The 114718-nt window shown below is 60.1% G+C and carries 99 protein-coding genes and 2 pseudogenes (1 of these 101 cut by a window edge); 47 read left to right on the top strand and 54 right to left on the bottom strand.

All coding sequences use genetic code 11. The features are described 5' to 3' along the window. A protein-coding gene (gene cobM, locus ACP7E0_RS20115; RefSeq protein WP_426127208.1) for a precorrin-4 C(11)-methyltransferase crosses the window boundary here: on the top strand, nt 1-406 show its 3' portion. It extends 359 nt beyond the left edge of the window; 406 of the gene's 765 nt are visible here — the last part of the coding sequence; its start codon lies off the left edge, out of view; its stop codon occupies nt 404-406. A gap of 6 nt (nt 407-412) precedes the next feature. On the opposite strand, the gene mnhG is transcribed toward cobM, so the two are convergent. Genes mnhG through ACP7E0_RS20085 form a run of 6 tightly spaced genes read right to left on the bottom strand, consistent with a single transcriptional unit; the run spans nt 413 to nt 6454 of the window. Then, nucleotides 413-793 (bottom strand): monovalent cation/H(+) antiporter subunit G, encoded by a 381-nt coding sequence (gene mnhG / locus ACP7E0_RS20110; RefSeq protein WP_426127207.1) that lies wholly within the window; start codon nt 791-793, stop codon nt 413-415. After that, on the bottom strand, nt 790-1071 hold the full coding sequence (locus ACP7E0_RS20105; protein ID WP_426127205.1) for a K+/H+ antiporter subunit F: 282 nt from the start codon (nt 1069-1071) through the stop codon (nt 790-792). The genes mnhG and ACP7E0_RS20105 overlap by 4 nt, the downstream gene beginning before the upstream one ends. Continuing rightward, the gene (locus ACP7E0_RS20100; RefSeq protein WP_426127204.1) at nt 1068-1556 is read right to left on the bottom strand and encodes a Na+/H+ antiporter subunit E; all 489 of its coding nucleotides are present in this window, start codon (nt 1554-1556) and stop codon (nt 1068-1070) included. The genes ACP7E0_RS20105 and ACP7E0_RS20100 overlap by 4 nt, the downstream gene beginning before the upstream one ends. A 3-nt stretch (nt 1557-1559) precedes the next feature. Continuing rightward, nucleotides 1560-3185 carry a monovalent cation/H+ antiporter subunit D gene (locus tag ACP7E0_RS20095; RefSeq protein ID WP_426127203.1) on the bottom strand — a complete coding sequence of 542 codons (1626 nt, stop codon included), beginning with the start codon at nt 3183-3185 and terminating at the stop codon, nt 1560-1562. A gap of 6 nt (nt 3186-3191) precedes the next feature. Further along, a complete protein-coding gene (locus tag ACP7E0_RS20090) occupies nt 3192-3527 on the bottom strand; it encodes a Na+/H+ antiporter subunit C (protein ID WP_113247198.1) in 336 nt (111 codons plus the stop codon). After that, nucleotides 3527-6454, bottom strand: coding sequence for a monovalent cation/H+ antiporter subunit A (locus tag ACP7E0_RS20085; RefSeq protein WP_426127342.1), 2928 nt, complete (start codon nt 6452-6454; stop codon nt 3527-3529). The genes ACP7E0_RS20090 and ACP7E0_RS20085 overlap by 1 nt, the downstream gene beginning before the upstream one ends. Before the next feature lie 388 nt (nt 6455-6842). Here ACP7E0_RS20085 and ACP7E0_RS20080 point away from each other — a divergent pair, with 388 nt between their 5' ends. Both ACP7E0_RS20080 and ACP7E0_RS20075 read left to right on the top strand, forming a co-directional pair. After that, nucleotides 6843-7556: a response regulator gene (locus ACP7E0_RS20080; protein WP_426127201.1), complete on the top strand. Its 714-nt coding sequence runs from the start codon at nt 6843-6845 to the stop codon at nt 7554-7556. Continuing rightward, nucleotides 7557-8825: an ATP-binding protein gene (locus tag ACP7E0_RS20075; protein WP_426127199.1), complete on the top strand. Its 1269-nt coding sequence runs from the start codon at nt 7557-7559 to the stop codon at nt 8823-8825. It abuts the gene before it with no gap. Between the two features lie 387 nt (nt 8826-9212). Here ACP7E0_RS20075 and ACP7E0_RS20070 read toward each other — a convergent pair whose 3' ends face one another. From ACP7E0_RS20070 to ACP7E0_RS20045, 6 genes are all read right to left on the bottom strand, one after another. Beyond that, a complete protein-coding gene (locus ACP7E0_RS20070) occupies nt 9213-10616 on the bottom strand; it encodes an efflux transporter outer membrane subunit (protein WP_426127197.1) in 1404 nt (467 codons plus the stop codon). Between the two features lie 428 nt (nt 10617-11044). Continuing rightward, complete coding sequence (locus tag ACP7E0_RS20065; protein WP_426127195.1) at nt 11045-13717, bottom strand: bifunctional diguanylate cyclase/phosphodiesterase; 2673 nt, start codon at nt 13715-13717, stop codon at nt 11045-11047. Nucleotides 13718-13819: 102 nt separating this feature from the next. Continuing rightward, on the bottom strand, nt 13820-14008 hold the full coding sequence (locus tag ACP7E0_RS20060) for a DUF3008 family protein (protein WP_426127193.1): 189 nt from the start codon (nt 14006-14008) through the stop codon (nt 13820-13822). 29 nt (nt 14009-14037) lie between these two features. Further along, the gene (locus ACP7E0_RS20055; protein WP_426127191.1) at nt 14038-15702 is read right to left on the bottom strand and encodes a cisplatin damage response ATP-dependent DNA ligase; all 1665 of its coding nucleotides are present in this window, start codon (nt 15700-15702) and stop codon (nt 14038-14040) included. Nucleotides 15703-15704: 2 nt separating this feature from the next. Continuing rightward, entirely contained in the window at nt 15705-16715 is a 1011-nt protein-coding gene (locus ACP7E0_RS20050) for a ligase-associated DNA damage response exonuclease (RefSeq protein ID WP_426127340.1), read from the bottom strand. A 60-nt stretch (nt 16716-16775) separates the two neighbouring features. Then, on the bottom strand, nt 16776-17735 hold the full coding sequence (locus ACP7E0_RS20045; protein ID WP_426127189.1) for a nucleoside hydrolase: 960 nt from the start codon (nt 17733-17735) through the stop codon (nt 16776-16778). 297 nt (nt 17736-18032) lie between these two features. On the opposite strand from ACP7E0_RS20045, the gene ACP7E0_RS20040 reads away from it, so the two are divergent. Next, the gene (locus ACP7E0_RS20040; protein ID WP_426127188.1) at nt 18033-18944 is read left to right on the top strand and encodes a hypothetical protein; all 912 of its coding nucleotides are present in this window, start codon (nt 18033-18035) and stop codon (nt 18942-18944) included. Between the two features lie 29 nt (nt 18945-18973). Here ACP7E0_RS20040 and ACP7E0_RS20035 read toward each other — a convergent pair whose 3' ends face one another. From ACP7E0_RS20035 to gltX, 3 genes are all read right to left on the bottom strand, one after another. Beyond that, nucleotides 18974-19147 carry a DUF1328 domain-containing protein gene (locus ACP7E0_RS20035; protein ID WP_426127186.1) on the bottom strand — a complete coding sequence of 58 codons (174 nt, stop codon included), beginning with the start codon at nt 19145-19147 and terminating at the stop codon, nt 18974-18976. Between the two features lie 113 nt (nt 19148-19260). After that, nucleotides 19261-20757, bottom strand: a complete 1497-nt coding sequence (gene lysS, locus ACP7E0_RS20030) for a lysine--tRNA ligase (RefSeq protein WP_426127184.1) — start codon at nt 20755-20757, stop codon at nt 19261-19263. 210 nt (nt 20758-20967) lie between these two features. Beyond that, complete coding sequence (gene gltX / locus ACP7E0_RS20025) at nt 20968-22422, bottom strand: glutamate--tRNA ligase (protein ID WP_426127183.1); 1455 nt, start codon at nt 22420-22422, stop codon at nt 20968-20970. A 280-nt stretch (nt 22423-22702) separates the two neighbouring features. On the opposite strand from gltX, the gene ACP7E0_RS20020 reads away from it, so the two are divergent. The 3 genes from ACP7E0_RS20020 (at nt 22703) to ACP7E0_RS20010 (ending at nt 24142) form a co-directional block, all read left to right on the top strand. Further along, entirely contained in the window at nt 22703-23050 is a 348-nt protein-coding gene (locus tag ACP7E0_RS20020; protein ID WP_426127181.1) for an ArsR/SmtB family transcription factor, read from the top strand. After that, nucleotides 23034-23522, top strand: a complete 489-nt coding sequence (locus ACP7E0_RS20015; protein WP_426127179.1) for an SRPBCC family protein — start codon at nt 23034-23036, stop codon at nt 23520-23522. Before ACP7E0_RS20020 ends, ACP7E0_RS20015 begins: the two co-directional genes overlap by 17 nt. Before the next feature lie 83 nt (nt 23523-23605). Further along, nucleotides 23606-24142, top strand: coding sequence for an SRPBCC family protein (locus ACP7E0_RS20010; RefSeq protein WP_426127177.1), 537 nt, complete (start codon nt 23606-23608; stop codon nt 24140-24142). 307 nt (nt 24143-24449) lie between these two features. Here ACP7E0_RS20010 and ACP7E0_RS20005 read toward each other — a convergent pair whose 3' ends face one another. The 3 genes and pseudogenes from ACP7E0_RS20005 to ACP7E0_RS19995 all read right to left on the bottom strand — a co-directional run bounded on the left by ACP7E0_RS20005 (nt 24450) and on the right by ACP7E0_RS19995 (nt 26977). Continuing rightward, entirely contained in the window at nt 24450-25199 is a 750-nt protein-coding gene (locus ACP7E0_RS20005; RefSeq protein WP_426127175.1) for a TerC family protein, read from the bottom strand. 147 nt (nt 25200-25346) lie between these two features. Continuing rightward, nucleotides 25347-26181, bottom strand: a pseudogene (locus ACP7E0_RS20000) (AraC family transcriptional regulator). Between the two features lie 97 nt (nt 26182-26278). Next, the gene (locus tag ACP7E0_RS19995; RefSeq protein WP_426127173.1) at nt 26279-26977 is read right to left on the bottom strand and encodes a TetR/AcrR family transcriptional regulator; all 699 of its coding nucleotides are present in this window, start codon (nt 26975-26977) and stop codon (nt 26279-26281) included. A gap of 128 nt (nt 26978-27105) precedes the next feature. On the opposite strand from ACP7E0_RS19995, the gene ACP7E0_RS19990 reads away from it, so the two are divergent. The 7 genes and pseudogenes from ACP7E0_RS19990 to ACP7E0_RS19960 all read left to right on the top strand — a co-directional run bounded on the left by ACP7E0_RS19990 (nt 27106) and on the right by ACP7E0_RS19960 (nt 37145). Then, nucleotides 27106-28329 (top strand): HlyD family secretion protein, encoded by a 1224-nt coding sequence (locus tag ACP7E0_RS19990; RefSeq protein WP_426127172.1) that lies wholly within the window; start codon nt 27106-27108, stop codon nt 28327-28329. 141 nt (nt 28330-28470) lie between these two features. Next, on the top strand, nt 28471-30072 hold the full coding sequence (locus ACP7E0_RS19985; RefSeq protein ID WP_426127170.1) for a DHA2 family efflux MFS transporter permease subunit: 1602 nt from the start codon (nt 28471-28473) through the stop codon (nt 30070-30072). A gap of 86 nt (nt 30073-30158) precedes the next feature. Then, entirely contained in the window at nt 30159-31292 is a 1134-nt protein-coding gene (locus ACP7E0_RS19980; protein ID WP_426127168.1) for a metallophosphoesterase, read from the top strand. A 106-nt stretch (nt 31293-31398) separates the two neighbouring features. Continuing rightward, nucleotides 31399-32421 (top strand): annotated as a pseudogene (locus ACP7E0_RS19975) (LacI family DNA-binding transcriptional regulator); the annotation flags it as partial. A gap of 118 nt (nt 32422-32539) precedes the next feature. Then, a complete protein-coding gene (xylB, locus tag ACP7E0_RS19970; protein WP_426127166.1) occupies nt 32540-33991 on the top strand; it encodes a xylulokinase in 1452 nt (483 codons plus the stop codon). Between the two features lie 37 nt (nt 33992-34028). After that, the gene (xylA, locus tag ACP7E0_RS19965) at nt 34029-35336 is read left to right on the top strand and encodes a xylose isomerase (RefSeq protein WP_113246568.1); all 1308 of its coding nucleotides are present in this window, start codon (nt 34029-34031) and stop codon (nt 35334-35336) included. 294 nt (nt 35337-35630) lie between these two features. Next, nucleotides 35631-37145 (top strand): methyl-accepting chemotaxis protein, encoded by a 1515-nt coding sequence (locus ACP7E0_RS19960; protein WP_426127164.1) that lies wholly within the window; start codon nt 35631-35633, stop codon nt 37143-37145. A gap of 35 nt (nt 37146-37180) precedes the next feature. Here ACP7E0_RS19960 and ACP7E0_RS19955 read toward each other — a convergent pair whose 3' ends face one another. Next, nucleotides 37181-38212 (bottom strand): LacI family DNA-binding transcriptional regulator, encoded by a 1032-nt coding sequence (locus tag ACP7E0_RS19955; RefSeq protein ID WP_426127163.1) that lies wholly within the window; start codon nt 38210-38212, stop codon nt 37181-37183. A 165-nt stretch (nt 38213-38377) separates the two neighbouring features. Between ACP7E0_RS19955 and ACP7E0_RS19950 the strand changes: the two genes are divergently transcribed. From ACP7E0_RS19950 to ACP7E0_RS19925, 6 genes are all read left to right on the top strand, one after another. After that, nucleotides 38378-39910 (top strand): sugar ABC transporter ATP-binding protein, encoded by a 1533-nt coding sequence (locus ACP7E0_RS19950; protein ID WP_426127161.1) that lies wholly within the window; start codon nt 38378-38380, stop codon nt 39908-39910. Nucleotides 39911-39956: 46 nt separating this feature from the next. Beyond that, entirely contained in the window at nt 39957-40985 is a 1029-nt protein-coding gene (locus ACP7E0_RS19945) for an ABC transporter permease (protein WP_426127159.1), read from the top strand. A 68-nt stretch (nt 40986-41053) separates the two neighbouring features. Continuing rightward, a complete protein-coding gene (locus tag ACP7E0_RS19940) occupies nt 41054-42007 on the top strand; it encodes a substrate-binding domain-containing protein (RefSeq protein ID WP_426127157.1) in 954 nt (317 codons plus the stop codon). A 257-nt stretch (nt 42008-42264) separates the two neighbouring features. Next, nucleotides 42265-43317: a sugar phosphate isomerase/epimerase family protein gene (locus tag ACP7E0_RS19935; protein ID WP_426127155.1), complete on the top strand. Its 1053-nt coding sequence runs from the start codon at nt 42265-42267 to the stop codon at nt 43315-43317. Nucleotides 43318-43477: 160 nt separating this feature from the next. Then, the gene (locus ACP7E0_RS19930; RefSeq protein ID WP_426127153.1) at nt 43478-44659 is read left to right on the top strand and encodes a Gfo/Idh/MocA family protein; all 1182 of its coding nucleotides are present in this window, start codon (nt 43478-43480) and stop codon (nt 44657-44659) included. Nucleotides 44660-44829: 170 nt separating this feature from the next. Continuing rightward, nucleotides 44830-46206 carry a GH1 family beta-glucosidase gene (locus tag ACP7E0_RS19925; RefSeq protein WP_426127151.1) on the top strand — a complete coding sequence of 459 codons (1377 nt, stop codon included), beginning with the start codon at nt 44830-44832 and terminating at the stop codon, nt 46204-46206. A 79-nt stretch (nt 46207-46285) separates the two neighbouring features. On the opposite strand, the gene ACP7E0_RS19920 is transcribed toward ACP7E0_RS19925, so the two are convergent. The 5 genes from ACP7E0_RS19920 to ACP7E0_RS19900 all read right to left on the bottom strand — a co-directional run bounded on the left by ACP7E0_RS19920 (nt 46286) and on the right by ACP7E0_RS19900 (nt 49846). Next, a complete protein-coding gene (locus ACP7E0_RS19920; RefSeq protein WP_426127149.1) occupies nt 46286-47230 on the bottom strand; it encodes a rhodanese-related sulfurtransferase in 945 nt (314 codons plus the stop codon). Between the two features lie 63 nt (nt 47231-47293). Then, on the bottom strand, nt 47294-47653 hold the full coding sequence (locus tag ACP7E0_RS19915) for a VOC family protein (RefSeq protein WP_426127147.1): 360 nt from the start codon (nt 47651-47653) through the stop codon (nt 47294-47296). A 68-nt stretch (nt 47654-47721) separates the two neighbouring features. Continuing rightward, the gene (locus ACP7E0_RS19910; RefSeq protein WP_426127145.1) at nt 47722-48414 is read right to left on the bottom strand and encodes a helix-turn-helix transcriptional regulator; all 693 of its coding nucleotides are present in this window, start codon (nt 48412-48414) and stop codon (nt 47722-47724) included. 54 nt (nt 48415-48468) lie between these two features. Further along, a complete protein-coding gene (locus ACP7E0_RS19905) occupies nt 48469-49374 on the bottom strand; it encodes a CHAD domain-containing protein (RefSeq protein ID WP_426127143.1) in 906 nt (301 codons plus the stop codon). Continuing rightward, complete coding sequence (locus ACP7E0_RS19900) at nt 49349-49846, bottom strand: CYTH domain-containing protein (protein WP_426127338.1); 498 nt, start codon at nt 49844-49846, stop codon at nt 49349-49351. The genes ACP7E0_RS19905 and ACP7E0_RS19900 overlap by 26 nt, the downstream gene beginning before the upstream one ends. Nucleotides 49847-50077: 231 nt before the next feature. Here ACP7E0_RS19900 and ACP7E0_RS19895 point away from each other — a divergent pair, with 231 nt between their 5' ends. The 4 genes from ACP7E0_RS19895 to ACP7E0_RS19880 all read left to right on the top strand — a co-directional run bounded on the left by ACP7E0_RS19895 (nt 50078) and on the right by ACP7E0_RS19880 (nt 52958). Continuing rightward, nucleotides 50078-50716 carry a 2-dehydro-3-deoxy-phosphogluconate aldolase gene (locus tag ACP7E0_RS19895; protein ID WP_426127141.1) on the top strand — a complete coding sequence of 213 codons (639 nt, stop codon included), beginning with the start codon at nt 50078-50080 and terminating at the stop codon, nt 50714-50716. 421 nt (nt 50717-51137) lie between these two features. Next, the gene (locus ACP7E0_RS19890) at nt 51138-51917 is read left to right on the top strand and encodes a tellurite resistance TerB family protein (protein ID WP_426127139.1); all 780 of its coding nucleotides are present in this window, start codon (nt 51138-51140) and stop codon (nt 51915-51917) included. A 136-nt stretch (nt 51918-52053) separates the two neighbouring features. Then, nucleotides 52054-52746 (top strand): GNAT family N-acetyltransferase, encoded by a 693-nt coding sequence (locus ACP7E0_RS19885; RefSeq protein WP_426127137.1) that lies wholly within the window; start codon nt 52054-52056, stop codon nt 52744-52746. Continuing rightward, nucleotides 52743-52958, top strand: coding sequence for a hypothetical protein (locus ACP7E0_RS19880; protein ID WP_426127135.1), 216 nt, complete (start codon nt 52743-52745; stop codon nt 52956-52958). The genes ACP7E0_RS19885 and ACP7E0_RS19880 overlap by 4 nt, the downstream gene beginning before the upstream one ends. Nucleotides 52959-52962: 4 nt before the next feature. On the opposite strand, the gene ACP7E0_RS19875 is transcribed toward ACP7E0_RS19880, so the two are convergent. From ACP7E0_RS19875 to ACP7E0_RS19865, 3 genes are all read right to left on the bottom strand, one after another. Then, nucleotides 52963-53994 carry a nickel/cobalt transporter gene (locus ACP7E0_RS19875; RefSeq protein ID WP_426127133.1) on the bottom strand — a complete coding sequence of 344 codons (1032 nt, stop codon included), beginning with the start codon at nt 53992-53994 and terminating at the stop codon, nt 52963-52965. Further along, complete coding sequence (locus ACP7E0_RS19870; protein ID WP_426127132.1) at nt 53988-54629, bottom strand: DUF1007 family protein; 642 nt, start codon at nt 54627-54629, stop codon at nt 53988-53990. The genes ACP7E0_RS19875 and ACP7E0_RS19870 overlap by 7 nt, the downstream gene beginning before the upstream one ends. 99 nt (nt 54630-54728) lie before the next feature. After that, entirely contained in the window at nt 54729-55628 is a 900-nt protein-coding gene (locus ACP7E0_RS19865; protein WP_426127130.1) for a LysR family transcriptional regulator, read from the bottom strand. Between the two features lie 709 nt (nt 55629-56337). On the opposite strand from ACP7E0_RS19865, the gene odc2 reads away from it, so the two are divergent. The 3 genes from odc2 (at nt 56338) to ACP7E0_RS19850 (ending at nt 59034) form a co-directional block, all read left to right on the top strand. Beyond that, nucleotides 56338-57471, top strand: a complete 1134-nt coding sequence (odc2, locus tag ACP7E0_RS19860; RefSeq protein ID WP_426127129.1) for an ornithine/lysine decarboxylase — start codon at nt 56338-56340, stop codon at nt 57469-57471. Between the two features lie 101 nt (nt 57472-57572). Beyond that, nucleotides 57573-58151, top strand: a complete 579-nt coding sequence (locus tag ACP7E0_RS19855) for a GNAT family N-acetyltransferase (protein ID WP_426127127.1) — start codon at nt 57573-57575, stop codon at nt 58149-58151. A 196-nt stretch (nt 58152-58347) separates the two neighbouring features. Then, entirely contained in the window at nt 58348-59034 is a 687-nt protein-coding gene (locus tag ACP7E0_RS19850; RefSeq protein ID WP_426127126.1) for an OmpW/AlkL family protein, read from the top strand. A gap of 79 nt (nt 59035-59113) precedes the next feature. On the opposite strand, the gene ACP7E0_RS19845 is transcribed toward ACP7E0_RS19850, so the two are convergent. Continuing rightward, complete coding sequence (locus ACP7E0_RS19845; protein WP_426127124.1) at nt 59114-60280, bottom strand: hypothetical protein; 1167 nt, start codon at nt 60278-60280, stop codon at nt 59114-59116. A gap of 261 nt (nt 60281-60541) precedes the next feature. On the opposite strand from ACP7E0_RS19845, the gene ACP7E0_RS19840 reads away from it, so the two are divergent. After that, complete coding sequence (locus tag ACP7E0_RS19840; protein ID WP_426127122.1) at nt 60542-60847, top strand: hypothetical protein; 306 nt, start codon at nt 60542-60544, stop codon at nt 60845-60847. A 300-nt stretch (nt 60848-61147) separates the two neighbouring features. After that, nucleotides 61148-61591 (top strand): glyoxalase superfamily protein, encoded by a 444-nt coding sequence (locus ACP7E0_RS19835; RefSeq protein ID WP_426127121.1) that lies wholly within the window; start codon nt 61148-61150, stop codon nt 61589-61591. Between the two features lie 10 nt (nt 61592-61601). Here the strand turns inward: ACP7E0_RS19835 and ACP7E0_RS19830 are convergent, their stop codons facing one another. The 4 genes from ACP7E0_RS19830 to ACP7E0_RS19815 form a co-directional block, all read right to left on the bottom strand. Next, the gene (locus ACP7E0_RS19830) at nt 61602-62168 is read right to left on the bottom strand and encodes a hypothetical protein (RefSeq protein ID WP_426127120.1); all 567 of its coding nucleotides are present in this window, start codon (nt 62166-62168) and stop codon (nt 61602-61604) included. A 63-nt stretch (nt 62169-62231) separates the two neighbouring features. Then, nucleotides 62232-63221, bottom strand: coding sequence for a WD40 repeat domain-containing protein (locus ACP7E0_RS19825; protein ID WP_426127118.1), 990 nt, complete (start codon nt 63219-63221; stop codon nt 62232-62234). Then, nucleotides 63221-64333: a CobW family GTP-binding protein gene (locus tag ACP7E0_RS19820; protein ID WP_426127117.1), complete on the bottom strand. Its 1113-nt coding sequence runs from the start codon at nt 64331-64333 to the stop codon at nt 63221-63223. Before ACP7E0_RS19820 ends, ACP7E0_RS19825 begins: the two co-directional genes overlap by 1 nt. Nucleotides 64334-64460: 127 nt before the next feature. Then, the gene (locus ACP7E0_RS19815) at nt 64461-65252 is read right to left on the bottom strand and encodes a creatininase family protein (RefSeq protein WP_426127116.1); all 792 of its coding nucleotides are present in this window, start codon (nt 65250-65252) and stop codon (nt 64461-64463) included. Nucleotides 65253-65346: 94 nt separating this feature from the next. Here ACP7E0_RS19815 and ACP7E0_RS19810 point away from each other — a divergent pair, with 94 nt between their 5' ends. The 3 genes from ACP7E0_RS19810 to ACP7E0_RS19800 all read left to right on the top strand — a co-directional run bounded on the left by ACP7E0_RS19810 (nt 65347) and on the right by ACP7E0_RS19800 (nt 67981). Beyond that, the gene (locus ACP7E0_RS19810) at nt 65347-65847 is read left to right on the top strand and encodes a MarR family winged helix-turn-helix transcriptional regulator (protein WP_426127115.1); all 501 of its coding nucleotides are present in this window, start codon (nt 65347-65349) and stop codon (nt 65845-65847) included. 105 nt (nt 65848-65952) lie between these two features. After that, entirely contained in the window at nt 65953-66981 is a 1029-nt protein-coding gene (locus ACP7E0_RS19805) for a LacI family DNA-binding transcriptional regulator (RefSeq protein WP_113317525.1), read from the top strand. Between the two features lie 28 nt (nt 66982-67009). Next, entirely contained in the window at nt 67010-67981 is a 972-nt protein-coding gene (locus ACP7E0_RS19800; RefSeq protein WP_426127113.1) for a 2-hydroxyacid dehydrogenase, read from the top strand. Nucleotides 67982-67987: 6 nt separating this feature from the next. Here the strand turns inward: ACP7E0_RS19800 and ACP7E0_RS19795 are convergent, their stop codons facing one another. Further along, nucleotides 67988-68746 (bottom strand): gamma-glutamyl-gamma-aminobutyrate hydrolase family protein, encoded by a 759-nt coding sequence (locus ACP7E0_RS19795; protein WP_426127111.1) that lies wholly within the window; start codon nt 68744-68746, stop codon nt 67988-67990. A gap of 431 nt (nt 68747-69177) precedes the next feature. Here ACP7E0_RS19795 and ACP7E0_RS19790 point away from each other — a divergent pair, with 431 nt between their 5' ends. The 7 genes from ACP7E0_RS19790 to ACP7E0_RS19760 all read left to right on the top strand — a co-directional run bounded on the left by ACP7E0_RS19790 (nt 69178) and on the right by ACP7E0_RS19760 (nt 77516). Next, nucleotides 69178-71487 (top strand): putative bifunctional diguanylate cyclase/phosphodiesterase, encoded by a 2310-nt coding sequence (locus ACP7E0_RS19790; protein WP_426127109.1) that lies wholly within the window; start codon nt 69178-69180, stop codon nt 71485-71487. A gap of 228 nt (nt 71488-71715) precedes the next feature. Beyond that, nucleotides 71716-72465, top strand: coding sequence for an N-acyl amino acid synthase FeeM domain-containing protein (locus ACP7E0_RS19785; protein ID WP_426127107.1), 750 nt, complete (start codon nt 71716-71718; stop codon nt 72463-72465). A gap of 222 nt (nt 72466-72687) precedes the next feature. Further along, entirely contained in the window at nt 72688-72912 is a 225-nt protein-coding gene (locus ACP7E0_RS19780; RefSeq protein ID WP_426127105.1) for an aa3-type cytochrome c oxidase subunit IV, read from the top strand. 192 nt (nt 72913-73104) lie between these two features. Further along, nucleotides 73105-74262 carry a Re/Si-specific NAD(P)(+) transhydrogenase subunit alpha gene (locus ACP7E0_RS19775; protein WP_426127103.1) on the top strand — a complete coding sequence of 386 codons (1158 nt, stop codon included), beginning with the start codon at nt 73105-73107 and terminating at the stop codon, nt 74260-74262. Between the two features lie 63 nt (nt 74263-74325). Beyond that, nucleotides 74326-74736: an NAD(P) transhydrogenase subunit alpha gene (locus tag ACP7E0_RS19770; RefSeq protein ID WP_113246605.1), complete on the top strand. Its 411-nt coding sequence runs from the start codon at nt 74326-74328 to the stop codon at nt 74734-74736. A gap of 10 nt (nt 74737-74746) precedes the next feature. Further along, nucleotides 74747-76147 (top strand): NAD(P)(+) transhydrogenase (Re/Si-specific) subunit beta, encoded by a 1401-nt coding sequence (locus ACP7E0_RS19765; RefSeq protein WP_426127102.1) that lies wholly within the window; start codon nt 74747-74749, stop codon nt 76145-76147. Between the two features lie 163 nt (nt 76148-76310). Next, nucleotides 76311-77516, top strand: coding sequence for a diguanylate cyclase domain-containing protein (locus ACP7E0_RS19760; protein ID WP_426127100.1), 1206 nt, complete (start codon nt 76311-76313; stop codon nt 77514-77516). Between the two features lie 33 nt (nt 77517-77549). Here the strand turns inward: ACP7E0_RS19760 and ACP7E0_RS19755 are convergent, their stop codons facing one another. Then, nucleotides 77550-78440, bottom strand: coding sequence for a tetratricopeptide repeat protein (locus tag ACP7E0_RS19755; protein WP_426127098.1), 891 nt, complete (start codon nt 78438-78440; stop codon nt 77550-77552). Nucleotides 78441-78741: 301 nt separating this feature from the next. Continuing rightward, nucleotides 78742-78981 carry a 30S ribosomal protein S21 gene (rpsU, locus tag ACP7E0_RS19750; RefSeq protein ID WP_426127097.1) on the bottom strand — a complete coding sequence of 80 codons (240 nt, stop codon included), beginning with the start codon at nt 78979-78981 and terminating at the stop codon, nt 78742-78744. Between the two features lie 417 nt (nt 78982-79398). Between rpsU and ACP7E0_RS19745 the strand changes: the two genes are divergently transcribed. Genes ACP7E0_RS19745 through soxG form a run of 4 tightly spaced genes read left to right on the top strand, consistent with a single transcriptional unit; the run spans nt 79399 to nt 84555 of the window. Then, nucleotides 79399-80652: a sarcosine oxidase subunit beta family protein gene (locus ACP7E0_RS19745; RefSeq protein ID WP_426127096.1), complete on the top strand. Its 1254-nt coding sequence runs from the start codon at nt 79399-79401 to the stop codon at nt 80650-80652. 12 nt (nt 80653-80664) lie between these two features. After that, on the top strand, nt 80665-81009 hold the full coding sequence (locus ACP7E0_RS19740) for a sarcosine oxidase subunit delta (protein ID WP_426127094.1): 345 nt from the start codon (nt 80665-80667) through the stop codon (nt 81007-81009). Beyond that, nucleotides 81006-83999 carry a sarcosine oxidase subunit alpha gene (locus tag ACP7E0_RS19735; RefSeq protein ID WP_426127092.1) on the top strand — a complete coding sequence of 998 codons (2994 nt, stop codon included), beginning with the start codon at nt 81006-81008 and terminating at the stop codon, nt 83997-83999. Before ACP7E0_RS19740 ends, ACP7E0_RS19735 begins: the two co-directional genes overlap by 4 nt. After that, nucleotides 83992-84555, top strand: a complete 564-nt coding sequence (gene soxG / locus ACP7E0_RS19730; protein WP_426127090.1) for a sarcosine oxidase subunit gamma family protein — start codon at nt 83992-83994, stop codon at nt 84553-84555. Before ACP7E0_RS19735 ends, soxG begins: the two co-directional genes overlap by 8 nt. A gap of 167 nt (nt 84556-84722) precedes the next feature. Here soxG and ACP7E0_RS19725 read toward each other — a convergent pair whose 3' ends face one another. The 3 genes from ACP7E0_RS19725 to glgX form a co-directional block, all read right to left on the bottom strand. Continuing rightward, on the bottom strand, nt 84723-85796 hold the full coding sequence (locus ACP7E0_RS19725) for a DUF2332 domain-containing protein (RefSeq protein WP_426127336.1): 1074 nt from the start codon (nt 85794-85796) through the stop codon (nt 84723-84725). Then, complete coding sequence (locus tag ACP7E0_RS19720; protein WP_426127089.1) at nt 85789-86277, bottom strand: MaoC family dehydratase; 489 nt, start codon at nt 86275-86277, stop codon at nt 85789-85791. Before ACP7E0_RS19720 ends, ACP7E0_RS19725 begins: the two co-directional genes overlap by 8 nt. 81 nt (nt 86278-86358) lie before the next feature. After that, nucleotides 86359-88329 carry a glycogen debranching protein GlgX gene (glgX, locus tag ACP7E0_RS19715; protein WP_426127087.1) on the bottom strand — a complete coding sequence of 657 codons (1971 nt, stop codon included), beginning with the start codon at nt 88327-88329 and terminating at the stop codon, nt 86359-86361. 164 nt (nt 88330-88493) lie between these two features. On the opposite strand from glgX, the gene ACP7E0_RS19710 reads away from it, so the two are divergent. Both ACP7E0_RS19710 and ACP7E0_RS19705 read left to right on the top strand, forming a co-directional pair. Further along, nucleotides 88494-88787, top strand: coding sequence for a hypothetical protein (locus ACP7E0_RS19710; protein ID WP_426127085.1), 294 nt, complete (start codon nt 88494-88496; stop codon nt 88785-88787). A gap of 413 nt (nt 88788-89200) precedes the next feature. Next, nucleotides 89201-90112 (top strand): aldo/keto reductase, encoded by a 912-nt coding sequence (locus ACP7E0_RS19705; RefSeq protein WP_426127083.1) that lies wholly within the window; start codon nt 89201-89203, stop codon nt 90110-90112. Nucleotides 90113-90222: 110 nt separating this feature from the next. On the opposite strand, the gene ACP7E0_RS19700 is transcribed toward ACP7E0_RS19705, so the two are convergent. The 16 genes from ACP7E0_RS19700 to ACP7E0_RS19625 form a co-directional block, all read right to left on the bottom strand. Further along, nucleotides 90223-90432: a hypothetical protein gene (locus ACP7E0_RS19700; protein ID WP_426127081.1), complete on the bottom strand. Its 210-nt coding sequence runs from the start codon at nt 90430-90432 to the stop codon at nt 90223-90225. Nucleotides 90433-90519: 87 nt separating this feature from the next. After that, nucleotides 90520-92148: an alpha-D-glucose phosphate-specific phosphoglucomutase gene (locus ACP7E0_RS19695; RefSeq protein WP_426127079.1), complete on the bottom strand. Its 1629-nt coding sequence runs from the start codon at nt 92146-92148 to the stop codon at nt 90520-90522. A gap of 4 nt (nt 92149-92152) precedes the next feature. After that, nucleotides 92153-93592, bottom strand: coding sequence for a glycogen synthase GlgA (glgA, locus tag ACP7E0_RS19690; RefSeq protein WP_426127078.1), 1440 nt, complete (start codon nt 93590-93592; stop codon nt 92153-92155). 2 nt (nt 93593-93594) lie between these two features. Then, nucleotides 93595-94854: a glucose-1-phosphate adenylyltransferase gene (gene glgC, locus ACP7E0_RS19685; protein WP_426127076.1), complete on the bottom strand. Its 1260-nt coding sequence runs from the start codon at nt 94852-94854 to the stop codon at nt 93595-93597. A gap of 120 nt (nt 94855-94974) precedes the next feature. Continuing rightward, a complete protein-coding gene (gene glgB, locus ACP7E0_RS19680) occupies nt 94975-97185 on the bottom strand; it encodes a 1,4-alpha-glucan branching protein GlgB (RefSeq protein ID WP_426127074.1) in 2211 nt (736 codons plus the stop codon). Next, the gene (locus ACP7E0_RS19675) at nt 97182-99647 is read right to left on the bottom strand and encodes a glycogen/starch/alpha-glucan phosphorylase (protein WP_426127072.1); all 2466 of its coding nucleotides are present in this window, start codon (nt 99645-99647) and stop codon (nt 97182-97184) included. The genes glgB and ACP7E0_RS19675 overlap by 4 nt, the downstream gene beginning before the upstream one ends. Nucleotides 99648-99870: 223 nt before the next feature. Next, nucleotides 99871-101040 carry a vWA domain-containing protein gene (locus ACP7E0_RS19670; protein WP_426127071.1) on the bottom strand — a complete coding sequence of 390 codons (1170 nt, stop codon included), beginning with the start codon at nt 101038-101040 and terminating at the stop codon, nt 99871-99873. Nucleotides 101041-101417: 377 nt separating this feature from the next. Next, entirely contained in the window at nt 101418-102422 is a 1005-nt protein-coding gene (locus tag ACP7E0_RS19665; RefSeq protein ID WP_426127069.1) for a pilus assembly protein TadG-related protein, read from the bottom strand. Between the two features lie 176 nt (nt 102423-102598). After that, on the bottom strand, nt 102599-103477 hold the full coding sequence (locus ACP7E0_RS19660; protein WP_426127067.1) for a transglutaminase family protein: 879 nt from the start codon (nt 103475-103477) through the stop codon (nt 102599-102601). Between the two features lie 36 nt (nt 103478-103513). Then, complete coding sequence (locus ACP7E0_RS19655) at nt 103514-105928, bottom strand: circularly permuted type 2 ATP-grasp protein (RefSeq protein WP_426127066.1); 2415 nt, start codon at nt 105926-105928, stop codon at nt 103514-103516. Between the two features lie 7 nt (nt 105929-105935). Continuing rightward, complete coding sequence (locus ACP7E0_RS19650) at nt 105936-109268, bottom strand: DUF2126 domain-containing protein (RefSeq protein WP_426127064.1); 3333 nt, start codon at nt 109266-109268, stop codon at nt 105936-105938. Nucleotides 109269-109407: 139 nt separating this feature from the next. Then, nucleotides 109408-110748: an FAD-binding oxidoreductase gene (locus tag ACP7E0_RS19645; protein ID WP_426127062.1), complete on the bottom strand. Its 1341-nt coding sequence runs from the start codon at nt 110746-110748 to the stop codon at nt 109408-109410. A gap of 105 nt (nt 110749-110853) precedes the next feature. Continuing rightward, complete coding sequence (locus tag ACP7E0_RS19640; protein ID WP_426127060.1) at nt 110854-111240, bottom strand: VOC family protein; 387 nt, start codon at nt 111238-111240, stop codon at nt 110854-110856. 72 nt (nt 111241-111312) lie between these two features. Then, complete coding sequence (locus ACP7E0_RS19635; protein ID WP_426127058.1) at nt 111313-112083, bottom strand: VOC family protein; 771 nt, start codon at nt 112081-112083, stop codon at nt 111313-111315. Nucleotides 112084-112144: 61 nt separating this feature from the next. Continuing rightward, nucleotides 112145-112624, bottom strand: a complete 480-nt coding sequence (locus ACP7E0_RS19630; RefSeq protein ID WP_426127056.1) for a DUF1579 domain-containing protein — start codon at nt 112622-112624, stop codon at nt 112145-112147. 116 nt (nt 112625-112740) lie between these two features. Next, complete coding sequence (locus ACP7E0_RS19625; protein WP_426127335.1) at nt 112741-113469, bottom strand: DUF899 domain-containing protein; 729 nt, start codon at nt 113467-113469, stop codon at nt 112741-112743. Between the two features lie 75 nt (nt 113470-113544). On the opposite strand from ACP7E0_RS19625, the gene ACP7E0_RS19620 reads away from it, so the two are divergent. Next, nucleotides 113545-113991, top strand: a complete 447-nt coding sequence (locus ACP7E0_RS19620; RefSeq protein WP_426127055.1) for a MarR family winged helix-turn-helix transcriptional regulator — start codon at nt 113545-113547, stop codon at nt 113989-113991. Between the two features lie 61 nt (nt 113992-114052). Continuing rightward, nucleotides 114053-114451, top strand: coding sequence for a VOC family protein (locus ACP7E0_RS19615; RefSeq protein WP_426127053.1), 399 nt, complete (start codon nt 114053-114055; stop codon nt 114449-114451). The last annotated feature ends 267 nt before the right edge of the window (nt 114452-114718 follow it).

Here is a 114718-nt window from a genome sequence, read left to right as displayed (position 1 = left end):
TGGCCGGGAACTCACCATCCCTGCCGTCGCCCAGAGCCTTGTGCTGACGCGCGTTTCCGGCCGGGCATCGCCCATGCCGAATGCCGAGACGCTGGCCGGGTTTGGTGCCACCGGTGCGACGCTCGCCATCCATCTGGCGATCCATGCGCTGGCACAGGTCGTTGAGGAGTTGACGCCGCTCTACGGTGCGGATTGCCCGGTGGCGATTGTCGTCAAGGCATCCTGGCCGGATGAGCGGGTTATCCGCGGTACACTCGCCGATATCGAGGCAAAGGTGGCGGCCGATCCGATCGAACGGACGGCCCTCATCTTTGTCGGCCGCACGCTGGGTGCCACCGATTTCCGCGAGAGTTCGCTTTATGATGCGGCCTACCAGCGGCGGTTTCGCGGTCGCGACGGGCTGTAGAAAGTCTCAGATATCCATGCCTGATGTGTCCGGCTGCTCGCCGGTTGCCTTGTGCGGCACGTCGTTCTTGCCTTCGATCCGGTCGCGGTAGAGCGCGGATTGGCCGAGCAGCATCAGGGTCACCGGCGTCGTCAGGATGACGAAGACGATGATCAGGATTTCGTGGAGGATCCAGCGGTTCTGCAGCACGGCGAAGGTGATCATCGAGGCGACGCAGATCAGGATGGTGCCGGCGCTGGCGCCGAGCGTTGGTGCATGCAGGCGGCCATAGAAGGTCTTCAGCCGGATCAGCCCTATCGAGCCGATCAGTGTGATAGCCGATCCAAGGAGAAGAAGGATGCAAACCGGGATCGCTGCCCAGGTTGGAAGGTCGGTCAGATGGCTCATTCGATCACCTCGCCGCGCATCAGGAATTTGGCAAAGGCGATCGACGAGACGAAGCCGAGCAGGGCGATGATCAGCGCCGCTTCGAAGTAGATCGAATTGGCTGTGCGGATCCCGAATGTCAGAAGCAGCAGCATGGCAGCCATATAGAGCGCATCAAGCCCGAGGATACGATCCTGCGCCCTTGGTCCGCGGACCATCCGGAAGAGTGCGCAGCCCATGGCCAGGCCGAGCAGAATCTGAGAGGCCAGGATCGACCAGATGATGAAGAGTTCGTTCATTCGAATATCTCCTTCAACGGGGTTTCGTAGCGGCGTTTGATCAGGTCGGACCACACTGCACCGTTCTCTAGGTCCAGCACGTGGATCAAGAGAACGCCGGTCTGGCGGTCGAATTCGAGCCAGGCGGTTCCCGGTGTCGCCGTCAGGATGCAGGCAAGCAGCGCCAGCGCATTCTCGTCGCGCAGGCTGATGTCGATTGCCACGAAGCCGGAATTCACCGACCGTTTTCCGGCGCGCAGTATCACCCCCATCACGGCGATGTTGGAGCGGACGACATCGACGGCCACATGTCCGGCCAGAACGGCGATCACGCCAAAATTCTTCAGCCGCGTCTTGTCGGGCTGGAGATTGACCATGGCCCAGGCAAACGCGATGCCGAGCATCGAGCCGAGTACGATCTGACCGGGCGACAGCGACTGGTTGATCAACAGCCACAACATCAGCAAGGCCAGCGATAGCAGCGGATAGGGGAACCAGTAGCGCATGGCCTATTCCCCCACCGCTGGGCCGGCACGCGGAGCCGACATCACGCGTCCGATATAGTTCTGCGGTTCCCCCAGCGATTTCGCCGTCGCATCCATGTAGCGCATGACCGGACCCGCCTGGAAGCTCAGGAAGACGCAGGCCGTCAGCAGCAGCAGAACGGGTGTGATCTCGATCAGGAAGACGCGCGGTATGGTGCCTTCGATCGATGTCCAGAAAGTGCGGATGCCGACGCGGTTCATGGCGATCATGGCCGCAAGGCCGGACAGGATGAGCAGGGCAGTATAGGCCCATTCGGCGCCGGAGACCGGAGCATCGCCGCCGAAGCTGCCGGGATTGAACAGTCCGTGCAGCATGGCGAATTTCGCCAGAAACCCGGAGAGCGGCGGCAGGCCGGATAACAGGATGGCGCAGGCGCAGAAGCACAGGCCAAGCACGGCCATGGTGCCGGGCACGGCGACGCCGCCCTCCTTTTCCTCCTCGTTTTCGTCGACATCGCCATAGGCTTCCATCGTCACCGCCAGAACGTCGGCGCCGGCATCGCGGGCGCGCTCCACCAGTTCGATCAGCAGGAAGAAGGCACAGATCGTCAGTGTCGAGCTGACGAGATAAAACAGCGCGCCGCCGATAACCGCGCCATTGCCAAGGCCGATCGCCGCCATCAGCGTGCCGGAGGAGACCAGCACGCAATAGCCGGCAAGCCGGCCCATGGCCTGCGAGGCCAATACGCCGATCGCGCCGAAACCGACGGTGAGCAGGCCGCCATAGAGCAGGACGGCCTGCCCGAAGCCGAGAGAGGCGCCTGCATCTGCGCCGAACAGCAGCATGGAGAGCCGCAGAAGGATGTAGACGCCGACCTTGGTGAGGATGGCAAAGATCGCGGCGACCGGCGGGGTTGCTGCCGAATACGTCGCGGGTAGCCAGAAGCCGAGCGGCCACATGCCGGCCTTGACGAGGAAAGCGATGCCAAGAAGGGCAGCACCCGCTTCCATCAGCATCCGGCTTTCCGGACCGATCGTGGAGATGCGCATGGCAAGATCGGCCATGTTCAGCGTGCCGGTCGCGCCGTAGATCAGGCTGACGCCGATCAGGAACAGCGAGGAGGCTGCGAGGTTGACAGCGATATAGTGCAGGCCTGCCTTGACCCGCATCGGGCCGGAGCCGTGCAGCAACAGTCCGTAGGATGCAGCCAGCATCATTTCGAAGAAGACGAACAGGTTGAACAGGTCGCCGGTCAGGAAGGCGCCGTTGAGACCCGCCAGCATCAGCTGGAACAGCGAATGGAAATGATAGCCCACCCGATGCCATTTCGCCATCGAGAACACCTGCGTCGCCATCGCCAGCAGCCCTGTCAGTACCAGCATCAGCGCCGAAAGGCGGTCAAGCACCAGAACGATGCCGAAGGGTGCCGGCCAGTTTCCAAGCAGATAGACGCTGGCACCCGTTTCGCCTTCTCCCGAGGAGGTTGCCATCTGCATCAGCAGAACGCTGATGATGAAAACCACCACGGTCGATGTGAAGGCGATCACGCCCTTCAGCGTCCGGTTTCGTTCGTCGACGGGAATGAGGGCTGCTGCCGTAATGATCGGCAGCAGGATCGGCAGGATGATCAGGTGATGGAGCCAGTTCATGCCGCGCTACTCCCTGCCGTCCACATGGTCGGTGCCGGTAAAGCCGCGAGAAGCGAGAAGAACGACGAGAAACAGCGCCGTCATGGCAAAGCCGATGACGATGGCAGTCAATACCAGCGCCTGGGGAATGGGATCGGTGTGGGTCAAAAGTCCGCCGGCGCCACCGGGTTCAAGCACCGGCGGCGCGTTGACCCTGAGCCGGCCCATGCCGAAGATGAAAAGATTGACGGCATAGGAGAGCAGCGACAGGCCGATGATGACCTGGTAGGTGCGCGGCCGGAAAAGAAGCCAGACGCCGGAGGCGGTCAAGACGCCGATGCCTGCGGAGAGAACCAGTTCCATTATGCGTTCTCCTTCGCAGCCAGCTTCGCGGCCCGGATCAGGGCGCGTGGTGCGCGCACCGACTGGTGGGCAAGGGCGATCAGGATCAGCACGGTGGCACCGAGAACCAGCGAGAATACGCCAAGATCGAATAGGATCGCGCTCGCCAGCGGAATCTTGCCGAGGATCGGCAGGGATAAGTATTGCGCATGCGAGGTCAGGAACGGATAGCCGAACACCCAGGACCCAAGGCCGGTTGCGGTGGCGACGATGAGGCCGATCGCCATCCAGCGCAGCGGATGGATACGCAGCCGTTCCTCGACCCAGCGCGTGCCGCCCGCCATATATTGCAGGATGAAGGCGATCGACATGGCGATGCCGGCTGCGAAGCCGCCGCCCGGTAAATCGTGGCCGCGGAAAAACAGGAAGGCTGCCAGCATGCCGATGACCGGGAACATCCAACGCATGATAACGGAGGGTACCAGCAGGTATTCAGCGATGCTGTCGCCCTTCTTGCGGTCCGGATGATCGTCATCGAAGGCGTTCTGGACGCGCTGCTGCTCCGGCGTTTCAAGGCTCTCGGTGGCGGGGCGGAAGCGGAGGAGAAGCGCAAACACGGTCAGGGCGACGATGCAGAGAACCGCAATCTCGCCGAGCGTATCGAAGCCGCGGAAATCAACGAGGATGACGTTGACGACATTGGTGCCGCCGCCTTCGGTATAGGCACGCTCGAGGAAATAGCTCGAAATCGTTTCCGGCATTTCCCGGCTCATGACCGTGTAGGAGATGAGCATCATACCGAGGCCAGCGAAGACTGCCGTTGCGAGATCGCGCAGGCGGCGCAGGCGCGTGGAGATGGTCATCATTTCCGGATCATCGGGATCTTCGATCCGCTTCGGCAGCCAGCGCAGGCCGAGCAGGATGAGAACCGTCGTGACGATCTCGACGAGCAATTGCGTAGCGGCAAGATCAGGTGCCGAAAGCCAGACAAAGGTGACGCAGGTGACAAGGCCGGCACCGCCAAGCAACACGAGCGCGGCGAGCCTATGGAATTTCGCCTGATAGGCGGCGCCGACGGCACAGACCATACCGACCAGCCACAGCAGCGCGAAGGCTGGATCGATGTTGCGCAGCACGATATTGGCCGGTTTGAAACCCTGCGAGAGCAGTGTGACGGCTCCTGCGAGAAGTGCCACGGCGACTAAAACCCGCATTTGTGGCTGCAACCGGCGGGTGCCGGCGCGCATCTCGATCGACCGTGCCCATTTCCACGACAGGGTCACCAGCACGCGCTCGAAGATGCGTTGGCCTTCCAGGCGGCGGAAGAAGGGCGGCCCTTCGATGCTGGTGGCGAGGTAGGGGCGCATGATGAAAAACAGCCCGATGCCGCCAACCAGCGCGATCAGGCTCATGAACAGCGGCAGGTTCCAGCCGTGCCAGACGGCAAGGCTATAGACCGGTGTCGCGTCGCCGAGCACCGATTGGACGGCGGTGTGCAGGAAGGGGCCGATGGTCCAGGCCGGGATGACGCCGACGACGAGGCAGGAGAAGACCAGGAAATAGATCGGCGCCAGCATCCAGTGCGGCGGCTCATGGGGTATCTTGGGCAAATCCTGCGGCGGCGGGCCGAAGAAGACGCTGTAGATGAAACGCAGCGAATAGGTGACGGCAAACATGCTGGCGAGTGTGGCGACATAGGGCGTGATCGTGTCGAGCAGATTGTATTTGTGGGTTTCGATCGCCTCGGCAAAGAACATTTCCTTCGAGAGGAAGCCGTTCAAGAGCGGCACGCCCGCCATGGAGGCACTGGCAACCATCGCCAGCGTCGCGGTGATCGGCATGTATTTGAACAGGCCGCTGAGCTTGCGCATGTCGCGGGTGCCGGTTTCATGATCGATGATCCCGGCGGCCATGAACAATGAGGCCTTGAAGGTGGCGTGGTTCATGGTGTGGAAGATCGCCGCGACCGCAGCCAGCGGGCTTCCGAGACTGAGCAGAACCGTGATGAGGCCGAGATGGCTGATCGTCGAATAGGCGAGCAGCCCCTTCAGGTCCTGCTGGAAGATCGCGAAATAGGCGCCGAGCAAAAGGGTGCTGAGGCCGGCAAGCCCGACGATCCAGAACCACTGGTCCGTGCCCGCCATGACGGGCCAGAGCCGGATCAGCAGAAACACGCCGGCTTTGACGAGGGTGGCGGAATGCAGGTAGGCCGATACCGGCGTTGGCGCGGCCATGGCATGCGGCAGCCAGAAATGGAACGGGAACTGCGCGCTCTTGGTCAGGGCTCCAAGCAGGATTAGGATGAGCACGGTCGTATAGAGCGGGTCGTTGCGGATCAGGTCGCCGGACGAGAGCACGACATCGAGATCGTAGCTGCCGACGATATGGCCGATCAGCATCAGGCCGACGAACATGCACAGGCCCCCGGTGCCTGTGACCGTCAAGGCCATGCGGGCGCCGTCGCGGGCATTGGCATTGTGGTGCCAGTAACCGATCAAAAGGAAGGAGATGATGCTGGTCAGTTCCCAGAAGATCGCCAGGAGAATCAGATTGCCGGAGAGCACGACGCCGAGCATGGCGCCCATGAAGGCGAGAAACAGCGCGAAGAAGCGCGGCACGGGGTCGTTTGCCGACATGTAGTAGCGTGCGTAGATGACGACGAGCAGGCCGATCGCGGTGACCAGGCTTGCAAACATCCAGGCGAATCCGTCCATGCGCAGCGAGAAATTCAGTCCCAGCTCCGGAAGCCAGTTGATATCGTAGCGGAGCACTTTGTCTGCGGCGACGATCGGGTAGAGGCCGGCCGATGTGGCCAGGCAGAACAGGGCGATCGAGCCTGAAAGCCAGGCGCTGGCCGTGCCCTTGTGCGCCGGAATGCAGATTGCAACAAGGCTCCCTGCGAAAGGCGCAAGAACCAGAATCAGAAGCAATGTCGCTGCGATCTCTATGTGCCCGTTTCCTTAAATCTTTCCCTAATGACAGGACCGCGAGGGGTCCGTGAGTGCTGCAGCATTTGTGCGCCGCGGCGGTGCCCGAAGCGCACCGCGAAACGGAGCAAGAGCACATTGTTTTTATGTCTGCTTTCGGCTGCCATGCCAACCCGCAACGGCGATAAAATTGACCGCCTGCGGCAATTCGTTGCCAGGCGTGCCGCGAAATCGCAGTTTGATGGCGGATCGTCACGTGCGCCGGTCAATCTGTGTTTGGAAACATCAAGATGTGATTTTTGTAACGAAGTGTAGGATCGGTGTGACGGGAAATATTTCGACACTGAAAACGGCTGGTGGCAGCGGCCGTGGCGCGTGCGTTTTGTCCTGCTGCTGATATAAACACCGCATGGATACAATACCGCACATTCTTGTCGTCGATGATGATCCGGAGATCCGCCGGCTGCTTGGAAAATATCTCGACGGCCAAGGCTTCCGCATCAGCCTAGCCGGGAGCAAGGGCGAGTGCGAGGCCAAGCTGGCCGAGTTGAAGATCGATCTGCTGGTTCTCGACGTCATGCTGCCGGATGGTTCCGGGCTCGATCTCTGCCGTTCCTTGCGGGGCAGGATGCCGCAGCTGTCGATCATCCTTTTGACGGCACTGAAGGAAGATGTCGACCGGATCATCGGGCTTGAATTCGGTGCCGATGATTATCTCGGAAAACCGTTCAACCCGCGCGAACTGTCTGCCCGCATCCGCGCCGTGCTGCGCCGTGGTCGCGCCGAACCGCCGGCGGCCGGCAGCCGGCAATATGTCTTTGCCAATTATGTCGCCGATATAGAAAGCCGCACCTTACTTGCGCCCGACGGCAGCGCAGTCGATCTGACCGGCGGGGAGTTCGAACTGCTGGTGGTGTTTCTCCAGCGTCCGGGCCGTGTTCTGTCTCGCGATTCGCTGCTTGACCTGACACAGGGGCGGACCGCCGATCCTTTCGACCGGTCGATTGATATTCTTGTCAGCCGCCTGCGCCGTAAGCTCGGTGATGCGAGTGTGTTTGCGCTGCTGAAGACAGTGCGAAACAAGGGTTATCAGTTGGCGGTTCCTGTCGAACGGAGCAATTAGATGCTGTCGCTTCGCACGCGGTTCACGGCGCTGCTGATCATCTCGGTCGTTCTGGTTCTGGTGATTGCCGCAGTCGTTACGGCTTGGCTTCTGCGAAAACCGCCGGAAGTGATGTATGATCGCGTTCTTGCAGAAAAGGCCGAGTTCGCGCTGCTTCTGCTGCGCGCCGATCCCTTGGCAGCGCAGACTCTGCATATTGAAATCCAGGACAAGCCAGAGAAGGACCGCATCGATCAGGACCGGACCGATAATATTCTCGCGGAGGGCCGGCGCCAAGGTTACACGGCCGATGTCGTCGTCTTGAAGAGTTTCAATCCGCACCGCTGGGATATCGCCGTTCGGCTGGATGATGGCCGCTGGGCCTATCTGGATTTTCCCGAACCAGGCCCGTTTCCTTATCTGCCGCTTGCGGCCTATCTGGGGCTTGTTGCTATCGGCATGACCGGCATTTCGATCTATGCCAGCAACGTGATGATGCGGCCGTTGCGCATTCTTGACGAAACGATCGCGATGATTCGCCCCGACGGTATCATCCCCGAATTGCCCGAGACGGGGCCGGTGGAGGTTCGAACGACAGCCAAGACCATCAACCGGCTTGCGACACGCCTCAACGCGGCCGTCGCCAGCCGAATGAGAATGATCGCAGCGGCTGGTCACGACATGCGCACCCCGATGACCCGCATGCGGCTTCGTGCGGAATTTGTCAGCGATGGCGATGACCGCCAATCCTGGTTGAAGGACCTCGATGAGCTCGATCACATCGCCGACAGTGCCATCCGGCTGGTGCGCGAAGAGGTGAGCCTGGCAGCCCAGGAACGGGTGCCGCTGGATGTGGTCCTTTGTGCCATCACCGACGAAGCACAGGAGACCAATCTACCCGTCGAGCGTGGCTTGGTCGTACCGGTTCTGGTCAAAGGATCGCCGTTCGCTTTGAAACGGGCTCTGCGCAATCTGGTAGTGAATGCCGCGACCCATGGCGGTGGTGCGCGTGTTTCGCTTGCAAACTATGGAACCGAAGCCATCTTGACCATTGTGGACAGCGGCCCCGGCATCCCGCCAAATCTGCTTGGCCGTGTTTTCGAACCGTTTTTCCGCGTTGATCAAGCCCGCCGGCAACTGGTGGCGGGCGCCGGCCTCGGGCTGGCCATTTCCCGCGAGATCATCGAAAACCACGGCGGGACGATCACCATCGTCAACCGCCGGGAAGGCGGTCTGTTGCAGACTGTACGCCTGCCGCTTGTGCTGCCGACCAGGATTGATCAAGCATAATTGAAACTTGCTGTCCGCCTGAAAGCCCGGCGGTTTCATGTTGGCGTATTCATGACTGCCGGGAATGGCGGTGTGCGCTCACGTCAGAATTTGCAGAAACCGAAAGGGCGAACTGGCTATAAACGCGCCGGCACAGAATACGACAAAGCCAGGTGCGATTGCACCCGTCACGCCATGATGCTCCCAGCCATACATTGTGCCGATCGTTGTTCCCATGGTCACGACGGTGAATGCGCATAGACAATGAATAACGATTTCAGGTGTTCTGTTTTTCCCCGACGGGACAGTTTGTCCTCACGTCCCCGGGCAAATAAAAATGTGCGGCCGATCGAAATCAGCCGCACATAATTGTTGTCTCAGGTCGCCGCGAGAGGCGGTGTCTTCGACTTATTGACCGATGGCTTCGATGCCTGCGCCGCCGCCGATGGCAACGTTCAGAGAAACGTAGTTGTTGGCCAGATTGCGAATGCCGGCTGCGAGAGCGATACGGGAGTTGGCAAGGTTGCGCTCCGCGTCCAGCACGTCGAGCAGCGATGTCGCGCCGCCCTTGTAGCTTTCGCGCGCCAAGCTCAATGCCTCTTCGTAGGAATTGACCACTTTGCGCAGGGCTGCGACTGTCTGGTAGTTGTTGCGAAGTGCAACGAGGGCGTTTTCAACTTCTTCGATGCCCTGAAGAACGGTCTGCTTCCAGCTCAGGTACTGCTGTTGCGCACCGGACTTGGCGATATCAACATTGGCCTTCAGGCGTCCACCATTGAAGATCGGGATGTTCAGGCTTGGACCGAATGACCAGGCGCCGAGACCGCCGGTCGCAGCAGAGGCAGCAATGCGCGAACCGTCAATGTTGCCGCTGAGGGTCAGGCTTGGATAAAGCTGGGCTTCTGCGACGCCGATCTGAGCGGTAGCGGCGGCGAGCAAACGTTCTGCCCTGCGGATATCGGGGCGGTTGCGCACCAGGTCGGCAGGAATGCCGATCTTGGTATTGTAGCGCGGCGAAGGCTGGGAACCACCGTTTCTCAGGCCCGCGGTAACGGTTGTTGCCGGCAGGCCGAGCAGGGTAGCGATACGGTTTGCTGCCTGGTTGAAGCCTGTCTGGTAGCCCGGGAGTTCTGCGAGCGTGGTGTTGACGAGGCCTTCAGCCTGGACGACGTCGAGACTCGATGCCGCACCGGCCGCCTTGATGTCGTTCGTCAGCTTGAGCGTTTCCCGGCGCGAAGCAAGGCTCTTCTGCTGCAGCGCGTAGGCTTCCTGATTGTAACGCGCCTCGATATACGAGTTCGTCAGGTCGGACAAATAGGCCAAGCGGGCGACGTTGACGTCGGCATAGGCGGCATCAAGCGAGGCATTGGCAGATTCCCTGGCGCGGGCATATTGGCCGAACAGATCGATCAACCATGATGCATCGCCACCACCGCCGGCCGTTTTTGTTTCGGTGTGGCCGCCTCCAAGGTAAGAACCATCCTGTCCGGCAACGCTCGCCGAACTATTCCCGCTAATTTGAGGCAGGCCGCCCGAGCCTGCGACAATCACGTTTGCGCGAGCTTCGACAACGCGTTCAATCGATTGCTGGACGTTAAGGTTTTCGCCGAGGCCTTGGCCAACGAGGCCGTTCAGTTTCTTGTCGCGGAAGGCTTCCCACCATGGATTAAGCGCGACATTGTCTGACTCTGCCTTGCCGCCTTGCGAGAATTTCGACGGCAGATCGGCGGTCGGAGATTTATAATCCGGGCCGACGACGCAACCGGAGAGAAGCGCGAGGCTCAAGGGAAGCAGCACTTTTACAATTTTCATCTGGGTCCCCATCCGGCCCGAGCGGGTCGGTAACAAACGATTCATACTTTTCGTCTTTAACATTTTCCGCGCCGCATGCGAGGGAACAATTGCAAAGATGGCCCCGAAATGGACTTTCCCCAGCTTTGGTGTTTCCTAAGTGCCACGGCTTGGACGTTCCAGCGGTGATTTCAAGGGCGCCTTACAAAAAGAATCACCCGTGCGAATCACTGTACTTCAAGCAGTGTGCCCGCTTGAATGTTAACAATTAACTGCCCCATTAAAGGGTCTACATGTCTGGGGTTTGTCAACCCGGTGTCGAATTGTTTCTGGCGTGCATGGCTGCGGCGGCTGTATCTGAGAAATCTGGTGATGACCGGCGAAGCAAAGCGCGTCACGCTTGAAGGGAGGCGTCATGCCCTTGTGATGCGCCGCGGCGCTCCCTTGGGTCAGGCCGCCAGCCATCGCCGTTCGCGCACAAAATTAGCAAGGTCTGTCGCGCTCATCGGCCGGGCAAAGGCATAGCCCTGCAAGCCATGGCAGCCCAGCTCCTTCAGGATGCGGGCATGCTCCATGGTTTCGACGCCCTCGGCGATGACGTCAATGCCGAGCGAAATGCCGATATCGATGATGGAGGCAACCAGTTGGCGCTGTTTGGCCGAGGTCAGGATCGGGATGACCAGCTGTCTGTCGATCTTGAGGCGGCGTGGGGTGAGTTTCAAGAGGCTGACGATGGATGCATATCCGGTGCCGAAGTCATCGATTTCGATATCGATCCCGAGACTTTTGATCTGCTCTACATTGGAAAGCACGGTCATGTCGCTTTCGTCAAATGAGATCGATTCCAGCAGCTCAAATGATACCTTGCCCTTTGGAATGACCATCCGGCTGAGGCGGTCCATCAGCTTTTCATCATGCAGGCGGTGGTAGGAAATATTCACCGAGACTTTCGGGATGTCGATTCCCATCGCTTCCCACCGTATTGACTGGAATAGGGCCTGTTCAAGAATCCTCTGGTCGATCTCGGCAAGAACGTTGATATCTTCCGCCGTCTTCAGGAATGCGTCGGGTGCCAGCAGTCCTTTGGTCGGATGATCCCAGCGTGCCAGCGCCTCTACTCCGATGATATTGAGCGTAACGGGACAAAACTGCGGCTGGAAATGGGCGATGAACTCATTCTGCTCCAGACCGCGCAAGATTTCATCCGCCGTCTGCTTTGTCTTGAAGACCGCAGTCTTCAGAGAGTGCGTGAAGACCTCATGCCGGTTGCGGCCACGGCGCTTTGCCTCATAAAGGGCGATGTCGGCGTTGACGAGGACCTGGGTCAACTCCTCTTCCGGACCTGTTTGATGTGCAATGCCGATGCTGACGCCGATCCGGCACTCCTGTTCCTTGTATTTGACCGGCACGCTCATCGCATCGATGATCCGCTGGGCGCGGGCTGCATCATCTTCGGCCACGCCGCCATTGCGGGAGATGATGACGAATTCGTCTCCGCCGATGCGGCCGACGAAGTCGCTCTCTCCCGTATTGGCACGCAGGATCTGGGCGGCATGCCTGAGGATTTCATCACCGGCTGCATGGCCGAGCGTATCGTTGATTTCCTTGAAACGGTCGAGGTCCATATGGAATATGCTGGCAAGGCCATGCGTCGCCGCGCTGGTGCGCTTTTCCGCCAGGATTTCGTCAAGATACCGCCGGTTGGGCAGAGCCGTCAGCGGGTCGTGCAGGGCGTTGAATTCCATCCGGTGCCGGGCGGCCTCCAGTTCGGTGCTGTGCGCCTCGGCTTGCCCCCTGGCGGCTTCCAGGCTTTCGTTCTTTTCCACATCGGCCGTCACGTCCCAGTTGACGCCAACGATCTTTTCCAGGCCTCCTGCGCCGATATATTTCGAACCGACGGCGCGGATATGCCGGGTCCGGTTTCGCGAAAGCCGAATGCGGAATTGCGAAATGTAGCTTCCGCCATGCAGCAGGGCGTTGCTGAACTCCTGTTCGGCTCTTTCCAAATCCTCCGGATGCAGCGCATCGCGCCAATTCTCATAGACTTCGCTCGCGCCCTTGCGCAGGCCGTAGAGCTCTTTCATGCGCTCATCCCACAGCAGTTTACCGGACGAAACATCCAGCTCCCAGATACCGATCTGCGATGCATCAAGCGCGATCTTCAGGCGATGGGATAGTTCCTGCAACTGGTCCTTGTTGTGTTCAAGCACTTGAATGTTACGTTTGCGCTCACCGATCAGCCGTCCACTGACGAACATCGGGATGACGATGAAAAGCCCGCCGAGCAGGATGATACTGCGGATCATCCAGGCATTGGGCGGTGTGTCGATCCATCCGCCCTTTGGCACGGCGCTGATCACCCAGGCGCCACCCGGCAGGAAGACGCTGACCTCGACAGGATCGGCGGACTTCACCCGGTTGTCGCCGTAAAACAGCGCGCCCTCTTCGCCCAGGCCGTCAAGACCGGAAATTGCGACGTCGATGTCAAGTATCGGAGAGAGAAGGCCGCTGTCCTGATAGAGGCGCTCCACGTCAATGACGGCGGAGACGACGCCCCAGAACCGGTTCGAGTCCCCGCCGTTAGGCAGGGAAACCGGGAACCGTCCGACAAGGCCGGTCCCGCCCTGCACCAGTTTCAAAGGTCCCGCCAGGACGAGTTTCCCAAGTTCGCGAACTCGCAACGCGGCAGCGCGCTGTTCCTTGTTGTTGCGATAATTAAGTCCAAGGACCTTTTCGTTGCCGTTGAGCGGATAGACGAGAGAGACGATCAGGTCGGGAGCGGCCGCGATGCTGCGCAGCCGGGACCGTTCGTTGAAGATGTTACGCGCCAGATCGGAGAAGCGCTTCTGGTTCATACCCGGTTCGGTCGCAATGGCGGCGATCAGGCCGCGAACGAGCTGTATGTCACCGTTGATATTGGCTTCGAGTTTTGAGCGGATCGGATTGAGCTCCGCGACGACGGACGCGCGCATCTTGGCGGCGTAAACCGCGCGGTTCTGCTGTTCGGCAAATATACCCGCCGAAATCACGACAATCAGCGCGACATAGGTCGGCAGATAGTTCGGTCTGAGGAACCGAAATATTGTAAATTTTGCCGGTAGGCGCGACAGTGCGGAAAACACGAAATCTCCAATGCCGATCTTTTACTCGACAACTCTTGGTCCGCATTCTGGCAAAGTCGTCTTAACAAGACATGCTTCGGGAACCTGATAAATTAGGTAGGCCTATGTTGATTTTTTCTTTTGCGGCAGACCTTTTCGATCGGTTTCAGCAAGTTCCTTCAGTTCCTTTTCCGACATGGACTTCTCCATGCTTCTGGAGGCGCTTTTCAATTCAGATTTTTTCGTTTCGCCACGTTTTGCCGACAGTGCTGCGCCGGCCGCCTTTTGCTGAGCTTGGGATTTTGCAGGCATGGCCTTTCTCCTTCATCTGGATGCTGCTTCTAAACCACCGGCCCTTGCATTGGTTCCCGTGTCCCGCCGGAATTGGCGTCCGGTTGGCCGATCATCGCCAGCAGCGTCCCCAGCCGGTCGGCATCCCGTGGCAGCTTGTCTGTCCGCAATCGCGATATGCGCGGAAAACGCATGGCGACACCGGATTTATGCCGGTTGGAGAAGTTGATGCCTTCAAAGGAAACTTCGACGACGAAACCGTGATCAGCTTCGGCCCGGATCGAACGCACGGGGCCGAAACGCTCGATGGTGTTGTTGCGCACATAGCGATCCAAGACCTCAAGTTCCGCATCGGTAAAGCCGAAATAGGCCTTGCCGACCGGCACCAGCACGTCTTTGCCATCGCTTTCCGTCCAGACCCCGAAGGTGAAGTCGGAATAGTAGCTCGATCGCTTGCCGTGGCCGCGCTGGGCATACATCAGTACTGCATCGACATTGTAGGGTTCGCGCTTCCACTTGAACCAGGGGCCTTTCGAGCGGCCGGATGTATAGGGTGAATCCAGCCGTTTCAGCATGATGCCCTCGATGACGGGGTCCGGGGGATCCGCACGCAGACGGTCCAGTTCCTCCCAGCTGGAAAAAGGGACCAGCGGAGAGAGATCGAAATGTGATGGTGCCGCCTTTTCGATCAGGGCGGAAAGCGCATCGCGCCGTGTCAGGAAGTTTTCCGCGCGCATGTCGCGCCCGCCGGAAAACAACAGGTCGTAGCCGCGAATGAAGGCTGGATATTCTTCCAGCATCTTTTTTGTCACTGACTTGCGGTTCAGCCGCTGTTGCAGATCGGAAAACGTGCGGGTGGCCTGGTTGGAACGCATCGTACCGCCGATCAGCAGTTCGCCGTCAATGATGCCTTCAAAATCGGCTGCCTCAAGGATATCGGGAAAGGCGCCGGAAATATCGTCGCCGCTGCGTGAATACAGCCGCCGCGTGCCGGCCCGATTGGCCAGCTGGACGCGAATGCCGTCCCATTTCCATTCGGCGGCAAAATCCTTCGGATCGAGTGACGCGAGATCATTGTCGCCGACCGGCGTTGCCAGCATCACCGCATGAAATACTGCGGGCATATCCAGTTCGGGCTTGTCCGCCTTTCCGTCCAGCCATTGGAACAGCGAAACATAGGGCGGCGACAGACCGTGCCAGAGTGTTTCGATCTCGGTGATATCGACATTGCCCATGTCGGCAAGCGCCTGTTTCACCAGACGTGCGGAAACGCCGATGCGCAGACCGCCGGTGACGAGCTTGAGGAAGGCAAACCGGCTCGACCCTTCGAGCTGATCGAGCAGATCACGCACGAGGCCATGGACGTTGGCCCGCCCGGCCGTTTCCAGCTGGTGCATGATGGTCCCTAGCGACAGATCGCCGGACGCTAGTTTGCCTGTGGCTGCTGGTTCCCAGACAAGCGAGATGGTTTCGGCGAGGTCGCCGACATAATCGTAGGAGTAACGGAACAGGACCTCATCCATACGCTCCAGCACCAGTTGCCTCAGCACGTTCGGCTTCACGGTCTTGAGCGTCAGCGTGCCGGCGACGGCGGCCAGCGCATAGCCGCGGTCCGGGTCGGGTGCTGTGCGAAAGTAATCCGCCATAAGCTTGATCTTGGCATTGCGCTGCGGGGTGAGGACCAGCCGGTCGAGCAGTTCGGCGAAGGCGCGCATCGCTATTCTCCCTCGTCGTCGTAGCCGACAAGATGCAGCGGCCGTGCGGCGATCCCCTGCAGCTCGCACCAGCGGACCAAAGCCTCTTCGCGGCCGTGCGTGACCCAGACCTCACCTGGCTTGATCTCGTTGATCGTTTCGATGAGTTCGGGCCAGTCGCAGTGATCCGAGATAATTATCGGCAATTCGACGCCGCGCTGCTTGGCGCGCTGGCGCACCAGCATCCAGCCGGACGCGAAGATGGGAATGGGATCGGGAAAGCGCCTGGCCCATTTGTCGGCAAAGGCTGAAGGCGGACCGACGACCACGGCACCGGCGAAGGATTGTTTGTCTTTCGCATCAACCGTGGCGGGCCGGAGATCACCCAGTTCGATACCTTCGCTTTCATAGTAGTCGCAGAGCCTTGCCAAGGCGCCGTGGATGAAGATCGGCGCGTCGTATCCGGCTTCACGCATCAGGGCGATGATCCGCTGGGCTTTGCCAAGGGCATAGGCACCGACCAGATGGGCGCGCTCGGGGAATTGCTTGAGCGAGGTCAAGAGCTTGGCGATCTCGCCGCGATCGTCCGGATGGTGAAACACCGGCAGGCCGAATGTCGCCTCGGTGATGAAGACATCGCAGGGCACCGGCTCAAAGGAGAGACAGGTCGGATCGCGGCGGCGCTTGTAGTCGCCCGAGACGACGATGCGCATGCCCGGGGCTTCCACAGCGATCTGCGCGGAGCCGAGCACATGGCCGGCCGGATGAAAGCTGACGGTGACGTCGCCGATCGCCGTACGAGTGCCGAGTACGGCCTCCTGCGTGCTGACGCAGAATGCGTCGCCATAACGAATACGCATGATGTCGAGCGTTTCGCGCGTTGCCATCACATGCGTATGGCCAGCGCGCGCATGATCGGCGTGTCCATGGGTGATCAACGCCCGTTCGACGGGCAGGACAGGATCGATATAGAAGCCGCCCTTCTCGCAAAAGAGACCCTTGGGCGTCGGGTAGAGCAGCGTTTCCGGTTTCATGGAAATGAAGATAGCTGGCAATTGCACAACTGCCAGCTATCACGACGAATTTTTACCGGCTCAGGCCGCCGGGTTGTGGCCCAGCGTCTTCGAAATCAGCTCGAGAACGCCCTCGGAATCCACGTCGATGCAGATGTTCTGGCTGGGCAGGTTGTCCCAGTCGCTCGGCGGGAAGATATGATCGTCGGCCTTCTGGATGGTCTGGCCATCGGCAATGCCACCGCAGACGACGCGGATCGCGCCGCTGCGCAACGTGAAGAACTCCGGAGCGACGACATAAACACAGGCGCAGCTGTCATGCACGACCATGCCGTCATCGACATGCTGCTCGTAGAAGTCGATATAGAACTGTGAAATGTCCGACAGAAGCTTTGCCCGCTTGCCGCCGGCAGCGACGATCGCTTCCAGCCTGCCACGGGTCATCACCGTCTTTTCGGTGACATCGAGGCCAACAACGACGACCGGCCAGGGGGCGGTCAGCACCGCATCGGCAGCTTCCGGGTCGCCGTGAATATTGGCTTCGGCGGCCGGCGTGATGTTGCCACGCATGTCGAAGGCGCCGCCCATGATGACGACGTCCTTGACCAGCACGGCGATGTCCGGATCGTCCCGAAGCGCGAGCGCCAGATTAGTCATGCGGCCAACGGCGACGATGGTCACTTCACCCGGATTTTCGCGGACGGTGTCGATGATGAAGCGATGGGCCGGCCGGGGATCGCAGGCGAGGTCGACAGTTTCGGGAACGCCGATATTGCCGAGACCGTCATCGCCGTGGATGAACGTTGGCCAGCCGACATGGGCACGCGACGGGTCGAGCGTCTCGCCAAGTCCCTTGGCAACGGGAGCCGCGATATCCCATTGCTGCTTCAGATAGAGTGCGTTGCGCGTCGTGGTCTCGATCGAGGCGTTGCCGAAAACGGAGGTGATGCCGATCAGGTCAATATCCGGGTGGTTGTGCAGAAACAGCAGGGCCATCGCGTCATCGACGCCGGGGTCCGTATCAAAAATTACCTTATGCATGATGTGTTCTTTTCGTTGATTGGAAGCCAGCTGCAGCTTGCTGGAAGGCGCAACGTCCGGTGTTGCGTCACTTTTAGCGGCGCGGCGGCCAAGAGCAACCCATTTTCCGGACCCATTGCGGGCAGAGTGCCAAAACAGGGCAAATCCGTCTTCCGCCGCGAAAAAGCACCGGCAGGCTTAAACTTTCCGAAACGTCGCCGCGATAGGGTGGAGGCTCAATCAAGAGGCGGGGTCGTTCCCGCATCCGCGCAGGGCGCGGCGGGGCCAGGAGTTGAAGCTGATGACGGAGCAGCACACGTGAAGTCGGTCTTTAAAAAGATACGTCTCCCCCGCAAGGTGATGTTCCTCATTACCGGCATTCTTGTGCTGTCCGGCGCGTCCGGCGCCTATGCTGTCTATTCCGGCAAGGAAACCTTTCTCGGCATGGTTGGGCCGCAAAAGCCCTCAATTTCGGGGCTTGCCTGCATCACGATCGAGACGCTGAAGATGCGCCGCAACGGTCAGCGCTGGATCCGCAAATATGTAAGCACGGAAGCTGCCGGGGGCGTCGATCGCGTCCGCACTGCGTTGCGCATTGCCGGCCTGCTAGCCAAGGAAGAGCAGGCCGATCTCTATCAGGTCGTCGTGCTTGATGCGGCTGGACCATCGGACCGTGCCGGCCGTCGCGGCGCTGCCATCGGTGCCCAGGTGCTGTATGCGCCCAATCCGTCCAAGCTGCCGGGAATGAGCACGCCCTTCGTTGCCCGCTATACGGACGCCAAGGCAAATAGCGTCGGCCTCTTCTATGGACGCGAAGCCGTTCTCTCGACGGATGACATCAAGACCACGCTGACGGCGATGGATGACAAGTCGGATTGTTTCGATCCGGTTGCCGCCGCTGCAGCGGCAGAACCGGGAGCTGCTGGATCAAAGAGCGGCGCCCATGGCGAAGCACCGGCTGCAGCCGGTCACGGAGAAGGCGCGGAAAGTGGCGAGGCGCCTGCTGGGCATAGCGAACCTGCCGGGAATGGCGAAGAAGCAGCTCCGCCTGAACATGGCACCGAGGCTGCAATGGAGCAGAGCACGGCAAATCCTGAGGAAAAGGGTTTCTTCGGCTCCATGCTGGCCATGGTTTTGGGTGGCGGCAGCGAAAAACCGTCGAGCACTTCCGCCGAGCCCGAAACGGAAAATCCCGCCGAGAGCCCCCTGGAAAAACCAGAGGGGCACTGACGGGGACGTGTAACTATGGTTCGTCCTGATCAGACGATGGCGTTGCCGGCGGTGACGGCGAGAACCACGAAAATCAGGAAGATGATCACGGCGATGGCGAACAGCACGCGCGCGATCGTCGCGGTTGCGGCCGAAACGCCGGAAAAGCCGAGAAAACCGGTAATCAGCGAGATAACCAGGAAAATAAGCGCCCATTTCAGCATGGAAGGGTTCCTTTCAGATTCTGCGGACATAGACGCGCAGGATCCTGAAAAGTTCCATTGGCTGATGGGAACGCGCCATCCGGTTTAAAGAATGGCGCGTCCGTAGCGTAGGATCAGTCCGCCTTATTGCGGCGGGCCGGGAAGAGGATGATGTCGCGGATCGACGGCGCATTGGTGAGCAGCATGATCAGGCGGTCGACACCGATGCCTAAGCCCCCGGCGGGGGGCATGCCTTGGTCGATCGCATCAAGGAATTCGTCGTCCAACTGCTTGTCCTTCTCGCCGCGGGCATGCGCTTGCTCGAGCTGTTCGACCATGCGCTTGCGCTGCTCTTCCGGATCGTTGAGTTCCGAGAAGGCGTTGCCTAATTCCCAGGCGTTGCAATAGGTTTCGAAACGTTCGACCAGCCGCGGTTCGCCCGGCACTTCCTTGGCAAAGGGCGAGATGTCCTTCGGGAAATGCGTCACATGGCTTGGCTGGATCAGCGTGCCCTCGACCTTTTCTTCAAAGATGAAGGCCAGGCATTCGCCCCAGGTCCAGTCCTTCTCTACTGCAAAGCCTGCAGCCTTGGCGGCGGTGCGGGCTTCTTCGTCGGTCTTCATGGCGATGAAGTCGAGGCCGGTCGCTTCCTTGACGGCGTCGGGCATGGGCACGCGCTTGAACGGACCCTTGAAGGAGATTTCCTTGTCGCCGAACATGAATTCGGTGGTGCCGTGGATCGACAGTGCGAGTGTCGAGAACAGGCGTTCGACGAGGTCCATGATGTCCTCGTAGTCGGCATAGGCCCAGTAGCATTCCATCATGGTGAATTCGGGATTGTGCCGGGTGGAGACGCCTTCGTTGCGGAAGTTGCGGTTGATCTCGAACACCTTGTCGGTGAGGCCCGAAACCAGCGTGCGCTTCAAGAACAGTTCCGGCGCGATGCGCAGGTACATGTCGAGCTTCAGCGTGTTGTGATGCGTCTTGAAGGGCTCGGCGGTGGCGCCGCCATAGACCGAATGCAGCATCGGCGTTTCGACTTCCATGAAGCCGTCGTCTTCCATGAAGCGGCGGATGCCGGAAACGATCTTCGATCGCTGCTGAAAACGGAGCTTGGAGTCCTCGTTGGTCATGATGTCGAGATGGCGCTTGCGGTAGCGCTGCTCGATGTCGGATAGGCCATGCCACTTCTCCGGCATCGGCAGCAGCGATTTGGTCAGCATTGTGATTTCTTGCGCGTTGATCGACAGTTCGCCACGCTTGGTGCGGCGGACCACGCCAGTGACACCGATGATGTCGCCGATATCGATCAGCGGCAGCAGCGCGCGGGCGTCTTCCGGTGTCGTATCCTTGTGGGAAAAGATCTGGATCTTGCCGCCGGCATCATGGATGTCCATGAACATGCCGGAGTTGCGCGAGGAGTAGACGCGTCCGGCCACCGTGACGACATCGTCCGTCACCACATCCGCTTCCAGGCTTTCGTATTTGCTGGCCAGTTCCGCATTGGTGATGGTGCGGTGGAAATGCGCCGGATAGACGTCGCCGATCTTTTCGCGCAGCATTTTCAGCTTCTGGGCGCGCACTTCGGTGACGTCGGAGGAGAGGGCGGTTTCGGTCTTGTTGTCAGACATTGTCGCGTTCCGTGTTACGGTTTGCGGCCTCCGTCATTCCTGTGCTCGTCACAGGAATCCAGTGCGCCCAGGTCCTTGGGCGCGAGAGACCTAAAGTATTCGTTCACGGCGCAGACGCGCCGTGGCTGGATTCCTGTGACAGGCACAGGAATGACGGAGAAAAAATATTGCCGTCACATCCTGCGTGTCTCGCCGCCGAAAGCGGCGACGTTATTTCGAGCCAGCCATCGAGGCCGCAACCTGGCCGGCGACCTTCAGGCGCTGGCGCACGACCGAGCGGCCGAGGATGGCCATCGAGTCAAACAGTGGCAGCGAGCGGGTCGAGCCGGAGACGGCCACGAACAGCGGCGCGACGATGACCTTGAGCTTCTTGCCCATGCGGTCTGCGATGGCGCGCAACTCCGCCTCGATCGACTCGACGTTCCATTCGAGGATCTTTTCCAAGTCCGGCTGGACCGTGTTGAATATCTCGACCAGTTCTTCCGGGCTCGATTTGACCTTGGCGAAGGATGCGGCGTCAAGTGCGAGATCGGACTTGAACAGGAAGCCTGCCAGATCCGGCAGTTCGCCGAGCTTGGAGATGCGCGACTGCGAGAGCTTGAGGCCCTGCTTGATCCGGTCGTTTTCCATCGCCCAGGCAAGAACGCGGGCGGCGAACTCGTCTTCGCTCAAACCTTCGCGCAGCCAGCGGCCGTTCAGCCAGTCAAGCTTCTGCACATCGAAGATCGCGCCGGCCTTGGACAGGTTGGCGGGATCGAATTTCTCCGCCAGCCGCTCCATGGTCAGCATTTCCTCGCCTTCGGCAATCTGCACGAAGAACAGACCGAGGAAGTTCATCAGCGCTTCCGGCAGGTAGCCGAGGGCCGAGTAATAGGAGATCGAGGTCGGGTTCTTGCGCTTCGACAGCTTTGACTTGTCGTGATTGCGCATCAGCGAGAGATGCATGAACACCGGCGGCTCAAGGCCGAGATACTGGTAGATCAGGATGTGCTTCGGCACCGAGGACAGCCATTCCTCGCCGCGCGCCACATGGCTGATCTTCATCAGATGGTCGTCGACGACGTTGGCCATATGATAGGTCGGCATGCCGTCGGCCTTCAGCAGAACCTGCATATCGACAGCATCCCACGGGATATCGACTTCGCCATAGACCCCATCGACGAACTTGCAGGAGCCTTCGGTCGGGATTTTCATGCGCACGACGGTCGGTTCGCCGGCGGCCATGCGTGTCGTGACTTCCTCTGCCGACAGCGTCAGGCACCGGCCGTCATATTTCGGCGGCTTGCCGGCGGCGCGCTGCGCTTCCCGCATTTCGGCCAGCCGTTCTGGCGTGCAGAAGCAGCGGAAGCCGTGACCGTTGGAAACGATCTTTTCGACGAAGGGGAGGTAGGTGTCCTTACGGTCGCTCTGGCGGTAGGGGCCGTAGGGACCGCCGATATCCGGGCCTTCCGACCATTCCAGACCGCACCATTTCAGCGCGTCCAGAACCTTGGTCTCGAATTCCGGCGTCGAACGGGTGGCGTCGGTATCTTCGATGCGCAGGATGAACTCGCCACCCATTTTCTGCGCGAAGAGATAGTTGAACAACGCAATATATGCGGTGCCGACATGGGGTTCGCCGGTGGGGGAAGGTGCAATGCGCACCCGGACTGGTCTGTCTGTCATGATCCTGGCCCGTGCTTTACGTGCTTTCGGCCTTCCGCCGGAAAGGAGACGTCCGGATGTGAAGGCGCATGCTTTTAAGGGAAGGAAATGCCCGATCGATGCCTGAAATGGCGTAAAATACCGGAAATTCCATATAGTTCGCGTGAGACCATATTCAAAAGGGCGCGTCAAGGAAAACTGCGTTTCCGGCAGTGGCAACGGTTCTCGAAAAGGCAGTTGACAAATTCACTGGCTCAATCTATTTAACCTTGAAGTTAATTAACTTATCGGTTTAATAAAGATGACCCAGGATCAACTCAGCACAACTCTTTCGGCGCTCGCCGATCCGACGCGGCGGGCGATTTTGGCGCGGCTGGCCTTGGGCGAGGCATCGGTCAACGAACTGGCCGAGCCTTTCGCAATGAGCCTGCCTGCCGTTTCCAAGCACCTGAAAGTGCTGGAGAAGGCGGGATTGATCAGCCGGGGCCGGGAGGCGCAGTGGCGCCCCTGCAAACTGGAGGCGGGCCCGTTGAAGGACCTCAACGCCTGGCTCGATAACTACCGGCAGTTTTGGGAGGAGAGTTTCGACAAGCTCGACCTCTATCTGCAAAAACTTCAAAATGGAGATGGAAATGAACGCGAGAGCTGACGTTGTCCCGGCTGACAAGGCCAACCTTGTCCTGGCCCGGACATTCAATGCCCCGGCGGCGTTGGTCTACAAAGTCTGGACCGACCCGTATCATCTCGCACAGTGGTGGGGGCCGCACAACTTTACCAATCCGGTCTGCGAGGTCGATCTCAGGCCCGGCGGCGTTATTCGCATTCACATGAAGGGGCCAGACGGTCAGATGTATCCGTCGAACGGCACCTTCAAGGAAATCGTCGAGAACGAGCGTCTGGTCTTTACCAGCACCTATGACGGCGAAGACGGCGTCCCCATGCTCGAAGCGCTGAATACGGTGACGTTCACCGAGAAGGAGGGCAAGACCGAGGTGACCCTGCATGCACAGGTGCTCAGAGCAACCGAAGCCGTGTTGCCTGCGCTCGACGGCATGCAAGAAGGCTGGAGCCAGAGCCTCGAAAAGCTCGCGGACGTCATCGCCACCGTCGCCAATGCCTGAAATTTTATCGAACCGAAATTCCCCTGAAGTGCGCGTCAGCCTCTTCAGGGGCACTTATTCCCATACTCAACAGGAACCCGAATATGCTGAAAATTCTTCTGATTATCCTTGCCGTCATCGTCGTGCTGCTGCTCGGCGTCGTCGTTTTTGCCTCGACAAAACCCGATACGTTCCATGTCGAACGCAGCGCAACCATCAATGCCCCGCCTGAAAAGATCTTCCCGCTGATCAATGACTTCAACCAGTGGCAGGCCTGGTCACCCTACGAAAAGAAGGATCCTGCCATGAAGCGCACGTTTGATGGTGCGACCAGCGGCCAGGGCGCTGTCTACAATTGGGACGGCAACAAGGATGTCGGCGCCGGCCGCATGGAAATCACCGAAGCGACGCCGTCCTCCAAGGTGCAGATCAAGCTCGATTTCGTCCGTCCCTTTGAAGGACACAACGTCGCCACGTTCACGCTGTCGCCCGCGACACAAGGCACGACGGTGACCTGGGCGATGGATGGACCGAGCCCGCTGATTGCCAAGGTAATGGGGCTGTTCTTCAATATGGATACGATGATCGGCGGCGATTTTGCCCAGGGGCTCGAAAATCTGAAGGCTCTTGCCGAAAAGTAGGACGCGAAAATCGGGAACCAAACCTGGCCAGAACCGTTTTCTTCCTGAGGAGTGCGGGGCTGTGCCAACCGGACCCGAGGGAGATGGAGAACGCGGAGATTTTTCCGGTTTCTCTTCGCGGCCAACGAAACGGCAGGCGAGCTTCTTACCCCTTCGGCTTCGTATCCTCACTATACGCAAATGTCGAATTGCCCCCGGGACAACGGTCCCGGGGCTTTTTGCTGTTCGCTCGTGAGCCACAAACAAAAAAGGAGCGCAGCCGGTCGGTTGCGCTCCCAATTCACTCTATAACCAGACCACAGTCCGACTAGTGTTTCGCGGCCTTGTCGCGCTGCCGTTTGCGGCGCGACAGCATGTTGAGCACCTCAACCAGCGCCGAGAAGGCCATGGCGGCATAGACGTAACCCTTCGGCACGTGGATGCCCATGCCTTCGGCGATCAGCGTCGTGCCGATCATCAACAGGAAGCCGAGCGCCAGCATGACGATGGTCGGGTTCTTCTCGATGAAGCGAGCGAGCGGGCCGGAGGCGACAAGCATGACGGTGACGGCAAAAACGACGGCGATGACCATGATCGGCAGGTGCGGCGTCATGCCAACGGCGGTGATGATGCTGTCGACGGAGAAGACCAGGTCGAGCAGCAGGATCTGGCCGATGGCGGCGCCAAAGCCTGTTGTCACCGAGCTTGCGATGAAATCTTCTTCATGATCGGCCGGATCGACACTGTGATGGATTTCCTTGGTGGCCTTCCAGACGAGGAACAGGCCGCCGGCAATCAGGATCATGTCCTTCCACGAGAAGCCGTGACCGAACGCCTCGAAGACCGGCGTCGTCAGTTGGACGATCCAGGCAATGGTGCCGAGCAACGCAAGACGCATGACCAGCGCCAGGCCGATGCCGATGCGGCGTGCCTTTTCGCGGTGTTCCGGGGGTAGTTTGTTGGTCAGGATCGAAATGAAGATGAGGTTGTCGATGCCGAGCACGACTTCCATCACGATCAGCGTGATCAGGGCAATCCAGGCAGTCGGATCTTGCATCAGGAGCAAAATATCCTGCATCAGGGGCGGTTCCTTCCTCGATATCAAGGTGCATATACGGGAACCCGCGCAGCCGGTTGGCAGCGCGGGTGTAATTGATGTTTCTTATGTAAGTGGAAATGACGGCAAGGCAAGCGCTAGAGGGCGCTCAAATGGGCCGCTATACCGTTAACTCTTCACCGGAAGCCAGATTTCTGTCAGCCCCATGCCGGTTCTCGGGTCGAACCTTTCGTCGTAACGCTCCATCAGGTCCGGGAGCCCGGCGTGGCTGTAGCCGGAGGAAGGCAGCCATTCGGTAAAGATCGCATTGCAGGTTGCCTGGATGCCGGAAATATGGCCGCGATGGGCAAAGATCGTATAGGTCTGGGCGGGAAGCTTCAGGCTTACAAAGCCCTTTGGAAGGTCATCGGTGTCGCGAACCTCTACGGCGGTCATATATTGAAAGCTGCGGTCCTGTCCGTCTTTCTGCGTGCAGATGCCATAGATATCCGATCTGGCCAGAAATACTGCCGTCATGCGCGTTGAACTGCTGCCATTGCGAGGGAATGCCGGCATTGGCGCCGTAATTATAGGTCTGCTGCAGGCCCGCCATCAGCATGGCGGAAGTGCTTTCAAATCGGGGTTCGTCCAGTTTTGGAGGGGGTGCGGTGTTCATCCGGATGGGCTCCATAAGATCGAGATCGCCAATATGCCTGCGATTGCGGACCTCTTCCGGCGTCACGCCGAAATGATCGCGAAAGGCACGGGTGAAGGCTTCATGCGAGCTGTAGCCCGCATCAAGGGCGACTGCGAGAATGCTGGATGCGCCTCCGGCAAGGGAAAGGGCCGCGGCGCTCAAGCGCCGTGCCCTGATGTAGCCACTGATAGAAAAGCCCGTCGTCAGGCCAAAGATACGCGACAGGTGATAGCGGGAAAGCCCCGCCGTCTCCGCAATATCCTCCAGTGAAATATCCCGGGCGTAATGGCTTTCGATAAACCAGAGCGCCTTGCCGATTGCATTCATCCAACCTCCCGTAGCAAACCGGATATGATCTTAGTGCCGATCAGGCAGCTTCACTTGATCGTGGTTGCGCGATTGCCTGTCGCCGGGCCAACAGCCGTCAGGCCGTTGTGGTCTGCCGTGTTCCGTAGGCGGCCATGAAGACACGAACGGCGCCGCTGATGACACGGTCGATCTCCTCCGGCGGCGGTGCAGCCTCCATTGTACCGAACAGGCGATACTTGAAGAATCCGCCGCTGGAGAGATCGAGAAACTGGCCCGCTGCCAGATCGAGATCATCGATCTTCAGGCTGCCGATATCGACCTGGTGCTCCAGGAATTCCTGGAGGAGGGTGCGCAGGTTTTCCGGCCCCTTGAAGAAGCGTTTGCACAGGTTGGGCATGCGATCGCGCACGCCGAGAACGGTGCGCATCGCGTTGATCACCTTTTCATCGGTCATGTGCGTGACGAAGCTGACGCCGAATTTATAAAGGCCGGTTTCGACATCCTCATGGGTGGCCAGCACCGTGCGAATTGTCGCCAGAAAAAGTGCCCGCTCCCTTTCGATCATCGCCGAGAACAGGTCATCCTTGTTCTGGAAGTAGACGTAGATCGTTCCCTTGGAAACGCCTGCTTCCCGCGTTATGTCGTTCATGCTGGCGGCATCGAAGCCCACGCTCATGAACACGCGTTTTGCGCCTTCGATGATCTGCTCACGCTTTGCCGGGTCCTCGCCGGCGGCGCGGCGGCCGGAAAGGGCCTCGCCCGGACAGTCTAGGGTAGCCGTTGTTTCTGCCAATTTTTCGTTTTGTGCGGACATTGTTGTCTCGTCGTTAACTTTTCGAACCGAACGGTTCGATTTGACTTGATATGTGAGTGATTTCACATTAAGTCAATCGAACTGAACGGTTCGGTTCGAATTTCTCACATCAGGGCTGGTAGTGCAATATGTCAGTTTCAAACAAATCCGGTGCTGCCCATGTCCGTTCTGTCGGCGATGACTTCAAGGCGCCGGGCGAACAGATTGAGGCTCCTGAAGCCAAGAGCGTGACGGAACCGGCCGCTGAAGAGCAGGCAGCGCCGCAGGTTGCTGTCGCGGCAGAAAAACCGGCGGCCAAGCGCCGCAATTTGGTGCTTCCCATTATCGTGATCGCCGCGCTCGCCGCTGGTGGCTGGTACGGTTACGAGTGGTGGACCAATGGCCGCTTCATGATCTCGACGGATGATGCCTATATCGAAGGGGATATCGCGTCGATCTCGCCGAAGGTTTCCGGCTATATCGAGAAGGTCAATGTCGTTGCCAACCAGCACGTCAAGGCCGGCGACCCGCTGATCACACTCGACAAGGAAGATTACCGCATTGCTGCCGATCAGGCGCAGGCGCAGATCGATACGGAAAAACTGTCGCTGCAGCGATTCGACGCGCAGATTGCTGGTGCCAAGGCCAGCGTGCAGCAGGCAGAAGCGCAGAAAACCGCCCTTGAGGCGACCGTCCGGGGTGCCGAAACCACGTTCAAGCGTGCCAGCGACCTCCAGTCAAAGGCAGTCGGTACGGTCGCCTCGCTCGATGATGCCACGGTTGCGGTCGATCAAGCCAAGGCAAACCTGATTGGCGGCGATGCACAGATCGCCACGGCGAACGCCAACATCGCCGTTCTGGTTGCCCAGCGCGCCGAGGCCGAAAGCACAATCCGGTCGCTGGAACTTGCCCGCGACAAGGCGCAGCGCGACCTGGGCTTCACTGTTCTCAAGGCGCCTTACGACGGCGTGATCGGCAATCTGGCCGTCCAGGATGGCGACCTTGTTTCGGCTGGTCAGCGCCTGGCGGCTCTGGTGCCGACCGATCAGCTCTATATCGACGCCAACTTCAAGGAAACGCAGATCGCCCATATGGTTCCGGGCTCGAAGGTCAGTATCCATGTGGATGCCTTCGACGAGGCGCCGATCGTTGGCACCGTGCAGTCGATTTCGCCGGCCTCCGGTTCGGTGTTCTCGCTGCTGCCGGCTGAAAACGCCACGGGCAACTTTACCAAGGTGATCCAGCGCGTTCCGGTCCGCATCGTCTTCCCGAAAGAGGTGCTGGACAGCGGCCGCCTTCGCGCCGGCTTGAGTGTCGTGGTTGATGTCGATACCCGCACCGCACCGAAGCAGGAAACCGCTGCGGTCAAATGATCCGTATGCCGCGCCGTTCAAAGCGTGGCCTCAACGGCTAAGAAAAACGTCCCGGGCCGATGCGCCGGGAGCCTGTGATGCACCAGTTTTCATGACCATGATGGCTCCCACGTTCGTCTGAACGCGGTCACGCCAGGAGCAATGCCGATGGCTGCCACTGCAACAGCGGGTACGATGCCGCTTCCTGCCGCCCAAGCGGAAGAGAAGATGGATACGAAACGGCTGATCGCCTTTTTCGCGATGGTCTTCGGCATGTTCATGTCGATCCTCGATATTCAGATCGTCTCGGCCTCGCTGGCCGAAATTCAGGCCGGCCTGTCCGCCGGCTCCGATGAAGTCGCCTGGGTGCAGACGGCCTATCTGATTGCCGAAGTCATCATGATCCCGCTCTCCGGCACGCTCGCCCGGATCGTTTCCACGCGGGTGCTGTTCTCGGTGTCGGCTGCAGGCTTTACGATCGCCAGCGCCCTTGCGGCAACAGCGACCAATATCGACCAAATGATCGTCTACCGGGTGCTGCAAGGCTTCATCGGCGGTGGCATGATTCCATCGGTGTTTGCGGCAGCCTTCACTATTTTTCCGCCCTCCAAGCGCAATATCGTCTCGCCGATCATCGGTCTTGTCGCGACACTGGCACCCACCATCGGCCCGACCGTCGGCGGCTATCTCAGCCATGCCTTTTCGTGGCACTGGCTGTTCCTCGTCAATATTATCCCAGGCATCATCGTTACCATCGTCACCTGGAATTTCATCGATTTCGACAAGCCGGAACTCAGCCTTTTCAAGAAATTCGACTGGTGGGGGCTCTTGTCGATGGCGGTTTTTCTCGGCGCGCTGGAATATGTGCTGGAAGAAGGAAACAAGAATGATTGGTTCAGCGACCAATACATCTTTATCGGTGCGGTCGCATCGGCAATCGGGGCTCTGGTTTTCTTCTATCGAGCGTTCAAGGTCGATTTCCCGATCGTGGATTTAAGGGCCTTCTCCAATCGAAACTTTGCCTTCGGCTCGCTGTTCTCCTTCGTCATGGGCATCGGGCTCTACGGCCTCACCTACATCTACCCGCTCTACCTTGGCCGCATCCGTGGTTACGATTCGCTGATGATCGGCGAGACAATGTTCGTCTCGGGACTTGCGATGTTCTGCACGGCACCGATTGCGGGCAAGCTCTCCACCAAGCTCGATCCGCGCGTGATGATGGCGATCGGCTTTGCAAGCTTTGCGGCCGGCACCTGGCTGATGAGTTCGCTGACGGCCGACTGGGACTTCTATGAGCTTCTGCTGCCGCAGATCCTGCGCGGCTTCGGATTGATGATGTGCATGGTGCCGATCAACAACGTCGCGCTCGGAACTTTGTCACCCGCCCGTATTCGTGGCGCGTCCGGCCTGTTCAACCTGACGCGTAATCTGGGCGGTGCCGTTGGTCTCGCCGCGATCAACACCATTCTGACACAGCGCCAGGAAGAGCATTACGCCCGCCTGCAGGAGCATGTGCAATGGGGCAACCCCGAAGCTATGGACCAGCTGAACAACATGATCGCCAAGTACAATTCGCACGGTCTGGATGGCGCGACTATCGCCATCCAGAAGCTGTCCGGGATCGTCACCCAGCAGGCGATGGTCATGTCGTTCATCGATGTGTTCCTGATCCTCACCGGCCTGTTCGGCGCCTTGGTCTTCTGCGCGTTCCTGATCAAGAAGCCGCAACCTGTGCCAACGGGAGCCGGCGGCGGCGGACACTAGCCGTTAAGGCCGCTGTATATCCGACCTGTACGCCGCGGCTTTCATCCGCCAGAATGCCCTGAAGGCAAAACTTCAGGGCATTCTGCATGACAGGTCATATGTTTACTCGGCTTCCCAGGCGTTCCTTTCTCGCCAATCTTCTGAGCCTCGGTGTCGTGACATCGGTTGGTCCGGCGTTTGCGGCTAACGCCTCAAAGACGGCGTGGCCTCCGATCGATGCGACCTTTCTGTTCAGCGCCGATGTTCACACCTGCCTGATCTCGGGCGGCGTTCTCAGCCCCAATTGTGCGCAGGAGGGTAAGACCGATGCCAATCTTTTGCGGCATGTGGCGGCCTTGAACCGCATCGCGGAGTTTGAGTGGCCAACGCAGATCGGCGGTGTGGCCACTGGGCTTGCGGGAGCGGGCAAGAAAATAGCCAAGCCGCTCGGCCTCGTCATCGGCGGCGACATGACTGACGATGGTGGCGGGCAGGTGAAGGTTCCGGGTGAAGGTCATCAATTGCTGCAATTCTCCAGCCGCTACGAGGAAGGCACCGGTCCGGACCGGGTGCATTTCCCGGTCTATAACGGCCTTGGCAATCACGACCTTGATCAGGACGGTGCGCCGCCGCATCTGGACTGGTATCGCCGCGAGCTGCGCGACTATGTCGAGCTCAATCATCGCCAGACGGTGTTCTACAAGCCGCCGGTGGCGGTCGCCAATTATGATATCGATTCCGACAATTACTCCTGGGACTGGGGCGGTCTGCATCTGGTGCAGTTGCAGCGCTTCGGCGGCGATACCAACAAGGGTGCGATCAGCGGTCTGGATTGGTTGAAGCAGGATCTTGCCAATTCGGCAGCCGACGGCCGGCCAGTCATCCTGTTCCAGCACTATGGCTGGGATCCTTTCTCGCTGGAAAAATGGGATCCGGCCAAGATGACCTTCGACGACGAGGGCTCCGGCCACGCCCATTGGTGGGGTGACGACGAGCGCGCCGCGTTGCTGGCAGCCTTGAAAGGTTACAACGTCGTGGGCCTGTTCCACGGCCACGAGCACGATACGCCGATGATCTACAACCAGGAAAGCCTCGATGTGTTCAAGCCAATCGCCACCTTCAAGGGCGGTTTTGCGGCGGTTCATATCACCAATCACTATATGGATGTGGTCCTTGCCGAGGCGCAGGGAACGGAGGGGAACGTGAATTTCCTCAAGGCTTTCAGTAAGCGATTTTCCTGACCCATAGTGGCTGTGAGCACGCGAAAATACTCGCCGGAAACCTCGACGCCAATTTTCTGATTTACGTACATCAGATTTTCCTCTAAGGCTTTTTCCCGGAGGAAACATGCGCCCGACAGTTCACGATATTGCTGCTGCGGCAGGGGTCAGCCTTGCGACCGTCGACCGCGTCTTGAACCAGCGCGCCGGGGTCCGCACTGTCACGCGCGAAAAGGTCGAGCAGGCGATCGAGCGCATCGGCTATGTCCGTGATGTCGCTGCCGCCAACCTTGCCAAGAGCCGCGTCTATCCCTTCGTTTTCGTCCTGCCCGCCGGCGACAACTCGTTCATGCGTGGGTTAGAGGCTCAGGTGCGCGCTGCGATAGGCCGTTCGCCTGTGGAGCGGACCGACATTTCTATCGTCACTGTCCCCGCGTTCAATGCGGGCGCACTGGTGGCCGCGCTGGATGATGCGCGCGAAAAATTTCCGGCCGGGGTAGCGGTCGTGGCAATCGATTCTCCCGATGTCATTGCCGCTGTTGATCGTCTGCGGGCCGATCGTATTCCCGTCGTCACCTTGGTTTCCGATTTGGCCGGCTCGAAGCGCGATCATTTCGCTGGCGTCGACAACATTGCCGCGGGCCGTACGGCAGCAAGCCTGATGGGACGCTTTCTCGGCGGCCGTTCCGGGCCGGTCGCGGTGCTGGCCGGTTCCATGCTGGTGCGCGATCACCGCGAGCGGCTTGATGGGTTTCGGGCCGTGATGGTGGAAAATTTTCCCGGGCATGTGCTGTTGCCTGTCATCGAAGGGCAGGACGATCCTGCCTTGGTGGAGAGACTTGTCGCTCAGGCGCTTGCAGCCTCGCCGGAAACTGCGGGTATCTACAGCCTTGGTGCCGGCAATCGCGGCCTGATCGCGGCCTTGAAGCGGCGCAGGAATGAGGCTCCGGTCTGTGTCATCGCCCATGAACTGACACAATATACCCGGGCAGCATTGAAAGACGGGCTGATCGAAGCTGTTCTCAATCAGGATGCCGGGCATGAAGTGCGCAGCGCCATTCGCGTGCTGAAGGCCAAGGCCGATGGCGTTGCGGTTCTTGGCGCACAGGAACGGATCCGCCTCGACATTTTCCTCAAGGACAACCTGCCCTTCGAGCAGGGCAGCGAAACAGACCTGCCCTTCGAGCAGGGCAGCAACGCAGAAATGCCCTTCGAGCAGGACAGCAACCAAGCGCCCGAACAGGGCAGGCAAGACTAGGGAGATCATCATGTATCTTGGCATCGACCTTGGCACGTCCGGGGTGAAGGCATTGCTGATCGACGGCGGCCAGCGGGTTATCGGTTCCGCATCCGGCGCCATGGACGTGTCGCGGCCGCATCCGGGCTGGTCGGAGCAGGACCCGGCCCACTGGATCCGCGCAACGGAAGAGGCAATCGCCGGATTGAAGGCCGCTCATCCCAAGGAACTGGCTTCCGTCAAGGGCATCGGTCTCTCCGGCCATATGCACGGCGCGACGCTTCTGGATGACAATGACAAGGTGCTGCGCCCCTGCATTCTCTGGAACGATACGCGCAGCCACAAGCAGGCCTTGGCGCTGGACGCCGATCCGCAGTTCCGGGCCCTGACCGGCAACATTGTCTTTCCGGGTTTCACCGCACCGAAACTTGCCTGGGTGGCCGAAAACGAACCCGACATTTTCGAAAAGGTCGATTGGGTCCTGCTACCGAAGGATTATCTGCGCCTGTGGCTGACCGGTGAACATATTTCCGAAATGTCGGATTCGGCCGGCACCTCCTGGCTTGATACCGGCAAACGCGCCTGGTCGGAAAGCCTGCTCGATGCAACGGGGCTGACCGAAAGCCAAATGCCGTCGTTGATCGAAGGTACGGAGCAGGGCGGTACGCTGAAAGCCGATCTCGCCGCCAAGTGGGGCATGGGTGCAGGCGTCGTCGTTGCCGGCGGGGCAGGGGATAATGCTGCATCGGCCTGCGGCATGGGCACTGTCGGCGAGGGCCATGCCTTTGTATCGCTCGGCACCTCCGGCGTGCTGTTTGCCGCCAATACCAGCTATCTGCCCAATCCGGCCAGTGCCGTGCACGCGTTCTGCCACGCGCTGCCCAACACCTGGCATCAGATGGGCGTCATCCTGTCGGCCACCGATGCGCTCAACTGGCATTCGGAGATTACCGGCAAGAGCGCTGCCGAGCTCACCGCCGAGCTTGGCGACAGCCTCAACGCACCGTCCGGGGTCACTTTCCTGCCATACCTCTCCGGCGAACGCACGCCCTATAATGACGCTGCCATCCGCGGTGTGTTTGCCGGGCTTGCCCACGAAAGCAGCCGCGTGGTTTTGACCCAGGCTGTGCTCGAAGGCGTTTCCTTTGCGCTTCGCGATAGCCTTGAGGCCCTGCGTGTTGCCGGGACCACGCTTTCCCGGGTGACTGCCATCGGCGGCGGTTCGCGCTCGCGCTACTGGCTGAAGTCGATCGCGACGGCCTTGAACCTGCCGGTTGATGTGCCCACCGATGGCGATTTCGGTGCTGCGTTCGGCGCTGCCCGCCTGGGGCTCGTTGCTGCGACAAAGGCTGATCCGCTATCCGTCTTCACCGCCCCGGCAACAGCCGAAACCATCGAGCCCGATGCGGCGCTGCACGGCGCCTATGAAGATGCCTACCAGCGCTATCGCCGCCTCTATCCAGCGATCCGGGCCGCCTACTGATTTCAATCAGCATTTCGAACACCAAGAGGAAACACCAATGAGCACAGGTTTTTTCGGCGATATCGCCAAGATCAAATATGAAGGCCCCGACAGCACCAATCCGCTGGCCTTCCGTCATTACAATCCGGACGAGATCGTCATGGGCAAGCGCATGGAAGATCATCTGCGCTTTGCGGTTGCCTATTGGCACACCTTCGTCTGGCCCGGCGGCGACCCCTTCGGCGGCCAGACATTCGAGCGGCCGTGGTTTGAAGACAGCATGCAGGCAGCCAAGCTGAAGGCCGATGTCGCCTTCGAATTCTTCACGCTGCTCGGCACGCCCTTCTATTGCTTCCATGATGCCGACGTGCGTCCGGAGGGCAAGAATTTTGCCGAGAACACCAGGAACCTCAACGAGATTGTCGATTACTTCGCCAAAAAGCAGTCCGACACCGGCGTCAAGCTGCTGTGGGGTACGGCAAACCTGTTCTCCCACCGCCGCTATATGTCGGGTGCCGCCACCAATCCGGATCCTGATGTTTTTGCCTTTGCTGCGGCAACCGTAAAGACCTGCCTCGATGCGACGCTGAAGCTCGGCGGTGAGAACTATGTGCTTTGGGGCGGCCGCGAGGGCTATGAGACCCTGCTCAACACCAATGTGAAGCAGGAACTCGATCAGCTCGGCCGCTTCGTCAACATGGTCGTCGAATACAAGCACAAGATCGGCTTCAAGGGTGCCATCCTGATCGAGCCGAAGCCGCAGGAGCCGACCAAGCATCAGTACGATTACGACGTTGCGACGGTCTACGGCTTCCTCAAGACCTACGGCCTTGAAAACGAGGTCAAGGTCAACATCGAGCAGGGCCATGCGATCCTCGCCGGCCATTCGTTCGAGCATGAACTGGCGCTTGCCAATGCGTTCGGCATCTTCGGTTCGATCGATATGAACCGAAACGATTACCAGTCCGGCTGGGATACCGACCAGTTCCCCAACAACGTTCCGGAAATGGCGCTGGCCTATTATCAGGTTCTCTCTGGCGGTGGTTTCAAGACCGGCGGCACCAATTTCGATTCGAAGCTGCGCCGCCAGTCGATCGATCCGGCAGACCTCTTGATCGGCCATATCGGCGGCATGGATTGCTGCGCCCGGGGCCTGCGGGCTGCGGCCAAGATGGTCGAGGACAAGGCACTCTCCGGCCCGCTCGACGCACGCTACGCCGGTTGGCAATCGGCCGAGGGCCAGAAGCGCCTGACCAGCATGTCGCTGGAAGAGATCGCGGCCTATGTTGAAAAGACCGACCTCAACCCGCAGCCGAGGTCGGGCAAGCAGGAACTGCTGGAAAACGTTGTCAACCGCTACGTCTAAGCGGGTTTGCTTAGCAGATCGATTGTCAATCAAGGGGCACCGGTGGTGCCCCTTTTTGCGGAAAAGGGTGGCGTTGACACTTCAGGCAAGTTCGGTCAGTTTGTCGCAACTTTGAGAAAAACGACGGAAAAACAGTATTTTATCAATAGATTTCGCTACGCCATCGGCCTTATCCGCAAGACATTCTTAACTATGCGGACCTAGTTCTGAACGCACGCTTTGAACCATCTGCCGGCATGATGCCGATCGCGCAGCGCGCATGCCTTTCCCTGTTTCGATTTAGGATGCTCCAGTATGTCTGCGCCCGTTTCCACGACCAAACACTTGAATGAACGCCTCGATTTCGTCGGGCTTGTCGGCGAAGAGCGCGCTGCCCTCGTGCGGGCAAGGCCTACCATTTCCGCCTCCCTCGATGGAGCGCTCGACAAGTTCTATGCAAAGGCCACCACCACCCCGGAAACGGCGAAGTTCTTTGCCAGCGAAGCGCATGTCAAAAGCGCCAAGACCCGGCAGGTCCGCCATTGGGACCAGATCGCCTCAGGTGAATTCGACGAGAAATATGTCGATGCGGTGACCGCGATCGGCAAGACGCATGCGCGCCTCGGGCTGGAGCCGCGCTGGTACATCGGCGGCTACGCGCTGATCATGGAATCGATCATCAAGGCGGTTGTCGAAAAGCACCTTGACGGTTTCCTCTACAAGAAGAAGGCCAAGGATATCACCATCGAGGTGACGGCCATCATGAAGGCGGCGTTCGTCGACATGGACTATGCCATCTCGGTCTATCTGGATGCGTTGCAGGAGCAGCGGGCAATCGGTGATGCCGAGCGGAAAACACTCTCGACGCAGCAGGACGAGGCGCTGTCGGCGCTTGACCGCTCGTTGACCGGGCTTGCCAATGGCGACCTGACCGCCAAGCTCAGCGCAGCTCTGGCGCCGCAGTTCGACGGCCTGAAAACCAACTTCAACTCAGCACTCGGCACGCTCGACACGGCCCTCGGCTCCATCGTTTTGGCCGCAGACGAAACGTCCGGCAATGCTGGCGAACTGGTGACCGCGGTCGATGATATGGCCCGGCGCACTGAACAGCAGGCTGCGTCGCTTGAACAGACCGCTGCAGCGCTGGAAGAAATCACCACGATTTCCAAGGAAGCGGCCATCCGTACCGAGGAAGCCCGCCGCGTCGTTGGTCATGCCACCGAGGAGGCGCATAAATCCGGCGAGGTGGTCGAGCAGGCCGTCAGCGCCATGAGCGCCATCGAGGAATCATCGCGCAGGATCACCCAGATCATCAGTGTCATCGACCAGATTTCCTTCCAGACCAATCTTCTTGCCCTGAATGCCGGTGTGGAAGCCGCACGCGCCGGCGATGCCGGTAAGGGGTTTGCCGTGGTTGCTCAGGAAGTGCGTGAACTGGCGCAGAAATCCGCCGATGCCGCCAAGGAGATCAAGGGTCTGATCGACAAGTCGTTCGAGGACGTGCTGAGAGGTGTTTCGCTGGTCAATCAGACTGGCGATGCACTGCGGACAATCGGCGAGCAGGTCACCCATATCAACGGCCATATCGATGCCATTGCCGGCTCGGCCCGCGAACAGGCGATCGGCATCACCGAGATCAACACGGCCGTCACCGGCATGGACCAGATGACCCAGCAGAACGCCGCGATGGTCGAACAGACCCACGCTGCGACCCACAATCTGATGCGCGTTAGCACGACTTTGAAGGCTCTTGCCGATCAGTTCACAGTGTCAGGTGGACGGCGTGCACCAGCGCTTGTTCGTCAACGGGGCGAGCGGCGCTACGCCTAAGCGGAATCGGATGGCGAAGCGTTCGGCCGAAAGGTTCAGCGCTTCGCCCATTTGAGCGATGGGGCCGCGACAGAGTTGCGGACCACCAGATCGGGACGAAGCAGGATTTCCGTTTCCGGCGGCTGGCCATTGGATAAAAGGTCCAGCAGCAACGCCATCGCATGTTTGCCGATCGCCGTTCGCGGTTGGCGGATGGTGGTCAGCGCTGGCGACATGAAGCTTGCCTGCGGAACATCGTCAAAACCCGTCACGGAAAAATCCCGCGGAATATCGTAGCCGCGCGCACCAAGCCCGATCATCACGCCGATTGCCGTCTGGTCGTTGACGCACATGAAGGCCGTTGGCAGCGTATCGCGCATGAACAGCTGCTCGACCGCCAGCCGTCCGCTTTCGATGGTGCCATCACCTTCAAAGACAATACGCTGATCGGCGCCGACATGGGCCGCGTCCAGTCCGGCCTCATAGCCCATCCGGCGCCGGCTATAGGCAAGCCGGGTGCGGGAATCGCCGATGAAGGCGACCTTGCGATGACCCTCGGCGATCAGCAAATCGATCACCTTGCGGGCACCCTCGGTATCATCGACGCCGACATAGGGAATGCCGCCATTGAAGACCGGCTCGAAGACGCCGACGCTGGGCGGCAGCCTTGCCGTCATCGACTGATGGCCGAATGGCAGGATGCCGGTGAACAGGATCAATCCGGCGGCCTGGTTGGAATTCAGGAATTTCAGATATTCCAGCCCGCGCTGAGCGTCGTTCTGCGTATGGCCGATCAGCACGCCATAACCGTGGGAGCGCGCCTCGTTCTCCAGTCCGACGAGAATATTGGAAAAATTCGGGTCGCCGATATCGGGTGCGACCACCAGAATCATGTTGGAACGGCCGAGCCTGAGGCTGCGCGCCATGGCGTTGGTCGTGTAACCGGTGATGGCAATCGCCTGGCTGACCTTGAGCCGTGTCGAATTGGCGACCTTCTCCGGCATATGGATGGCGCGCGACACTGTCGCGATCGACACTTCCGCGATCCGGGCGACGTCTTCAATGGTTGCCGGCGTGGAATTCGACACTGCGCTCTGCCTTGGTTTTAGTCTCGGCGGGACACTACACAGACTTCCCCTGAGGTCAAAGCCTGCTCGAAGAATTTCTCAGTTATGCCCCGATGTAAACCTTTACATGGCCTATGTAAAGGTTTACATAGCATACAAGCGGATGGGAGCCGCAGGGAGGATTACATGAATTCGCAGACCAGCGGCGCCGGTGACGGCACGGTCGTGCTGTCCGCACGGCGCATCAGCAAGTCGTTCAACGGCGTGCAGGTCCTGTTCAGCGTCGACTTCGATCTCCGTGCCGGCGAAATCCATGCTTTAATGGGTGAAAACGGCGCCGGAAAATCCACGCTCGTCAAGATCCTTTCCGGTTTTGAGCAGCCGACATCCGGCGAAATCATCCTCGATGGACATCCGGTCAAGCTGCCGCCAAACGGTGCGGCCGAAGCGCTTGGCATCGTCATCATCCATCAAGAATTCAATCTCGCCGAACATCTGACCGTCACCGAGAGCCTGTTTCTCGGTCGCGAAATAACCCGTTTCGGTGTGCTTGATCGCAAGTTCATGCGGGGCGAAACGCGGCGTGTTCTCGACCTGCTCGGTTCGCATGTCGATGAGAATGCAATGATCAGTTCGCTGTCGATCGCCGACAAGCAGATGGTCGAGATCGCCAAGGCGATCAGCCGCGATGCCCGCGTCGTGTTCATGGACGAGCCAACCGCTGTTCTCTCCCGCGAGGAAACCAATTTCCTGTTCAAGCAGGTGCGCAAGCTGCGCGACCAGGGCACAAGCTTTGTCTTCGTCTCGCACAAGCTCGATGAAGTCATGGAGCTGACCGACCGGGTAACGGTGCTTCGCGACGGCCAGTGGATCAAGACTTCGCCGACATTAATCCTCGACGGGGAATCGATCGCCCAGCTGATGGTCGGTCGCGAACTCTCGAAGCTTTATCCGGCCAAACGCGAACCCAATGTCGATGAAGAGATCGTGCTCGGCGTCGATGCCCTGTCGACCGGCTATGTCAAGGACGCGACTTTCGAGGTCCGCAAGGGCGAGATCCTCGGTTTCTCCGGCATGATCGGTTCGGGCCGCACGGAACTGATGGAGGCGATTGCCGGGTTGAGGTCGCGCGCCTCCGGCGAGGTGATTATCCGCGGCGAGACGGTTCCATCCGGCGACGTGCACGCTGCCAATCGGCGCGGCCTTGCCTATATGACCAAGGACCGCAAGTCGAAGGGGCTTCTGCTCAATTCACGCATGACCGCGAACCTGACGTTGCAGTCGCTCGAAAATCACGGCAAGCTTGGCTATCTCAGCCCCGCCAGCGAGGCGCAGGCGCTTGAGCGCGCCCGCCGCCGCTTCGATATCCGGGTGCGCGATGGCAATGTCGTGGCCGGCCGCATGTCCGGCGGCAACCAGCAGAAGCTGCTGCTGGCCAAGGTGATGGAAACCGAGCCCGAGATCATCATCATCGACGAGCCCACCCGCGGCATCGATGTCGGCACCAAGCAGCAGATCTATCATTTCATTTCGGCACTGGCGCGCGACGGCCGCTCGATCATTGTTGTTTCGTCGGAAATGCCGGAGGTGATCGGCCTTTGCACCCGCGTCGCGGTGATGCGGGAAGGGCGGATTGTCGGCATGCTGGAGGGCGATGAAATCTCCGAACAGGAGATCATGCGCTATGCGGCCGGACTGAAGAAAAAGGCTGCTGCCTGAGCCGCGCAACCGCGGGGACGGCACTGAAAAACAAACCCCAGGGATAATGGGACGGGAGGTTGAAGTGGACACGAGCGTGAATGAGGAAACCCGGGACGTGCGGCGCCGGAACTGGCGGGATATCGACCTTCGGGCCGTCGCACCGTTTGCGGCTTTGATACTGCTTCTCATCCTTGGGGCGCTCGTCAATCCGAACTTCATCGGATTGAACAACCTCGCCAATGTCGCGACACGCAGCGCCTTCATCGCCATCATCGCGATTGGTGCGACCTTCGTCATCTCCTCCGGCGACCTTGATCTGTCCGTGGGCGCGATGGTGGCCTTCGTCGCCAGTCTGATGATCCTGTTCATGAATTCCGGCGTTATCGCCGATCCCGCCCTGATGCTGACCGCAGCCGTACTGTTCGCCGTGGTCGCCGGGTCCCTGTGCGGTCTGGCGAACGGCCTGATCACCACGGTTGGCCGGATCGAGCCGTTCATTGCAACGCTGGGCACGATGGGCATCTATCGTGGCCTCACCACATGGCTGTCGCAAGGCGGCGCAATCACGTTGAAGGACCCAGCCCTTCAGGAAATATACCGTCCTGCCTATTTCGGCTCGATCCTCGGTGTCCCGGTGCCGATTGCGGTGATCCTGGCGGTGACCTGCGTTGCAGCTTTCATTCTCTATCGCACCCGCTATGGCCGGCATGTCGTTGCCGTTGGCTCGAACGCCGATGTCGCCCGCTATTCCGGCATTCCGGTTAACCGTGTCCGTACGATCGCCTTCGTCATTCAGGGCCTGTGCGTGGCGATCGCGGTTCTCCTCTACGTGCCACGCCTCGGCTCGACCTCGGCAACAACCGGCATCCTTTGGGAACTCCAGGCAATCACCGCCGTCGTCGTGGGCGGTACGGCGCTAAAGGGTGGGGCAGGGCGTGTCTGGGGCACGATCTGCGGCGCCTTCATTCTGGAACTCGTCGGCAACATCATGCTGCTTTCCAATTTCATCAGCGAATATCTGATCGGCGCCATCCAGGGCACGATCATCATTGTTGCGATGCTCGTCCAGCGCTCGTTGGTACGGAAATCGTGAAGTACCGGGTTCAGGGGGTCGCCCGGTCTCAAAGACTGCAAGACCCGCATCACTAGGGAGAGAGAAACATGCGTAAAGGACTATTGGGCGCTGCAGCCGTCGCCATGATGGCGCTGACCGGCGTGGCCCACGCACAGGAAGAAAAGAAGGTCACGATCGGCGTTTCGATTCCGGCCGCCGACCATGGCTGGACCTCGGGCGTGGTGTTCCACGCAGAGCGCGTCGCCAAGCTCTTGATGGCACAGCATCCGGGCCTCAACATCATCGTCAAGACATCGCCGGATCCGGCAAGCCAGGCCAATGCCGTGCAGGACCTTGAAACCCAGGGTATCGACGCGCTGGTCATCCTGCCGTCCGACCCGGATCCGCTGGTCAATGCTATCAAGGAAGTCAAGAGCAAGGGCACGTTCGTCGCCATCGTCGACCGTGCACCGTCGGTCAACGACAACACGGTTCGCGACCTCTATGTTGCCGGCAACAATCCGGCGCTTGGCCAGACAGCCGGCGAATACATCAAGGCAACCACGCCGGACGCCGAAGTCGTCATCATCCGCGGCCTGCCGATCCCGATTGACCAGCAGCGCCAGGACGGCTTCGACAAGGGTATCGAAGGCTCCAACGTCAAGATTCTTGATCGCCAGTTCGGCAACTGGAACCGCGACGATGCCTTCAAGGTCATGCAGGACTACCTGACCAAGTATCCGAAGATTGATGTCGTATGGTGCCAGGACGACGACATGGCTGTCGGCGTGCTGCAGGCCATCGACCAGGCCAAGCGCACCGACATTCAGTATGTCGTGGCCGGCGCCGGTTCGAAGGATATGATCAAGAAGGTCATGGACGGCGACAAGATGATCCCGGTCGATGTGCTCTATCCGCCGGCAATGGTGGGTACTGCGCTCGAAATGACCGTTGCCAACTTCTACGGCCAAGTTCCGGTTCGCGGCGTCTACACGATCGATGCAACGCTCGTCACCAAGGACAATGCCAAGGACTTCTACTTCCCCGATTCACCGTTCTGATCGGCTAGCAGACATACCGGGCGCCCGCGAAAACGGGCGCCCATTTTTATGCCTGAAACTGTCACTGTCTTCGTTTTCGGTTTTTGCGGCACGTACCTCTTGCCGCCGTGCGAAGTCCGTGATTAGGTTCCGGCGCACTGGAATTCTGGCTGTCCCCACCAGCTGCCGTTGTCGGTAAGAGGCGCCTTGCCCGCGATGAACGGCGTGTTAAAACACTTCGGAAACGTTTACGGTCGATAATCAGGGAGGAATCTGACATGAAGACCATCAAGGGCCCGGCGCTCTTCCTCGGACAATTTGCGGGTGATGCCGCCCCCTTCAACTCATGGGATTCGATCACCAAATGGGCGGCCGATTGCGGCTATATCGGCGTTCAGGTTCCAACCTGGGCCAGCCAGCTGATCGACCTGAAAAAGGCAGCTGCTTCGAAAGATTATTGCGACGAGTTTGCCGGCAAGGCGCGCGAAAACGGCATCGAGGTGACTGAGCTTTCGACCCATCTTCAGGGTCAGCTGGTCGCGGTCAATCCGGTCTATGACGAAGCCTTCGATGGTTTTGCTGCACCCGAAGTACGCGGCAATCCGAAGGCGCGCCAGGAATGGGCTGTCGAACAGGTCAAGATGGCGCTGACGGCGTCGAAGCATCTCGGCATCAAGGCGCATGCGACTTTTTCCGGCGCGCTGGCCTGGCCGTTCATGTATCCATGGCCACAGCGCCCGGCCGGTCTGGTGGAAACCGCTTTTGATGAACTGGCCCGCCGCTGGAAGCCGATCCTCGACCACGCCGAAGACTGCGGCGTCGATATCGCCTATGAGATCCATCCGGGCGAGGATCTGCATGACGGGATCACGTTCGAGATGTTCCTCGAGCGCGTCGGCAACCATCCCCGTGCCAACATGCTCTACGATCCCTCGCACTACATCCTGCAGTGCCTGGATTATCTCGACAACATCGATATTTACCACGAGCGCATCAAGATGTTCCACGTCAAGGATGCCGAGTTCAACCCGACGGGGCGCCAGGGCGTCTATGGCGGTTATCAGGGCTGGGTGAACCGGGCCGGGCGCTTCCGCTCGCCGGGTGACGGCCAGGTCGATTTTGGCGCGGTGTTCTCGAAACTGACGGCCCATGATTTTGACGGCTGGGCCGTGGTCGAATGGGAATGCGCGCTGAAGCACCCGGAAGACGGAGCGCGCGAAGGTGCCGAATTTGTCAAACACCACATCATCCGCGTCACCGAAAAAGCCTTTGACGATTTCGCCGATAGCGGAACGGACGACGCGGCCAACCGGCGCATGCTGGGGCTTTGAATTTACACCCTCCCCTTGAGGGGGAGGGTCGGCGCATAGCGCCGGGGTGGGGTGATTTCGCGAAATACAAGCGTCACCCCCACCCGCAGCTTCGCTGCGACCTCCCCCCTCAAGGGGGAGGTGGAAGTCTCCGCAAACTCAAAATCCAAGGGAGAACACGATGGCAATCGAAGGAACCACAGAGGTTCGCGAAAAACGCATCCGCCTCGGCATGGTCGGCGGCGGTTCCGGTGCGTTTATCGGCGCCGTCCACCGCATGGCCGCGCGGCTTGACGATCATTTCGTGCTGGTCGCCGGCGCGCTGTCGTCGACGCCGGAAAAGGCGAAGAATTCCGGCGCCGAACTCGGCCTTGATCCTTTGCGCAGCTATTCCGATTTCAAGGAAATGGCGATCCGCGAGGCCAAGCTGAAAAACGGCATCGAGGCGGTGGCCATCGTTACGCCGAACCATGTGCATTACGAAGCGGCCCGCGAGTTTCTCAAGCGCGGCATCCATGTAATCTGCGACAAGCCTTTGACCTCGACGCTGTCGGATGCCAAGAAGCTGAAGAAGCTGGCCGACGAGAGCGACGCCCTGTTCGTGCTGACGCACAATTACACCGGTTATCCGATGGTCCGTGAGGCCCGCGAGATGATCGAAAATGGCGATATCGGCGCTGTCCGGCTGGTGCAGATGGAGTATCCGCAGGATTGGCTGACCGAGAATATCGAACAATCCGGCCAGAAACAGGCCGCATGGCGCACCGATCCGTCGAAGTCGGGTGCTGGCGGTTCCACTGGTGATATCGGCACGCATGCCTATAATCTTGGGGCCTTCGTTTCCGGCCTTGAACTGGAAGAGCTTGCCGCTGATCTCGACAGCTTCGTCGAAGGCCGGGCGCTGGATGACAATGCTCATGTGATGATGCGCTTCAAGGCAAAGAACGGCCAGCGCGCCAAGGGCCTGCTCTGGTGCAGCCAGGTTGCCCCCGGCCATGAGAACGGTCTGATGGTCCGCGTCTATGGCACCAAAGGCGGTCTCGAATGGACGCAGAAGGACCCGAATTATCTCTGGTATACCCCGTTCGGCGAGCCGAAGCGCCTGATCACCCGCGCCGGCGCCGGCTCCGGCCCCGCCGCCGCCCGTGTTTCCCGCATCCCGTCGGGTCATCCGGAAGGCTATCTCGAAGGCTTTGCTAACATCTACACCGAAGCCGCGCGCGCCATCTTTGCCAAGCGCAAGGGCGTGGCAGTCGATCCGGCTGTCATCTATCCGACAATCGACGATGGCATGAAGGGCATGGTGTTCGTCGATGCCTGCGTGCAGTCGTCAAAACGCAATGGCGCCTGGATCAAGGTTTGATCCGTCCCACATGTTGCTGACATTCGCCTCGCCTGTAAAAGGGCGGGGTGACACGTTCTCTCGATGATTCTGCGGTTGACTTTTGGTCGTTCCGGATTACTGCAACGTTTCAGATTTCCTGACTGACGCGGAGCGGCGCTTGCTCGTTGCCGCGCAATCCGACGAGAGCGATGATGATAGAAGCAAAGAAACTGGCAGAACGCTTCCCCGGTGATTTCATTTTCGGCGTTGCGACCGCCTCCTTCCAGATCGAGGGGGCGACGAAGGCCGATGGCCGCAAGCCGTCCATCTGGGATGCGTTTTCCAACATGCCGGGCAGGGTCTATCAGGGCCACAATGGCGATATCGCCTGCGATCACTATAACCGGCTGAATGAAGACCTTGACCTGATCCAGAGCCTCGGTGTCGAGGCCTATCGTTTCTCAATCGCCTGGCCGCGCATCATTCCAGAAGGTACCGGCCCGATCAACGAGAAGGGGCTGGATTTCTACGATCGCCTCGTCGATGGCCTGAAGCAGCGTAACATCAAGGCCTTCGCGACGCTTTACCATTGGGACCTGCCGCTGGCACTGATGGGCGATGGCGGCTGGACGGCGCGAACGACGGCCTATGCCTACCAGCGCTATGCAAAGACCGTCATTGCCCGGCTGGGTGACCGGCTGGATGCGGTGGCGACCTTCAACGAGCCCTGGTGCTCCGTCTGGCTGAGCCATCTCTACGGCATCCATGCGCCGGGCGAACGCAACATGGATGCAGCGCTGCATGCACTGCATTTCACCAATCTCGCTCATGGCCTTGGCGTTGCCACCGTTCGCGAGCTGCAGCCGAACCTGCCGGTCGGCATCGTCATCAACCCGATGCATGTCTATGCCGGTAGCGATAGCGCTGAAGACAAGGCGGCGGCTGAGCGGGCCTTCGATTTCCACAACGGCGTCTTCTTCGGCCCGATCTTCAAGGGCGAATATCCGGAGAGCTTTCTCTCTGCGCTCGGCCATCGCATGCCGGCCATCGAGGATGGCGACATGGCGACGATCAGCCAGAAGACCGATTGGTGGGGCGTTAACTACTACACGCCGATGCGCGTTTCCCATGATCCGGGAGACGGCGCCGAGTTTCCGGCGACGGTCAATGCCAAGCCGGTCAGCGACGTCAAGACCGATATTGGGTGGGAGGTCTTCCCGCAGGCGCTCGGCGATCTCATCCGCACGGTCAACGACCGCTATGCTTTGCCGGATTGCTACATCACGGAAAATGGCGCGGCCTACAATATGGGCATCGAAAACGGTGTGGTCGATGACCAGCCGCGCCTCGACTATATCGCGGCTCATCTGGCCGTGACAGCCGACCTGATCAAGGAAGGCTATCCGATGAAGGGCTATTTCGCCTGGAGCCTGATGGATAATTTCGAATGGGCCGAAGGCTACAAGATGCGCTTCGGCATCGTCCATGTCGACTACGACACCCAGATCCGCACCATCAAGAAGAGCGGTCACTGGTACAAGGAACTGGCCGAGCAGTTTCCGAAGGGCAATCACAAGGCTGGGTGATGATCGCGGCGCGAGCCGCATCACCGTGAAATCGATGATGCAGCGAGGAACAGGCATCCGCCCCGCCTGGGTGGGGCGTTCAGCTTCCCAGGTGCCGCTCGCCGCGCTTCTTCGCCAGTTCCATCTGCCGCTGCCGCTGCCTGTAGCGCTGGCGGTCTTCCTCTGTGCGGCTGCCGTGGCAGTGGACGCAAGTGACGCCATGTTCGTGATGGGGTGACAGAAGGTCCTGCGGCGTCAGTGGCTGGCGGCAGGCGTGGCAGAGCGTATGCTCGCCTTCCTTCAGGCCGTGCGTCACCGAAACGCGGTCGTCGAAGACGAAGCAGGCGCCATCCCAGAGGCTTTCCTCTTCCGGCATGTCCTCCAGATATTTCAGGATGCCGCCCTTGAGGTGATAGACCTCGTCAAAGCCCTGCTCCTTCATGAAGGCTGTCGCCTTCTCGCAGCGGATGCCTCCGGTGCAGTACATGGCGATCTTCGGCTTGGCGGCCAGATCCGGGTTGTTCTTCACCCAGTCGGGGAATTCGCGAAAACTCTTGGTGTTCGGATCAATAGCACCACGGAACATGCCGATCGCCGTCTCGTAATCGTTGCGGGTGTCGATCACCAGCGTACTCGGATCGGAAATCAGCGCGTTCCAGTCCTTCGGCGCCACATAGGTGCCGACGATCTTGTTGGGGTCGATATCCTCGACGCCCATGGTGACGATTTCCTTCTTCAGCCGCGCCTTCATCCGCAGGAACGGCATCGCCGACGCCCAGCTTTCCTTGTGCTCGAGATTGGTGAATTCGAGCTGGGCGCGCAAAAAAGCGAGCACGGTACGGATGCCATCTTCCGGCCCAGCAATCGTGCCGTTGATGCCTTCATGCGCGAGCAGCAATGTGCCCTTGACGCCATTCTCATCGCAGATCGTCTGCAGCGGTTCGCGAAAGTCGGCGAAGCGCGCGAACGCGGCGAAATGATAAAGCGCCGCCACCAGAAACTGGCCTCTGTCTAACGGGCGAGGGTTTTGAAGCATGTCTGTCATGCGGCGTGAAATACAGCTTTCCGGCCGCGCACGCAATCGGGGTGTGCGGCCGGTGTCGAGGCGTCAGGCGGCTTGCGGCGTGAACACTCGCAGGCGATGGCCGTCCGGATCAGCGCAGGTGAACGTATAATCAGAAGCTGACGAGATCGGCTCCTGCAGGATCGTCACTCCTTTCCTGCGCCACTCATCATGCAGCGCATCGACGCCCTCCCGGCCGGCGACGAAGATCGGAAGCTCTTCGTCGTTGGTGTTTACGGCGGCTGGTAGTTTCTTCCTTTTCGCCAGGCCAAGCTTCAACGCATCGTTCATCAGGACGACTGCATAGGTTGGCGACAGTTCCAGTGGCAGCGCACCGAACATCGCCATGTAGAAAACGGCGCTCTCGGCCGGGCTTTCGACAGGCAGAACAAAATCGGTTTTCATGGCAGTCTCCTCTCGGTGGGTTCGGAGACTTTTTTATCCCGTCCTACTGTCAATTTATGGCAGTATGATCACATGTCCTGCGTGACATTATGAGCACGCCGCCATTCCGCCAAAAGCAGGTCACGACGGCGCGGAATGCGGATGCCTGTCACGGCCATCGTGGTGAACCGGTCGGTGCGGAAATGCCGAAAGTCACTGCGCAGTTCACACCAGGCCGCCAGCACGCGGGTTTCTTCGAAATAGGCAAGCGCGAAAGGCCAGATGCGCCGTGTCGTCGGCTGCCCGTTGACGTCGGCATAGTCGATATCGATCTTCATGCCCAGCCGGATGGCTTCGCGAATGGCAGGAAAATCGATGGTGCCTAGCCGCAGATCGCGCGTGTTGTAGACGAGCAGCGAATTGGTCTCCAGTTCGTGGCGCAGATCGGCGGGCAGCACGGCTGCAATCTTTGCCAGCGCATTGCGGGCGGCATCCTTCAATTCATCGTCGGCCCGGGCCGCCACCCAGCGCGCGCCGAGCACCAGCGCTTCGATCTCCTCTTCGCTGAGCATCATCGGCGGCATCAGGAAACCGGGCTTGAGCACATAGCCGAAGCCGGGCGCGCCCTGGATGTCGGCGCCTTGCGCCTGCAGCGTGGCGATATCGCGGTAAAGCGTGCGGATGCTGATGCCCATACGCTGCGCAAGCGCGCTGCCGCTCACCGGCCGGCGGTAGGTGCGCAAAATCTGGATAAGATCAAGAAGGCGGGTGGAGCGGGACATGGCCGATCATACTGACAGGGATTGGCAGTATCAATGCCGGGAAGGACGGCAGCGTCAGACTGCGTCCTGCCATAGAAGCTTGATCTTGCGGCTTTCTGCTTTCGGGTCGTCGCGAAAAACCGAAGCAGCAATGGTCAGCGCTTGTTCCCGCAGGATTTTCTGCCGGGTGATGACGGCCGAGAGGAGATAGGCGACGTCCTCGCTCTTGCTGAAAAGCTGCGGCTGTTCGTCGACCAGGGAAGCGAGCAGTGCCAGATCGTTGTGATGACCCAGCAGATCGACAACCTTCGTCACCTCGATCCGCTTTGCATGCATTGCCGACGGCCAGAGCCGCTGTAACATGTCCAGATAAAAACGGTAGTCCTGGCTGCGTTTGCGCAGCTCATGAAACAGATGTGCGTCGGTGGTATCCGTGCAGGCCTGCCGCGCTACCACTGCTCTCTCCAGTGCCTTGCGCCAACCCTTGGCGATGCGTTTGGCGCCCTTTTTGCCGCCATCATGAAAGGTGATGCGGGAGAGCGAATCCAGCGCCCGGCCACAGGTTGAGAGCGCCGCCGCCACGCTTTCTTCGAGTTGGTTCCCGTCTGCCGCCCGCTCGTCGCACCGGGCAGTCAGCACCTTGCCGATCCGTTTCAGCGCGGCGCGTTCGTCGGTGTTTTCAGCATGATCGAGTAGATACCTGCTGACCTCCACAAGAGCAGTCGCGTCGCGAGAGGTCGAGAGCGTCCGTGCCATGTTGCGGATGCGGGTATTTTCAGAGCGCCGGAAAGCCGGGATGTCGGCGGCGGCGAGGCGATAGAGGGAGCGCAGCCTCTTGAAATTCTTGCGGGCATCGTGGATCGCCTCCGGCAGCCCCTGCGGACGGTCGGTCAGCGCTGCGATGGCAAGTGTCAGTTGCTCGGTTCCAACCGCCTTGAATTCCGCCGTGAAGTGTTCAGAAGGGCGAATACGATAGCTCATGATCTGCCTTGGATACCAACGGATTGGTTGAGAGATACTGGTTCGAGTAACGTGGGTCTCCAGTAACCTCGGCGCCCAGCCAGCCGGGCAGGCCGGGGGTGTCGCCCTCGGAGTCGAGCTCCACTTCGGCGACGACAAGGCCTTCATGCGCGCCGCCGTAGACATCGACCTCCCAGAGGAAACCGTGATGCTTGACCTCGTAGCGGGTCTTTTCGATGATGAGGCCGATGGTCTTCGACATCATGTCCCTGGCGTCCTCCACCGGGATTTCGTACTCGAATTCATCGCGGGTCATCGAACCGGTGCCGATCTTGATCGTCAGTTTCGCCCGCTTGTCGTTCATCAGCCGCACACGTGCGGAACGGTCGTCCATGGTGACGATATAGGCCTGCAGAAAGCGCGTGCCGCCGTCTGCAGCATTGCGCCAGCCGTCGGACGCCACCAGAAACTTGCGCTCTATTTCCTTGGCCATTGATAAGCCTGCCATTTTTGCCGCCGCCACAATCCCAGACTATAGGATTGTGATGTGAGGACAAGCAAGCACTTCGGGCTACCTGGGCTTTCGCCGCGCGCTGAAGGGAGCCCCCGTCAACCGTGCGTCACCATGTCCGAATAGGCTTAGCGGGTCCCGTTTGGTATCGACAAAAGCCAATGGGAAGAGTATTCGAACCTCACTTCAATCGTTTTAAAAGGGCTGTCCGGCATGAGCGAGAAAACCGATAGACTTCTTTCCGTCCTGAAATTGCAGCCGGTGGTTCCGGTGCTGATCATCGATGATCTCGCGACCGCCGTACCTTTGGCGCGTGCCCTGGTTGCCGGTGGCTTGAAGGCGATCGAGATCACCCTGCGCACCACCGCCGCTCTTGAAGCCATCCGGGCAGTTGCCAACGAAGTCGAAGGAGCCGTTGCCGGTGCCGGAACCATCCTCAATGCCGCTCAATATGAGGCGGCTGTCGAGGCGGGCTCAAAGTTCATCGTCAGCCCCGGCACGACGCAGGAACTGATCGACGCTGCCAATGATTCCGAAGTTCCGCTTCTGCCGGGTGCCGCAACCGCCAGCGAAGTTATGGGCCTGCGCGAAGAAGGCTACAAGGTGATGAAGTTCTTCCCGGCCGAACAGGCGGGTGGCGCTGCCTACCTGAAGTCGCTGTCTTCGCCGCTTGCCGGCACGCTGTTTTGCCCGACCGGCGGCATTTCGCTGTCGAATGCCAGGGATTACCTGTCGTTGCCCAACGTCGTTTGCGTCGGCGGCTCCTGGGTGGCGCCTAAGGAACTGGTTGCCAGGGGCGACTGGGCGGGCATTACCAAGCTTGCTGCCGAAGCGTTCGCGCTGCGCGGCTGATCGCCTCTTTCGCATCCGGGCCGGGCGGTGTTTTTCTCCATGCACGGCCCTGAAACGGTGTGCGGCGTTCTTTCCACCCTGCGTCAAGGCGGGGTGGAATACGACCTTTTTGGTTGATGGGCAGAAGAGGTACTCGGCCTCTGCCCACCGCGGCGATGCTTTTCTGACATCAAGGGCCGGCGAGCACGATGAGGTGACCGGAAACGGTTTGCCCAGCGGTAAAGCCAATTTCGCTCGGTCACGTAGAAAACTTGCGAAAATATAGCGCTGAGTTCAAATCGACGCAGAACCATCGCTGGCATGATTCCGCTTCCCACATTCGGTGATTGCGGCATATTTGCTTGGCCCTTTCATTTGTATTCCTGCCGTTGCATTCCTATGTCTCTATCCGACCGAAACCGGCCTCAAGGGAGTGGACCGAATGTTTGATGCGAAGAAATTACTGGATCAGTTGTTGGGTTCGCAAATCCCCGGTGCTGGCGGTACGGTGCGCGATCGCGCCGGACAGGCGACGCAGCTGGCCAAGGACAATCCGCTGGCCGCCGGGGCCATCGCCGCCGTCCTGCTCGGCACCGGTACCGGCCGCCAAGTCGCGGGTTCGGCTCTGAAGCTCGGCGGTCTCGCCGCCATCGCCGGCCTTGGTTATCAGGCCTACAAGAATTACCAGGCGGGCAAGGAGCCGGTCGTGCAGCCGGGAGCGCAGGCGCAGCCTGAACTCCTGCCGCCGCCGGCCGATTCCGGTTTCAGCACCGAGCCTGCCGTTCTACGCAACGATTTCGTGCTGGTGCTTGTCCGCGCCATGATCGCCGCTGCCCGCGCCGATGGCCATATCGACGATGTCGAGCGCGCCCGCATCATGGACAAGGTCAAGGTCTCCGGCCTCGATTCGGAAGCCGAACAGTTCCTGCACGAGGAGTTGAGCAAGCCCGTCGATCTCGATGCCATGGTCGCAGCAGCCGTCACCGAGGAAGAACGCGTCGAGCTCTATACCGCCTCGCGTCTGGCGATCGACGCCGATAGCCGTGCTGAGCGCGGTTATCTCGATCAGCTGGCCGGGCGTCTCGGCCTTGCCGATGCGCTGATCGATCATATCGAGGCGACGGTCTCTTCGGCCAAGACCCCGGTGATCGAGGCGCAGGCAAACCCGCCGCAGACCTCGGAGCCGCAGACCGGCCAACCGCCGGTCAAGTCGCCGTGGTGATCAATCCATCATCACTTTGCATTTGTGCGGATGCCTGAGCTGTCCTATGCCAGCGTCAAGGCCTTTGTCGTGGCCGGCGCGGTTGTCTCCGTGCCGGTCCAGAGGCTGATGGTATGGTTTCTCCTGGAGTGTGCAGATGCGTGATTTGACCCATTGGACTGGCTGCCCCGCCCCAAAGCCGGTGGCTCTGGAAGGCCGTTATGTCCGGATCGTTCCCTATGATCGCGCCATGCATCTGGAAGCGCTCTGGCGGGCCTTCGGCGGGTTGGAGATCAATGCTCGCCTGCAGTATTTCGCTCAGGATGATTTTCGCAGCATCGAGGATTTCGATGCCTGGCTGACGGGCGTGCAGAAGGGCGGTTGGGTCACGGAGGTGTTCTACGACAAGGCCAGCGGCGATGTGGTCGGCATGGCCAATTACATGCGGCCGGATCCCGCCAATGGCGTGGTCGAGGTTGGTGGTGTCGCCCATTCCTTCTCGATGGCCCGCTCGCCGCTTTCCACCGAAGTGCATTATATGATGGCAAAGCACGCCTTTGAGGATCTGGGCTATCGGCGCTACGAGTGGAAATGCGACAACCGCAACGAAGCCAGCAAGAAAACAGCGAACCGGCTCGGCTTCAGCTTTGAAGGCGTCTTCCGCCAGCATATGCTGTCCAAGCGCGCCAATCGCGATACGGCCTGGTTCTCGATCATCGACGGCGAATGGCCGTTGCTCAATGCCGCTTTCGAAGCCTGGCTGTCGCCGGAGAATTTTTCCGGTGACGGTACACAGAAGCGCAAGCTTGAAGATATCCGCGCCGAACTGGCGCAAAAGGAGACCGCATGAACACCACGGAAAAGAAGGAACGCTCGCCGGCGATTGCCGCGGCAGTCATTCTGGTTGTCGTCGGGCTGGGGTTCTTCGTCCTGCCGAAAATCATGCTCTGGCTCGGCACATATTCGCCTTGGCTGGCCGCGGCCTTCGGCGCGGTTTTCGTGCTCGGCTTCTTCCTGATCTTCTGGCTGCGAGCCCGCTACCAGCGTGGTCGCGGGCTATAAGGGTTTAGCCCTGCAGCGACGCCCCGAGTAGCACAATGCCCAGCACCAGCACCAGCAATGCGCCGGAAATTTCGATGCCGTTGCTGATGCGCATGGCCGATGATCCGCTGGATGCGTAGCGCACGGCCAGGTCCTTGGCGGTCACGGCCAGTGTCGCCAGCACCGAGACGGTGATCGCAGTGCCAATCGACATGGCAAAAACCGAGAGCACGCCGCCGAGGTAAAGGCCGTTCAGCAGCGCGAAGCTCAGCACGATCAACGCGCCGGAGCAGGGGCGCAGGCCCACCGCAATGATTGCCGACCAGGCTTCACGCAAAGCGAACCGGTCGCCCTTGAGCATCGAAGGATCGGGCGCATGTGCGTGGCCGCAGGTGTCGCAGACCTCGCCGGGCCCATGGCTATGGCCGTGATCGTGAGAATGGTCGTGATGTGCGTGGCTATGGTCGTGTGTATGGCCGTGGTCATGCGCTGTCGCCGGAGCCAGGCGCCGCGCCCACATGCCCCGTAATTTGCGAAACAGCAGCCAGCCGCCGAAAGCGGCGATCAGTGCGTAGCTGATCACTTCGAGGAAATGTGTCGCCTGAGTCATCGAGATCGACGATCCGCGCAGGACCAGATAGGCGGCGCCGACGAGGAGTATGGCAACGCCGCCCTGCATCATGGATGACAGGAACGACAGGAGAACGCCGCGCTTCAGTTCAGTCTCGTTGGCGATCATATAGGAGGAAATGACCGCCTTGCCGTGGCCGGGGCCGGCGGCGTGGAAGACGCCATAGGCAAACGACAGCCCGATCAGCGACCAGAGGTGCCACGGGTCGTCCCGCATGGCTTTGATCGCTTCGGTCAGCGTATGGTAGAAGCGCTGCTGCTCCATGTTTATCCAGGCGAAGAATCCACCGAAGATGCCGGTCGTATTGAAGGATGGCTCGGCGGTGCCGATACCGAGTGGCGACTGTGCATAGGCGACGCTGATGGAGGCGGCCGCCAAGACCAGCGCCAGGCCGATCAAACGGGCAGGACGGACGGCCCTCAGCATTTGAACTCGATCCGTGTGGCAAACATCTTCGACATGTCGGTTCCGGTCGGGTCGTTGAAGAAGGCGTCGGTCAGGCTCGCCTGGTTCTGGGCAAGAACTTCATCCGGGTCAGGGCGAACCACCTTGTGTTCGCAGGCATTCAGCTGGTCGCCGACCGCGACAAGGTCGCCGTCCGTCGGAAAGTCCATCGCCGTGTACATTGTTGGGTCATAGACCCCGAACGACATATTGCCCTTGAGTGGGATCGCTTCGGCAGGCTTGACGGCGAACATCAAAAGCAGCTGGCCGTCCTTGTAATCGGCGGTGATCTCGTTCGGCTTGTTGACCTTGATGGTTTTGCCGTTGTCGGTGATCGTCGTGTAATAATTGTACTCTGCGAGCGAATCGAGAACGGTCTGGCCGACCTCCTGCAATTCGTCGGGATCGAGCTGCGCATTGGAATTCTTGTCGAAATCCATCACCACGCTGGCGGAAAACAGCTCGTCGAAACGCCAGACATTGCGCAGTTCGGTAATCTGGTTGGTGCTGTCGGCGACGATCTCAAGCCGCGCCTCGGCGAAGATGTGCGGATGGGCGAGTGCAGCGCAGGGCGCAAGCACGGCCGCTGCCGTCAGGAACAGGGGCGATCGTTTCATGCTGTCATGATTCCTTTGGCTGTTCGGGCGCAACGCCAGCACTCTTGCAATGTATGTCAAATGGGACGGAATTGGGACTTTTGGCCCATTGTGGCCGCGTCAATTTTCCGCGTTCTTGCGAAACCACTGGTGCAGGAAGTCGACGAACGTGCGCACTTTGGTCGGGAGATAGCGCCGGTGCGGATAGATCGCGTAGATGCCGCGATCCTTCGGTATATAGTCTTCGAAAATGGAAACCAGCGTGCCGGCGGTGATCTTCGGCCGGGCGATGAAATCGGGAACGCCGGCAATCCCCATGCCGGATTCAGCCGCGCGCACGGCTGCAAGCGGGCTGTTGACTTCGATGGGGCCGCCAACCGGAACGCTGAAGCCTGTGCCGTCCGGTTCGGTGAAGCGCCAGTTGCTGTAGGACCGGCCGTTGGTATCGATGATGCAGGGGTGGCGCGACAATTCGGATGGATGATTAATCGGTCCGAACTCTTCAAGAAACGCGGGTGTCGCGCAGTACAGAACCTGGAAATCATCGAGCTTTCGGGCGATCAGGGTTGAATCCTCTAGCTTGGTGATGCGGATCGCCACGTCAAAACCTTCCTCGACCAGATCGACGAAACGGTCGTCCGAGATGATTTCCAGTGACAGTTCCGGATGCGCCTTGCCGAAATCGATCAGCGACTGGCCGATCTCCGCATCGACGAAGGTGCGCGGCGCGGAAATCCGCAGGCGGCCCTTGAGATCGGAATTGCTGGCGCGCACCAGGTCGGCGAGGTTGTCGATCTCCTTGAGAATCTCCGATGCCGTGCGGTAATAGGTGTGGCCCGCCTCCGTGAGCGAAAATTGCCGGGTCGTGCGGTTCAATAGAAGGGCGCCGAGCTCATCTTCCAGCTCCCGCACATACTTCGACAGTAGCGCCTTTGAGCGTCCGACGCGCCGTGCTGCTGCCGAAAACCCCTCGGCATCGACGACATCGATGAAGGCGCGAATGCGGGTCAGTGTATCCATCGGGCTGCTGTTCCTGCCTGTTGGGCTGCCGCCCCGTTTCTGATTCGCTATTTTCGTCGCGGCAACGATAAACCGGAGTTGCCGGCGTCCGAAAGACTGCGGGCGACGTTAACATTTGGCATTCCGGAAAAACCGGAAGCTGTTTTGCAAAAGTGGCTATAAAACAAGGCCTTGGTTTTCACAGGAAGTGTACGGCGATTGTTTAGCGCTTGTGAACATCTTAACGGGCTTTGTTCCGAATAAAAAATCAACAGCCAATTTGAAAAAGGTCTTGATTACGACAAGGTTTTTTCTTATCTCCGCTGCAGCCCAAAGTCGCACGTGCCCATGGGTGTCCGCCGACCCTCGAATTTGGTGAGGAAATCGGTAAGGTACCTGGAATTAACCCCTCCAGTCGCTCCTCCGGCCAACCGGAAAATGCGAGGACATCTGAAGCAACGACGGTGCGGGCCTTTTTGTTCTCTCCCTGCTTTCCATCAGCGGGGGTTACTGAAGAGGCACACCTTCATTGCCGGAAGTGCGGTAGGGTCATCCTTCCAATCAATGGCAGACAAAGCGGATCAAAGCTCTTGGCAGAGCGTTGTTCCATCATTCGCGCATCGTGCGCATGTCTGGATCCGGGGTCTCCACCGGCTGGTTCCGGGACATGTTCGCGTATGTCCTTTGTCCTCCACGTCTTCGTGGAGCGTACCTGATTGGGGATAAAACCATGACGACTGCACGTATCATCGACTTCCTGAACACCCGACGTCCCGAAGGTCCTTGCCTTGTGGTTGACCTCGATGTTGTGCGCGACAATTTCAAGGCTTTCCGCCACGCTCTGCCGGATAGCTCGATCTACTATGCCGTCAAGGCAAACCCGTCGCCGGAAATCCTGCGTCTGCTCGCCTCCATGGGCTCCAACTTCGATTGCGCCGGTGTGGCCGAAATCGAAATGGCGCTCGATGCCGGTGCGACTGCTTCGCGCATTTCCTTCGGCAACACCATCAAGAAGGAACGCGATGTCGCCAAGGCGCATGCGCTCGGCGTCTCGCTGTTTGCCGTCGATAGCCATGAGGAAGTCGAAAAGATCTCCCGTGCAGCACCCGGCGCCCGCGTATTCTGCCGCGTCCTGACCGACGGCGAAGGTGCCGAATGGCCGCTGTCGCGCAAGTTTGGCTGCGTCCCGCAGATGGCCGTCGACGTTCTCGTCTACGCGCATCAGCTGGGCCTCGTCTCGCACGGCGTCTCGTTCCATGTCGGTTCGCAGATGACCAAGGTCGATGCCTGGGATTCGGCTCTTGCCGATGCCAAGCGCGTCTTCGTGCAGCTGGCAAAGCAGGGCATCGAGCTGAAGATGGTCAACATGGGCGGTGGTTTTCCGACCAAGTACCTGCGCGACGTGCCGTCGGCGGAAGCCTACGGCCAGGCGATCTTTTCGTCGCTGCGCAAGCACTTCGGCAATAACCTGCCGGAAACCATCATCGAGCCGGGCCGCGGCATGGTCGGCAATGCCGGCGTGATCAAGGCGGAAGTTGTCTTGATCTCGAAGAAGTCGGATAATGACAACCACCGCTGGGTGTTCCTCGACATCGGCAAGTTCGGCGGTCTCGCCGAAACCATGGACGAAGCGATCCGTTACCCGATCCGCACCATCCATGATGCCGACGAAATGGAGCCTTGCGTTCTGGCCGGCCCGACCTGCGATTCGGCCGACGTGATGTACGAGAAGAACATGTATCCGCTGCCGATCACGCTTTCGATCGGCGACGAAGTTCTGATCGAGGGCACTGGCGCCTATACGACGACCTACTCGGCCGTGGCCTTCAACGGTTTCGATCCGCTGAAGTCCTACGTCATCTGATTGGCGTCGTCTGAAAAGTCTGCTCCGGGTCAAGCCGGAGCAGCACCTTCACAATTTGTCTTCGATACCGTTTGAATCGGTTTTGAGTACGGGAGGCCAAGATGGCCGCTGTTCTTAATTCTGTCCGCGCCTTCTTTGCGCAGAATGCCTTCACCATCGATACTGAAAATCCGGGCGACGTCGTCGCGCGCGAAAATCTGCTTGATCAGGCCATGGGCCCGAACCGCCGCCGCAAGTCGTCCGAGACGCTGCGCCGTGGCCGCGTTCCGGCTGAAGGCTTGGCGCTGGTTGCCCGCGATCCGGATGGCCATGTCATCGGCACCGTGCGCCTGTGGAACGTCGAAGCCGGCGTCAGCCGCGAGGGTGTGCCCGTCGATGCGCTAATGCTTGGCCCGCTGGCGGTCGATGCCGCCTACGAGGGGCGGGGCATCGGCGGTGCCTTGATGCGTGCGGCCATCGGCGAAGCAAAGAGCCGCGGTCACGGTGCCATCCTGCTTGTAGGCGACGCGCCATATTACGAACGCTTCGGCTTCTTTGCTGCCAAGGCACAACACCTCGTCATGCCCGGCCCGTTCGAGCGGAACCGTTTTCTGGCGCTGGAACTGAAGGACGGCTGGCTGGAGGGCGCTGCCGGCATCATGGTCGCGAGCGGCTGCGCCTTTGCCAGGGCGGCACGGTAAAGCCGCTGTTGTTGTAAAAGCCCTGCCTGTCTCAAGAAGGCAGGGCTTTTCATGTGACATGGATGCAACGGTTTTGGCCGGTTGTCTCCGGTTTGGGAAATTGCGCAACCGCGTTTCTCGAACTTTGATTTGAATCAAAGCATTGCCGCCCCGTGGGCGTAGCCCTTCCTTGTCAACGTTTTCAAGGAGAGGCAATATGAGATACGGGCGCGCAGTAACCGCTCCGCTGGCAGCTGGATGTGCAGTGTTCCTGACGGGACAAGCCGCAGCGGCGGATTTGGCGCAGGTTCCGCTGGAGCCGGCCTCCATTGAGACCCTGACGACCCGCAACCCTTGGCAGATACGCGTGCGGGCACTGGGCGTGATCACGCGGGACACCGGCTCCATCGACGGCGTGCCCGGCTCCGATCTCAGTTATTCCGATACGCTGATCCCCGAACTCGATATCAGCTATTTTTTCACCAACAATATCGCGGCCGAACTGATCCTCGGCACCACCTATGCCAATATCAATGAGGATGGCGCGGTCGGTGTGCCGGTCGGCAAGGCCTGGCTGCTGCCGTCTACTCTCACGCTACAATACCACTTCACGGATTTCGGCGCGTTCAAGCCCTATGTCGGAGCGGGCATCAACTATTCATTGTTCTACAATCAGAGTGAAAAAGCCGGTTTCAGCAATCTCGACGTCAAGAACCATTTGGGCGCAGCGCTGCAGGTCGGTTTCGACTACATGTTGGACGACAATTGGGGCGTCAACTTCGACGTCAAAAAGATCTTTCTTAAAACCGACTGGTCGGCCGATCACGATACGCTCGGTCCTTTACGCGGCAAGGCCAAGATCGATCCCTGGCTGATCGGCACGGGCATTACCTATCGTTTCTAGCCGCGCGTCTCTTGCTGCCATAGCTTCGCCGCCCTGCGCTGAGGATGCCCGTTATCCAACGCGGCATCCTCAGCGCATCCTAGAACGAGCCGCTAACACGCGCCGTGACTTCGCTGCCCTTATAGTTGTTGCCAGTATCCGCTTCCGTCTGTTTGACATGTGCATAGCCGAGTTCGAATTTCGGCTTCTTTTCCTCGCCGAGCGTCAGCTTGACCGAGACGTTCCGCGTCGTCCGGTCGTAGGCATAATAGACATATTCGCTTTCGCTGCGATCGTAGGCGAGGGTAACCTTTGCCCATGGGTTAAGCTGGCGGGATACCGAAATCTTGTAGTTGTCGACGATCTCCGCCAGCGCATCGTCGATGTCGCCGACGGTGATGTCGTGTTTGTAGGCGGCAGCGAACTCCAGTTCGGCCGGGGCTTTCCATTTGGCTTCTCCGCGCAGATAGGGGCGGCTCTGCCGTCCGCCGTGGCTGAGGTTGTCGCTGGACAGCACGATGATGCCGGCTTCGGCGATCAGGGACAGGCTGCCCGCAAATTCCTTGCCGTAGGCGAGAGAGCCGCGCAAGGTCGAGGCTGGGAAGCGGGCGTAGACGGCCTGCTCATCCCTGTCGACCATCGATTGATTGTACTCGAGACAGAGGCAGAGTTCCCCGCCTTTGGCCGCGATGAAACGGCTGGCACCGAGCGTCAGAAGCCCGACGTCGGGATCCAGCTTGGCGGGCCGTAGCAGTCCGGTTGTGAAGTGCGCGTCGCCTTTGAACAATTGGCTTATCTTTGTTGCGAAGACTGTTTTGTCTCCAAACGCAGTGGTTGTAATTTTCCCGCCAGCCTGGACGGCACGATCCACAGCTCGGTATCCGATGATGTTCCCCGGAAGTTGTAGAAAGACGTCTCCAGAGCTGTTGCGGATGTAAGAGCCCTCAAGCTCGATAACCTTATCTTTCCCCAGCTGATGCGTGTATCCAAGGTTGAAACCAGTTTCATGCGTATCGCCAAACCGGTAGGCGCCGGTTCGCAGTTCTTCCTGATAGATTGCGTAGCTGAGCTTAGCGTCATCCTGGCCGATGGTGCCTCTCAGTTTGAGAGAGGCTTCCCAGAATGGTCCAGAAAGTGGGTCTGGGCTTTCCAAAAGATTGCTCGAATACCCCTGTCTGGTCCAATATTCGACAGATGTCTCACTCTGCGCCACCGTTGCCACCGCCAGGAACGCCATGGTCATCACGGTGATCAGCAAGGCGCGCATTCACGGTTCCCTCAACGCAGGGTTCTAAGCACACTCTGCAGTTAGATGGTTAAATAACTCCTATGGTTGCCTTCTGGTGGGGCGTTAAAGGCGGTTTCCAGTAAACAAATCTATGAAATTCACCACTTGATAATGAATCTTAAAGTTGTATCTATTATGGTTACCAATTTATTATAAATTCCATATCTGCTTGAGTGTTTCGATTTCAATAATATCCTTCTGGTTGTGCATAAGGGATGCACGAACAACGGAGGTAAGACCATGAACTTCAAATCCGCATTCATCGCATTCGCCTCGTTCGCAGCTGTTGCAGCGACGGTCTCTCCGGCTTCGGCCGGCGGCCTCTCGCTCAATCTGTTTAACGGCAAGGGCAACGGTATCGCCAATGGCGGCGTCGTTATCGCGCCGTCTGTCGGCGTCGGTGATGTCCTCTCGGGCAACAAGGTTCTCAATGGCGTTTTGAACGGTAGCGGAAATGGCATTCTCAGCGGCATCCTGTCCGGCAACAACACCGGTATCCTGGGCATCGGTGTCCTCTCTGGTGATGGCGGCAAAAAGCGCCGCTAACACTTCAGACGCAGGGAGAGGCGTCAGCCCCTCCTCTCCCTGCGGCCGATCGGGGCTGCATAACAACGGTGGGCGATACCTGACTGTAACGCCCATCGTTCGCGTTGACCCTGATATTTGACAGGATCTGTGCAATGGATTACATGCCCCGCCAACGGGTGAGAGCCCCGGCTGTCCGCAAGCTCCAAGCTTTTGGTGAAGTCTCTCGTTCCTCTTCGGTCGTCCATCCTTGTGGCGTGCGAACGGTGGCAAGGCGGACTCCCTCCGAATGACTGCACGCTCCATGTTGGAGACTGAACGATGCGTGGATCGACCCCGCTTCCCTCACTCGATGCCCTGAAGGACCAGGCAAAGCGGCTGCGCGCCGGTCTTGCCGCCGGCGGTCAGGATATTACCCATTCGAAATCGCTGGAGCTTCTGGCCGCGCAATACGGTTTTCGCGATTGGAATACGCTGCATGCCGTGGTCGGCAACCGGCCGCCGCTCAATCCATGGATGCTTGGGTCGCGGGTCAAAGGCCATTATCTCGGCCAGTCGTTCGAGGCGACAATCCTGGGTGTGCAGGCTGTGACCGCCCAGCCCGGCCGCTACCGGCTGACGCTGGATTTCGACGAGCCCGTGGATGTCGTCACCTTCGACAGCTTCTCGGCCTTCCGCAAGCGTGTCCACTGCACGATCGATGAAACCGGGCGAACGGTCGAGAAAACTTCGAACGGCCGGCCGCAGGTGGAATTGGCTTGGTGAGAACGGATCTTCAGGTCTCCGCGAGGAATGCGCGTCCTCGCGGGGATATGCGATAGCCGCTCTGCAGACTTTCCGTCAGGCCGAGTTCCTTCAGCTTGCGGATTTTCTGCTTGAGAGCGGCTTTTTCAAAGCCGATGCTCGCGGCAAGTTCTCCCGCCGTGATGCCCTCACGCGCGGCGATCAGGCGAAGCGTTTGTCCTGTCCAGGGAACATCGCCGTCGAAGCCGGTCAAGCGACGCCGTAGTTCGCCGTGCTCGCCGGGATTAAAATCAGCGATGTCGCGCAAGGCCACTCTCGGATCGGCACCCAGAAGATGAAAAGCGATGCGATAGAGGGTTCCTGCGCGTTGCCCTTTGATATCGGCAAGCAGCGCGTCCAGCGACGAATGGCCTGAACAAGCGGCATCCTCATTGCTGAGGCCGCCAGCATCCACGATGTCGATCGCATCGATGGCGAGCACACCGGCTGGGGTGCGCAATGTCCCGCCGGGGCGCACGGTCGGCTTTTGCCAGTGCCGAAACGCCAGCATCACGTCACCTTTCGCGATCCCTGCGAGCACATCGTTTTTGAACAGCATTCAGCGGTTTTCGCGCGGCACGTCCTGATCGTCAAGCCTGCCGTCACTGTTCGCAGTCCAGTGTCAGCCGGCGATATCGATCACGCCGCAATCGCCTGCTTCCGAGCCGAAGGCAAGCTGCCTTCCGTTCTTGTTCCAGGCCATGGCAGTGATTGCGCCTTTGCCCGGGCGGCGCAGCAGCACTTCCTTGCTGTCTGTAAAGCGCACCACCATGATCATGCCGTCGGCATAGCCGATCGCCGCGATCTCTTCGACCGGATGGCAGCAGACCTGCGTCACCATGATATTGGCGCGCGTGCCGAGTTCCAGCGGCGCCTTGCCCATCGGGCCATCCTTGGCCTGGAAGGGCCAGACGATGGCGGCCGGTGCGCCGGAGGAGGCGAGCCATTTGCCCTTGGCGGACCAGGAAACGGATTTGATCTTGGCGGGATAGCCGGTCATCCGCATGTGCCGGGTTTCAGCGCCCGGCTTGGTATCGAGCTTCCAGCCGTGCAGCGCATTTTCCTGCATGGAGGTGACGACGAAACGGCCGTCGGGCGAGAAGGTGACGCCGGTATGGGCGCCCTTCCATTCGAGATCGATCGGCTGGCCCGAAATTGCCACCCAATGCAGCGAGACGCCGTTATAGCGCGCAAGCGCGATACGAAGGCCTTTCGGCGCGAAGGCGATGCCCTCGACGGTGCGTTCCTCGGTGAAATCCTTGACGGTACCGTCTGCCAGCCGCACATGGGCGGTCTTGCCATAGGCATAGGCCACGGCACCCTGCGGGCCGGCGGCAACCTGCGAAATCCACTTGCGCGGAACATTGGCAAGTTCGCTCGTTGCGCCATCAGCCTTGATCCGCAGCACCTTGCCATCCTCGCCGCCGGTCAGCAGCGTGTCGGTCGCTTCGTCGCGAATGCACGAGAGCAAGCCCTCATGTGCTTCGACGGTCTTGTGGCCGTGATCAAGGCTGTGGATGAGGCCGGAGGATTCGGCAAAGAACGGAATGTCGCCGAGAAAGGCCACGCCGGCGACGTGACCTTGAAGGTCGAGAGGAGCAACTGTCGGCATCAGTGAGCTGCGGCCTCGGCGGGAACAGCCTCGCAGGCCTTGAAAGTGCGTTCGAGCTTTTCGCGGTCCAGTTCACGGCCGATGAAGACGAGACGGCTTTCGTGCTTTTCGCCATCCTTCCAGGCGCGCTGGTGGTCGCCTTCGATGATCATGTGCACGCCCTGGACCACGTAGCGTTCCGCATCGTCCTTGAAGGCGATGATGCCCTTCAGCCGCAGGATGTTGGGGCCTTCCGTCTGGGTGATCTTCTGGATCCAGGGGAAGAAGCGATCCGGGTTCATCTCGCCGCCGCGCAGCGAAACCGACTGCACTGTTACGTCATGGATTGGCGAAGGTGTGTGATCGTGATGATGATGGTCATGTCCATGATGATCGTGGTCATGATGGTGATGATCGTGATCGTGGTTGCAATCCGGGCCATGGACATGCTCGTGTTCGTCATGGGCCTGATCGAGGAAATGTGGCTCGTTTTCGAGCGCGCGTTCCAGATTGAAGGCGCCCTGATCGAGCACCTTGCTGAGGTCGATGTTCGAGCGCTCGGTGCGATGGATGCGGGCAGACGGATTGATCGCCCGTACGATCGCTTCGATCTTCGCCAGTTCTTCCGGCGTAACCAGATCCGTCTTGTTCAGCAAAATGACGTCGGCAAAGGCGATCTGGTCTTCGGCTTCGCGACTATCCTTCAGGCGCAGCGGCAGGTGCTTGGCATCGACCAGCGCTACGACGGCGTCGAGTTCGGTCTTGGCGCGCACGTCGTCATCCATGAAGAAGGTCTGGGCGACCGGTACCGGGTCGGCAAGGCCGGTGGTTTCGACGATGATGGCATCGAAGCGGCCCGGGCGGCGCATCAGGCCTTCGACGACGCGGATCAGGTCGCCGCGCACCGTGCAGCAGACACAGCCATTGTTCATTTCGTAGATTTCTTCGTCGGATTCGACGATCAGGTCATTGTCGATGCCGATCTCGCCGAACTCATTGACGATGACGGCGTATTTCTTGCCGTGGGCTTCCGTCAGGATGCGGTTCAAGAGCGTCGTCTTGCCTGCACCGAGATAACCGGTGAGCACGGTGACGGGAATGGGCTTGGCGGCAGCTGTGGTTGCTTCGGTCATGGGAACCTCGGAAAAATCGGGATGCCTTCGGGCACAGGGTTATCGCTGATATAGGAGATGGAAAGCGCCAGCGCAAATGCGGGCGCGATCTTCTCGCCGTTTTTCTGCGTATCGGATAGGGTTGCTGCTAGCCTAAGGTGGAGATATCGAAGGCTGCAACGTCCTCCAGCAATTCGATAATGCCGTTCACCGCATGGGCAATCAGCTGTTCACCGCGCTTAGCCGTCGCAGCCGAGGCGTCACCGGCGACACCCTGTTCGTTCAGATCCGCCATCTTCCAGCCGAAAGAGTGCGGGCCATAGGCGCGCAGATGCTTGAAACTTCGGGCGAAGTCGGACTGGCGCGAGGTGAAACGCTGGGCCTTCGACATATCCACCCTGTCCGGATACATCGCCAGCATTACCGACGTCTCGATATCGCCGCCGTGAATGTCGATCGCCTTGTCTTCCGGCCTCATCCATCCATCCGGTTGCCCGAACCGGGTCCAGCTCGTCGCCACCGCCAGCATGCCGAACCGGACGCGGGCTTCCGTCGCAACGATGGTCATCAGCGGTGAATTGCCGCCATGGGCGTTCAGCATGACGAATTTGCGGATGCCCTTTTCGTTAAGGGCCTGCGCAATGCCGAGCCAGCGTTGCACCGCATCATCGTATCCCAGCGAACGCGTGCCTTCGACGTCCAGATGCTCGATCGAATAGCCGACAGGCTCCGTTGGCAGAACCGTGACGGACAGGGCGGGTGGCAGGCGGGCGATGAGTCGTTCGGCGAAACCCTCGGCAATCAGTGTGTCTGTTTCGAACGGCAGGTGCGGTCCATGTTGTTCATGGGCGCCGAGCGGCAGCACGGCGATCCAGTCCGCTCTCGCTTCAGGCGGAAGATCGGAAACATTGTCTTTCCAACGTGGTGCGGGGACTGTCATGCTCCTGAGGGCCTTTCGGTTGTACTTGCGGTATGGCCGTCATTCGAGTCATACAGGTGACGGATGGCCGTGCAAGAAATTTGGTGGAGGACCGATGGGAAAGAAGAGCAAGGCCGAAAAGAAAGCCAAGGGCGGCAAGAAAAAGCATCACGACGTCGAAGTCCACGCGCAGGATCTCGCATCGGTGCTGGTCCAGGCAGCGCGCTCGATGCGCACGGTGCTGTCGCGCAATCTCCTCGAAAGCGGCCTGTACGCCGGACAGGACGGCGTGATGCTGGCGCTGGCCGAGACCGATGGGCTGACCGCCGGCGTTCTGGCGATGAAGCTCGGCGTCAAGGCACCGACCATGACCCGTACCGTGGGCCGCATGGAAGCCCAAGGGTTTCTGGAGCGCAGGGCCGATGACGAGGATGCGCGGCTGACCAAGGTCTATCTCACCACCCTTGGCCGGGATCGCCTCCAGACCATTGCCGAAGCGGGCAAGACCTCTGAAGACATGGCGACCAAGGGCCTGACCGAAAAGCAGATCAAGACCCTGATGAAGCTTTTGCGGGCCGTCGACGGAAATCTTCAAGGCACGGCTGCGGCAGAGTAGTTCCTCCTCCGATAGTGCCTTAATTGGTGATTGCGGCGGCAATTTAAACAGTTTAAAGAGGATTTAAAAATAGCGGTATTTAGCCGGGATATCTGAGGGGGAAACGTGGCGCAGAAGATCAAGCTCTCCACCATTGCGGAAACGCTTGGTGTGTCCACGGCAACCGTTTCCCTGGCATTGCGTGATAGTCCGCTTGTCGCCGCTATGACCCGTGACAAGATCAAGGATCAGGCTCGCGCACTCGGCTATATCTACAATCGCCGCGCCGCCAGCCTTCGCACCTCCCGCTCCGGCATCATCGGCGTCGTCGTGCACGACATCATGAACCCGTTCTACGGCGAAATCTTGAAAGCCATAGAAGCCGAACTCGACCGCGACCGGCAGACGTTCATTCTTTCCAACCACTATGATTCTGTTGAAAAGCAGCGCGCCTTCATCGAGACATTGCTGCAGCTCGGCGGCGACGGCGTCATCATGTCGCCGGCGATCGGCACGCCGCCGGAGGATATCCGGCTGGCTGAGGACAATGGCATGCCAGCCATCCTGATTGCCCGCTCGATCGAAGGCGTCGACGTACCGATTTTCCGCGGCGACGATGCCTATGGCATCTCGCTTGCCACCAACCACCTGATCAGCCTTGGCCACCGCGTCATTGCCATGGTCGGCGGCACGGACCAGACCTCGACCGGCCGTGACCGGTATCAGGGCTACGTCAATGCGCTGCGCAAGGCCAATATCGATGTCGATCCGGACCTGCGCATTCCCGGCCCCCGCTCGATGCAGGGCGGCTTCGAAGCTGCCGTGCATCTGCTTTCCCTGCCGCAGAAACCGACGGCCGTGGTCTGCTGGAACGATCTTGTCGCCATCGGCATGATGAACGGCATTGCCCGCGCCGGTCTCGTGCCGGGCCGCGATGTCTCGGTCACCGGTTACGACGATCTCGAGGAAGCCTCGATCTCGACGCCGGCGCTGACCACAGTTTGGAACGGCCAGTCCGATGTCGGCCGCAGTGCCGCCCGCGCGCTGCTCGACAAGCTGAATGGCAGCCACGAGCCGGATGGTATCCACCTGATCAAGCCCGAAATGCGGATCCGCCAGTCGACCGGCCCGCTCCGGCCCAATCCCACCGAATAATCCGACCCTATTCCGCAAGGAGCAAACCATGCCCGACGGCCGCCCGCGTATTCTCGTGCCCGGAAAAATGAGCCAGCGTGTGCTCGACCGTTTGCCGGATCATTTCGAGCCTGTTTTCGTCGCGGCCGCCGATCCCACCCTGGTGACGGCTGACCTTGCATCCGGTGTTGCCGGTATCGCCGTCCAGGGCAAAATCCCGGCCGGATTCATCGACGCCTTCCCGAACCTCGAAATCATCGGCAATTTCGGCGTCGGCTATGACGGCGTCGATGCCGCGCATGCGGCAAAGCGTGGCGTTGTCGTCACCAACACACCGGATGTGCTGACGGAAGAAGTGGCCGACACCGCAATCGGCCTGCTGCTCAACACGTTGCGGCGTTTTCCGGCCGCCGAGCAGTGGCTGCGCCAGGGCCGCTGGGCGAAGGACGGAGCCTTTGCCCTTTCACCGTTGACCCTGCGCGGCCGGACGGTGGGCCTTTACGGTCTCGGCCGTATCGGGCTGGCGATTGCCAAGCGGCTGGAAGCCTTCGGCGTCTCCATCGCCTATCACACCCGCACGCCGCGCGAGGGGCTGGCCTATACCCATTGTCCGACGCTCAAGGGGATGGCAGAAGCGGTCGATACGATCATCGTGATCGTGCCCGGCACCGAAAGCACCCGCCGAACAGTCAATGCCGAGGTTCTGGAAGCCTTGGGGTCGCAGGGCGTGTTGATCAATGTTGGACGCGGCACGACCGTGGACGAGGCCGCGCTTGCCGATGCCCTGCAGCGCGGCGTCATTGCTGCCGCCGGCCTCGATGTCTTCGAGAACGAGCCTTATGTTCCCGACGCTTTGCTGGCGCTGCCGAACGCCTCACTGCTGCCGCATGTCGGCTCGGCCTCGCAGGCGACGCGCAATGCCATGGCCGATCTGGTGGTGGATAATCTCGTTGCGTGGTTTGAAGCGGGTGCTGCATTGACGCCGGTCGCAGAAACGCCGTTCAAACGGAAGACTGCTTAAAAACGGTCAGGCCTTCACTTTCGCCGCCGCATAGGCGCGAACCGCATCGCCGAATGCCTGAAACAAGGTTGAGGACGGAGCGTCCTTGCCGACCCAGTATTCCGGATGCCATTGCACGCCGACGGCAAAGGCCTTGGCGTCGATGACGGAGACGGCCTCGATCGTGCCGTCTTCGGCGACCGCTTCGACGGCAAGACGGGGAGCGGCCTTCGAGATTGCCTGCCGGTGCAGCGAATTCACCTGGACTTCGCCGGCGCCGAGAACCGAGGCAAGACAGCTGCCTTCCTTGACGATGACATTCTGGCGGATGCCATAGGCGATATCGAGTTCCGGCACGTCCGGCTTGCGGTGATCCGAAATGCCGGGCATGTCCTGAATTTCGCTCGCAAGGGTGCCGCCGAGCGCAACGTTCAATTCCTGTATGCCGCGGCAGATGGCGAGCAGCGGCACGCCGCGTTCCAGCGCGCGCCGGATCAGCGGCAGGCTTGTCGCATCACGGCCCGGATCGAAAGGTCCATCGGCTTCCGTCGCTTCTTGTCCATACAGCGAGGGGTGCACATTTGTGCGCGATCCGCTGACAAGAACGCCATCCACCCGGTTGAGGATTTCATCGGCGTCATTGCCACTCTCGAGTGCTGGCACGAGGAATGTCATCACGCCGGAGCCTTCGACGGCAGCACGAACATATTGATGCGGCGTGGCATGCCAGACGTTGCCGTCGAATGTCCTGAAGTCAGCGGGTATGGCAACAACGGGCTTAGGCATGCGGGTCTCCACCTGTGCGTCTGGCGAGTCTTGGCTGTGATCTGTCCTGTCAAGCCATTGCCGTCAGCCGCACTATAAAGTCAACTCCGTTGAAGAAAAATGCTAGCCACCACAGCCGCCGGTCAGACGGGCAAGATTTGGCTATATCCTTTAGAATTGCAGTAACCATTCGTGCAGATAAAAGCGCGAGCCCGTCTTCAATAAATCTCCAGGCGGAAGGCGTCGAATAACCCGCTTGCGGCCGAATCTATGCAAGGTTGCGGAAAAGCAATAGTCTTTAGGGGCGGCTGCAATACTGGGTTGAAATATTTCAATAACGCAGCATCTGGACCATACCACGTAATATATGGGAAGATTTTTTCCGGTAAGCGCGCGAAATCTTTCGTTAAACCCTCGGGATTAACACTTCGCCAAACCGGAGCAGGGGGTTCATGAAGTCAAATGAACAGAGCGCTCTTCCGACCGATGTGTATCTTTCGTTCGTAAGCTCGCTCTACGATTACCGTCAGACATTGTTGATCGGCATGCTGTCGCATGTCGTGACATTCCTGCTCGTCTTTGCAAAAACCCATGATCCCTTTTTCATCGGCTGCACGATTGCGATTGTGCTGATTTGGTTCGTCCGCGGTATTGATATGCGCCGGTTCGATCGCGAAGATCTGGCTTCGCTGGATTTTGAAGGCATTCGCCGCTGGGAAAACCGCTATAATGCCGGCGGTGTCTGCGCCACCCTCACGCTCGGCACGGCCTGCGGCTATGCCATTCTGGTCACCCGCGACCCCTTTGCCGAACTCGCCTGCATTTCCGTGACGCTCGCCACCATGGTGTCGCTCGTCGGCCGCAATTACGGTTCGGCCCGGGCGGTCGTCATCATGTCCCTGTCGGCCTGCGTGCCAATCATCCTTGGCCTGCTTGGCCTCATGGATGGGTTCATGGCGATTCTTGCCGTGTTGATCGTGCCGTTTATTCTCACGACCTGGTCGATGGCGCGCGGCGTGCGTGAAACGCTGCATAAGAATGTGCTGGCTGCGCGTGAAATATCCACCATCGCTGGCCGGTTCGACCTTGCGCTCAACAACATGCCGCATGGCCTGTTCATGCTCGACGCCGATAATCGAATCCTGGTCGCCAACCGGCGGGCCTGCGAGCTTCTCAATCTCGGTGACCAGGCACGGCTTAAGGATTGCCATCTCGATGCCGTGCTGCGCTATGGCGTTCGCCATACTTTCCTTCAGCAGGATCAGGCCAAACAGGTCCTGAAACAGCTGGGCCAGTTGATGCAGGGCATGCAGTCGCGTGCCCTCATCCCGTTTTCCGACGACCTGTTTCTTGAATTCTCCGCTAGCCGCCGGGCCGACGGCGGTGTCGTGTTGATCTTCGAAGATGTGACTGCACGCGTGCGGGCGGAAAAGAAAATCCTGCAGATGGTCCGCTTCGATACGCTGACCGGCCTGCCCAATCGCGACTATTTCGGCGAACTGGTCAGCAATGCGCTGATCGATCAAAACCGCACCGGCCTGGCCGGTTTCATGGTTCTCGATATCGCCGAGTTCAAGCACGTCAACGATACGCGTGGCCATGTCGTCGGCGACAGATTGCTCGGCGCGATCTCTGAACGATTGAAGAAGGTGACGGGGGACAAGGCGATTGCGGCACGCCTGATGGGCGACGAATTCGTTTTGTTCTTTTCAGGCGAAAACAACCGGTGTGTCCTCGAAGAGTGCATGCGATCCGTGCATGCGCAGATGCGCGGCGCCTATCTCGCCAGCGGCTTTACCTTCAATATTTCGATGAGCGCCGGCTATGTTATTGCCAATAGTTCCGACTTCCGTCTGGAAGATATGCAGATCAAGGCCGATCTTGCGCTGTTTGAGAGCAAGAGCCGCGAAAAGGGAAGCTGCACCGCGTTCGAAGCCGAAATGGATGCGAACTATCTTGACCGGCAAAAGCTGAAGACCGATTTGCGCGAGGCTATTGAAACCGGCGGGCTTTCGATTGCCTATCAGCCGATGTTCCTCGCCGATGGCTCGCGCATCGAATGCTGCGAAGCGCTGGCGCGCTGGAGCCACCCCGAACGTGGTCTGGTCCCGCCGGATGTGTTCATTCAGTTGGCGGAGGAAATCGGTGTGGTTTCCAGCATTACCAAATTCATGCTGCGCCAGGCTTGTCTCGATTGCCTGAAATGGCCCAGCCACATCGCCGTTTCCGTCAATCTCTCCGTTCTTGATCTGCGCAATGGCGAAATCGTCCCGATCGTCACGGATATCCTGTCCGAGACGGGGCTCGATCCGGCCCGGCTTCATCTTGAAGTAACGGAAAGCTGCCTGATGGAAGAGGCGGCCAAGGTGCAGACGATCCTCCAGGAGCTGCGCGCCCGCGGCATCACCATTGCCATCGACGATTTCGGAACGGGATATTCGAGCCTCAGTTATCTCGATGCGCTGCCGCTCGATATCATTAAGATCGATCGTTCCTTCGTGCGCAATATCCGCGAGGACGCGCGCCGCTTCAAGCTTCTGCGCGGCATGGTCAACCTGTCGCGCGAGCTTGGGTTGAAGATCGTCATCGAAGGGGTCGAGACCAATGATCAACTGGCGCTGATCAATCAGTATAAATGTGCCGACCTGATCCAGGGGTATGTCTTCGCGGCCCCCATGCCGTCGCTGGCGATCGAAAGCCTGTCGGACACATTGCTGAAGAAGCTTTCCGTGCCAAAACGGCGCAATCGGCGCACCGCTTAAATTAACCGGCCTCATCTCCGTTTGCTTGTGCCCCCCCAAGGTGGTCATCCCGCAATCCCGGACTACCCCTTGTTTCAAGACATTACGCCGTCAAAATGTCCAGTGATAATTTAGCGTTAACTGTCTGTTAACCTTAACAAATGGTTTATGCTTAATAATCTATTAAAACATTGTGAGGTGCCTCCGTTTGTAAGATGAATGCCCCGTTCAACGGGGGCGTTTGATGAAATGAAAGCGGAGCAGCAGAACAGGTTTTCAGAGCGACTGCTGGAACTGTTGGACCATGTTGAATATCGCCGGGTCGAGACGGGGGAGGATATGGAAGATGTCGCCCGTATCCGTTTCAAGGCCTACAAGATGGCCGATATACTGCCCTTGTCCGGCACGATGCTCATCGATGACATCGATTTTGACAGTCATGCCTACGTTTTCGGGATCTATTTCGAAGAACGGCTGATCAGTACCGTCAGGGTGCATCATGTGACCCCCGAGCATCGGATCAGTTCGTCCGGGTCGGTCTTCGGAGCCGAGATCGACAGTTTTCTGGACGCAGGCCTGTCGTTGATCGACCCCGTCCGGCTTGCCGCCGATCCGGAAATCCTGCGGGAAATGCCGGCCATTCCCTATCTCACCCTGCGTGTTGCCACCATGGCGTCCGAGCAATTCGACGTCGATCGCTGCCTGTCGCTGGTGAAGCCTCAGCATGCCGCCTTCTACAAGCGGGTCTTCGATGCCGACACGATCGTCTCGCCGCAAAAGAACTGCGGCGACTACAAGATCGATCTGACGCTGCTGGCTGCTCGAGTCCGCGAAATCCGGCCCTGGCTCTATACCCGTTTTCCGTTCTTCGATTCGGAGCCGTTCGAGCGGCGCATGATGTTCGGTGACGACCGGGAGGCGCAGTATGCGCCACTGACGGTGCTGCCGACAGCCCGCCTGGCATTGACGATGCAGAGCCGCGCGCGCAGCCAGGCCTGATCAGGCTTTTGTGTTGTTGCAACAGTCGTCTGATCAACCGTTATGCCGCATGGAGCGCCTGCAGTTTTCGTTGCGTTTGACCGTGGCTTTGTGTAAGGCCACCTATGCGCGATCGATGCTTTCGGGCGCTCTGGATGCGCATAGAATGGAATAGAGACGAGATGCCGCGCTCGCCGCCAAGGGCAGAGTAGGGTGCGGCTGAATTTCAGGGAGATATGGACGATGGCTGAACATCATTCCGGACCGGCCGAACTGGGCGCACCGATGGATTATGCCGAACACGAGAAGACCTACAATTTCTTCCTCGAGGCGACGAAAATTGTCACGATCTTCTGCGTCGCGCTGCTGATCGCCATGGCTGCCGGTTTCTTCACCAGCGCCGGCTTCTTCACCGCCTTCGTCCTCTTCATTCTCCTCAATATCGCCGGTTTCGTGCTTCTGCGCTGACCGGTTTTCCAAAGTTTTGACGAAAGCGGCACTTGGGAGTGAGGTGCCGGCTTTTCCATGGCCCGGTGATTGCCGGGCCGGAAGAGACATGCGCGCAGGCCACCAAAGGGCGGCTCAAGGCGTGATTATCGAGTGTACGGGAAAGTGGAAATCGCGGTCCGCCGTGTTCCCGCCCGTGTCAGGGAGGAAACTGTGGCAGAGACCGTATTCATACCGTTGGAAACATTTCCGGGCGAGGGCCGTATCGCGGCGTCACCTGAAAGTGTGAAGAAGCTCAAGACCCTCGGCTTCGAGGTTGTCGTTCAGGCCGGCGCCGGCACGTTGTCGCGCATGCCCGACAGCGAGTTCGAGAAAGCCGGCGCGCGGATCGGTTCCGCTGCCGATGCTGCGAGCGCCGATGTGGTGCTGAAGGTACGGCGCCCGACATCCGCAGAGGTCACAGGTTACAAGTCCGGCGCGATCGTGCTGGCAATCATGGATCCCTATGGCAATGATCAGGCACTGGCAGATATGGCCAAGGCCGGTGTTTCCGCCTTTGCGATGGAGTTGATGCCGCGCATCACCCGTGCCCAGTCGATGGACGTGCTGTCGTCGCAGGCCAACCTTGCCGGTTACCAGGCCGTGATTGAAGCTGCGTCCGAATATGACCGGGCCATGCCGATGATGATGACGGCTGCGGGCACTGTTCCTGCGGCGAAAGTCTTCGTCATGGGGGCTGGCGTTGCCGGTCTGCAGGCGATTGCCACGGCGCGGCGTCTGGGTGCTGTTGTGTCCGCCACTGACGTTCGTCCGGCTTCCAAAGAACAGGTTGCCTCGCTCGGCGCCAAGTTCATTGCCGTCGAGGACGAGGAATTCAAGGCGGCAGAGACATCCGGCGGCTATGCCAAGGAAATGTCGGCGGACTACAAGGCCAAGCAGGCTGTGCTGACCGCTGAGCACCTGGCCAAGCAGGATATCGTCATCACCACCGCGCTGATCCCCGGCCGTCCGGCACCACGCCTGATTACCCGCGATATGCTCAAAGCCATGAAGCCCGGCTCGATCGCCGTCGATCTCGCTGTCGAACGCGGCGGCAATGTCGAGGGTGCGGTTGCCGACCAGGTGGTCGAAGTCGAAGGCGTCAAGGTCGTCGGTTACACCAATATGCCCGGCCGCATCGCCGCGTCCGCCTCGGCGCTTTATGCCAAGAACCTCGTGACCTTCCTTGAGACCATGGTCTCCAAGGAAACCAAGGCGCTTGCGCTCAATGCCGAGGATGAACTGGTCAAGGCGACGATGCTGACGCATGGCGGTGCCGTGGTGCATCCGAATTTCGCCGCAGAGCCGGTCGTGGTCTCAGCAACAGCTTAAAAAATTGGAGAGGGCCGCGTGCGTGCTTCGGGGAGAAGTGCGGCTGCCTAAGGGAGAAATGGTATGGCCAATGAGATGCTCGACAAGGCGATCGGCGACCTCGACCGGGCGGTCGAAGCGGTGCGCACCGCCGCCGAATATGTGCCGGATGCCGCCGGTAATGTTGTCCACGGATTGAGTGGCGGTGCGATCGATCCGTTCGTGTTCCAGTTGGCGATCTTCGTCCTGTCGATTTTCGTCGGCTATTACGTCGTCTGGTCGGTGACGCCTGCCCTGCACACGCCGCTGATGGCGGTGACCAACGCAATTTCTTCCGTCATCGTCGTCGGCGCGCTTCTGGCCGTCGGCATCTCGGCCTCCGGCCTTGCCACCGGCTTCGGCTTCGTGGCGCTGGTCCTTGCCTCGGTCAATATCTTCGGCGGCTTCCTGGTGACCCAGCGCATGCTCGCCATGTACAAGAAAAAAGAGAAGTGAGGCTGCCGTCATGAGTGCCAATATCGCAGCCTTCCTCTATCTGGTTTCCGGCGTCCTGTTCATCATGGCGCTGCGCGGCCTGTCGCATCCGACCACCTCGCGCCGGGGCAATATCCTCGGTATGGTCGGCATGGGTATCGCCATCGTCACCACACTCCTGCTTGCCACCCCGTCGGTTGGCGGACTGGCGCTGATCGTGCTCGGCCTTGCCATCGGCGGTGGTGCCGGCGCCTATATCGCCCGCTCGATCCCGATGACCTCGATGCCGCAGCTTGTCGCCGGCTTCCATTCGCTGGTCGGCCTTGCCGCCGTTCTGGTCGCAGCCTCCGCACTCTATACGCCGTCGTCCTTCGGCATCGGCGAGATCGGCGGGATCCATGCCCAGGCGCTGGTCGAAATGGCGCTTGGTGTCGCCATCGGCGCCATCACCTTTACCGGCTCGATCATCGCCTTCCTGAAGCTCGATGGCCGCATGTCCGGCAAGCCGATCATGCTGCCGTTCCGCCATGTCATCAACAGCGTGCTTCTGCTGCTCATTGTCTTCTTCATCGTCAGCCTGGCGGCTTCGGAAAGCCATTTCGATTTCTGGGCGATCGTCGTCCTGTCGCTGGCGCTCGGCGTTCTGCTGATCGTCCCGATCGGCGGCGCCGACATGCCGGTGGTCGTCTCGATGCTGAATTCCTATTCCGGCTGGGCCGCCGCCGGCATCGGCTTCACGCTCGGTAACCTGGCGCTGATCATCACCGGCGCGCTGGTCGGCTCGTCCGGCGCGATCCTGTCCTACATCATGTGCAAGGGCATGAACCGCTCCTTCGTTTCGGTCATCCTCGGCGGCTTCGGTGGCGATTCAGCAGTGGCTGCCAGCGATGACGGCGTCGTGCGTACGGTCAAGCAGGGCTCGGCCGATGACGCCGCCTTCCTGATGGCCAATGCCTCCAAGGTGATCATCGTGCCGGGTTACGGCATGGCGGTTGCCCAGGCTCAGCACGCTGTTCGCGAACTGGCGGATGCGCTGAAGAAAAATGGTGTCGAGGTAAAATATGCCATCCATCCGGTGGCCGGCCGCATGCCAGGTCATATGAACGTGCTCTTGGCTGAGGCCAACGTCCCTTATGACGAAGTGTTCGAACTGGAGGATATCAACTCCGAATTCGCACAGGCCGATGTCGCCTATGTCATCGGTGCCAACGACGTCACCAATCCGGCGGCGCGCGACGACAAGACTTCGCCGATCTACGGCATGCCGATCCTCGACGTCGACAAGGCAAAGACCTGCCTGTTCGTCAAACGCTCGCTTGGCTCCGGCTATGCCGGTATCGACAACACGCTGTTCTACAAGGACGGCACCATGATGCTGCTCGGCGACGCCAAGAAAATGACCGACGATATCGTCAAGGCGATGAACCACTAAAGCAATGAACCACTGAGCAGGTAGTGCCGCCCATTCGAGCGGCACTACACCGTTTCCAACTTCTGTCCTCTTCCCGCCCGGCATTTTAATCGAAATTCAACGGTCCTCGCTTATCGTTTGTTGCCAACCGCAATGACTGGCGCCGGTGATACGAAAGAGGATCATGAGTTCATCTTCGCAATTCGGTCACTCCCGGATCGGGCGCTACGCCCGGCAGCTTGACGCGGGCATCGGGTGGTTGCGGTTCCAGGGCGACATGGAGCGCGAATACGCGCTGCAGATCGACAGGGACGAGCGCCGTCCCGCAATGGTTGGCGCGGTTTTCTCCCTGGCCTTCATTATCCTGTTCGGGATCTCCGATTTTGTACGCCTCCCGCTGGTGGCGCGTTTTCCTGATCTTACCGCCGATATGTGGGGCATCCTGACAAGCCGGTGGGTGGCCGTCCTGTTTCTGCTTGGCTGCCTGTATATTTGCCATCGGCAGGGCGGGGCGTCGCGGGCCGCGCCCTTGTCGGTAGCCGCGGTGCTGACGCTTGCGGTGAGTGGGGCGGTCTCGGTCTGCCTTTACAAGCGCAACCATCTCGGCCATGCCGAGTTCGCCCAGCTTTTGTTCGTCATGGGAGCATTTTCTCCGCTGGGGCTCCGCTTCCGTCACAGCATCGCGCTGGCAACTGGTGTTGTCGTCCTGACTTTCTCGTTGCGGTACTGGCTGCTGCCCGCGGAGTTGCGTGAGCAGCAATTCAACGCCATGCTGCTTTTGACGCTGATCTTCTCGGCAGTCGGCGGGTATCTCCGGGAGCGTGCGCACCGGGAGCAGTTCCTTTTGCGCGGCATTCTAAAGGAGCAGGCGTTGCGCGATCCCCTGACAGGGCTCGCCAATCGGCGTGGTCTTGATGAGCAGCTTGAGATAATCCGTCAGCAAGCCCGGCGGGAAAACGTACCGGTCGGCTTGCTGTTGCTCGATGTTGATTTTTTCAAACGTTATAACGATCGCTACGGGCATCAGGCCGGTGATCTGGCATTGCAGCGCGTGGCGGCGTGTCTGGACGCCTTTGCGCGCCGTCCGCTCGATATGGCCTGCCGGATGGGCGGGGAGGAGTTCGCGCTTGTATTGTATGATTGCGGGGTCACGTCACTGAAGGACCGCGCGGACGCGCTTTGCCCCGACGTGCAGGGGCTCTGTATTGATCATGCCACGTCCGATATCTGCGCTTTCGTGACGGTCAGTATCGGAGGTGTCTTGTTGCAACCGCAGGAAACAGCCTGGTCAGCTCTCGATCGGGCGGACCAGTTGCTTTACGAGGCCAAACGGGAGGGGCGCAATCGCACTTCCGTCGAGCGCGTATTGCCAGTGGCTGCGGTCGCATGACCGTCGCGCGGCGTCCCGCCGCGCTTTTTCCCGTCAGCCCGCGGTTTTCACCCGTGCCAGGCCGGCGCGGGCCGGTTCGTATTTGGAATCCAGCGACAGCGCATGGCCATAGGACTTTGCCGCCTTCGCCTTGTCACCGCGGCGCTCATAGACCAGCGCCTGGTTGGCCCAGGATTCGGCGATCTTGCCGTTCAGGTTGATGGCCGTGTTGAAATCAGCAAACGCGTTATCGTCGTCGTTTGTGGCGACGTAGGAAATCCCGCGGCCGTTATAGGGCTCGGGCGCACTTGGCGACAGCGAGATCGCCGTGGAGAAATCCTCGATCGCCTGCGCATGCTGCTTGCGGGCCTGATAGATCAGGCCGCGATTGTGATAGGCGCGAGGGTCCGTCGTATCGAGTTCGATCGCCTTGTTGAAATCGGCAAACGCCTGATCCAGCTGACCGGCCTGGCGGTAGAGATTGCCGCGGCCGATGAACGCGACGTCATAGCGCGGGTTAAGCTGCAGGGCCATGTTGTAGTCGGACTGTGCCGCCGACTGGTCACCCATATTGCGCTCGACAAGCGCCCGGTTGGCGTAGGCCTGATAGAAGCGCGGGTTGAGTTCGATGGCCTTGTTGAAATCCGCCAGAGCCCGGCGGAATTCGCCGGCACGGCCATAGGCAGATCCGCGGACATTGTAGCCTTCCGGGTCGCTCGGGTTAGCCGAGATCACGGCGGACAGCGAGGCGATGTTCTGCTCGGATCCTTGAGCCCGTTCGACGCGCATCATATCGTTCGAGGTGTCTGCAGTCGTGCAGCTCGAAAGGGTCAATGCTCCGGCAACTGCCAGCATGGAGGCAAGCGCAAAATTGCGTTTGCTTGCACGCCCGGGTTTGAAGCTGGTGTGCTCGGAAAAATCCGCAGTCCTTGCAGTCGATGTCAAAGATTGATCCCTCAGTTAAGCGAAGCCTCGCAGGCATGTCCCAAGCCTAAAGACGGCATATCGGGCGACCATGCATAATTTCAACGTCGAGGAGCATAACAAATGCACCACCACGGGTGCCAGGCTCCATGTCCGAAGACGGTGTAGCACGCTTTGCGCGCTGTTTTCGTGCATTCGGAATTTTATCCGGCCACACGAGGTCTGAAACGGATGCTGAACTTGCCAGTTTCAAACAGAAAAAGCGGTGGCGATCAAATCGCCCCCGCCTGAATTACGCGTCTGATTGCGCTGTAGGCGCCGATCAGCGTGCTGCAGCTCCCGAAGGGCGGGGCGTTACGATACCGCTTTCGCGCTGCAAACGCTTGCGGGCCAGCTTGCGAATGCGGCGAACGCCTTCAGCCTTTTCGCGGGCGCGCTTCTGGGATGGCTTTTCGTAGGCCTCACGCATCTTCATTTCGCGGAAAATGCCTTCGCGCTGCATCTTCTTCTTGAGTGCGCGGAGCGCTTGATCGACGTTGTTGTCGCGGACTAGTACCTGCACGTTAATCCCGTTCCTTTGATTTCGAGTTATCGCCTCATGAAGTCAGGTCAACGAGGCAAAAAAATAATGTTCGCGGAGCCCGGAAGCTTTACGATTGGGGGAGCGGATACCAGATCGGATGCTCAAAGTCCAGTCGCGAGTTGCTCCCGATGTCCGAAATTTGCCGGGAACCCGTGTTCTTCCCCCTATGCCGCCGGACTTTCATCCGTGCGGTATGATGTCCGGGGTCGGTGTATCGTGTTGCCACATATCTGCAATGTCTTATGTGAGGTCCGGCTTCTTGATGTCGCAACTCGTGCGACAAGCGCCGTCTCGCGTCGCAAAAGAAACGTTGCGGAAGTCCGGGATTTGCGATTTCTAGGATCGACCACAAGAAATTCACCGGCCTTTTGGCAGGACTACGGAGTGTGAAGGCGGATGCGCAAATATTCGGTTTTTGCTGTCGCTCGCGAAGCGATGCGCGGTCACAGGGGATGGGAGGCGCAATGGACCTCGCCCGAGCCGCGCAAGGAATATGATGTCATCATCATCGGCGCCGGCGGCCATGGTCTCGGCACCGCCTATTACCTCGCCAAGGAACACGGCATCACCAATATCGCCGTGCTCGAAAAAGGCTGGCTCGGTGGCGGCAATACCGGCCGCAACACCACCATCATCCGCTCCAACTATCTCTATGACGAAAGCGCGGGGATCTACGATCACGCGCTGAAGCTCTGGGATGGCTTGAGCCAGGATCTGAACTACAACGTCATGTATTCGGCACGCGGCGTCATGATGCTGTCGCACAATATCCATGACCAGCAGGTGTTCAAGCGCCACATCCATGCCAATCGCCTGAACGGCATTGACAATGAATGGCTGACGCCGGAACAGGCGCAGGAATTCTGCCCGCCGCTCGATATTTCCCGCACCGCCCGCTATCCAATCAACGGTGCCGCCCTGCAGCGCCGCGGCGGTACAGCCCGTCACGATGCCGTTGCCTGGGGCTATGCCCGCGCGGCTGCCGATCGTGGCGTGCACATCATCCAGAACTGTGAAGTCACCGGCATCCGCCGCAACCCGGATGGTTCCGTCGCCGGTGTCGATACCAATCGCGGTCAGATCAATGCCAAGAAGGTCGGTGTCGTTGCCGCCGGTCACACCTCGGTACTGATGGAAATGGCTGGCGTCCGCATGCCGCTCGTCAGCTATCCGCTGCAGGCGCTGGTGTCTGAGCCGATCAAGCCGATTTTCCCGTGCGTCGTCATGTCGAACACGGTTCACGCCTACATTTCCCAATCGGACAAGGGTGAACTCGTCATCGGCGCAGGCACCGACCAGTATTCGTCCTACTCGCAGACCGGCGGCCTGCAGATCATCACCCACACACTCGACGCCATCTGCGAACTCTTCCCGATCTTCCGCCGCATGAAGATGATGCGCTCCTGGGGTGGGATCGTCGACGTGACGCCGGACCGCTCGCCGATCCTGGCCAAGACCCCGGTTTCCGGTCTTTACGTCAACTGTGGCTGGGGCACTGGTGGTTTCAAGGCAACGCCGGGCTCGGCCAATGTCTTTGCCCACACCATCGCCAACGACGCGCCGCACAAGATCAACGCGCCGTTCACGCTGGAGCGTTTCCGCTCGGGCCGCCTGATCGACGAAGCGGCCGCTGCCGCCGTTGCGCATTAAGGGGAACACATCATGCTTTTGATTTACTGCCCCTATTGCGAGGAAGAGCGCTCCGAGCTCGAATTCCGCCAGGCCGGCGACGCCCATATCGCCCGTCCCGCCAACATGACCGAGATGACCGACGAGGACTTCGAGGCCTTTTTCTTCCTGCGCGACAACGTCAAGGGGCTGACCTTCGAGCGCTGGCGGCACCTGAACGGTTGCGGCCGGTTCTTCAATGCGGCCCGCGATACTGTCAGCGACAAGTTTCTGACCACCTACAAGGCCGGCCTGCCGAAGCCCGATCTCAGCACGCTGCGCCCGGCGACGGAAGCGACAGTCGAAACCTATGAAGCCACGGAGTCAGACGCGAAATGAGCGGCGCCAATCGTATCCCCGGTGCAGGCCGTCTCACCCCTGCAAAAACCGCCCGTTTCTTCTTCGACGGCAAGAGCTATTCAGCACTTGAAGGCGATACCGTCGCCTCAGCGTTGCTCGCCAACGGCGTTCATCTCGTCGGTCGTTCGTTCAAGTACCACCGCCCGCGCGGCATCGTGTCGGCCGGTGCCGAAGAGCCGAATGCCCTGATCGGCGTCGAGCGCGATGCTGCCCGCAAGCAGCCGAACGTGCGTGCCACCGTGCAGGACGTCTTCGACGGCATGAAGGTGATCTCGCAGAACCGCTGGCCGTCGCTCGCCTTCGACGTCGGCGCGGTCAACAATTTGCTGGCACCATTCTTTGCCGCCGGTTTCTACTACAAGACCTTCATGTGGCCGAAGCAGGCCTGGAAGCATGTCTATGAGCCGCAGATCCGCGCTGCTGCCGGTCTCGGCGTGTCGCCGACCGAGGACGATACCGACCATTATTCCAGCCGTTACGCCCATTGCGACGTGCTGGTGATCGGTGCCGGTGTGGCCGGTCTCTCGGCAGCGCTTGCCGCCGCCAAGACCGGTGCTCGCGTCATCATCTGCGACGAGCAGCCGGAAGTCGGCGGTGCGCTGCACTACGACAAGAGCGTCACCATCGACGGTCAGGACGGCTTCACCTGGGCGCAAGGCACGGCAGCCAATCTGGCGAAGATGGACAACGTCACGGTTCTGCCGCGCACGACGGCCTTCGGCTATTACGCCCAGAATTTCGTCGGTCTCAACGAACGTGTGACGGAGCATCTGGCCAAGCCCGACAGGAAACTGCCGCGCGAACGTCTCTGGCAGGTCCGTGCCAAGCGCGTCATCATCGCCACCGGCGCCATCGAGCGTCACATGGTGTTTGCCAACAATGACCGTCCCGGCATCATGCTGGCGTCTGCCGCCCGCACCTTCCTCAACCATTTCGGTGTTGCCGTCGGCAGACAAGTCGGCGTCTATACGGCCAACGATTCGGCTTATGAGGCCGCTTTCGATCTTAAGCGCGCCGGCATCACCGTCGCTGCCATCGTCGATAGCCGCGAACAGCCGGGCGAGGCAGTGCTTGCCGAGGCCCGTTCGCTTGGCATCGAGGTTCTCACCGGTCATGGCGTCGTCGATACCCGCGGCAAGCTCCGGGTCTCCTCCATGTCGGTCGCCCGCAATGGCGGCGGCAGTGCCCGCAAGATCGCCATCGACGCGCTGCTCGTGTCGGCTGGCTGGACGCCGTCGGTGCACATGTTCTCGCAGTCGCGCGGCAAGGTGGCTTACGACTTCGAAAGCCAGCGCTTCCTGCCCGGCACCTATGCGCAGGATTGCCTGTCCGTCGGCGCCTGCAACGGCACCAACGACTTGCAGGCCACCATCGAGGAATCGCTGGCAGCTGGCGAGCTGATGTCGAATGCATCCGGCTTCACGGCCCCGGAAAAGCTGGCCATTCAGGGCACGAATGCTTATGCTTGGACCGGCGGCATGGCGGGCGCCGCCGAAGGTGCCGGCCCGGACACGACCGTCAAGGCTTTCATCGATTTCCAGAACGATGTCTGCGCCAAGGATATCCGTCTTGCCGTGCGCGAAGGCATGCACTCGATCGAGCATATCAAGCGCTTCACCACCAACGGCATGGCGACCGATCAGGGCAAGCTGTCCAACATCCACGGCCTTGCGATCGCTGCCGAAACGCTTGGCCGAGAAATTCCCAAAGTCGGCCTGACGACGTTCCGCGCGCCCTATACGCCGGTGACGTTCGGCACGCTGATCAACCATTCGCGTGGCGAACTGTTCGACCCAACGCGCAAGACACCGATGCACGCTTTGGAAGAAGCTGAGGGAGCGGTGTTCGAGGATGTCGGCCAGTGGAAGCGCGCCTGGTACTATCCGCGCGCCGGCGAGGACATGCATCAGGCCGTCAATCGCGAGTGCAAGACCGTGCGCGATGTCGCCGGCATCTTCGATGCCTCAACGCTCGGCAAGATCGAGGTGGTTGGCCCGGATGCGGCGCAGTTCCTCAACCTGATCTACACCAACAGCTGGGATACGCTGAAGCCAGGCCGCTGCCGCTACGGCATCATGCTGCGCGAAGACGGCTTCGTTTATGACGACGGCGTCGTCGGCCGTATGGCGGAGGATCGCTTCCACGTGACCACGACGACGGGCGGTGCTGCCCGCGTCATGAACCATATGGAAGACTATCTGCAGACCGAGTTTCCGCATCTGAATGTATGGCTGACCTCTGCCACCGAACAGTGGGCCGTCGTCGCGGTTCAAGGTCCGAAGGCGCGCGAGATCATTGCACCGCTGGTCGAAGGCATCGACCTGTCGAACGAAGTCTTCCCGCATATGAGCGTTCGCGAAGGCAAGATCTGCGGCGTGCCGACCCGGCTGTTCCGCATGTCGTTCACCGGCGAAACCGGCTTCGAAGTCAACGTTCCCGCCGATTTCGGCCCGGCCGTCTGGGCGGCGATTTACGAACGGGCGGAAGCGCTCGGCGCCTGCGCCTATGGCACCGAGGCGATGCATATTCTGCGCGCCGAAAAGGGCTATATCATCGTCGGTCAGGACACCGACGGTACCGTGACCCCGGATGATGCCTCGCTCGGCTGGGCGGTCGGCAAGAAGAAGACCGACTTTGTCGGCATTCGCGGCCTGCGCCGTCCGGATCTGGTCGCCGATGGCCGCAAGCAGCTTGTCGGCCTTTTGACCAAGGATCCGAAGGTGGTGCTGGAGGAGGGCGCGCAGATCGTTGCCGATCCGAACCAGCCGCTGCCGATGACGATGATCGGCCATGTGACGTCGGCCTACTGGTCGGAAAACTGCGGCCGTTCGATTGCCCTAGCTCTGGTTGCCGGGGGCAAGGCGAAGATCGGACAGACGCTGTATGTGCCGATGCCCGACAAGACGATTGCCGTCGAGGTGAGCGACATGGTGTTCTTTGACAAGGAAGGAGGCCGCATCAATGGCTGATTTGATTGGGGCTGATCTCGCGACCCGCACCCTGCCGCTGTCCGGTTTCCACGGCGGCTCCGGTGCTGCCTCGCTTTCCGTCGCGGCACCCGCAACTCGGATGTCGCTGCGGGCAAAGCCCGATGCAGTTTCCGCACTTTCCGGCGCGCTTGGCCTTTCACTGCCGGTGAAGGCGAAGACATCGACGTCCGCAAACGGGCGCCATGCGCTCTGGCTCGGGCCGGACGAATGGCTAGTCATCGACGAGAACGAGGCCGACCTGATGGCGGTGGTGGCGTCGAGCAACGTGCTGCATTCGGCGACGGATATTTCCCATCGCAACACGGCACTGATCGTCAAGGGACATGGGGCCGAAGTGGCGATCAATGGCGGTTGCCCGCAGGACCTGTCGCTGGCAGCCTTCCCGGTCGGCGCTTGCTCGCGGACCGTTCTGGCCAAGGCCGAGATCGTGCTTTTACGCACCGCCGAGGATGCGTTTAGGGTCGAATGCTGGCGATCGTTTTCGCCCTACGTATCGACGCTTCTGGCTGAAGCTGCCGAGGATGCCGGGAACTGATCGCCGTTGCCCTATAGGTGATAAGCCCCTCATCCGGCCTGTGGGCCACCTTCTCCCCGTTTTAACGGGGAGAAGGGACCAGCGACGAAATCTGTTATCCCCTCTCCCCGCGAGCGGGGAGAGGGCTAGGGTGAGGGGCCGTTGTCACCCACTGTTGCCCACGAGCCTCAATGCAGGCCGGGCCAGCCGAACCATTCTACCCAACGGCCGTGAAAATCGGCGCGGCCGATCAGGTGTTTTTCGCCGGACGGCCAGATCTGTAGTGTCAAAGCTGCGCTGTGTTTCTGATCGTCTGCTTCCATCTGCAGGCGTGCCAGTGGCGCCTTCTCCGTCGCGTGCTCTCCGGCAGCACTGATCAGGGCGTCGCCCTTTGCCTTGGACGATGCGGGCAGATATTGCCAGGCGATGGTGTGGTAGACCACGTGAACCTGATCCTCGTGGACCTCTTGCAGACGTTTTTCCAGCCAGTCCACCGCATCGGCGCGCTCGACCATCTGATGGTTGGCGGCGGCAATGGCGAGTGCAAAGCGGGTGCGCTCGATCCTGTCCGTCTGGTCGGCCCAGAGATAGGACAAAAGCCGCAGGGCGTCCTCTTCGTTTGCCGGGTTCAGCGGGTTGAGATCGCAGCCGGCGCGGCTGGTGATGTGAAGGGGAACGTTGGGCGGATGAACCCCGCGCCATTCCGGTGCGATCAGCACGGGTGACGGCCGCAGAGCCCAGGTCCTATCGCCGAGCCGGTACGCGTAGCGATCCCACTGCAGATTGAGTCCGGCGCTGGCGCCGACTTCCGAAAGGGCCAGTGGTTTTTCGAACAGGTTGGAGACCGTCAGAAAACCGGGAAGCAGGGCGCCGGACCGGCGTACCTCGTTGGTCTGCGGCGCTGATGTCAGCCGGTCGAGGATGAAGGACGCATGGGTGCGGCAGGCATGTTCGATGGCGCTCCAGAGGTCATCCGCTTCTGCCGTGCGAGGCGGATAAAAGGAAGCAAGTTGTTTGCCCGAGCCGGACAGCACCAGCGCATGCAGCGCGCCGGCAAGGCGCAGCGGCACGGAATCGCCACCGGGCGAAGGGTCGCCGGACCAGGACAGAATTTTCGCGCCAACCGGGTGGTCACCGGTCAACCGCTCGGCGGCAAGCGCGCAGAGGCTTGCAGTGAAGGGAGAACCAAGGCCGCGGCAGGAACTTGCCTGCTGGATGAAGGCCTGGCGGACGGTCTCCTGCTGTACGGGTTCGTCAGGCATCATCAGGCCTATCCTTCGGGTCGAACTGGATGATGGTGAGCCAGGTCGCTGTCAGCGCCGGTTTGCGTTCGCCTTCGATATCGACGATGACGTCGTAGGTCACCATCAGCATGCCGGCGCCGCGAAAGCGGGCCTCGGCCATGGTGAACCGGCCGCGCACCCTGGCGCCGCTTTTCACCGGCGTCATGAAGCGCACCTTGTCGAAGCCGTAGTTGATGCCCATCGTCTGTTCGCGGACCTTTGGCAGGCAATTGTAGTTCATTGCCGACAGCAGCGACAGCGACAGGAAGCCGTGCGCGATCGTTCCGCCGAATGGCGTTTCGGCAGCGGCGCGCACCGGGTCGGAATGGATGAACTGGTGGTCGTCGGTAGCGTCGGCAAATCCGTCGATGGTCTCTTGCGTGACCGTGATCCAGTCGGAGATACCGACCTCGGTGCCCACGAGGTTCTTGATCTCAGATAGCGAAATTTCCTGCGGCATTCTCTTTTCCGATCAAAAACATCCCCCGGTTTCTCTATAGGCCGCTCTGGGGAAAAACGGCAATCGGCTGAGTAGCACAGGTCACAAAACTTCGACATGGAAACCGACACTGCGCGCAGCAACCCTGCCGATACCGGCGTTGGCTGAGGGCAGCAGACTTTGCCAGCCGGAGCCCGGCCGGACCGGCAGCTGGACCGCATGCGGGGCATGGCTGCGGTTGATGGCGATGGCAAGCCGCGTGCGTCCGTTCTGCACCGTATCGCCGGTGGTCAATAGCATGACCAGATGGTCTGTCGTAGCCCTTTCCCAATCGCCTGATGTCATCAGCTGGCCATCGAACCGCAGCCACTCGACATCACCATTTCCGGTGAAGAACGTGGTGTCGCGGAAGACATTGAAGCGGGCGCGGATTTGCGACAGTGCTGCGGTATGGGCGATCAGTGTCTCGTCCAATGTGCTCCAATCGACCCAGGTTATGGCGTTGTCCTGGCAATAGGCGTTGTTGTTGCCACGCTGGGTGCGGCCACCCTCGTCGCCGGCGGTCAGCATGATGGCGCCGCGTGTGGCAAACAGGGTCGACAGCAGGGCCATGACATCGCGGCGGCGGAAGGCCAGGACTTCGGGGTCGGCCGTTGCGCCCTCGACGCCGTTGTTCCAGGAATGATTTTCGTTGTGGCCGTCGCGGTTGTCCTCGCCATTGGCCTCATTGTGCTTGCCGGCATAGGAGACGAGATCCATTAGCGTGAAGCCATCATGGGCGGCGGTGAAATTGACGCTGCGGCTCTGCGTGCAGCCATTGCGGGAAAAGATATTGGACGAGCCGGCCAGCGCCGTCGCCAGATCGCCGATCGTGTGGCTGTCGCCGCGCCAGGTGCGGCGCAGGTCGTCGCGCGCCCGGTCGTTCCATTCGAGGAAGGGCGCCGGGAAATTGCCGAGCTGGTAGCCGCCGGGGCCGATATCCCAGGGTTCGGCGATCAGCACGCGGTCTTTCAGCACCGGGTCTGCGCGTATCTCTGAAAGCAGCACGGCATCGCTGTTGAAGCCGTTGATGTCACGGCCGAGGATCGAGCCGAGATCGAAGCGGAAACCGTCTATGCCGACGGCAAGGACGAAGTGGCGCAGGCTGTCGAGGATAAGCTGGCGAACCACCGGATGGTCGCAGGCGATGGTATTGCCAGTGCCTGTATCGTTGACCAGTTCGCCCGGCCGATCCGTGGCGTGGCGGTAGTAGACGGGGTTGTCGAGGCCGCGCATCGATAGCGTTGCGCCGAAGCGGTCGCTTTCGCCGGAATGGTTGAAGACCAGATCGAGAATGGTGCCGATGCCCTCGCCATGAAGCGCTGCGACGGTTTCGCGCAGCTCGGTCAAGCCGCCCGGCACGAGGCGCGGATCGAGCGCCATGAAGGCGATCGGATTATAGCCCCAGCCGTTGGTGAGCTTAAGTGGCGGCAGGTGGCGCTCGTCGATCCACGCGGTGATCGGCATCAGCTCGATGGCCGTGACGCCGATGCGCTTCAGATGGGCGATGACGGCGGGATGGGCAAGCGCCGCAACGGTGCCGCGCTGCTGTTCCGGCACCTCCGGATGCAGTATGGTGAAGGGTCGGACGGCGACCTCGTAGATCAGGCCGCCGGCCTGGAAAAGCGGGGCTTGCCGTTGCGCGCTCTGCGGTTCCGTCACGATCGCCTTGGGAACGAGATCGGCAGTGTCGTCACCGAAGGCCGACAGGCGGGGATCGTAATGGAAGGGGCGGTCGAGTTCGCGGGCATAGGGATCGACCAGCAGCTTGGCGGGGTCGAACCACAGGCCATGATCGGGATCGTAGCTCCCCGAGGCGCGAAAACCGTAGCGGGTTCCGGCCCGCGCATCCGGGACGGTCAGGCTGTGAACATCATCCTCGCCGCGTTGCATCGGCAGGCGGCGCAGTTCGCGGTCGCCGGCCGCGTCGTAGAGGCAAAGCTCGATGCCGGAGGCGCAGGACGACCGGACCGCGAAGGTCGTACCGCTGGCGGTGAGCGTGGCGCCGAGGGAAGAAGCGGGTAAATTCGGCATCGGGGTCACCTTGGGATGAACTGGCGGGGCTTATGCGGTTTCGTATCAGATTGGTTTGACAGTGATTTGTCTCTGCTTTGGCGGATGTTGCAAGCGGTATGTTTCACCCTCCCCTTGAGGGAGAGGGTCGGAGCGAAGCTCCGGGGTGGGGTGATCTACGGCGTATGCAATTGTCTCTTGTGTTCGTGGTGGTCACCCCCACCCGCCGCTTTGCGGCGACCTCCCCCCTCAAGGGGGAGGTAGAGTTTCCTCTTCTCCCCGATGGGGAGAAGAGGAAGATCGCGGCAGTTTCAACACTTCAAGCCACGCCCGGAAAATCCGCCGTGGGTCTGCTTCATGTTGACTTGGCCGGGGCGCTGGAAAGTGCCGGAGCTAAGTTTGTTTATATGACGCCTTCCGGCGCCCCGTTCGATGTCTTTTGCCGCGCTTCTCAGGTTCTTCTGCGCTTTCCTCTCTGACAGGAAAGCCTCCAATGCCCCAGCCCGGCCGCTTATCCGCCAGGCCTTTCAATGCGGCGGGGTTCAGCCCTGGACCGTCCAAAGACGGTGTGGCTACCCGGCACGCCCGGCCCGCTTTCACGAACCGGAGGAGAACCGCCTTTCACGCAGCCCCGGGGATTTTGCGCGCGTTTCGCCAAACCATCCGGGCACCGGCCCCATCTCGCCGGCAACGCAAACCGGTGTATCCGTGGTGGGACGGGAAGAAGTATGGCACGGCTTTTGGGGGCGGGGATTTGCGTGGATGATTTTTTTGATCCGGCAACGTCGCGCGCATCCGTTGTGCCGGGTCTGCCGAGACTCTATACGTTGGCGGTCGCAGCCGTGACCCAATAATTTCCCCGTTTCACCAACCGCCGAGTGAGTGTCCCATCATGTCATCCCGTATCAAGATCCACCGTGACGGCCCGGAATTTTCGAGGATGGTCTGGGGCGCATTTCGCATTGCGGACAATCCGGAAACGAGCGAGATTGCCTCGATCGCCCGCACCGTCGATACGTGTCTTGATGCCGGGATCACCACGATCGATCATGCGGATATCTATGGCGGTTACCGGGTCGAGGCACTGTTCGGCGAGATGCTGGCCACCCGTCCTGACCTGCGCAACCGCATCGAACTGGTGACGAAATGCGGTATCGCCCTGACCGGCCCGGCGCGGCCGGAGCATCGCGTCAAGCATTATAACAGCACCGCTGCACATATCCGCTGGTCGCTGGAAAACTCGCTGCGCAATCTGAAGACCGATCATGTCGATCTGCTGCTGTTACACCGGCCCGATCCGCTGATGGATGCGACTGAGGTAGCCGAGGTTCTGGAAGCGCTGGTTGCGGAAGGCAAGACGCGGGCCGTGGGTGTTTCGAACTATACACCGTCACAATTTGCGATGTTGCAATCGAAGCTGCCTATTCCGCTGATGGCAAACCAGATCGAGCTTTCGGTAACGCATACCGCGCCGCTTTACGATGGGACACTGGACGACTGCGTCAATTACGGGATTTCGCCGATGGCGTGGTCGCCGCTGGGTGGGGGCCGTCTGTTCGACAGGGAGAAAGGCAATCCGCAGCTTGTCGATCTTCTGACCAGCCTTGGCGCCCAATACGGCGTGCAGGGTGCGGGCACGGTGGCGCTTGCCTGGCTGCTGCGCTTGCCGTCCAAGCCGTTGCCGATCATCGGCTCAACCGATCCTGAACGGGTGAAGGCGTTGGCGCGGGCAACGGAGATCGAGTTTGATCTGCAGGACTGGTTTGAGGTTCTGGAAGTGGCGAGCGGGCGGCCGGTGGCGTAAAGGCGGGCTGTCAGAGCGGTTCCGCTTTTCTTCGAAAAGCGAAAGCGCTTTATCTCTTTGTTTTGGCGCAATTCCGGACGCAAACCGCTGCGCACTTTTGCTGGAATTGCTTAGGGCAGCAGCTTCACTAGCTGCCATTCGCCGTTTGCATCTTTCTCGACGCGCTTGTTGCCGCGGTAGCAGCGTAGCTTGCCGGCCTGCTTGTCCATGACGAGGCGGGTCGGGGTGGACTTGGACTTGCCGTTTTCGCCGATGGCGGCGGCAAGTGCTTCCTTGAATTTACCGGCCTTGTAGAGGGCGACAAGATCGTCGTCGGTCATTGTCGCGTTTCCTTGTGCGTCTCCGGCAACCATTGTGCCGGATCGGGAGGGTGCAGCGCGCACCACGCCCTCCCTTAACGTATCCGGTCAGGTAATGACAGTCGGTTCGGTGCGGCCCGTGCGGGTCTTGATGCCGGCAATCAGATCGGCAACGGCGATGAGGTCGGCAAGGGCTTCCTGCGTTTCGGTATCGTGCTTGGAGGCATCGGGCTCGTAGCGTTCGATATAGACGCGCAGCGTTGCACCCGATGTGCCGGTGCCCGACAGGCGGAAGACGACGCGGGAGCCGCCTTCGAACAGGATGCGGATGCCCTGGTTGTTTGAGACCGACTTGTCGATCGGGTCGTTGTAGGAGAAGTCGTCAGCGGTGGCGACCTTCAGCTTGCCGAAGGTCTTGCCGGGAAGGGTGGCGAGCTGGTCGCGAAGCGCGGTCACCAGGCCGTTGGCGGCATCCGAATCGACTTCTTCATAGTCGTGGCGGGAATAGTAGTTGCGGCCATAGTTGGTCCAATGCTGGCGGGCGATATCCTGAACGCTTTCCATGCGCACGGCGAGAATGTTGAGCCAGAGCAGGACTGCCCAGAGACCGTCTTTTTCGCGCACGTGGTTTGAGCCGGTGCCGGCACTTTCCTCGCCGCAGATGGTGACGAGGCCGGCATCCATGAGATTGCCGAAGAATTTCCAGCCGGTCGGGGTCTCGTAGATGCCGATGCCGAGCTTTTCGGCGACGCGGTCGGCGGCAGCACTGGTCGGCATCGAGCGGGCGATACCGGCAAGGCCTTTGGAATAGCCAGGCGCCAAGCTCGCATTGGCGGCGAGCATGGCGAGGCTATCGGAAGGGGTGATGAAAATGCCCTTGCCGATGATCAGGTTGCGGTCGCCGTCGCCGTCGGAGGCAGCGCCAAAGTCCGGCGCGTCGTCGCTCATCATTTCCTCATAGAGCGCGCGGGCGTGGACGAGGTTCGGGTCCGGGTGATGGCCGCCGAAGTCGGGCAGCGGAATGAAGTTCAGCACCGAGCCCTTGGCAGCGCCCAAGCGGTTTTCAAGGATTTCCTTGGCATAGGGGCCGGTGACCGCGCTCATCGCGTCGAAGACGATGCGGAAGCCGCCGCCGATCAGGTTGCGGATGGCGCGGAAATCGAACAGCTTTTCCATCAGCTCGGCATAATCGGAGACCGGGTCGATGACGACGACTTCCATTCCGGCAACGTCCTGGCTGCCTTCGATATCGAGGTTGACATCGGCGACCTCGGCGATCTTGTAGGTCTCGATCGTGCGGGTACCGGCATAGATGGCGTCGGTGACCTTTTCAGGGGCCGGGCCGCCATTGCCGATATTGTACTTGATGCCGAAATCCTCGGTCGGACCGCCGGGATTGTGGCTGGCCGAGAGCACGATACCGCCGAAGGCCTTGTATTTGCGGATGACGTTCGAGGCGGCTGGCGTCGACAGGATGCCGCCGCGGCCGACGAGGATGCGGCCAAAACCGTTGGCAGCCGCCATCTTGATGGCGATCTGGATGGCTTCGCGGTTGTAGTAGCGGCCGTCGCCGCCGATCACCAGCGTTTGGCCCTTGAACCCGTCGAGGCTATTGAAGATCGACTGGATGAAGTTCTCGGCATAGTTCTTCTGCTGGAAGACCGGCACCTTCTTGCGCAGGCCGGAGGTTCCGGGCTTCTGGTCCAAATAGGGCGTGGTCTGAACGGTTCTGATCATGGTCTTAGCCTTTCGCAAGAAGACTGGAATAGAGGTCGGCATAACGATGCGCACTCATATCCCAGGATACGTCTGATTTCATACCCTGAGCCTGGAGACGAGCCCAGACTTTCGGTTGCCGGTAGGCGGTAAATGCGCGCCGCAGCGCCTGGCGCAAGCTGGCAGCAGAAACGGGCGAGAATTGGAAGCCGGTGGCGACCTTTGCGGCAAGTGCTGCCTCGTTGGCATCGATGATCGTGTCGGCAAGGCCACCGGTATGCGCGACGATCGGCACGCAACCATAGCGCAGACCGTAAAGCTGGGTAAGGCCGCAGGGCTCGAAGCGAGAGGGGATGAGGATGGCGTCGGCACCGGCCTGCATCAGGTGCGACAAAGGCTCGTTATAGCCGATCACCATGCCGACCCGGCCGGGATGGCGGGCTGCGGCTGAAATGAACGCGCTTTCCAGCGCCGGATCGCCCGAGCCGAGCACAGCCAGCTTGCCGCCATTATCGACGATATCGTCGATCACCTCGGCGAGCACGTCCATGCCCTTCTGCCAGGTCAAGCGGCTGACGACGCAGAAGATCGGGCCGGGCGCATTGTCAAAGCCGAACTGTGCCGACAGCGCCTTGCGGTTGGCCTCGCGCTTTTTCAGCGAGCCTGGGCCATAGGTCTCGGCAATGTTCTTGTCGGTCTGCGGATCCCAGACATCGGTGTCGATGCCGTTGACGATGCCGGAGAGGCTGGCGAGGCGCGCGGTCAACAGGCCCTCGAAGCCCATGCCGAATTCCGGGGTGAGGATTTCCTGGGCATAGGACGGGCTGACGGTGGTGATGGCATCGGCCGTTTGCAGGCCGCCTTTGAGGAAGCCGACATCGCCGAAATATTCGACATAGCTCATCGAAAAGGCTTCCGGCGGCAGTGCCAATTCGTCAAAGACATCCGGGCCGAACTGGCCCTGGAAGGCGATGTTGTGGATGGTCAGCACCACCGGCGTCGCATGCGCGGGGCCGAAGCGCATGTAGACCGGCGTCAGCGCCGCCTGCCAGTCATGGACATGGATGAGGTCCGGCTTCCAGCTCGGCAGCAGGCCGCCGGCGATCTCGGCTGCGGTCAGCGACAGGGCGGCGAAGCGGCGGAAATTGTCGGTGTAATCGCGGCCGGTCGTATCGACATATGGGCCACCGTCGCGTTCGAATAGCTCCGGGGCGTCGAGCACCAGAAGATCGAGACCGTCATGGTCGACAGCCAGGATCGAGGCGGGGTTGCCGAACAGGTTGTCGAAGCCGCCGATCTTCTGCGGCTTCTTGATCTTTTGCATCACCACCGGATAACCGGGCATCAGGGTGCGCATGCGCACGCCGTGCGGTTTCATTGCCGCGGGCAAGGCGCCCGCCACGTCGGCGAGACCCCCTGTCTTGATCAGCGGAAAAACTTCCGATGCGACGGACAGAACTTCCATGCTCACAGATCCAGCTTGTCGATCATCGCCTGGGTGATCAGGCAGATGCCGTTTTCCGAGCGGCGGAAGCGCTTGGCGTCGAATTCCGGATCCTCGCCGACGACGAGGCCTTCCGGGATGACGACGCGGCTGTCGATGACGACGTTGCTGAGCTGCGTATGCCGGCCGATCTTGACATTCGGCAGGATGACCGCCCCGTCGAGCCGGGAGAAGGAGTTCACCCGGACGCCGGTAAACAGCATGGACCGGTTGAGCGATGCACCGGAAATGATGCAGTCGCCGGAGACGAGCGACGAGGTGGCGGAGCCACGGCGGTTTTCGTCGTCATGGACGAATTTTGCCGGCGGCTTGATCTCGGCGAACGTCCAGATCGGCCAGGTGCCGTCGTAGATGTCGAGTTCCGGGGTGACATGGGTAAGGTCGATATTGGCCTGCCAGTAGGCGTCGATCGTACCGACATCGCGCCAATAGGCTTCGCGCTCGAAATCGGAGCGGACGCAGGACTGGTTGAAGCGGTGGGCGACAGCTTTGCCGTGGCTCACGATGTAGGGAATGATGTCCTTGCCGAAGTCACGGCTCGATGTCGGATCGGCGGCGTCGCGGCGCAGCACGTCCATCAGGAACTTGGTGTGGAAGACGTAGATGCCCATCGAGGCCAGCGCCATCTCCGGATTGCCGGGAATGCCCGGCGGGTCGGCAGGCTTTTCGACGAAAGCGATGATCTGGTCCTTTTCATCGACATGCATGACGCCGAAGCCGGTCGCTTCCATGCGCGGCACTTCCAGGCAGCCGATAGTGACATCGGCACCGGAGTCCACATGCTGCTGGAGCATGAGCTCGTAGTCCATCTTGTAGATATGATCGCCGGCCAGGATGACCATGTATTCGACGCCATGATCCTCGATGATGTCGATGTTCTGATAGACCGCGTCGGCGGTGCCTTCGTACCATTGCGTCTCCGAGACGCGCTGGGAGGCGGGCAGGATGTCAAAACTTTCGTTTCGCTCGGGGCGGAAGAAGTTCCAGCCGTTCTGCAGGTGGCGGATCAGCGAATGCGCCTTGTACTGCGTCGCGACGCCGATGCGGCGGATACCGGAATTCATCGCGTTCGAGAGCGCGAAGTCGATGATGCGGGCCTTGCCGCCAAAATAGACGGCCGGCTTGGCGCGACGGTCGGTCAGTTCCTTGAGGCGGCTTCCGCGGCCGCCGGCAAGGACATAGGCCATTGCGTCACGGGCGAGGGGTTGTATCCGTTTTTCCATTGAATTTCCTCCCGATAGTATGGTCCCCGGGCGGTTTGACCGCTCCTGGAACTGTGTCCTCTCCAAATATTATTCTGACCCACGGCGTTGACGGGTCTTGGGAGCCCGCCTTGCCGTGTCTTATTCCTGCTCCAGCATCAGTGTCGCCAAAGGCGGCAGGGTGATGGTGGCGGTAATGACGCCTGCACTGTTTTTCGTTGCCTGGACGGCTCCTCCGTTGCCTTTGCCGCTGCCGCCGTAAATCTCGGCATCGCTGTTGAGAATTTCTTTCCACCGCCCCTCCACCGGCAGCGGTATCGTATAGTTTTCCCGGTAGACCGGGGTGAAATTGCTGATGACGGCGATGGTCTTTTCACCGGGCGCCTTGCGCAGCCAGGCAAAGACCGAATTCTCGCGGTCATCGGCGATCAGCCATTCGAAGCCTTCGCCCTCGCAGTCGCGCGCATGCAGCGCTGCCTTGTTGCGATAGGTGCCGTTCAGATCCCGCACCAGACGGCGCATGCCTTCGTGCAAGGGATATTCCAAGAGGTTCCAGTCAAGCGAGCGGTCTTCCGCCCATTCCTGCCACTGGGCGAATTCCTGGCCCATGAACAGCAGTTTCTTGCCGGGATACCCCCACATGAAGCCGTAATAGGCGCGGAGATTGGCGAATTTTTGCCAGTCGTCGCCGGCCATCTTGGCGATCAGCGAGCCCTTGCCGTGCACCACTTCATCATGGCTGAGCGGCAGCACGAAATTCTCGCTGAAGGCGTAGAGCAGGCCGAAGGTCAGGTCGTTGTGGTGGTGCTTGCGATGGACCGGTTCGCGCTGCAGATATTGCAGCGTGTCGTGCATGAAGCCCATGTTCCACTTGAAGCCGAAGCCGAGGCCGCCGGCATGAACCGGCGCCGAGACCTTCGGCCATGACGTGGATTCCTCGGCGATGGTAATGATGCCGGGATGGCTGCCATAGACTTCCTTGTTCATCGTCTGCAGGAAGCGGACGGTATCGAGGTTCTCGTTGCCGCCATACTCGTTCGGCACCCATTCGCCATGCTTGCGCGAATAGTCGAGATAAAGCATCGAGGCGACCGCATCGACGCGCAAACCGTCCAGGTGGAATTTTTCGGCCCAGTAGAGTGCGTTGTTGACGAGATAGGAGAACACCTCGGCGCGGCCGAAATTGTAGATCGCGGTGTTCCAGTCGGGGTGGTAGCCCTGACGCGGGTCCTCATGCTCGTAAAGTGCTGTGCCGTCGAACCAGCGAAGACCGTGGGCATCGGTCGGGAAATGCGCCGGTACCCAATCAAGGATGACGCCGAGGCCGACCTTGTGGGCGCCGTTGACGAAGCGGGCAAAACCTTCCGGCTCGCCGAAACGGGCGGTCGGCGAATAGAGGCCGGTGGTCTGGTATCCCCAGGACGGATCATAGGGATATTCGGTGATCGGCAGGAATTCGATATGAGTGAAGCCCATGTCGACGCAGTAGGGGATCAGGCGTTCTGCCATCTCGTCCCAGGTCAGCATGTCGCCATTGTCGCGGCGCTGCCAGGATGCGGCATGGACCTCGTAGATCGAGATCGGCTGGCGGCGCGCATCGACGCTGGCCCAATGCGCCCGGTGCGCTTCGTCCTGCCAGACCTGTTCGATCTCGCCCGTGGTCATCGACGCATTGTTCGGGCGCAGTTCCGAGCGGCGGGCGAAGGGATCGGCCTTCAAGGGCAGGAGTTCGCCGTTCTTGCCGACGATCTCGTATTTGTAGATGGCACCTGATGGGACGTCGGGAATGAAGATTTCCCAGATGCCGGTGTCCTGGCGCAGCCGCATGACATGGCGGCGGCCGTCCCAATCGTTGAAGTCGCCAACGACGGAGACGCGCTTTGCATTGGGCGCCCAGACGGCGAAATGAAAGCCATCGGCGCCGTCATGCCTGAGCGGATGCGCGCCCATCTTGTCGAACAGCCGCAGATGCGAGCCTTCGCGGATGTAATAGTCATCCATCGGGCCGAGCACCGGACCGAAGCTGTAGGGGTCGGTGACGGTCCACTCGCCGCCGCTGTTGCGGGCGCGGTAGCGGACCGGCTGGGCCTTTTTTATGGCAATGATACCCTCGAAGAAGCCGGCATCGTCACGCCGTGTCAGCGGGCCGATCTCCTTGCCGGCCAGTGTTTCGGCGGTCACCGTTTCGGCGCCGGGGATGAAACAGCGGGCGACAAACTCCTTGCCCGCCGGATGGACACCGAGGGCGGCGAACGGATTGCTATGAGTGCCAGCGAGGATCGCCGCAATCTCTTCCGCCGACAGACTGGCTGACGGGACGGTAGGCGTGGCGTCTTTTGGCACTGATGTCATCCGGCTCTCCAAATTTCCCCGGCATATTGCCGGATTGTGCGGTCAGAGGAAAACCAGCCCATGCGCGCAGTGTTGCGGATGGTCTTGGAATACCAGCTGGCCGTGTCCGTCCAGATCGCGTCGACTTCACGCTGCGCCTTGGTATAGGCATCGAAATCGGCCGCGACCATGAACCAGTCGTGATTGTAGATACCGTCGATCAGGCCGGTGAAACGATTGCGATCGTCGGGCGAGAACACGCCGGAGGAAATCGCAAACAAAGCCTGCGACAGTTCCCGCGATTGCTCAATGATGGCGCGGGGGTTGTGGCCCTCGGCGCGCAGCTTGGTGACTTCGTCAGCCGTCATCCCAAAAATCTTGATGTTCTCCTCACCGACCCAGTCACGCATTTCGACATTGGCGCCGTCAAGCGTTCCAATGGTGAGCGCACCGTTCAACGCGAACTTCATGTTCCCGGTTCCAGAGGCTTCCATGCCAGCGGTCGAAATTTGTTCAGACAGGTCGGCCGACGGCACCATGATCTCGGCGAGCGAGACGTTGTAATTGGGAATGAAGACGATCTTGAGCAGGCCACGCACCGACGGGTCGTTGTTGATGACCTTGGCCACATCGTTGGCCAGCTTGATGATCAGCTTGGCGTTGTGATAGCTCGGTGCCGCCTTGCCGGCGAACAGTTTGACCCGCGGTACCCAATCCAGTTCCGGATGCGAGCGGATCTGGTCGTAGAGCGAGATCGCCTCGACGATATTGAGGAGCTGGCGCTTGTATTCGTGGATACGCTTGATCTGGATGTCGAACATTGCCGACGGATCGAGCCGGATGCCCATGCGGCTCTGCACCAGCTGGGCAAGCTTGACCTTGTTGGCGCGTTTGATCTTGGCGAATTTTTCCTGGAAATCGGGCTTGTCGGCAAAGGGATCGAGCGCCTGCAGGGCTTCCGTATTGTCCATGAATTCATCGCCGATCGCATCGCGGATCAGGGTGACGAGCTCGGGATTGCACTGCATCAGCCAGCGGCGCGGCGTGATGCCGTTGGTCTTGTTGTTGATGCGTGTTGGATAGAGCCGGTGCAGATCCGCGAAGACGGTTTCCTTCATGAGTTCAGTATGTAGGGCGGAAACGCCATTGATCGAGTGGGAACCGACAAAGGCCAGGTTGCCCATGCGCACGCGGCGGTCGCCGCTCTCGTCGATCAGCGAGATATTGCGGACCTCCTGGTCGGTATGGGTCTTCTGCTTGCGGGCCTCGAGCAGGATCTTGGCGTTGATCGCATATACGATCTGCATGTGGCGCGGCAAAAGCCGCTCGAACAGCGGCACCGGCCAGGTTTCCAACGCTTCCGGCAGCAGCGTGTGGTTTGTGTAGGAGAAGGTGTGGCGGGCGATATCCCAGGCTGTCTCGAAATCCATGCCGTGAACGTCGGTCAAAAGACGGACGAGTTCGGCAACCGACACGGCCGGATGGGTATCGTTGAGCTGGATCGCCACCTTGTCCGGCAAGGAGGTGAAATCCGGATATTGCTGCAGATGGCGGCGCAGGATGTCCTGCAGCGAGGCGGACGAGAAGAAGAACTCCTGGCGCAGGCGCAGTTCCTGGCCGGCCGGCGTCGCGTCGGCTGGATAGAGCACGCGGGCAAGGCTTTCGGCCTTGTTGCTTTCCCTGAGAGCACCGATGTGATCGCCGGCATTGAAGGCATCGAGCAGGATCGGGTCGATCGGATGGGCGGTCCACAGGCGCAGCGTGTTGACGCGCTTGGCCCGCCAGCCGACCACCGGGGTGTCGCAGGCCGTGGCGATGACGCGCTCGGCCGGTTTCCAGACGTAGCGGGTTACTTCCTCGTCGACATTGACGGTTTCGACCGAGCCGCCGAAGCCGATTTCGTAGGAGCTTTCGCGGCGTTCGAATTCCCAGGGATTGCCGTGGGCAAGCCAGGTTTCCGGCAGCTCGACCTGCCAGCCATCGGCCATCTGCTGGCGGAAGAGGCCGTGGACATAACGGATGCCGTAGCCATAGGCCGGGATATCGACGGTCGCCATGCTCTCCATGAAACAGGCAGCCAGGCGCCCAAGGCCGCCATTGCCAAGCGCTGCGTCCGGCTCAAGGGCCGCGATGACGTCGATATCGACGCCGAACGAGGCCAGCGCCTCGCGCAGCTCGTCCATCAGGCCGATATTGGTCACGGCATCGCGCATCAGGCGGCCGATCAGGAATTCGAGCGACATGTAATAGACGCGCTTGGCATCGGTGGCATAGGTCTTGCGTGTCGATTCCATCCAGTTGTCGGTGATGCGGTCGCGCACCACCAGGATGGCGGCGGTCAGCCAATCATGCGGCTTTGCGACCTTCGGGTCCTTGCCGATACGATAGGTGAGGCGCTCGATGATTTCCTGGGCAAGGACGTCGGAGCTCGAAGCGCGGGGCGCGGCGCTCGGAATTTTCTCGTTGGACAAACGATCGATCATGGAAAAGGCTTACCTCTGCGTGCGGTTTGGGAGACCGGAGGCGAACACCAACGGGGCATATGAGCGATTTATGCACCGATACGAAGCGCTTGCAATAGCGTTTTCAATAAGATGAAAATTGTAGAAGACGGTACGTTCGAAACGGCTTGCGATTTACCGGATAACACGGAAAAGCCCGCTCCGGAGTGCCGGAACGGGCCTGTGATTTCGGTGATAAAAGCGGTTACTGCGTGAGGCGAACAGTCATCGCCGAGGCTTTTTCGCCGATATATTTGAATGCGGCGTTCAGTTGCTCCGCATCCTCAGCTTTGAAATAGTGACTTGTCGTGGTCGCGCACTTGCCGAGCAGTTTCTGACCTCGCGCAGGCGCCATGAATGCGACCGTATAGACCTGGATGTTTTTTGCTCTTGCCTTGTTGCACCACTTTTCCGTCTCAGTGTCTGCGGAGGTGTAATTGTTGTCACCGTCGGTCATGAAGATGATGTATTTTGTCGGAACCTGTTTGTTTTTGGTCAAGTGTTCGGCTTCTTCGACCATCTTGCCATTTTTCTCCAAGACGAGCTTCTCGTAAGCGGTCTCAAAGGCATCTCCGGAGTCCGTTCCGCCAGTTGCCGTCAGTGCCTTGACATAATTGTCCACGGCGTCGCTTCCCCAGGTCAGATCGGTCTGTTTCTGCATCGATGCATTGTAGGAGACCGCACCGGTTCTGACGAGGAGCTTGTCCGGATCGGCTGCCTTGAAGTAACCCGTCAGGCTTTTCGTTGCGTCCTTCAACGCATCGATCTTCGTGATGTAATTGGGAACCTCGCGTTCGCAGGTCTTGGGTCGATTGTTCGTGCCACATGAATACTTTTCGATCTTGGTCGGCTTGTCTTCGACGACTGTCGCCGTGTCTTCGCCCATGGAGCCGGACCGGTCGAGGACCAGGAACATCGAGACGGCGTTTTTCGTTTCCGATGAGCTGAAGGACTTGCTCGCCGTCGCGATTTCCGTGCTTTTCTGGCCGAGAAGCCGGGTGAAGGCATTCAGCGGAAACTCGAATTTCGACGATACACTGACGTTGTAGGCCTTGCTGCTGGTCAGGGTAGTCGTGGTTGGATCCGAAGTGATGTCGACATTGGTGTTCTTGAGAAATGCTGCTTCGAAGGCGGCAATCTCTTCGGCGGTCATGCCGGCCGTCAATGCGCTCTGCGTGTGCGACTTGACAAAATCTCTAGCGATTTTCTTTGCCTGTTCCATGCTCACCGCGTCATTGATGAGCGCGGACGATGCGGCAAGCGCTGCCGCGTCTGTTGCGTCCTGCAGCTGGTTTTTGGCGAGCATCATGTTCGTCATGTCGATCGCGACGCCGCCCGATGCCAACAATACCGGGATTACCAACGCGGCTATCATGGCAAAATTTCCACCGCGGTCGCGCATAATATTTGCACAGGAATAAAGAAATTTGGATCGCTTTGCCATTATACCCCACTCGGAACAGACGTTGCTTTTTTGACGAAATGACGTCTATCTTGTAAGTCTTACGATCCTGTTTAACTCTATGGTTGTAATTGAGTGTAATTTTAATAAACGCTGGAATGCAGGCTTTTGACTGATTTTTTGGTGTCCGAAATAGAGACGGAGGCGTTCCCAATTCGGGTCACCACAGGAAAAAGACGCCAAAAGCGTGATCTGGTTGTAGGCGAGCGCCGCATTTCAGCACACCGCTCCCGGACGCCAGTCACAGGCGTGGGAACGGGTTTCGATTTGATGATGTTTGCCGGCATCGTCTACTTGACGAGGCGGACATAAGTTCCGTCGGCACCGCAGGTCGCGGTGACGGTATAGAAAAAGTCCTGCCGATCCCAGCCGCCGCCATCTTCCCAGGCATGTTCCTGTTTTTGCGTGCAGCCGAAATACTTCTCCAGCGACGCCTTGACGCCGAGTGGAACCTGCTTGCCGTCAACGAACAGATGGTTGCTCGTGGCAGGGTCATCCGTACGCAGGACGGAGTTGAAAGACTGGTCTGCCGATTTGGTGCTTTTATTGCACGTGAGGGCACTGTTTTTGACCGTCGCTTTGTATCCTACATCGCATCCATCATTCTTGATGTCCATACGCAGCGCGAGGTTGCTATACTTGCCAAGGTCGATAATGCCGGCGGGTTGGGCCACGTAGGTTCCCTGACCGCCATTGGTCTGGGTCGTCGGCTGATAGGTTACCGTGCCGAGGAGTTCTTCGGTACTTGCTCCCTTGCGCAGGACCAGGATGGAAATCCTCTTGAAATACCAGCCTTGGGCCTTGGTTGGCGTGAAGGTGATCTTTTCCGGTTTCATCGGCGACAAAGCGGACGCAGTGACGCCTACATCGACGGAATTGATCGCCGCAATCTTCATCAGGGTTGTCGGCACAGTTTCTGTCATGGCGACAGTCAGCGTCTTGTCGACGGCGCTGATCTTGTAACGTACGACGCCGAACTTGACGTCTTGGCTGTTTTCGCCTTCCGTCGCATCGGCCTCGGTCGCACCGGCGGCCTGTGCCTTGATGAATTTCTCGGCCATCGCTTTTGCGGTCGAGAAATTGGTGCCGTCGAAAACACCTCCGCCTGCCAGCACCGCGCCGTCAGCGATGTCCTGCAGGTTGGTGCGCTCCGAACGGGCGACGCCGAAATCGACAGCCGATCCCGCCGCAACCAGGAACACGGGTAAGACGACGGCAGTGAGCATTGCAAAATTGCCGGACTTGTCGGCGGCAAAATCGAGGCATGACTGAAGGAGACGGGATCGCTGGGCCATTTTTTTACCTACCTGGAATAATCATTTTTCCATGAAATGAGATGTATCCAGTAAGTCTTACGGCCCGGTTCAAAACACCGGTAAAATTTGAAAGTAAATTCGAATATGCTGATAAAGCAAAGCTTTTAGGAGCGGGACCTGTCCAGAAAGGGGACTGAAGCCCTTCCCGTTCCGGGTCACTGCAGGGCAATGACGTCGACGGCCTGTTCGGTCTTGTGCGATCCGTAGCTTTTCAGGACGCCGATGACCGGCGCCACGTCGCTATAGTCGCGGCCATGGCCGACGACGATATGGTCCAATCCGGCAAAAATATTGTTGGTCGGATCGAGTTCGAGCCAGCCGGTCGTGGTTCCGCACCAGACGCGCACCCAGGCATGCATGGCGTCGGCACCTTCGAGGCGTTCCTTGCCCGGTGGCGGGATGGTTCTGAGGAAGCCGCTGACATAGCCGGCGGGGATGCCGAGGCTGCGCAGCGCGGTGATCATTACATGGGTGAAATCCTGGCAGACGCCGCGCTTCAGCTTGAAGGCCTCGCGCGGGGTCGTGTCGACGGTTGTCGCCTTCGGATCGTAAGCGAAGTCCTTGTGGATTTCTGCGCAGACAGCTGTGGCGATCTGGCGGATGGTCATGCCGGGTTTGGCGATGTCACGGGCATAGGCCGAGATCGCCGAATCTTCGGGAAGGCGCGGGCTGGCGCCGAGGAAATGATGCGGCGAATTGGCGTCTAGCGACCAGACATTGGCGATCTCGGTGGGGAAGCGGGTGAGATCGGGTGAAAAATCGGCGGCGAGCGGCTGCTGTTCTAGTTGGACCCGGGCCTGCATGCGGATCACCAGTTTTTCATGCTGCTTGCGAAAGAGGATCGAGGTTGAGGGATTGGCGAAGAAATCGACGCTATCCCGGCGCTCTTCCGGCGCAGGCGTGCAGGTGACGGTGCCGGCAACGAGGCGCTGGCGGTCGGGAAGCGACAAGGGCAGGACGCGCACGACATGCCGGCCGCCGGAGACCGGAACTTCGTAGGTGTAGGTAATCCGCAGATTGATGTCGTAGAGCATGGGTTCTCAAATCCGGCGCAGGAGGTCTGTCATATCCTATCCGAGATAGGTTTGCGCGAGGATGTCGGAGAAGCGGCCGAGTTCCTGTTCCAGATGGTTGTAGACCTCAGCATTCATCGCTTCCGGGGTCATGACGGCGAGGCCGGCGTGGAGTTTCATGGCTTCGCGGTAGAAGGGCGACATCTGGCCGTTGGAGAAAGCGTTCGGCAGTTGCTCGACCTCCGTCTTTATCTCGTTCAGCTGGTAGAGAACCGAGCGTGGGTTGAGCGGGTCGAGCGCCAGAAGGTCGGTGACGGTGAGGGCTGCGGTGTTGACGTTGTAGCGGCGGCGGTGGGTCATGACGCTGTCGCCGATTTCAAGCAGCATGTCATAGGCGCCATCCGGTGCGTCCTCGCCGGACATATGGCCGAGCAGCCGGGTCATGTGCAGGCCGCGCTCAAGATAGCGGCCGATCGACAGGAAACGCCAGCCGGTGAAGCGGTACATGTTTTCATGCACCAGACCGGCAAAGCCCGCGAGCTTGCGCAGCAGGATCGTCATGGCATGGGTGGCGTCGTCGCCGGCTTGGACCGTGGACTGGAATTTGCGGGCGGTCTTGGCGAGATCGTTGAGCGCCAGCCAGCCATCGGCAGAGAAGCGGTCGCGGATATTGCTGGCGGAAAACAGGGCGCTGTTGAGGTTGGCCATCAGGCTGTCAGGCACCGGCTGCTTCGTATCGATATCGAGCACGGCTAGGTAGTCGGTGATATCCTTCAACAGCGGCATTTCGGTGTTGGCGGTTTCGGCATAACGGCCGTGCCAGGCGCGCAGGATGCGCAGCGCGCCTTCAGCCCGCTCGATATAGCGGCCGAGCCAGAAGAGATTGTCGGCCGCCCGGCTCGGCAGGCTGCCGGGCATGATGCGGATGAAACTTTCCTCGGCCGGCAGAAGCGTCGTGTGTTCCACAGGCTTCTGGCTGACGATCCAGACGTCGGCGGCCGAACCGCCCGCCTGCATGGCGATGGCGGCGGCATCGGCGCCGGAGCCGATGCGGGCAAAGCCGCCCGGCATGACCTGCCAGCCATCGCGGGTGCGAGCGACATAGACGCGCAGGCTCATCGGCCGCGGCGTCAGCTTGCCGTTGATCCAGGCGGGTGTGGTGGAAAGGGTGACGACTTCCTGGCCGACGAGTTGCGGGCCGTCGGTCTGCAGCCATTCGGCGACCGAGACCTTGGCGGTGTCGCGTAGCGATGATCCGAGCACCGAGCGGCCGTTGTCATCGAAGAAGGGCCGGGTGGAATAGGCCGGGCCGATGACCATCTTCTCGATGTTACCGGCCACCTGATCGCGTTCCGGCTGCTGGCCGCACCACCATGTAGCGATGCTCGGCAGGACAGGGTCTTCGCCGAGGAGATGGCGGCAGATGGTCGGCATGAAGGCGAGGAAGGCGCGGGTTTCGAGAATGCCGGAGCCGAGCGAATTGACGATCGACACCGAGCCGGAGCGTAGCGCCTCGACAATGCCCGGCGTGCCGATATGCGAGCTCTGGTTCAATTCCAGCGGATCGGCAAAGGCGGCATCGAGGCGGCGCCAGAGCACGCCGACGGGCTTCAAGCCAGCCACGGTGCGGACCATGACGCGGCCGTCGATAACTGTCAGGTCTTCCCCTTCCAGCAGCATGAAGCCGAGATAGCGGGCGATATAGGCGTGTTCGAAATAGGTTTCGTTGGCGACGCCGGGGGTCAGAACGGCGATGCGATCGTCCGGATGTTTCTTGCGCGATTGCAGTTCGTCGCGGAAGGCGCCGAAGAAGCCGGCCAGACGACGGACATGGGTTTCGGCATAGAGATCAGAGAAGGCGCGCGTTGTCGCCACACGGTTTTCCAGCGCGAAGCCGGCGCCGGAGGGCGCCTCGGTGCGGTCCGACAGCACCCACCAGTTGCCATCCGGGCCACGGCCGATTTCGAAGGAACAGAAATGCAGGAAATGACCGTCGGCGGGTAGCACGCCGACCATCGGTCGCAGGAATTCGGGATTGCCGGCCACCAGCGATGGCGGCAGGAAACCTTCCGCGACCAGCCGGTTCGGGCCGTAGATATCGGCCGCCATGCGCTCCAGCAATTCGGCGCGCTGGATGAGGCCTTTCGAGACTGCCTGCCACTCCACGTCATCGATCAGGACCGGAACGTGGGAGAGCGGCCAGCTGCGTTCCGAATTCTCCTTGGTGCCATAGGCCCGGTAGAACACGCCGGCGTCGCGCAGATAGCGGTCGGCACGGGCGAAGCGGTTGGAAAGCTCGGTCTCGTCCATGCGGCCGATGGAGGCGAGAAAATGTTGCCAGACCGGCCGGACATTGCCCTGTGTATCGAGCATTTCATCGGCAATGCCGGGAAGCGCACGATAGCCAAAAACCGGATCGCCGCCGATCCGGTTTTCGCTATGCATCGCTTCCGCCGTCTGCTTCTTGGACATTCAGTCTTTACACTCCTGCCGGACGCCGCAAATCGAGCGTCAGGGGAAAATCTGCTAGCGGGGTTTCGGGCGTCAGCGCGTACGCGCCGGCCGTGTGGCCCCACGGCTCGAAACGGGCCAGTCTGCGGGCTTCCGCTTCATTTCCGTTCACCGGGAAGGTGTCGTAACTGCGCCCGCCCGGATGGGCAACATGATAGATGCAGCCGCCGATCGAACGTTTCGACCATGTATCATAAATGTCGAATGTAAGCGGCGTATTAACCGGCAGATTGGGATGCAAACCCGACACCGGCTGCCATGCCTTGTAGCGGACACCGGCAACGGAAACACCGTTGAAGCCGGTCTTGGTGAGCGGCAGCGCACGGCCGTTACAGGCAACGGTGTAGCGTTCGGGATTGGCGGTTTCCAGCTTCACCTGCAGGCGCTCGACGGAACTATCGACATAACGAACGGTACCGCCGGGGGCACCTTCCTCTCCCATGACATGCCAGGGCTCAAGCGCCTGGCGGATTTCCAGCTTGGCGCCGAGATATTCGACCTCGCCGCAGAAGGGGAAACGGAACTCGAGCTGGGCCGCAAACCACTCCGGTCTGAGATCGAAGCCGTTGGCGCGGAGATCACCGAGCACATCGAGGAAATCCTGCCAGACATAGTGCGGCAGCATGAAGCGATCGTGCAGGGTTGTGCCCCAGCGGACGAGCTTGCCTTCGGCCGGGTTCTGCCAGAAGCGGGCGATCAGCGCCCGCACCAGCAGTTGCTGGGCAAGGCTCATGCGGGCATTCGGCGGCATTTCGAAGCCGCGGAACTCGACGAGGCCGAGCCGCCCGGTTGGGCCATCCGGCGAAAACAGCTTGTCGATGCAGATTTCGGCGCGATGGGTGTTGCCGGTGACGTCGGTCAAAAGGTTGCGGAACAGCCGATCGACCATCCAGGGCAGCGGCTGCTGTGCCATGCCGGGGACAGGCACCTGCGCCATGGCGATTTCCAGCTCGTACAGCGTGTCATGCCGGGCTTCGTCGATGCGCGGTGCCTGGCTGGTCGGGCCGATGAACATGCCGGAGAAGAGATAGGATAGCGACGGATGGCGCTGCCAGTGCAGGATAAGGCTCTTCAACAGATCTGGCCTTCGCAGGAACGGGCTGTTGTTGGGGTTGTTGCCGCCGACCACTACATGGTTGCCACCGCCGGTGCCGGTGTGGCGGCCATCGATCATGAACTTGTCGGCGCCAAGCCTTGTGAGACGGGCTTCCTCATAGATCGCCGTAGTGATCGCCACGCAATCGGCCCAGTTGGAGGCCGGATGGATATTGACCTCGATGACGCCGGGATCGGGTGCGACCCGCATGACATTGATGCGCTCGTCCTGCGGCGGTGAATAGCCCTCGATATGGATCGGCAGCCCGAGATCGCTGGCCGCTTTTTCAGCGGCGGCGATCAGTTCCAGATAGTCCTCGATCCGCTCGACCGGCGGCATGAAGACGCAAAGGCGTCCATCGCGCGGCTCGACGCTCATGGCGGTGCGAACTGCGCCCCGGATATCGGCATTCGCCGCTTCCAGCACCTGCTCGACGCGCTTCTGGCGGGCGTCAGTGGCAGCCTTGCGCGAGGCCTCGGCCAGCGCTCTGGCCGGCGTTCCGTAATCTGGAAGAGGCTGGCGATCGATCGACGGATCTTCCGGGTGGATATAGGGATATTCCGACGGCGGCACGTAAGGCAGCGTGCCGAGCGGCATGCGGAAACCGATCGGCGAATCGCCCGGCATCAGGAAAATCTTGCCGCGCCGGGTGCGCCATTTCTCGGAAATCCATTTCTGGCCCTCGGCCTTGGAATTCCAGGCCTGGACGGGAAGGATATAGCCGGTCGGGGTCGTCAGGCCGCGCTCGAACACCTTGGCGATGCGGGCGCGCTCCTCCGGGCTTTCCAGCTTTGAATTTTCCGGGTCGACATTTTCCGGCAGGCTGCCTTCCTTGATAATCCATTCGGCGGGATCCTCAAAGGCGGGGATGATCATCTCCGGTTCGATCTCAAGCTCGGCGGCGATGCCGGTGAGAAGCGCTGCTGCCTCCTTGTCCGTGACCTTAGTATCCTGGCCTTCGGCGGCGATGAGATCGGGATTGTGCCAGATCGGCAATCCGTCCTTGCGCCAGTAGAGCGAGAAGGTCCAGCGCGGCAGGCTTTCGCCGGGATACCATTTGCCCTGGCCGTAATGCAGGAAGCCGCCGGGAGCGAAACGTTCACGCAGCCGCCGGATCAGCTCGTCGGCCTTGTCGCGTTTGGTCGGGCCGACGGCGCCGGTGTTCCATTCCTCCGATTCGAAATCGTCGATGGAGACAAAAGTCGGCTCGCCGCCCATGGTCAGGCGCACATCGCTGCCGTTCAGCACCGTGTCGACATGTTCGCCGAGCGCATTCAGCGCCTGCCAGCTTTCCTCGGAAAACGGCTTGGTGATGCGCGGATGTTCGGCCACGCGCGACACGGTCATGGCAAAATCGAAGGTGGTGTTGGCGTCGCCATAGAGGCCGCCGGAGATCGGCGCGGCATTGCGGTAATGCGGCGTGGCAGCCAGCGGGATATGGCTTTCGCCTGTCAGAAGGCCGGATGTCGGGTCAAGCCCAACCCAGCCGGCACCGGGGATATAGACCTCGCACCAAGCGTGCAGATCAGTGAAATCCACCTCGGTGCCGGACGGGCCGTCGAGCGCTTTCAGATCGGGGGCAAGCTGGATCAGGTAGCCGGAGACGAAGCGGGCGGCGAGGCCGAGATTTCGCAGGATCTGGACGAGCAGCCAGCTGGAATCGCGGCAGGAACCGAGCGCCAACAGCAGGGTTTCTTCCGGCGTCTGGACGCCGGGCTCCATGCGGATGATATAGTTGACCTTCTGCTGCAGGCGGGCGTTCAGGCCGACGATGAAGTCGATGGTGCGCATCGGCGTCAGGTCGATGGAGGCGACATACTCCGCAAGCGCCGGGCTCATCGGCTCGGTCTGCATGTAGATCTTCAGGTCGTCGCGAATATCTTCGGGATAGGTGAAGGGGAAAGTCTCGGCCTCTTCCTCGATGAAGAAGTCGAAGGGATTGTAGACCGTCATGTCGGCGACCAGATCGACCTCGATCTTGAACTCGGTGACGGGGTCGGGGAAGACGTAGCGGGAAAGGTAGTTGCCGTAGGGGTCCTGCTGCAGCGTGACGAAGTGATTTTCCGGGGTGACCTTGAGCGAGTGGCTGATGACCTTGGTCTTGGAATGGGCCGCCGGCTTCAGCCGGATGATCTGAGGGCCGAGCCGTACCGGCTTGTCATACTTGTAATGCGTCAGGTGATAGATGCTTGCTTTGATCGCCATGCGGATTTTTATCCCCTTGATGACGGGTCTATGCCGCCATTGCAGGGATTTTGTGCAATGCGAAGAGAGATTGCAAGGCGCAATTCCCGGCGGGAAGATTCATTTCCTGCAGGGAAGATCAGTATGTGCTTGATAAGTGCTATTCCTGCGGTTCGATATTCTGATTGAGGCGGAACAGGTTGGTGGGGTCAAGGCGTGCCTTCAGCCGTGCGAGGCGCTGATATTTCTCCGGCCCATAGGCATCGCGGGCGACGCTTGAGCCGGTGTCGCCCTGTTCGTTGACATAGTTGCCAGTGATCGAGGCATCGGACAGCAGCCGGCCAGTCGAGCGGCCCCAGGCGATGCATTTGTCATCGTCGGCCATATTGTCCCAAATCGGTTCGGACAGCCAATAATATCCGGCGTTTCGTCCGGTATATGCCGTTGCATCGTCCGGTATGTCACTGACAGCACCGCCCAGCTGGATGGCATAGATCTCGCAGTCTGGCGCCGGCGCGTGGGCGATCGCGTCGATGATATGTTCGATTGCCTGATCGCTGATATCGGACCAAAAGCCGCCCTTGACATAGTAACGGCGCGACCAGGCGAAGGCGACGTCGTTGCGGCTTTGCAAGGTGAGATAGGACAGGTTTTCCAGTCCGCCGCTGGCGCCGTCCGCCAAGGCTCCAAAGGGTGATAATGTGGCTCTGGCGAGCCCGGCGTCGCCGGACCAGACGGCCGTGACGTTGATACCAGACTGGGATGCCGTGAAGGACACGGTGAAATCACGGGGCTGCTGGCGGGCGCGATCGCGCAGCGAAGACAGGACCTGCCGGGCATTTTCCATTGGATAGGTCCATTGGCCGGCAACGATCCCGGTCAGCGCATGCAGCCGGAACTTGAAGCGCGTGACAATGCCGAAATTTCCGCCGCCACCGCGGATACCCCAGAACAATTCCGGATTCCATGTGGCGCTCGTCCAGACGATATCGCCGCTCGCAGTGACGATCTCGGCGCCCAGCAGGCTGTCGATCGTCAGGCCATATTTCCGGCTCGCCCAGCCCATGCCGCCTCCCAGCGTCAGTCCTGCGACACCCGTATGGGAGATCACACCTGCCGGGACAACATAGCCTTTGGGAACCGTGGTGCGGTCGAGATCGCCAAGCAGCGCCCCGCCGCCGACCTCGACGGTCTGGTTGTCGTCGTCGATGACGGCGGAACGGAGGAGGGACATGTCGAGCACCAGGCCGTCATCGCAGGTCGACAGGCCCGGGAAGCTGTGACCGCCGCCGCGCACCGCGAGAAGTGCGCCGGATGAGGCGGCGGCGCGTACCGCCTTTTGGACATCCTCGACAGTCTGCGGGCGTACGATGGCGAGGGGCAGGCGATCGGCGATGCCGTTCCAGACCTTGCGGTAACGATCATAGTCTTCATGGCCGGCGGTGATCACCGGGCACAGAAGTTCTGCGGTAGAAAGTGCGTCTAGCAGCGAATTGGACATGAGATGTGCCCCCGAAAGACTGGCGACATCTAGCATATTTTAGAGGAGGCGGAAATGACCCGTTGCAATCACGGCAGGGAATGTCCGGTGGAGCGGATCCGCGCGCTAGCCGAGATCCTGCGCGATTTCCCAAACATGGTCCGAGGGATCGGCAAAGGCTGCGGTGCGGCGGCCCCAGGGGCGGTCGACCGGGCCGTTGAGCAGCGTCACGCCGCGGCGGTGCAACTCGGCGCAGACGGCATCAGTATCATCGACCTTGATCGTCAGGAGAACGCGGGAGCCGGAGAATGGCTTGGCCACAGTTGAGGGTGTCACCAGTTCGGGTGCTTCCGTCGACTTGAGCAGGTTGACCAGCGTGCCGGAGAATTTCAGTATTGCGGAAACGTCGTCCTCATAGAGGATATCGGGCGTAAAGACCGTCTGGTAGAACGACTTGGCTTCATCGATATCGTCGATGAAAAGGGTAATGACCTCGATTGCGTCCAGCTTCATGGGATCTCCAGGAAGGGCCGGCGACAAGGCGCCTGCGGTTTTGCGCCGGCGTCTTGTCACAGGATGAGCGGGTTACCGCTTCATTGCCACAAGATTGAAATAGGCGCCCTGCGGATCGACGCAATTGGCCACCCAGGCGCCACCGGGAACTTCCATCGGACCGTTGACGACCTTGCCGCCGTTGGCGGTCGAGCGTGCGATGGCGGCATCGAGGGCGCCGACGTTGAAGTAGAAGCCCCAATAGGGCGGTGCGGGGACGGTGGCCGGTTTCGTCATCATGCCGCCGATCTGCGCGCCATTATGGGCGAAGAGCTGGTAGGTGCCCATATCGCCCATATCGATGCCCTCATCCTTCTTCCAGCCGAACATCTCCTGATAGAAGGGGAGATCGGTGGCGAGATCGCCGGCCATAAGTTCGTGCCAGCCGATGCTGCCGGGGTCCATCTGCTTGATATCAGGCATTTCGCCGTCACCCTTGAACAGCGCAAAAACCGCGCCGTGCGGATCGGCGACAACGGCGAAGCGGCCAACGCCTGGAATATCTTCCGGCTGGCGATGGACCGTACCGCCGAGCTTGGCGAGCTTCTTGGCTGCCGCATCGACATCATCGACGCCGACATAGCCGAGCCAGGCGGGCGGAATGTTCATCGTCAGGGCGCTTTCCGGCAGCGTCATCAGGCCGGCCACGCGTACATCATTGGTCTTGAACAGCGTGTAATTCGCATCGGGCATGCCGGAATCGACGGAGGTCCAGCCGACCACGTCGTCGTAGAAAGCTTCGGCCGCCTTGGTATCGGTGGTCATCAGTTCGTACCAGACGAACGCGCCATGTTTATCGCTCATTTTAGTCCTCCTCTTTGATGTTGTGTGGCCGTTTGGCAGGGAATGCAGGTGGTTAGAGTGGTCAAATACGGTTGTAATTACACGACATGATCGGTTTCCACGTGCCGTCGGGACTGCGGATGCGGGACGAAAAATTGCGGGTATCCACGTCCCTAATGGTGATGATGTCCTGGTAGCGGGCGGTTTGGCCGGGGGTATCGAAATCGGGACCTTCGCAGTCGAGCGTCAGCACCGTGCCGGTATCATCGAGCGTGCCTTCGTAGATCCACAGGTTCGTCATGGCCGAGCTGACGAAGGATCCGACATAGCGCTTCTTTGCCGGGTCGTAGCCGAGCGACAGGATGTTGGTGGCCTCGCTGCCATCCGCCATGGTGCCGGTGGTTTCCGAAACGATCCATGTGCCGCCAAGCGAACGGACGTTCTCTTCCCAAGTGCCGCCCGCATCCTGGTGATCGCTTCCCTCTGGTGGATCGAAGGTGACGCGCCATCTGCCCGTCAGTTGTTGCAGCCAGTGGTGTTCGTCAACAAGGTCTGCCTTCATCGCTGCTTCTCCGAATCGCGAAAACGCTCGATCTGCTTGTTCTTCACAATTCCGGACGCAAAACCGCTGCGCACTTTTGCTGGAATGATTTCAAGCGCGATTGCCGGCCCGTCATGTCAGGCGCAGCAGGACTGCGCCTTGGGTTCAGTGTCATATTCGTCATGACGCTTCACGAAGCTCAATGTTGACGTTTCATTGCGGCCTTTTGGTGCCCGATCGAGGATCATCAGCGTCGTGAGGATTTCTTCGCCGCCGCGGGCATAATCCGAATAGGTGTGGTAGACATTGCCGGCCTCGTCGCGGATGAAAGCACTCATGCCGGGCAGCTCGTCATTGGCGTCGTCACCGGATGTTTCGCGGAAATTGTAGAAGACCTTGCCGCTCTCCAGCTCTTCCTTGGTGAAAGAGACGTGGTAGTCGAAATTGAAGTCGCTGCCGAAGGACGACACCCAGGGAAACTTCCAGCCCATGCGTTTCTTGTAGGCTTCGATCTTGTCGAGCGGGGCGCGGGAGACCGTGACATAGGTGACGTCGTGATTGTTGAGATGGGCAAGCGTGCCGTCGATGTGATCGGACAGGAATGAACAGCCGGGGCAGCCGGCCTCCCAGTCGGGGCCGAACATGAAATGGTAGATCATCAGCTGGCTGCGGCCGTCGAACAGATCGGCCAGCGTCTTTTTGCCGTCAGGCGTATCGAATGAGTAGGTCTTATCGACCTTGACCCACGGCATTTTCTGCCGGTCGGCGCGGATCTTGTCGCGCAGTTTGGTCTCTTCCTTTTCGGTGGCAAGCAGCGCCCTGCGGGCATCGAGCCATTCTTCGCGGGATACAACCGGATTGCTCAACATCGTTCATTCTTCCTCAGAAAATCGCGTTTCGTTCCGCTTGACTAAATACGTTGATATCAACATTATTAGCCCATGTCAAAGCCCATCGTGATTCCCTTCGAGACCACCCTTCATGTTCGCGACACATGCCTATGTCTTCATGTGCAGCGCGCGGCGCGGGTTTTGGCGCGCAAATTCGACGAGGCCTTGCGGCCGCTCGACCTGACCAACGGGCAGTTTTCGCTGCTGATGTCGCTCAACCGCCCGCGGCCGCCGGGCATGGGCCCGGTTGCCAGCCTGCTTGCCATGGATCGCACCACATTGACGGCGGCGCTAAAGCCGCTGGAAAAGCGCGGACTGCTGGTCACCATGACCGATGATAAAGACCGCCGGCTGCGGCGGATGAAGTTGACGCCGGCAGGCCATGCGCTTTTGTCCGTGGCGGTGCCGATCTGGAAGAGCACGCATGCCGACGTCGATGACGCGCTGGGCGAGGGGCGGCCGGACCGGTTGCGCTCCGACCTTTTGGCGCTTGCCTGAGTATCCATTTCCGGTCCGCTTGAGGAGCGGACAATCCCCATCAGCAAAGAGGAGACTGTTCATGAGGATGATTTTCGTAAACCTGCCGGTCAAGGATGTCGCCCGCTCGAAGGCTTTTTTCGGCGGGCTCGGGTTTGGCTTCAACCCGGATTTTTCCAGCGACGATACGCTGTGCATGATTGTCGAGGAAAACATCTTCGTCATGCTGATGCATGAGGCGCGCTTCAAGGAATTCATCATCGACGAGATCAGCGACACCAGCAAGGTGACGGAAGTGTTGACCGCACTTTCCGCTGGCAGCCGTGAGGAGGTGGACGAGACCTTGGCCAAGGCCCTGTCGCTTGGCGGCAAGGCGTGGCGGCCGGTGATGGACTATGGTTTCATGTATGGCTGCAGTTTTCAGGACCCCGACGGCCATGTCTGGGAGCTGGCCTATATGGAGCCGCAAGCGGCGGGTTGATGGTGGGTTGGTGTCTTTTGACACATCTCAAAAACCTAAGGCTTGGCTTCAATTTCTATCGTGCTTGGAGAATATTCTCTCCGTCATCCCGGACTTGTTCCGGGATCCCGCGCGTTCAAGTCCTTGAACGCAAAAGACTCCTTTCACGGCGCCGACGCGCCGTGGCTGGCAACTGTGTTTCTACGTTTGTGAAAAAATTGTTTTGTCCCTCGTGATTGCGTTTGCGATGGCGAGTATTTTGCGTGCGAGGGCAATGATGATGACCTT

This window comes from Pararhizobium sp. PWRC1-1 (genome assembly GCF_049897905.1).
Lineage (GTDB): Bacteria > Pseudomonadota > Alphaproteobacteria > Rhizobiales > Rhizobiaceae > Pararhizobium.
Note: the sequence above shows the minus strand (reverse complement) of the source record. Positions and strands in the feature narration are given on the sequence as shown.

Excerpts from the sequence above, each read along its gene's own strand:
- ACP7E0_RS19820 (WP_426127117.1), bottom strand. The coding sequence starts at position 64,333 with ATGACCGAAGCAACCACAGCTGCCGCCAAGCCCATTCCCGTCACCGTG.
- ACP7E0_RS20055 (WP_426127191.1), bottom strand. The coding sequence starts at position 15,702 with ATGCGCGCCTTCGCCGAACTGCTCGACCGGCTGGTCCTCACCCCGCAG.
- xylA (WP_113246568.1), top strand. The coding sequence starts at position 34,029 with ATGAGCACAGGTTTTTTCGGCGATATCGCCAAGATCAAATATGAAGGC.
- ACP7E0_RS19695 (WP_426127079.1), bottom strand. The coding sequence starts at position 92,148 with ATGATCAGAACCGTTCAGACCACGCCCTATTTGGACCAGAAGCCCGGA.
- ACP7E0_RS19765 (WP_426127102.1), top strand. The coding sequence starts at position 74,747 with ATGAGTGCCAATATCGCAGCCTTCCTCTATCTGGTTTCCGGCGTCCTG.
- ACP7E0_RS19885 (WP_426127137.1), top strand. The coding sequence starts at position 52,054 with ATGCGTGATTTGACCCATTGGACTGGCTGCCCCGCCCCAAAGCCGGTG.
- ACP7E0_RS19630 (WP_426127056.1), bottom strand. The coding sequence starts at position 112,624 with ATGAAGGCAGACCTTGTTGACGAACACCACTGGCTGCAACAACTGACG.
- ACP7E0_RS19940 (WP_426127157.1), top strand. The coding sequence starts at position 41,054 with ATGCGTAAAGGACTATTGGGCGCTGCAGCCGTCGCCATGATGGCGCTG.
- ACP7E0_RS19945 (WP_426127159.1), top strand. The coding sequence starts at position 39,957 with ATGGGACGGGAGGTTGAAGTGGACACGAGCGTGAATGAGGAAACCCGG.
- ACP7E0_RS19790 (WP_426127109.1), top strand. The coding sequence starts at position 69,178 with ATGAAGTCAAATGAACAGAGCGCTCTTCCGACCGATGTGTATCTTTCG.
- ACP7E0_RS19935 (WP_426127155.1), top strand. The coding sequence starts at position 42,265 with ATGAAGACCATCAAGGGCCCGGCGCTCTTCCTCGGACAATTTGCGGGT.
- ACP7E0_RS19620 (WP_426127055.1), top strand. The coding sequence starts at position 113,545 with ATGTCAAAGCCCATCGTGATTCCCTTCGAGACCACCCTTCATGTTCGC.
- ACP7E0_RS19720 (WP_426127089.1), bottom strand. The coding sequence starts at position 86,277 with ATGCCGCAGGAAATTTCGCTATCTGAGATCAAGAACCTCGTGGGCACC.
- ACP7E0_RS20035 (WP_426127186.1), bottom strand. The coding sequence starts at position 19,147 with ATGCTGAAATGGGCGCTTATTTTCCTGGTTATCTCGCTGATTACCGGT.
- ACP7E0_RS20010 (WP_426127177.1), top strand. The coding sequence starts at position 23,606 with ATGCTGAAAATTCTTCTGATTATCCTTGCCGTCATCGTCGTGCTGCTG.
- ACP7E0_RS19830 (WP_426127120.1), bottom strand. The coding sequence starts at position 62,168 with ATGCTGTTCAAAAACGATGTGCTCGCAGGGATCGCGAAAGGTGACGTG.
- ACP7E0_RS20105 (WP_426127205.1), bottom strand. The coding sequence starts at position 1,071 with ATGAACGAACTCTTCATCATCTGGTCGATCCTGGCCTCTCAGATTCTG.
- ACP7E0_RS19895 (WP_426127141.1), top strand. The coding sequence starts at position 50,078 with ATGAGCGAGAAAACCGATAGACTTCTTTCCGTCCTGAAATTGCAGCCG.
- ACP7E0_RS19665 (WP_426127069.1), bottom strand. The coding sequence starts at position 102,422 with ATGGCCCAGCGATCCCGTCTCCTTCAGTCATGCCTCGATTTTGCCGCC.
- ACP7E0_RS19845 (WP_426127124.1), bottom strand. The coding sequence starts at position 60,280 with ATGCGCGCCTTGCTGATCACCGTGATGACCATGGCGTTCCTGGCGGTG.
- lysS (WP_426127184.1), bottom strand. The coding sequence starts at position 20,757 with ATGTCTGACAACAAGACCGAAACCGCCCTCTCCTCCGACGTCACCGAA.
- glgB (WP_426127074.1), bottom strand. The coding sequence starts at position 97,185 with ATGACATCAGTGCCAAAAGACGCCACGCCTACCGTCCCGTCAGCCAGT.
- glgC (WP_426127076.1), bottom strand. The coding sequence starts at position 94,854 with ATGGAAAAACGGATACAACCCCTCGCCCGTGACGCAATGGCCTATGTC.
- gltX (WP_426127183.1), bottom strand. The coding sequence starts at position 22,422 with ATGACAGACAGACCAGTCCGGGTGCGCATTGCACCTTCCCCCACCGGC.
- ACP7E0_RS19840 (WP_426127122.1), top strand. The coding sequence starts at position 60,542 with ATGAACTTCAAATCCGCATTCATCGCATTCGCCTCGTTCGCAGCTGTT.
- odc2 (WP_426127129.1), top strand. The coding sequence starts at position 56,338 with ATGACGACTGCACGTATCATCGACTTCCTGAACACCCGACGTCCCGAA.
- ACP7E0_RS19640 (WP_426127060.1), bottom strand. The coding sequence starts at position 111,240 with ATGAAGCTGGACGCAATCGAGGTCATTACCCTTTTCATCGACGATATC.
- ACP7E0_RS19770 (WP_113246605.1), top strand. The coding sequence starts at position 74,326 with ATGGCCAATGAGATGCTCGACAAGGCGATCGGCGACCTCGACCGGGCG.
- ACP7E0_RS20080 (WP_426127201.1), top strand. The coding sequence starts at position 6,843 with ATGGATACAATACCGCACATTCTTGTCGTCGATGATGATCCGGAGATC.
- ACP7E0_RS19635 (WP_426127058.1), bottom strand. The coding sequence starts at position 112,083 with ATGAGCGATAAACATGGCGCGTTCGTCTGGTACGAACTGATGACCACC.
- ACP7E0_RS19835 (WP_426127121.1), top strand. The coding sequence starts at position 61,148 with ATGCGTGGATCGACCCCGCTTCCCTCACTCGATGCCCTGAAGGACCAG.
- ACP7E0_RS19900 (WP_426127338.1), bottom strand. The coding sequence starts at position 49,846 with ATGGCCAAGGAAATAGAGCGCAAGTTTCTGGTGGCGTCCGACGGCTGG.
- ACP7E0_RS19985 (WP_426127170.1), top strand. The coding sequence starts at position 28,471 with ATGCCGATGGCTGCCACTGCAACAGCGGGTACGATGCCGCTTCCTGCC.
- ACP7E0_RS19990 (WP_426127172.1), top strand. The coding sequence starts at position 27,106 with ATGTCAGTTTCAAACAAATCCGGTGCTGCCCATGTCCGTTCTGTCGGC.
- ACP7E0_RS20090 (WP_113247198.1), bottom strand. The coding sequence starts at position 3,527 with ATGGAACTGGTTCTCTCCGCAGGCATCGGCGTCTTGACCGCCTCCGGC.
- ACP7E0_RS19675 (WP_426127072.1), bottom strand. The coding sequence starts at position 99,647 with ATGATCGATCGTTTGTCCAACGAGAAAATTCCGAGCGCCGCGCCCCGC.
- ACP7E0_RS19740 (WP_426127094.1), top strand. The coding sequence starts at position 80,665 with ATGCTTTTGATTTACTGCCCCTATTGCGAGGAAGAGCGCTCCGAGCTC.
- ACP7E0_RS19785 (WP_426127107.1), top strand. The coding sequence starts at position 71,716 with ATGAAAGCGGAGCAGCAGAACAGGTTTTCAGAGCGACTGCTGGAACTG.
- ACP7E0_RS19710 (WP_426127085.1), top strand. The coding sequence starts at position 88,494 with ATGCAATTGTCTCTTGTGTTCGTGGTGGTCACCCCCACCCGCCGCTTT.
- ACP7E0_RS20050 (WP_426127340.1), bottom strand. The coding sequence starts at position 16,715 with ATGAAACCGGAAACGCTGCTCTACCCGACGCCCAAGGGTCTCTTTTGC.
- ACP7E0_RS19855 (WP_426127127.1), top strand. The coding sequence starts at position 57,573 with ATGGCCGCTGTTCTTAATTCTGTCCGCGCCTTCTTTGCGCAGAATGCC.
- ACP7E0_RS19725 (WP_426127336.1), bottom strand. The coding sequence starts at position 85,796 with ATGCCTGACGAACCCGTACAGCAGGAGACCGTCCGCCAGGCCTTCATC.
- ACP7E0_RS19655 (WP_426127066.1), bottom strand. The coding sequence starts at position 105,928 with ATGTCCAAGAAGCAGACGGCGGAAGCGATGCATAGCGAAAACCGGATC.
- ACP7E0_RS20060 (WP_426127193.1), bottom strand. The coding sequence starts at position 14,008 with ATGCCTGCAAAATCCCAAGCTCAGCAAAAGGCGGCCGGCGCAGCACTG.
- ACP7E0_RS19645 (WP_426127062.1), bottom strand. The coding sequence starts at position 110,748 with ATGTCCAATTCGCTGCTAGACGCACTTTCTACCGCAGAACTTCTGTGC.
- ACP7E0_RS20070 (WP_426127197.1), bottom strand. The coding sequence starts at position 10,616 with ATGAAAATTGTAAAAGTGCTGCTTCCCTTGAGCCTCGCGCTTCTCTCC.
- ACP7E0_RS19810 (WP_426127115.1), top strand. The coding sequence starts at position 65,347 with ATGGGAAAGAAGAGCAAGGCCGAAAAGAAAGCCAAGGGCGGCAAGAAA.
- ACP7E0_RS19760 (WP_426127100.1), top strand. The coding sequence starts at position 76,311 with ATGAGTTCATCTTCGCAATTCGGTCACTCCCGGATCGGGCGCTACGCC.
- ACP7E0_RS19995 (WP_426127173.1), bottom strand. The coding sequence starts at position 26,977 with ATGTCCGCACAAAACGAAAAATTGGCAGAAACAACGGCTACCCTAGAC.
- ACP7E0_RS19890 (WP_426127139.1), top strand. The coding sequence starts at position 51,138 with ATGTTTGATGCGAAGAAATTACTGGATCAGTTGTTGGGTTCGCAAATC.
- ACP7E0_RS20095 (WP_426127203.1), bottom strand. The coding sequence starts at position 3,185 with ATGAACTGGCTCCATCACCTGATCATCCTGCCGATCCTGCTGCCGATC.
- glgX (WP_426127087.1), bottom strand. The coding sequence starts at position 88,329 with ATGCCGAATTTACCCGCTTCTTCCCTCGGCGCCACGCTCACCGCCAGC.
- ACP7E0_RS19875 (WP_426127133.1), bottom strand. The coding sequence starts at position 53,994 with ATGCTGAGGGCCGTCCGTCCTGCCCGTTTGATCGGCCTGGCGCTGGTC.
- ACP7E0_RS19660 (WP_426127067.1), bottom strand. The coding sequence starts at position 103,477 with ATGCTCTACGACATCAATCTGCGGATTACCTACACCTACGAAGTTCCG.
- ACP7E0_RS19870 (WP_426127132.1), bottom strand. The coding sequence starts at position 54,629 with ATGAAACGATCGCCCCTGTTCCTGACGGCAGCGGCCGTGCTTGCGCCC.
- ACP7E0_RS19800 (WP_426127113.1), top strand. The coding sequence starts at position 67,010 with ATGCCCGACGGCCGCCCGCGTATTCTCGTGCCCGGAAAAATGAGCCAG.
- ACP7E0_RS19615 (WP_426127053.1), top strand. The coding sequence starts at position 114,053 with ATGAGGATGATTTTCGTAAACCTGCCGGTCAAGGATGTCGCCCGCTCG.
- ACP7E0_RS19880 (WP_426127135.1), top strand. The coding sequence starts at position 52,743 with ATGAACACCACGGAAAAGAAGGAACGCTCGCCGGCGATTGCCGCGGCA.
- ACP7E0_RS20005 (WP_426127175.1), bottom strand. The coding sequence starts at position 25,199 with ATGCAGGATATTTTGCTCCTGATGCAAGATCCGACTGCCTGGATTGCC.
- ACP7E0_RS19925 (WP_426127151.1), top strand. The coding sequence starts at position 44,830 with ATGATGATAGAAGCAAAGAAACTGGCAGAACGCTTCCCCGGTGATTTC.
- ACP7E0_RS19930 (WP_426127153.1), top strand. The coding sequence starts at position 43,478 with ATGGCAATCGAAGGAACCACAGAGGTTCGCGAAAAACGCATCCGCCTC.
- ACP7E0_RS19950 (WP_426127161.1), top strand. The coding sequence starts at position 38,378 with ATGAATTCGCAGACCAGCGGCGCCGGTGACGGCACGGTCGTGCTGTCC.
- ACP7E0_RS20015 (WP_426127179.1), top strand. The coding sequence starts at position 23,034 with ATGAACGCGAGAGCTGACGTTGTCCCGGCTGACAAGGCCAACCTTGTC.
- ACP7E0_RS20045 (WP_426127189.1), bottom strand. The coding sequence starts at position 17,735 with ATGCATAAGGTAATTTTTGATACGGACCCCGGCGTCGATGACGCGATG.
- ACP7E0_RS19735 (WP_426127092.1), top strand. The coding sequence starts at position 81,006 with ATGAGCGGCGCCAATCGTATCCCCGGTGCAGGCCGTCTCACCCCTGCA.
- ACP7E0_RS19705 (WP_426127083.1), top strand. The coding sequence starts at position 89,201 with ATGTCATCCCGTATCAAGATCCACCGTGACGGCCCGGAATTTTCGAGG.
- ACP7E0_RS19825 (WP_426127118.1), bottom strand. The coding sequence starts at position 63,221 with ATGCCGACAGTTGCTCCTCTCGACCTTCAAGGTCACGTCGCCGGCGTG.
- ACP7E0_RS20020 (WP_426127181.1), top strand. The coding sequence starts at position 22,703 with ATGACCCAGGATCAACTCAGCACAACTCTTTCGGCGCTCGCCGATCCG.
- ACP7E0_RS19815 (WP_426127116.1), bottom strand. The coding sequence starts at position 65,252 with ATGACAGTCCCCGCACCACGTTGGAAAGACAATGTTTCCGATCTTCCG.
- ACP7E0_RS19910 (WP_426127145.1), bottom strand. The coding sequence starts at position 48,414 with ATGTCCCGCTCCACCCGCCTTCTTGATCTTATCCAGATTTTGCGCACC.
- soxG (WP_426127090.1), top strand. The coding sequence starts at position 83,992 with ATGGCTGATTTGATTGGGGCTGATCTCGCGACCCGCACCCTGCCGCTG.
- xylB (WP_426127166.1), top strand. The coding sequence starts at position 32,540 with ATGTATCTTGGCATCGACCTTGGCACGTCCGGGGTGAAGGCATTGCTG.
- ACP7E0_RS19960 (WP_426127164.1), top strand. The coding sequence starts at position 35,631 with ATGTCTGCGCCCGTTTCCACGACCAAACACTTGAATGAACGCCTCGAT.
- ACP7E0_RS19980 (WP_426127168.1), top strand. The coding sequence starts at position 30,159 with ATGACAGGTCATATGTTTACTCGGCTTCCCAGGCGTTCCTTTCTCGCC.
- ACP7E0_RS19865 (WP_426127130.1), bottom strand. The coding sequence starts at position 55,628 with ATGGATACACTGACCCGCATTCGCGCCTTCATCGATGTCGTCGATGCC.
- ACP7E0_RS19915 (WP_426127147.1), bottom strand. The coding sequence starts at position 47,653 with ATGAAAACCGATTTTGTTCTGCCTGTCGAAAGCCCGGCCGAGAGCGCC.
- ACP7E0_RS19850 (WP_426127126.1), top strand. The coding sequence starts at position 58,348 with ATGAGATACGGGCGCGCAGTAACCGCTCCGCTGGCAGCTGGATGTGCA.
- mnhG (WP_426127207.1), bottom strand. The coding sequence starts at position 793 with ATGAGCCATCTGACCGACCTTCCAACCTGGGCAGCGATCCCGGTTTGC.
- ACP7E0_RS19920 (WP_426127149.1), bottom strand. The coding sequence starts at position 47,230 with ATGACAGACATGCTTCAAAACCCTCGCCCGTTAGACAGAGGCCAGTTT.
- ACP7E0_RS19700 (WP_426127081.1), bottom strand. The coding sequence starts at position 90,432 with ATGACCGACGACGATCTTGTCGCCCTCTACAAGGCCGGTAAATTCAAG.
- ACP7E0_RS19650 (WP_426127064.1), bottom strand. The coding sequence starts at position 109,268 with ATGGCGATCAAAGCAAGCATCTATCACCTGACGCATTACAAGTATGAC.
- ACP7E0_RS19670 (WP_426127071.1), bottom strand. The coding sequence starts at position 101,040 with ATGATAGCCGCGTTGGTAATCCCGGTATTGTTGGCATCGGGCGGCGTC.
- ACP7E0_RS20075 (WP_426127199.1), top strand. The coding sequence starts at position 7,557 with ATGCTGTCGCTTCGCACGCGGTTCACGGCGCTGCTGATCATCTCGGTC.
- ACP7E0_RS19905 (WP_426127143.1), bottom strand. The coding sequence starts at position 49,374 with ATGAGCTATCGTATTCGCCCTTCTGAACACTTCACGGCGGAATTCAAG.
- ACP7E0_RS19780 (WP_426127105.1), top strand. The coding sequence starts at position 72,688 with ATGGCTGAACATCATTCCGGACCGGCCGAACTGGGCGCACCGATGGAT.
- ACP7E0_RS19795 (WP_426127111.1), bottom strand. The coding sequence starts at position 68,746 with ATGCCTAAGCCCGTTGTTGCCATACCCGCTGACTTCAGGACATTCGAC.
- ACP7E0_RS20100 (WP_426127204.1), bottom strand. The coding sequence starts at position 1,556 with ATGCGCTACTGGTTCCCCTATCCGCTGCTATCGCTGGCCTTGCTGATG.
- ACP7E0_RS19745 (WP_426127096.1), top strand. The coding sequence starts at position 79,399 with ATGCGCAAATATTCGGTTTTTGCTGTCGCTCGCGAAGCGATGCGCGGT.
- glgA (WP_426127078.1), bottom strand. The coding sequence starts at position 93,592 with ATGGAAGTTCTGTCCGTCGCATCGGAAGTTTTTCCGCTGATCAAGACA.